Annotated in this window: 98 protein-coding genes and 1 pseudogene (2 of these 99 running past the window's edge); 41 read left to right on the top strand and 58 right to left on the bottom strand. The window is 69.1% G+C overall.

Going from position 1 to position 112,351, the window contains the following annotated elements:
- Together ACQ4L4_RS17020 and ACQ4L4_RS17015 are read left to right on the top strand one after the other, a co-directional pair.
- Positions 1-261, top strand: partial view of a CerR family C-terminal domain-containing protein gene (locus ACQ4L4_RS17020; protein WP_431100116.1) — the end only. 471 nt of this gene lie to the left of the window's left edge; 261 of the gene's 732 nt are visible here — the last part of the coding sequence; its start codon lies off the left edge, out of view; its stop codon occupies positions 259-261.
- Between the two features lie 177 nt (positions 262-438).
- Positions 439-852: a VOC family protein gene (locus ACQ4L4_RS17015; RefSeq protein WP_431100115.1), complete on the top strand. Its 414-nt coding sequence runs from the start codon at positions 439-441 to the stop codon at positions 850-852.
- Positions 853-884: 32 nt separating this feature from the next.
- Here the strand turns inward: ACQ4L4_RS17015 and ACQ4L4_RS17010 are convergent, their stop codons facing one another.
- Complete coding sequence (locus tag ACQ4L4_RS17010; RefSeq protein ID WP_431100114.1) at positions 885-1,187, bottom strand: putative quinol monooxygenase; 303 nt, start codon at positions 1,185-1,187, stop codon at positions 885-887.
- Positions 1,184-1,864, bottom strand: coding sequence for a type 1 glutamine amidotransferase domain-containing protein (locus tag ACQ4L4_RS17005; RefSeq protein WP_431100112.1), 681 nt, complete (start codon positions 1,862-1,864; stop codon positions 1,184-1,186). Before ACQ4L4_RS17005 ends, ACQ4L4_RS17010 begins: the two co-directional genes overlap by 4 nt.
- Positions 1,865-2,015: 151 nt before the next feature.
- Here ACQ4L4_RS17005 and ACQ4L4_RS17000 point away from each other — a divergent pair, with 151 nt between their 5' ends.
- Entirely contained in the window at positions 2,016-3,398 is a 1,383-nt protein-coding gene (locus tag ACQ4L4_RS17000) for a C13 family peptidase (protein ID WP_431100111.1), read from the top strand.
- 54 nt (positions 3,399-3,452) lie between these two features.
- Here ACQ4L4_RS17000 and ACQ4L4_RS16995 read toward each other — a convergent pair whose 3' ends face one another.
- Complete coding sequence (locus ACQ4L4_RS16995; protein ID WP_377160337.1) at positions 3,453-3,716, bottom strand: hypothetical protein; 264 nt, start codon at positions 3,714-3,716, stop codon at positions 3,453-3,455.
- A gap of 597 nt (positions 3,717-4,313) precedes the next feature.
- On the opposite strand from ACQ4L4_RS16995, the gene fusA reads away from it, so the two are divergent.
- Positions 4,314-6,365 carry an elongation factor G gene (fusA, locus tag ACQ4L4_RS16990; protein WP_431100109.1) on the top strand — a complete coding sequence of 684 codons (2,052 nt, stop codon included), beginning with the start codon at positions 4,314-4,316 and terminating at the stop codon, positions 6,363-6,365.
- 138 nt (positions 6,366-6,503) lie between these two features.
- Here fusA and ACQ4L4_RS16985 read toward each other — a convergent pair whose 3' ends face one another.
- The 3 genes from ACQ4L4_RS16985 to ACQ4L4_RS16975 all read right to left on the bottom strand — a co-directional run bounded on the left by ACQ4L4_RS16985 (position 6,504) and on the right by ACQ4L4_RS16975 (position 10,914).
- Positions 6,504-7,079, bottom strand: a complete 576-nt coding sequence (locus ACQ4L4_RS16985) for a cohesin domain-containing protein (RefSeq protein ID WP_431100108.1) — start codon at positions 7,077-7,079, stop codon at positions 6,504-6,506.
- Between the two features lie 8 nt (positions 7,080-7,087).
- Positions 7,088-9,709: a phosphocholine-specific phospholipase C gene (locus ACQ4L4_RS16980; protein ID WP_431100107.1), complete on the bottom strand. Its 2,622-nt coding sequence runs from the start codon at positions 9,707-9,709 to the stop codon at positions 7,088-7,090.
- Between the two features lie 104 nt (positions 9,710-9,813).
- Positions 9,814-10,914 carry a porin gene (locus tag ACQ4L4_RS16975; protein ID WP_431100106.1) on the bottom strand — a complete coding sequence of 367 codons (1,101 nt, stop codon included), beginning with the start codon at positions 10,912-10,914 and terminating at the stop codon, positions 9,814-9,816.
- A gap of 785 nt (positions 10,915-11,699) precedes the next feature.
- On the opposite strand from ACQ4L4_RS16975, the gene ACQ4L4_RS16970 reads away from it, so the two are divergent.
- A complete protein-coding gene (locus ACQ4L4_RS16970; protein ID WP_431100105.1) occupies positions 11,700-12,521 on the top strand; it encodes a phosphodiesterase in 822 nt (273 codons plus the stop codon).
- 147 nt (positions 12,522-12,668) lie between these two features.
- Here the strand turns inward: ACQ4L4_RS16970 and ACQ4L4_RS16965 are convergent, their stop codons facing one another.
- The 10 genes from ACQ4L4_RS16965 to ACQ4L4_RS16920 form a co-directional block, all read right to left on the bottom strand.
- On the bottom strand, positions 12,669-13,358 hold the full coding sequence (locus ACQ4L4_RS16965) for a DUF2007 domain-containing protein (protein WP_431100104.1): 690 nt from the start codon (positions 13,356-13,358) through the stop codon (positions 12,669-12,671).
- A gap of 66 nt (positions 13,359-13,424) precedes the next feature.
- Entirely contained in the window at positions 13,425-14,960 is a 1,536-nt protein-coding gene (locus tag ACQ4L4_RS16960) for a tryptophan halogenase family protein (RefSeq protein WP_431100103.1), read from the bottom strand.
- A gap of 28 nt (positions 14,961-14,988) precedes the next feature.
- Positions 14,989-16,017, bottom strand: coding sequence for a cupin-like domain-containing protein (locus tag ACQ4L4_RS16955; RefSeq protein ID WP_431100102.1), 1,029 nt, complete (start codon positions 16,015-16,017; stop codon positions 14,989-14,991).
- Positions 16,018-16,039: 22 nt separating this feature from the next.
- Complete coding sequence (locus tag ACQ4L4_RS16950; protein WP_431100101.1) at positions 16,040-19,063, bottom strand: TonB-dependent receptor; 3,024 nt, start codon at positions 19,061-19,063, stop codon at positions 16,040-16,042.
- 271 nt (positions 19,064-19,334) lie between these two features.
- A complete protein-coding gene (locus tag ACQ4L4_RS16945) occupies positions 19,335-20,423 on the bottom strand; it encodes an ABC transporter ATP-binding protein (RefSeq protein ID WP_431100100.1) in 1,089 nt (362 codons plus the stop codon).
- Positions 20,424-20,436: 13 nt separating this feature from the next.
- Positions 20,437-21,858, bottom strand: a complete 1,422-nt coding sequence (locus tag ACQ4L4_RS16940) for a GH1 family beta-glucosidase (RefSeq protein WP_431100099.1) — start codon at positions 21,856-21,858, stop codon at positions 20,437-20,439.
- 48 nt (positions 21,859-21,906) lie between these two features.
- On the bottom strand, positions 21,907-22,779 hold the full coding sequence (locus ACQ4L4_RS16935) for a carbohydrate ABC transporter permease (RefSeq protein WP_431100098.1): 873 nt from the start codon (positions 22,777-22,779) through the stop codon (positions 21,907-21,909).
- A 21-nt stretch (positions 22,780-22,800) separates the two neighbouring features.
- Entirely contained in the window at positions 22,801-23,736 is a 936-nt protein-coding gene (locus tag ACQ4L4_RS16930) for a carbohydrate ABC transporter permease (protein WP_377160372.1), read from the bottom strand.
- 15 nt (positions 23,737-23,751) lie between these two features.
- On the bottom strand, positions 23,752-25,044 hold the full coding sequence (locus tag ACQ4L4_RS16925) for an extracellular solute-binding protein (protein ID WP_431100097.1): 1,293 nt from the start codon (positions 25,042-25,044) through the stop codon (positions 23,752-23,754).
- A gap of 274 nt (positions 25,045-25,318) precedes the next feature.
- Positions 25,319-26,341: a LacI family DNA-binding transcriptional regulator gene (locus ACQ4L4_RS16920; protein ID WP_431100096.1), complete on the bottom strand. Its 1,023-nt coding sequence runs from the start codon at positions 26,339-26,341 to the stop codon at positions 25,319-25,321.
- Positions 26,342-26,654: 313 nt separating this feature from the next.
- Here ACQ4L4_RS16920 and ACQ4L4_RS16915 point away from each other — a divergent pair, with 313 nt between their 5' ends.
- Positions 26,655-28,526 (top strand): methyl-accepting chemotaxis protein, encoded by a 1,872-nt coding sequence (locus ACQ4L4_RS16915; RefSeq protein ID WP_431100095.1) that lies wholly within the window; start codon positions 26,655-26,657, stop codon positions 28,524-28,526.
- Here ACQ4L4_RS16915 and ACQ4L4_RS16910 read toward each other — a convergent pair.
- Both ACQ4L4_RS16910 and ACQ4L4_RS16905 read right to left on the bottom strand, forming a co-directional pair.
- The gene (locus tag ACQ4L4_RS16910; protein ID WP_431100094.1) at positions 28,471-28,767 is read right to left on the bottom strand and encodes a hypothetical protein; all 297 of its coding nucleotides are present in this window, start codon (positions 28,765-28,767) and stop codon (positions 28,471-28,473) included. The genes ACQ4L4_RS16915 and ACQ4L4_RS16910 overlap by 56 nt on opposite strands.
- A complete protein-coding gene (locus ACQ4L4_RS16905) occupies positions 28,764-29,510 on the bottom strand; it encodes a sulfite exporter TauE/SafE family protein (RefSeq protein WP_431100093.1) in 747 nt (248 codons plus the stop codon). Before ACQ4L4_RS16905 ends, ACQ4L4_RS16910 begins: the two co-directional genes overlap by 4 nt.
- A 96-nt stretch (positions 29,511-29,606) precedes the next feature.
- Here ACQ4L4_RS16905 and ACQ4L4_RS16900 point away from each other — a divergent pair, with 96 nt between their 5' ends.
- The 4 genes from ACQ4L4_RS16900 (at position 29,607) to ACQ4L4_RS16885 (ending at position 33,776) form a co-directional block, all read left to right on the top strand.
- On the top strand, positions 29,607-30,542 hold the full coding sequence (locus tag ACQ4L4_RS16900; protein WP_431100091.1) for a LysR substrate-binding domain-containing protein: 936 nt from the start codon (positions 29,607-29,609) through the stop codon (positions 30,540-30,542).
- A gap of 220 nt (positions 30,543-30,762) precedes the next feature.
- Positions 30,763-31,776, top strand: coding sequence for an aldo/keto reductase (locus tag ACQ4L4_RS16895; protein ID WP_431100090.1), 1,014 nt, complete (start codon positions 30,763-30,765; stop codon positions 31,774-31,776).
- 165 nt (positions 31,777-31,941) lie between these two features.
- Complete coding sequence (locus tag ACQ4L4_RS16890) at positions 31,942-32,988, top strand: diacylglycerol/lipid kinase family protein (protein ID WP_431100089.1); 1,047 nt, start codon at positions 31,942-31,944, stop codon at positions 32,986-32,988.
- A complete protein-coding gene (locus ACQ4L4_RS16885; RefSeq protein WP_431100088.1) occupies positions 32,985-33,776 on the top strand; it encodes a metallophosphoesterase family protein in 792 nt (263 codons plus the stop codon). The genes ACQ4L4_RS16890 and ACQ4L4_RS16885 overlap by 4 nt, the downstream gene beginning before the upstream one ends.
- Here the strand turns inward: ACQ4L4_RS16885 and ACQ4L4_RS16880 are convergent.
- From ACQ4L4_RS16880 to ACQ4L4_RS16865, 4 genes and pseudogenes are all read right to left on the bottom strand, one after another.
- On the bottom strand, positions 33,746-34,591 hold the full coding sequence (locus ACQ4L4_RS16880) for a phosphatase PAP2 family protein (RefSeq protein WP_431100087.1): 846 nt from the start codon (positions 34,589-34,591) through the stop codon (positions 33,746-33,748). The genes ACQ4L4_RS16885 and ACQ4L4_RS16880 overlap by 31 nt on opposite strands.
- A 10-nt stretch (positions 34,592-34,601) precedes the next feature.
- Positions 34,602-34,775 carry a hypothetical protein gene (locus ACQ4L4_RS16875; protein WP_431050341.1) on the bottom strand — a complete coding sequence of 58 codons (174 nt, stop codon included), beginning with the start codon at positions 34,773-34,775 and terminating at the stop codon, positions 34,602-34,604.
- A gap of 6 nt (positions 34,776-34,781) precedes the next feature.
- A pseudogene (locus ACQ4L4_RS16870) lies at positions 34,782-34,931 on the bottom strand (Fic family protein); the annotation flags it as partial.
- Between the two features lie 350 nt (positions 34,932-35,281).
- Positions 35,282-35,536, bottom strand: coding sequence for a hypothetical protein (locus ACQ4L4_RS16865; RefSeq protein ID WP_431100086.1), 255 nt, complete (start codon positions 35,534-35,536; stop codon positions 35,282-35,284).
- Between the two features lie 159 nt (positions 35,537-35,695).
- Here ACQ4L4_RS16865 and ACQ4L4_RS16860 point away from each other — a divergent pair, with 159 nt between their 5' ends.
- From ACQ4L4_RS16860 to corA, 7 genes are all read left to right on the top strand, one after another.
- Entirely contained in the window at positions 35,696-36,694 is a 999-nt protein-coding gene (locus ACQ4L4_RS16860) for a LysR family transcriptional regulator (RefSeq protein ID WP_431100085.1), read from the top strand.
- Between the two features lie 296 nt (positions 36,695-36,990).
- Positions 36,991-38,004 (top strand): extracellular solute-binding protein, encoded by a 1,014-nt coding sequence (locus ACQ4L4_RS16855; protein ID WP_431104957.1) that lies wholly within the window; start codon positions 36,991-36,993, stop codon positions 38,002-38,004.
- A gap of 4 nt (positions 38,005-38,008) precedes the next feature.
- Entirely contained in the window at positions 38,009-39,730 is a 1,722-nt protein-coding gene (locus ACQ4L4_RS16850) for an ABC transporter permease (protein WP_431100083.1), read from the top strand.
- A gap of 52 nt (positions 39,731-39,782) precedes the next feature.
- Positions 39,783-40,463, top strand: a complete 681-nt coding sequence (locus tag ACQ4L4_RS16845) for an ABC transporter ATP-binding protein (protein ID WP_431100082.1) — start codon at positions 39,783-39,785, stop codon at positions 40,461-40,463.
- A 68-nt stretch (positions 40,464-40,531) separates the two neighbouring features.
- Positions 40,532-41,689 carry a Fic family protein gene (locus ACQ4L4_RS16840; protein ID WP_431100081.1) on the top strand — a complete coding sequence of 386 codons (1,158 nt, stop codon included), beginning with the start codon at positions 40,532-40,534 and terminating at the stop codon, positions 41,687-41,689.
- Positions 41,686-42,138, top strand: coding sequence for a GNAT family N-acetyltransferase (locus tag ACQ4L4_RS16835; protein WP_431100080.1), 453 nt, complete (start codon positions 41,686-41,688; stop codon positions 42,136-42,138). The genes ACQ4L4_RS16840 and ACQ4L4_RS16835 overlap by 4 nt, the downstream gene beginning before the upstream one ends.
- 87 nt (positions 42,139-42,225) lie before the next feature.
- Positions 42,226-43,194 (top strand): magnesium/cobalt transporter CorA, encoded by a 969-nt coding sequence (gene corA, locus ACQ4L4_RS16830; RefSeq protein WP_431100079.1) that lies wholly within the window; start codon positions 42,226-42,228, stop codon positions 43,192-43,194.
- Positions 43,195-43,287: 93 nt separating this feature from the next.
- Here corA and ACQ4L4_RS16825 read toward each other — a convergent pair whose 3' ends face one another.
- The 5 genes from ACQ4L4_RS16825 to ACQ4L4_RS16805 form a co-directional block, all read right to left on the bottom strand.
- A complete protein-coding gene (locus ACQ4L4_RS16825; RefSeq protein ID WP_431100078.1) occupies positions 43,288-44,352 on the bottom strand; it encodes a tartrate dehydrogenase in 1,065 nt (354 codons plus the stop codon).
- Between the two features lie 123 nt (positions 44,353-44,475).
- On the bottom strand, positions 44,476-45,276 hold the full coding sequence (hpaI, locus tag ACQ4L4_RS16820) for a 4-hydroxy-2-oxoheptanedioate aldolase (RefSeq protein ID WP_431100077.1): 801 nt from the start codon (positions 45,274-45,276) through the stop codon (positions 44,476-44,478).
- Between the two features lie 127 nt (positions 45,277-45,403).
- Positions 45,404-46,855, bottom strand: coding sequence for an NAD-dependent succinate-semialdehyde dehydrogenase (locus tag ACQ4L4_RS16815; RefSeq protein WP_431100076.1), 1,452 nt, complete (start codon positions 46,853-46,855; stop codon positions 45,404-45,406).
- A gap of 134 nt (positions 46,856-46,989) precedes the next feature.
- Positions 46,990-48,516, bottom strand: coding sequence for a UxaA family hydrolase (locus ACQ4L4_RS16810; RefSeq protein ID WP_431104956.1), 1,527 nt, complete (start codon positions 48,514-48,516; stop codon positions 46,990-46,992).
- A gap of 158 nt (positions 48,517-48,674) precedes the next feature.
- The gene (locus ACQ4L4_RS16805) at positions 48,675-49,673 is read right to left on the bottom strand and encodes a tripartite tricarboxylate transporter substrate binding protein (protein ID WP_431100075.1); all 999 of its coding nucleotides are present in this window, start codon (positions 49,671-49,673) and stop codon (positions 48,675-48,677) included.
- Between the two features lie 198 nt (positions 49,674-49,871).
- Here ACQ4L4_RS16805 and ACQ4L4_RS16800 point away from each other — a divergent pair, with 198 nt between their 5' ends.
- Positions 49,872-50,879: a LysR substrate-binding domain-containing protein gene (locus ACQ4L4_RS16800; RefSeq protein ID WP_431100074.1), complete on the top strand. Its 1,008-nt coding sequence runs from the start codon at positions 49,872-49,874 to the stop codon at positions 50,877-50,879.
- On the opposite strand, the gene ACQ4L4_RS16795 is transcribed toward ACQ4L4_RS16800, so the two are convergent.
- Positions 50,828-51,856 (bottom strand): hypothetical protein, encoded by a 1,029-nt coding sequence (locus ACQ4L4_RS16795; protein WP_431100072.1) that lies wholly within the window; start codon positions 51,854-51,856, stop codon positions 50,828-50,830. The genes ACQ4L4_RS16800 and ACQ4L4_RS16795 overlap by 52 nt on opposite strands.
- 292 nt (positions 51,857-52,148) lie before the next feature.
- Between ACQ4L4_RS16795 and ACQ4L4_RS16790 the strand changes: the two genes are divergently transcribed.
- Positions 52,149-54,806 (top strand): hypothetical protein, encoded by a 2,658-nt coding sequence (locus tag ACQ4L4_RS16790; protein ID WP_431100071.1) that lies wholly within the window; start codon positions 52,149-52,151, stop codon positions 54,804-54,806.
- Between the two features lie 87 nt (positions 54,807-54,893).
- Here the strand turns inward: ACQ4L4_RS16790 and ACQ4L4_RS16785 are convergent, their stop codons facing one another.
- Positions 54,894-55,991: a PepSY-associated TM helix domain-containing protein gene (locus tag ACQ4L4_RS16785; RefSeq protein ID WP_431100069.1), complete on the bottom strand. Its 1,098-nt coding sequence runs from the start codon at positions 55,989-55,991 to the stop codon at positions 54,894-54,896.
- A gap of 34 nt (positions 55,992-56,025) precedes the next feature.
- Complete coding sequence (locus ACQ4L4_RS16780) at positions 56,026-58,224, bottom strand: TonB-dependent siderophore receptor (protein WP_431100068.1); 2,199 nt, start codon at positions 58,222-58,224, stop codon at positions 56,026-56,028.
- A gap of 108 nt (positions 58,225-58,332) precedes the next feature.
- Between ACQ4L4_RS16780 and ACQ4L4_RS16775 the strand changes: the two genes are divergently transcribed.
- Together ACQ4L4_RS16775 and ACQ4L4_RS16770 are read left to right on the top strand one after the other, a co-directional pair.
- Positions 58,333-59,373: an isocitrate lyase/PEP mutase family protein gene (locus tag ACQ4L4_RS16775; RefSeq protein ID WP_431100067.1), complete on the top strand. Its 1,041-nt coding sequence runs from the start codon at positions 58,333-58,335 to the stop codon at positions 59,371-59,373.
- A gap of 86 nt (positions 59,374-59,459) precedes the next feature.
- The gene (locus ACQ4L4_RS16770; RefSeq protein WP_431100066.1) at positions 59,460-60,503 is read left to right on the top strand and encodes an alpha/beta fold hydrolase; all 1,044 of its coding nucleotides are present in this window, start codon (positions 59,460-59,462) and stop codon (positions 60,501-60,503) included.
- Positions 60,504-60,543: 40 nt separating this feature from the next.
- On the opposite strand, the gene ACQ4L4_RS16765 is transcribed toward ACQ4L4_RS16770, so the two are convergent.
- The gene (locus tag ACQ4L4_RS16765; RefSeq protein ID WP_431100065.1) at positions 60,544-61,242 is read right to left on the bottom strand and encodes an NUDIX hydrolase; all 699 of its coding nucleotides are present in this window, start codon (positions 61,240-61,242) and stop codon (positions 60,544-60,546) included.
- Between the two features lie 214 nt (positions 61,243-61,456).
- Here ACQ4L4_RS16765 and ACQ4L4_RS16760 point away from each other — a divergent pair, with 214 nt between their 5' ends.
- The 4 genes from ACQ4L4_RS16760 (at position 61,457) to ACQ4L4_RS16745 (ending at position 66,553) form a co-directional block, all read left to right on the top strand.
- Entirely contained in the window at positions 61,457-62,338 is an 882-nt protein-coding gene (locus ACQ4L4_RS16760) for a cysteine hydrolase (RefSeq protein WP_431100064.1), read from the top strand.
- Between the two features lie 13 nt (positions 62,339-62,351).
- Positions 62,352-63,587, top strand: a complete 1,236-nt coding sequence (gene pncB, locus ACQ4L4_RS16755; RefSeq protein WP_431100063.1) for a nicotinate phosphoribosyltransferase — start codon at positions 62,352-62,354, stop codon at positions 63,585-63,587.
- A 216-nt stretch (positions 63,588-63,803) separates the two neighbouring features.
- The gene (locus ACQ4L4_RS16750; RefSeq protein ID WP_431100062.1) at positions 63,804-65,510 is read left to right on the top strand and encodes an NAD+ synthase; all 1,707 of its coding nucleotides are present in this window, start codon (positions 63,804-63,806) and stop codon (positions 65,508-65,510) included.
- 17 nt (positions 65,511-65,527) lie between these two features.
- Entirely contained in the window at positions 65,528-66,553 is a 1,026-nt protein-coding gene (locus ACQ4L4_RS16745; RefSeq protein WP_431100061.1) for an NUDIX domain-containing protein, read from the top strand.
- Positions 66,554-66,661: 108 nt separating this feature from the next.
- Here ACQ4L4_RS16745 and pobA read toward each other — a convergent pair whose 3' ends face one another.
- A complete protein-coding gene (pobA, locus tag ACQ4L4_RS16740; RefSeq protein WP_431100060.1) occupies positions 66,662-67,843 on the bottom strand; it encodes a 4-hydroxybenzoate 3-monooxygenase in 1,182 nt (393 codons plus the stop codon).
- A 141-nt stretch (positions 67,844-67,984) separates the two neighbouring features.
- On the opposite strand from pobA, the gene ACQ4L4_RS16735 reads away from it, so the two are divergent.
- Entirely contained in the window at positions 67,985-68,902 is a 918-nt protein-coding gene (locus ACQ4L4_RS16735) for a helix-turn-helix domain-containing protein (RefSeq protein ID WP_431100059.1), read from the top strand.
- 6 nt (positions 68,903-68,908) lie between these two features.
- Here ACQ4L4_RS16735 and ACQ4L4_RS16730 read toward each other — a convergent pair whose 3' ends face one another.
- Complete coding sequence (locus tag ACQ4L4_RS16730) at positions 68,909-69,376, bottom strand: DUF1348 family protein (RefSeq protein ID WP_377160502.1); 468 nt, start codon at positions 69,374-69,376, stop codon at positions 68,909-68,911.
- A 110-nt stretch (positions 69,377-69,486) separates the two neighbouring features.
- Here ACQ4L4_RS16730 and ACQ4L4_RS16725 point away from each other — a divergent pair, with 110 nt between their 5' ends.
- Both ACQ4L4_RS16725 and ACQ4L4_RS16720 read left to right on the top strand, forming a co-directional pair.
- Positions 69,487-70,080, top strand: a complete 594-nt coding sequence (locus tag ACQ4L4_RS16725) for a TetR/AcrR family transcriptional regulator (protein ID WP_431100058.1) — start codon at positions 69,487-69,489, stop codon at positions 70,078-70,080.
- A 223-nt stretch (positions 70,081-70,303) separates the two neighbouring features.
- A complete protein-coding gene (locus ACQ4L4_RS16720; RefSeq protein ID WP_377160506.1) occupies positions 70,304-71,101 on the top strand; it encodes a fumarylacetoacetate hydrolase family protein in 798 nt (265 codons plus the stop codon).
- A gap of 661 nt (positions 71,102-71,762) precedes the next feature.
- Here the strand turns inward: ACQ4L4_RS16720 and ACQ4L4_RS16715 are convergent.
- On the bottom strand, positions 71,763-73,148 hold the full coding sequence (locus ACQ4L4_RS16715) for an ATP-binding protein (protein WP_431100057.1): 1,386 nt from the start codon (positions 73,146-73,148) through the stop codon (positions 71,763-71,765).
- Positions 73,145-73,753 carry a 2-hydroxychromene-2-carboxylate isomerase gene (locus ACQ4L4_RS16710; RefSeq protein WP_431100056.1) on the bottom strand — a complete coding sequence of 203 codons (609 nt, stop codon included), beginning with the start codon at positions 73,751-73,753 and terminating at the stop codon, positions 73,145-73,147. The genes ACQ4L4_RS16715 and ACQ4L4_RS16710 overlap by 4 nt, the downstream gene beginning before the upstream one ends.
- Before the next feature lie 313 nt (positions 73,754-74,066).
- On the opposite strand from ACQ4L4_RS16710, the gene ACQ4L4_RS16705 reads away from it, so the two are divergent.
- Entirely contained in the window at positions 74,067-74,813 is a 747-nt protein-coding gene (locus ACQ4L4_RS16705) for a response regulator (protein ID WP_377160512.1), read from the top strand.
- A 106-nt stretch (positions 74,814-74,919) separates the two neighbouring features.
- Here ACQ4L4_RS16705 and ACQ4L4_RS16700 read toward each other — a convergent pair whose 3' ends face one another.
- Both ACQ4L4_RS16700 and ACQ4L4_RS16695 read right to left on the bottom strand, forming a co-directional pair.
- Positions 74,920-75,498 carry a thioredoxin family protein gene (locus ACQ4L4_RS16700; protein ID WP_431100055.1) on the bottom strand — a complete coding sequence of 193 codons (579 nt, stop codon included), beginning with the start codon at positions 75,496-75,498 and terminating at the stop codon, positions 74,920-74,922.
- Positions 75,499-75,624: 126 nt separating this feature from the next.
- On the bottom strand, positions 75,625-76,275 hold the full coding sequence (locus ACQ4L4_RS16695; protein WP_431100053.1) for a TetR/AcrR family transcriptional regulator: 651 nt from the start codon (positions 76,273-76,275) through the stop codon (positions 75,625-75,627).
- A gap of 90 nt (positions 76,276-76,365) precedes the next feature.
- Here ACQ4L4_RS16695 and ACQ4L4_RS16690 point away from each other — a divergent pair, with 90 nt between their 5' ends.
- Positions 76,366-76,728, top strand: a complete 363-nt coding sequence (locus tag ACQ4L4_RS16690) for a DUF3331 domain-containing protein (RefSeq protein ID WP_431100052.1) — start codon at positions 76,366-76,368, stop codon at positions 76,726-76,728.
- 162 nt (positions 76,729-76,890) lie between these two features.
- Here ACQ4L4_RS16690 and ACQ4L4_RS16685 read toward each other — a convergent pair whose 3' ends face one another.
- From ACQ4L4_RS16685 to ACQ4L4_RS16645, 9 genes are all read right to left on the bottom strand, one after another.
- On the bottom strand, positions 76,891-78,261 hold the full coding sequence (locus ACQ4L4_RS16685) for an SLC13 family permease (protein WP_431100051.1): 1,371 nt from the start codon (positions 78,259-78,261) through the stop codon (positions 76,891-76,893).
- A 158-nt stretch (positions 78,262-78,419) separates the two neighbouring features.
- Positions 78,420-79,361, bottom strand: a complete 942-nt coding sequence (locus ACQ4L4_RS16680; RefSeq protein WP_431100050.1) for an ACP S-malonyltransferase — start codon at positions 79,359-79,361, stop codon at positions 78,420-78,422.
- The gene (gene mdcB / locus ACQ4L4_RS16675; RefSeq protein ID WP_431100049.1) at positions 79,358-80,380 is read right to left on the bottom strand and encodes a triphosphoribosyl-dephospho-CoA synthase MdcB; all 1,023 of its coding nucleotides are present in this window, start codon (positions 80,378-80,380) and stop codon (positions 79,358-79,360) included. Before mdcB ends, ACQ4L4_RS16680 begins: the two co-directional genes overlap by 4 nt.
- Before the next feature lie 51 nt (positions 80,381-80,431).
- A complete protein-coding gene (gene mdcG, locus ACQ4L4_RS16670) occupies positions 80,432-81,112 on the bottom strand; it encodes a malonate decarboxylase holo-[acyl-carrier-protein] synthase (RefSeq protein ID WP_431100048.1) in 681 nt (226 codons plus the stop codon).
- A gap of 88 nt (positions 81,113-81,200) precedes the next feature.
- Positions 81,201-81,902 (bottom strand): biotin-independent malonate decarboxylase subunit gamma, encoded by a 702-nt coding sequence (locus tag ACQ4L4_RS16665; protein WP_431100047.1) that lies wholly within the window; start codon positions 81,900-81,902, stop codon positions 81,201-81,203.
- 148 nt (positions 81,903-82,050) lie between these two features.
- Positions 82,051-83,064: a biotin-independent malonate decarboxylase subunit beta gene (locus ACQ4L4_RS16660; protein ID WP_431100046.1), complete on the bottom strand. Its 1,014-nt coding sequence runs from the start codon at positions 83,062-83,064 to the stop codon at positions 82,051-82,053.
- A complete protein-coding gene (mdcC, locus tag ACQ4L4_RS16655; protein WP_431100045.1) occupies positions 83,061-83,384 on the bottom strand; it encodes a malonate decarboxylase acyl carrier protein in 324 nt (107 codons plus the stop codon). The genes ACQ4L4_RS16660 and mdcC overlap by 4 nt, the downstream gene beginning before the upstream one ends.
- Before the next feature lie 22 nt (positions 83,385-83,406).
- Positions 83,407-85,086 carry a malonate decarboxylase subunit alpha gene (mdcA, locus tag ACQ4L4_RS16650; protein ID WP_431100044.1) on the bottom strand — a complete coding sequence of 560 codons (1,680 nt, stop codon included), beginning with the start codon at positions 85,084-85,086 and terminating at the stop codon, positions 83,407-83,409.
- A gap of 188 nt (positions 85,087-85,274) precedes the next feature.
- Positions 85,275-86,189: a LysR substrate-binding domain-containing protein gene (locus tag ACQ4L4_RS16645; protein ID WP_431100043.1), complete on the bottom strand. Its 915-nt coding sequence runs from the start codon at positions 86,187-86,189 to the stop codon at positions 85,275-85,277.
- A 528-nt stretch (positions 86,190-86,717) separates the two neighbouring features.
- Between ACQ4L4_RS16645 and ACQ4L4_RS16640 the strand changes: the two genes are divergently transcribed.
- Positions 86,718-87,329: a hypothetical protein gene (locus ACQ4L4_RS16640; RefSeq protein WP_431100042.1), complete on the top strand. Its 612-nt coding sequence runs from the start codon at positions 86,718-86,720 to the stop codon at positions 87,327-87,329.
- 1 nt (position 87,330) lies between these two features.
- Positions 87,331-87,897 (top strand): DUF4411 family protein, encoded by a 567-nt coding sequence (locus ACQ4L4_RS16635; RefSeq protein WP_431100041.1) that lies wholly within the window; start codon positions 87,331-87,333, stop codon positions 87,895-87,897.
- Between the two features lie 58 nt (positions 87,898-87,955).
- On the opposite strand, the gene ACQ4L4_RS16630 is transcribed toward ACQ4L4_RS16635, so the two are convergent.
- The 7 genes from ACQ4L4_RS16630 to ACQ4L4_RS16600 form a co-directional block, all read right to left on the bottom strand.
- The gene (locus ACQ4L4_RS16630; RefSeq protein WP_431100040.1) at positions 87,956-91,507 is read right to left on the bottom strand and encodes a hypothetical protein; all 3,552 of its coding nucleotides are present in this window, start codon (positions 91,505-91,507) and stop codon (positions 87,956-87,958) included.
- Between the two features lie 62 nt (positions 91,508-91,569).
- Positions 91,570-92,865 carry a hypothetical protein gene (locus ACQ4L4_RS16625; RefSeq protein WP_431100039.1) on the bottom strand — a complete coding sequence of 432 codons (1,296 nt, stop codon included), beginning with the start codon at positions 92,863-92,865 and terminating at the stop codon, positions 91,570-91,572.
- Positions 92,866-92,882: 17 nt separating this feature from the next.
- On the bottom strand, positions 92,883-93,125 hold the full coding sequence (locus ACQ4L4_RS16620) for a hypothetical protein (RefSeq protein ID WP_431100038.1): 243 nt from the start codon (positions 93,123-93,125) through the stop codon (positions 92,883-92,885).
- Positions 93,126-93,261: 136 nt separating this feature from the next.
- Complete coding sequence (locus tag ACQ4L4_RS16615; protein WP_431100037.1) at positions 93,262-94,128, bottom strand: HEAT repeat domain-containing protein; 867 nt, start codon at positions 94,126-94,128, stop codon at positions 93,262-93,264.
- 107 nt (positions 94,129-94,235) lie between these two features.
- Positions 94,236-95,561, bottom strand: a complete 1,326-nt coding sequence (locus tag ACQ4L4_RS16610) for a nitrate/sulfonate/bicarbonate ABC transporter ATP-binding protein (protein ID WP_431100036.1) — start codon at positions 95,559-95,561, stop codon at positions 94,236-94,238.
- Positions 95,562-95,585: 24 nt separating this feature from the next.
- Complete coding sequence (locus tag ACQ4L4_RS16605) at positions 95,586-97,313, bottom strand: ABC transporter permease (RefSeq protein ID WP_377160544.1); 1,728 nt, start codon at positions 97,311-97,313, stop codon at positions 95,586-95,588.
- Positions 97,314-97,543: 230 nt separating this feature from the next.
- Positions 97,544-98,443, bottom strand: coding sequence for a LysR substrate-binding domain-containing protein (locus ACQ4L4_RS16600; protein ID WP_431100035.1), 900 nt, complete (start codon positions 98,441-98,443; stop codon positions 97,544-97,546).
- A gap of 126 nt (positions 98,444-98,569) precedes the next feature.
- Between ACQ4L4_RS16600 and ACQ4L4_RS16595 the strand changes: the two genes are divergently transcribed.
- The 8 genes from ACQ4L4_RS16595 to ACQ4L4_RS16560 all read left to right on the top strand — a co-directional run bounded on the left by ACQ4L4_RS16595 (position 98,570) and on the right by ACQ4L4_RS16560 (position 106,306).
- Positions 98,570-99,802, top strand: a complete 1,233-nt coding sequence (locus ACQ4L4_RS16595) for an alkaline phosphatase family protein (RefSeq protein ID WP_431100034.1) — start codon at positions 98,570-98,572, stop codon at positions 99,800-99,802.
- Between the two features lie 205 nt (positions 99,803-100,007).
- Entirely contained in the window at positions 100,008-100,910 is a 903-nt protein-coding gene (gene phnD / locus ACQ4L4_RS16590; RefSeq protein ID WP_431100033.1) for a phosphonate ABC transporter substrate-binding protein, read from the top strand.
- Positions 100,907-101,716, top strand: coding sequence for a phosphonate ABC transporter ATP-binding protein (gene phnC / locus ACQ4L4_RS16585; protein WP_431100031.1), 810 nt, complete (start codon positions 100,907-100,909; stop codon positions 101,714-101,716). The genes phnD and phnC overlap by 4 nt, the downstream gene beginning before the upstream one ends.
- A gap of 5 nt (positions 101,717-101,721) precedes the next feature.
- Positions 101,722-102,558, top strand: coding sequence for a phosphonate ABC transporter, permease protein PhnE (gene phnE / locus ACQ4L4_RS16580; protein ID WP_431104954.1), 837 nt, complete (start codon positions 101,722-101,724; stop codon positions 102,556-102,558).
- A gap of 81 nt (positions 102,559-102,639) precedes the next feature.
- Positions 102,640-103,737, top strand: a complete 1,098-nt coding sequence (psrA, locus tag ACQ4L4_RS16575) for an iron-containing alcohol dehydrogenase PsrA (protein WP_431100030.1) — start codon at positions 102,640-102,642, stop codon at positions 103,735-103,737.
- Positions 103,734-104,552, top strand: coding sequence for a phosphonoacetaldehyde hydrolase (gene phnX / locus ACQ4L4_RS16570; protein ID WP_431100029.1), 819 nt, complete (start codon positions 103,734-103,736; stop codon positions 104,550-104,552). Before psrA ends, phnX begins: the two co-directional genes overlap by 4 nt.
- Positions 104,553-104,597: 45 nt before the next feature.
- Positions 104,598-105,236, top strand: a complete 639-nt coding sequence (locus ACQ4L4_RS16565; protein ID WP_431100028.1) for a glutathione S-transferase family protein — start codon at positions 104,598-104,600, stop codon at positions 105,234-105,236.
- A 158-nt stretch (positions 105,237-105,394) separates the two neighbouring features.
- Complete coding sequence (locus ACQ4L4_RS16560) at positions 105,395-106,306, top strand: NAD(P)-dependent oxidoreductase (protein WP_431104953.1); 912 nt, start codon at positions 105,395-105,397, stop codon at positions 106,304-106,306.
- 185 nt (positions 106,307-106,491) lie between these two features.
- Here the strand turns inward: ACQ4L4_RS16560 and ACQ4L4_RS16555 are convergent, their stop codons facing one another.
- The gene (locus ACQ4L4_RS16555; RefSeq protein ID WP_431100027.1) at positions 106,492-107,394 is read right to left on the bottom strand and encodes an aldo/keto reductase family oxidoreductase; all 903 of its coding nucleotides are present in this window, start codon (positions 107,392-107,394) and stop codon (positions 106,492-106,494) included.
- Positions 107,395-107,548: 154 nt separating this feature from the next.
- On the opposite strand from ACQ4L4_RS16555, the gene ACQ4L4_RS16550 reads away from it, so the two are divergent.
- Positions 107,549-108,484, top strand: a complete 936-nt coding sequence (locus tag ACQ4L4_RS16550; RefSeq protein WP_431100026.1) for a LysR family transcriptional regulator — start codon at positions 107,549-107,551, stop codon at positions 108,482-108,484.
- A gap of 382 nt (positions 108,485-108,866) precedes the next feature.
- On the opposite strand, the gene fur is transcribed toward ACQ4L4_RS16550, so the two are convergent.
- From fur to ACQ4L4_RS16530, 4 genes are all read right to left on the bottom strand, one after another.
- Positions 108,867-109,328, bottom strand: coding sequence for a ferric iron uptake transcriptional regulator (gene fur / locus ACQ4L4_RS16545; RefSeq protein ID WP_377160562.1), 462 nt, complete (start codon positions 109,326-109,328; stop codon positions 108,867-108,869).
- 31 nt (positions 109,329-109,359) lie between these two features.
- Positions 109,360-110,553 carry a PepSY-associated TM helix domain-containing protein gene (locus ACQ4L4_RS16540; protein WP_431104952.1) on the bottom strand — a complete coding sequence of 398 codons (1,194 nt, stop codon included), beginning with the start codon at positions 110,551-110,553 and terminating at the stop codon, positions 109,360-109,362.
- Between the two features lie 13 nt (positions 110,554-110,566).
- A complete protein-coding gene (locus ACQ4L4_RS16535) occupies positions 110,567-110,758 on the bottom strand; it encodes a hypothetical protein (RefSeq protein ID WP_431100025.1) in 192 nt (63 codons plus the stop codon).
- 101 nt (positions 110,759-110,859) lie between these two features.
- Positions 110,860-112,351, bottom strand: the 3' portion of a protein-coding gene (locus ACQ4L4_RS16530; protein ID WP_431100024.1) for an FAD-dependent oxidoreductase. It continues 233 nt past the right edge of the window; 1,492 of the gene's 1,725 nt are visible here — the last part of the coding sequence; the start codon falls outside the window, past its right edge; its stop codon occupies positions 110,860-110,862.

The following is a 112,351-nucleotide window of genomic DNA, read 5'->3' as shown; positions in this document are numbered from 1 at the left end:
ATGGGTGAGCTGTCGGCACGCGTGGTCGCGCGCTACTGCGGCATGCCGGAGAAGGACCCGCTGCTGGCGATGCGCGTGATGATGCTGTGCGGGCAGGTGATGGTGTTCTCGCTGGGACGACGGACCATGCTGACCAAGCTCGGCTGGGAACGCTTCGGGCCCGAGGAGGTCGCGACGATCAAGCGCTCCTCGCGCGAGCACAGCCGCGTGCTCATGGACAGCTGGCGCGAGGAGTCGCGCAAGAGCGCTGCCGGCCGCTGACGAAGGACAGTGTCCGCGCCTACGCCTATCGCGGCTCGCTACCGGGATCTGTCAGCAGACCCTGCTGCCACTCGCCTGCCATGGGCCTTCCTACATTGAACGGACCGGTCGCGACGTGCGTCGCCATGCAACGCGGCGCAGCGCGATCGGGCTTGTTCAACGATCCCAGGAACGACCATGGCACTGACCGTCACCACGCACCTCAACTTCCGCGCCCAGGCCCGTGAGGCACTCAACTTCTATCACGGCATCTTCGGCGGTGACTTGATGGCCCTGACCTACGGCGAGGCGCATGCCGCGCGATCCGAAGCCGATGCCGCGCTGCTGCTGTTCGGGCAAGTCCTGGCACCGAACGGTTTCCGCATCATGGCCTACGACGTGCCCACCGAGCTGAGCTGGGACCGCGGCGACCGCTCGTTCTTCGTCTCCATCCAGAGCGGCGAAGCCGAGGAGATCTCGGGCTTCTGGCGGCAGTTGGCCGAGGGCGCCTCGATCCTGCAGGATCTCGCGCCCTCGGCCTGGTCGCCGCTTTACGGCATGCTCACCGACAAGTTCGGCGTGACCTGGGTACTCAACGTCGCCACGTCCTGATCGAAGCGGCGCTCGGCGACCCGAGGCGGGCTTCAGGCCTCCTGCCGCAGCAGCTCCACCTGCCGGCCAGTCAGCAGCGGCAGGATGCGCTGCACCACCAGCTCCTTGTAGTGGGTCGAAGCGCGATGCGCCTCGATCGCGGCGTGGTCGGCGTAGCGCTCCAGCAGCAGCAGTTCGCCCGGGACGCCGACGCTCTGGAACGCTTCGTAGCCCTGGCAGCCGGGCTCGGCCAGCGATTGCTCGCGCAGGCCGGCCACCAGCGCGAGGACCTCCGGTACCGTCTCCGGCGCCATGCGCCAGCGGGCGACGACCACGATCGGACCGCCGGCGCTCATGCCACGTCCTTGTTGAGCGCTGCCACGATCTCCTTGGCCAGCGGGGCGCCGGACGCGGGGTTCTGACCCGTCATCAGGCGGCCGTCGACGACGACCTTGGGCTGCCACACGTCGGCCTTCTCGTAGGTCGCGCCTTGCTCGACCAGCGCGCTCTCCAGCAGGAAGGGCACGTCGGCGATGGCATACCCTTCCTCTTCGGCGTTCGAGAACGCGGTGACGCGTCGACCCTTCAGGAAAGGCGTGCCGTCATCCAGCGTCGCGCCGGCGAAGGCGACCGGGCCGTGGCACACGGCGGAGACGATCTTGCCGCCGTTCCAGGCGCGGATCACCGCCTGCTTCACGTCGGGATCGGTCGCGATGTCGGCCATCGGGCCGAGGCCGCCGGGGAAGAAGATCGCGTCGTAGTCGAGCACGTCGACCTCCGACAGCTTGCGGCTGCGCGACATGCGGCGGAACGCCGCGCTCTCGCGGAAGGCGCGCTGCGCCGGGTCGCTCTCGTCATACGCGTCCGAGGGCGGCGTGCCGCCGAGCGGCGACACGAAATCGACCGCCACGCTGGCGTGGTCGAATACTTCGAACGGATGCGCCACCTCGGCGAAGAAGTAGCCGGTCGGGCGATGGTTCGGGCCGATCTGAGCGGTGTTGGTCAGAACGAAGAGGACATTCTTGACAGTCATGATGAGCTCCTTGGCGGTGCCCGCGTGGCGGGCGATTTGAAGGTCGTCGCTCCCCTGGGGGAGATGGATTTCGACGTCGCCAGGGAATGATGGGCGTTCGACTTCAATTCATGAAATTTATTCGATGGATATCAGTCATTCACAGCGGAGCATGACTCCGGGATTCGTCTGGCTCAGCGAAGCCGCGCGCGTGTTGACCTTCCGCGCGCCGCGCTGGGAGCGGCTCGACGGCGGGCCGTGGACGCTGGTCGTGCTGGTGCTGCTGTCGCTGGCGGTCGGGCTCGGCCTGCAGCGCGAGGCGATCGACGGCGCCGCCACCTTCGAGTGGCGCAGCATCTTCAAGAGCTGGGGTGCGACGGTCGTGTCGGTGTGGATCTGCTGGCTGCTGATCGCGTCGCCCAAGCGCCGCGAGCCGGGGCCCGCCAACGTCGGCACGCTGGTGTCGCTGCTCGTCGCCGTCACGGTGCTGCTGAACATCGCCGACGGTCTTGCCGCCAAGCTCGCGCCCGCGGTGTTCGGCCCGGCCGACGCCTGGCCCGATTGGGGCCGGTGGGTCGCGTGGTTGTTCCCGATGGTCTGGGAGGGCCTCGCGGGCCTGCGACTGTGGTGGCGGCTCACGGCCTCCGGCGCGGTGCGCCTGATCGCGCTGCTGCTCACGCCGCTGCCCATCGCGATCAGCGGCTGGCTCGATCCGATGTACTTCTGGTGGCCGGCCCGTTCCGCCGAAGCGCGCGAGGAGTACTCGGGCCTTTCGCTGAGCGAGGACGTCCTCGACACGCAGTCGCAGCTCATCGCCAACGCCCTGCGCGCGTTGCCGCCGTCTCAACCCGGCGTGGTGAACGTCTACGCCGCGACCTACGCGCCGTATGCGTCCGAAGACGTGTTCATGCATGAGAGCGCCGTCGTCGCGAAGACGATGAGCGAGCGCTTCGGCACGTCGGGACGCACCGTCCAGCTGGTGACGAACGCGAAGTCGCAGAACACGATCCCGTGGGCGACGCGGCCAAACCTCCACAAGACCATCGCGCGCATCGGCGCCGTCATGGACCGCGAGAAGGACGTGCTGTTCCTGCATCTCACTTCGCACGGCGGACGCGACGGGCTGCTCGCCACCGACTCGTATCCGCTGGAGAGCGAGCCGATGACGCCCGCGCTGCTCAAGCAATGGCTCGACGAGGCGGGCATCCGCTGGCGGGTGATCTCGATCTCGGCATGCTTCTCCGGCAGCTGGGTCGAGCCGCTGGCCGACGACGGCACGCTGGTGATGACGGCCGCCGACGCGACGCACACGTCCTATGGCTGCGGCTCGCGGTCGCCGCTGACCTTCTTCGGACAGGCGATGTACGTCGACGCGCTGAAGGAGACCTGGTCCTTCCAGCAGGCGCATGCGCAGGCGCGCCAGCTGATCGAGGTCCGCGAGAAGGAAGCGGGGAAGACCGATGGCTATTCGAATCCGCAGATCCGCGAAGGCGCGGCGATCGGCGAGCTGCTGAAGCGGCTGGAGGCGCAGCAGAGCGCGCAGACGCGTCGTTGACGGCACCATGAAGAAGACCGCCCAAGGGCGGTCTTCCTTCTTCGCGTCGTCATGTCAGCGCAGGTAGTTGAACACCGTGATCATCACGGCCAGCATCCCGCTGCTACCGAAGACCGACGCCACGACGAAGCGCTGCAGGTCGGAAATCCGTTGGATCAGGTCGCCCCGCAAGTCGGCCAGATCGGTCTTGGTGGCCATGTCCTTTGTCGCGTCGCGAACTTCACTTCGCACGCCCTGTTGAATCGCCTCTGCCGCGGATCGCGCGTCGGCTTCAGACACACCGGCGCCCTTCAGCGCCTGGAAGATCGCTATTTCCATTCATCACCTCACTTTCAGCGAGTCATTGCGGAGAGAGAAATCTACGCCCGCAGGCCAGACTTGGCACTGACTGGTTCTGAGGTTTCTCGTCGCGATCCGACGCGAATGAGTAGTGGTCCTTCGCAGCAATGAGTGACTGCGGCTCGCGCTGTCGAGCGACCGCAACACCTGACCCTGGATCGGGTGCGGTCATCGCGGCGGCCCATTGCACGGCCGCATCGATTCGCTCAGAATCACGTCCATCATGAAGACCTCCCAAGTGATCAAGGCGACTTTCGCCACCTGACGCGCCCTCCGATCGCATTCGGAAGGCGTGCGCGCCTTCCGGTCTTCCACAGAACCCCGGCAGGCCCAGCGCCCTCCGGGGTTTTCTGTTTTCCGAGTCCACCCATGCGCACCCGCACCTACGACAAGCTGATCGCGACGATTCCCGCCCGCCGGAGTCGCGTCCGCACGCGCCTGCGCCCAAGCCCACGCTCGCGCCCGCGCACCGCGCTGCACTCCGGCAGTCAGCCGCTTCTCTCTCGACGCTAGCCCCATCAGGTGAATCCGCCTGAGGGCAGCGTCTTGCCCTCAGATTCGAAAGAAGGATTCACCATGAACCCGGTCCATACGGTCCGCCAGCCTCTGCGCAATCTCGGCGTCATCGCCCACGTCGACGCCGGCAAGACCACCACCACCGAACGCATCCTGTTCTACACGGGCGAGAGCCATCGCATCGGCGACGTCAACGACGGCACGACCCGCATGGACTTCGATCCGCAGGAGCGTCGCCGCGGCATCACGATCAACAGCGCCGCCGTGTCCGTCCAGTGGAAGGGCACGCAGCTCAACCTGATCGACACGCCCGGGCACATCGACTTCAACATCGAGGTCAACCGCTCGCTGCGCGTGCTCGACGGCGCGGTCGTGGTGTTCGACGGCGTCGCCGGCGTGGAGCCGCAGACCGAGACCAACTGGCGTCTCGCGGACAAGTACCGCGTGCCGCGCATCGCCTTCATCAACAAGCTGGATCGCGTCGGCGCGGACTTCCTGCGCGTCGTGGCCATGATGGAGGACCGTCTCGGTGCGACCGTGCTGCCGCTGCAGTTGCCGATCGGCGCGGAGGGCGACTTCCGCGGCGTCGTCGACCTGATCGCGATGAAGGCGCTGGTCTGGGAACGCGACGACGCGACCGCGCCGTTCGTCGAATCGGACGTGCCCGCCGCGATGCTCGACCAGGCGCGCGCCCATCGCGCCCGCCTGATCGAGACCGTTGTGGAGCAGGACGATGCCGCGCTCGTCGCCTATCTGGACGGTCAGCCGATCGATGACGCCACGCTGCGCCGCTGCGTGCGACGCGGCGTGCTGTCGGGCGCGTTCGTGCCGGCGCTGGCGGGATCGGCCTTCCGCAATCGCGGCGTGGAGCCCTTGCTGGACGCGGTCGTCGACTACCTGCCGGCGCCGGAGGACATCCGCCGCGGCGACATCGACGACGCGGCGGGGTCGCCTTCCGATCCGGACGGACCCTTCGCCGCGCTGGCCTTCAAGGTGGCGGCGGACGGTCACGGGACGATGGTCTTCGTGCGTGTCTATCGGGGACGTCTGCGCCGCGGCGACGCGGTGCTCGACGTCAACACCGGCCGCATGGAACGCGTCGGGCGGCTCTACGAGATCCACGCGGACGACCGCGTCGAGCGCGACGAGCTGCGCGCCGGCGACATCGCGGCGGTGATCGGCCTGAAGGAGACGCTGACCGGTCACACGCTGTGCGACCCGGCGAGCCCGCTGCATCTCGAGGAGATCAGCGTGCCCGAACCGGTGATCGACGTGGCGATCGAGCCGAAGACGCGCGACGACGTGGCCCAGCTGTCGAAGGCGCTGCAATCGATGCTGCGCGAGGACCCGAGCCTGCGGATGCGGTTTGACGCCGAGACCGGGCAGACCATCCTCTCCGGCATGGGCGAGCTGCAGCTGGAGGTCTCGATCGAGAAGCTGCGCGCGCGTCACGGCGTCGAGGTGCAGGTCGGCCGACCGCAGGTGGCGTATCGCGAGACGCTCGGTCGGGCGGTGGACGTGCATCACGTCCACAAGAAGCAGAGCGGCGGCCCCGGGCAGTTCGCCGAGGTCGTGCTGCGCTTCGAGCCGCTGCCGCGCGGCGAGGGCGTGCGCTTCGAGAGCCGCATCGTCGGCGGCGCGATTCCCCGCGAGTTCATTCCCGCGGTGGAGGCGGGCATCCGGCGCGCGGCGTTCAGCGGCGTGATCGCGGGCTTCCCGTGTGTGGACTTCCAGGCCACGCTGCTCGACGGCGGCTTCCACGAGCGCGACTCGTCGGCGATGGCCTTCGAGCTCGCGGCGGCGAACGCGGCGCGGGAGGCCTTTTCGAAGGCCGATGCGCAGCTGCTGGAACCGGTGATGGCGGTGGAAGTCGTCACGCCGGCCGAGTCGCTCGGCGACTGTATCGGCGACTTGAATCGCCGGCGCGGTCTGGTGCGCGGCCAGGCGCTGCGCGGCACCGCGATCGTCGTCGACGCCCAGGTGCCGCTCAGCGAGATGTTCGGCTACATCGGCAACTTGCGCGCGCTCTCGTCGGGACGCGCGTCGTTCTCGATGCAGTTCGAGCGTCACGAACTGGCGCCGCGGAAGGTCCGCGACGCCGTGGTCCAGTGATCGATTGATCGACCGATCGACCGATCGATCGACTGATGGTCGTCTGGCCGTCGTCCGATCGTTGTCTGATTGCCGCCTGAAGAGGCGGCCCCAAGGGAGCCTGCTGATGCAGGCTCCCTTTTTTTCATCCGCGTGGCGTCAGTGCGACCGCTTGCGACGACGCGTCGTGACCCCGAGTGCCCCCAGGCCCAACGCTGCCAGCAGCGCGGAGGTCGGCTCCGGCACCGCAGACACCGCGAGATTGAGCGACGCGTTGAGTGGCTGCACGTCGCTCCACAAGTAGCTGAGCCCGTGGTTCAGGTTGCCGGCGTCGGTGACCAGGCTGATCTGCGCTAGACCACCCTGCAGCGCGTCGAAGTGCAGCGTGCCGAGCAGCAGCGAACCCTGACCGCCGTTGGCGACGCCGGGGAAGCTCGATCCACCGAAGGTGCCCGCGCCCAGCCACGGGCTGTCGTCGTCCCAGCCGGCGGCGGCGGTGAAGCTGCCGAAGGAGAGCTTCGTCGTGTCGTAGCTCAGGCGGAAGCCGAAGGACAGCAGTTCTTCATCCGAGGGCAGGCCGCCGAACGGATCCACGAGGCTGATGAGCAGGTCCACGCCTTCACCGACCTTGGCCGGACCGGCGGCGGTCAGCGAGACCGTGGCCGCATGAGCGGTCGTGGTGGCCAGCGAGGCGAACGCCAGCGCAGCGGCGGCGAGCAGGGGCTTGAAGTTCATGAGGGTTCTCACAGGGTGCTGAAGAGCTGGTACCAGACGCGGTAGTCCGCTTGCGTGATGCACTTGTCGCCGTCCATGTCGGCCAGCGGCTCGAAGCGCGCGTCGCCGGCGCAGCTGCCGATGGCGTTGCGCAGCGTGTCGCGGTCGGCGGCGGTGACGGCGCCGTCGGCGTTCACGTCGCCGTTCTTGCGGATGCGGACCGACAGGCGCGGCGCGGCTTCGCCGTAGCCGTCGTTGAGGAACAGGCCGAAGAAGTAGTCCCCTTCCGGCTGACCGGCCAGCGAGAACACCTGCGATCCCGACGGGCTCGCCACGTAGTTCCACTTCAGCGAGCCGGGACCGCCCGGCGTCATGCCGACCCGGTAGAGGCCGATCCAGTTCGTCGTGCTCGACGGCAGCCCGGTCCAGCTCAACGACACGCCGCCGCCGATGCGCACGCGATCGACGTCGGCCTTGAACGTGGCCGTCGGCGTGCTCGGCGGCAGCACCGGCGGCGCGTTCCACGTGACCTGCGCAAGGCCGTTCAGCACCGGGTCGGTGAAGTCGAGGCCCGCGCCCTCGACGTGGCCGGCCAGGCGGCGCAGGAAGGCGTTGTCGCCGTCGACCGTGACGACCAGGTCGTACCAGCCGTAGCTGGCCGTGACCGCGCGGACATGGTCGCGGCTCGAGCCCGCCGGAACGTCGATCGTCACGACGGTCTTGTCGCCGTAGGCGTTGTCGACGATGCGGAAGCGCATCGCCTGCGTGCTCGCATTGCGCAGCGTCAGCGTGACGCTCGCGGTCGCGGGCTGTTCCTTCAGGCTGGTGGCGGCCAGACGGCCGATGCCGTCGAAGCTCATGCGGAACTCGCGCAGGAAGCCGTTGTCGCCGTGCACGGCGAGCTGCATCGGCGCGCTGCTCCAGTTCCAGACTTCCTGGTCGATGCGCTTGCCCGGCTCCACGGTGTAGTGCCACGGGCCGTCGGTGCGCAGCGTCGAATAGACGATGAACGCCGCCGTGACGCTGCCCTCGTTGGCGAAGCTCAGCGCGAACTGGCGCGCGTTGGTCGCGGCGATGCCGTCGACGGTCGAGCGGTACGGCAGCGGCGCCGCGCGGCGCGGGATGCCGCTGGCGGCCTTCTCCTGGCGCGGCAGGCTCTGGTTGGCCGGCGGCAGCGCGTCCTTCGTGCCCCAGCCCTTGAAGTAGACGGCGTTGGCCGGCACGCTGGACGGGAACTCGGCGCCGCCGGACTTGAAGTCGAAGGCGCTGGTCATGTCGCCGCACACCGCGCGGCGCCACGGCGAGATGCCGTTGCACTGCACGCTGTTGCGCGGGTGGCCGAGGGCCACGAGCCATTCCTCGGTGAAGCGGATCAGCGAGGTGTGGTCGAACAGCTGCGAGCAGACGCGGCCGCCTTTGCTCCACGGCGAGATCACCATCGTCGGCACGCGCGGGCCGAGGCCGATCGGCTGGCTGTTGGCGATCTCGCCCTGCGTGGCGTTGGTCATCGTCGTGCGGCCGCGGTCGGTGTTCAGCGGCGCCATCACCGACGGCATGTGGTCGAAGAAGCCGTCGTTTTCGTCGTAGGTCAGGATCAGCGCGGTCCTGGACCAGACCTCGGGCGACTGCACCAGCGCCTGCAGCAGGCGCGCGGTGAAGTTCTCACCGGCGTTGGGCGTGTCGTCGGGGTGCTCGCAGTACTCGGTCGGCGCGCAGATGTAGGACACGCGCGGCAGGTTGCCGCTGCGGACGTCGGCGGCGAACTGGTCGATCAGCCACTGACCCGTCGTGCCCGGCGCGTTGGCCTGCGTCGATCCGGCGGCCAGCGCGCGGCCCTTGCGATACAGCGGCGACGCGCTGTTCAGCTTCTGCCCGTTGGCATCGGTGCGGAAGTTCTTGAAGTACTGGAGGTAGTTGTCGCCGTAGTTGTCCCACTCCTGGTAGACCTTCCAGCTCACGCCGGCGGACTCCAGGGTCTCGGCGTAGGTCAGCCACTCATTGCCCTTGGCGGCGGGGTTGTCGTTGGCGATGTCGCCGTTGTAGATGCCGTTGGTGACGTTGTAGAGCTTGGAGTCCGAGATGCCGGTCACCACCGCGTTGCTGTGGCCGGTGAGCGCGTAGAAGCGGTTGGGATCGGTCGGGCCGAAGATGGAGCAGTGGTACGCGTCGCAGACGGTGAACGCGTCGGCGAGGGCGTAATAGAAGGGCAGGTCGCTGCGGTCGAAGTAGCCCATCGTGCGCGGCGACTTCTTCGGCACCCAGACGTTCCAGTCCTTCCAGGTGGCCTCGGTGCCCTTCCAGCTGTGGTCCAGGCCGACGCGCAGCGCGTTGGTGTTGCGGATGTCGAAGTGGTAGGGCAGGACCTGCGAGCCGAGGGCGGTGCCGGGCTGCATCCACACGGGCTGGCCGGAGGGCAGCGCGATGGGGCGCGGATCGCTGTAGCCGCGCACGCCGGCCAGCGTGCCGAAGTAGTGGTCGAAGGAGCGGTTCTCCTGCATCAGGATGACCACGTGCGCCACGTCGGCGAGGCTGCCGGTGGCGTTGTTGGCCGGCGTGGCGAGCGCCTTGCGAATGGTCTGCGCGAACGAATGGCTGCTGGCCATGCCGGCGACCGCGGCGGTCAGGAAGGACCGGCGGGATGTCGTGCTCATGAAGCTTCACCTGGGAGGTCGTGAAGCGCGTGATTTTTTTCGCGGAGGAAGTCAGCAGCGTGAAGGGACGAAGTAGCGCGTGCGATGAGGGGCGCACGCTGACGTCAGAAACTGTGCCGCAGGCCGGCCTCGCAGCCCTTGGAGTCGCCGCCCGCGGGCAGACCCGGAGGGCCGCCGGGAACCACCGCGGCCGCCCGGCCCTTGTTGGTGATCCAGGACGCGGTGGTGTAGAGGGCCGTGCGCTTGGAGAGGCTGTGCACATAGCCCATGGCGAGCTGGGTCGACGCGTTGCCGTCGATGCTCGTCGCGCCGACACGCCCGTCGAACTTCGCCCGGTTGATCGAGAACTTGAGCTCGCCGGCCACGCCCAGCGGGACGACGGCGCTCAGCAGCATGAGCAACTGCTTGGCATCGGCGTACTTGAACACGCGCAGTGCGCCGGAGAACTTCGCCCCGGCGAGGCTGACGGTGCCGCCAATGCCTGAGTCCTTCAGCTTTCCCGCCGTCGTCAGGTCGTTCTCGATCTGCGCATGCACCACGGAGATCTCGAAGGTCGGTGCCGTGTAGCCCAGGCGGGCGCTGGTCAGCTTGTGCTGAGCATTGGCCGAGAGACCGCCTTCGCCCGCCGCCACCATGACGACTCCCTCCACGCCGCCGAGGCCGCCAGGCAACACGTATTGCACCGCGTTGCTGGATCGAACGGTGGGGGCGAGACCGGTGCCGAACGCCGAACGCACGGGCCCCACCGCGGTGGTGTTGATCAAGTTGCCGGCGCTGGCGGCGCCCGTGTATCCGAACGGGTCGAACCGCGCCCAGTTGGTGAAGTTGGGTGTGTAGTCGCGGCCGAGGCGAACTTCACCGAGCTGCTTGTCGGCGATGGCGACAATCGAGCGGCGGTCCCAGAACTGCGACGCGGACGCCTGCGTCCCCGAATCGACGAGCACGCCGTGCTCCAGGTTGAAGGAGGCCGTCAGGCCCCCGCCCAGATCTTCGACACCACGAACGCCCAGGCGGCTGGTCATGCCGCTGCCGCTCACGAGCGACTTGATCGAGCCGACGGCGTCGTTGTGGACGTAGCGCATGGCGGAGTCGAGGATCCCGTAGAGCGTGACGGTGCCCTGCGCGTGCGCCGGTGTCGCGATCAGGGGCAGCGTGGCGGCGACGGCACCCAGGAAGGGGACCAGGGAGGACGGTAGCTTCTGCATGATGCTCTTTCTCCAATGCGCCGTGGCGCTCGCGATCGTTGACGGGTTGAGGACTCGGACAACTGGGACCGGGCATGGCTCCGCCCATGGCGGAGGCATCCGCCATACGCTGGGTCGGTCAAGGGAGGGCTGGCGGAGCGCTCGTCGGGCACGAGGCCCGCGGCCTCGATGACCTGGCCCAGGTCATCGATCCGGCGGTGTGGAACCGTGCCAGCCCTTCAGGCGTGGAGGTCGAGGGGCTCAGCGCCGGTGGCGTCGAAGCGATCCGGGGCAGCGACGCTTCCGCGGTCGGGCCGGAGCGGGCACGTCAGGCGCGCCGACGCTGATCGTGATCGCCGTGGACAAGGCGCTGCCGGCCCAGCGTTCGATCTGAAGCTGCTGCATGTCTGTCTCCAACGTTTTCTTATCGTGAGGTGTACTCTAGGCACCGAGTGGCTACTTGGGAATTCGAAAGATAAGATCGATTCATCCGGAATGCTGATCAATCTCGCCCCCGAGACAACGACCCCTCACGCCGTTGACGCCATGTCCGCAGTCTCCGACCTGCTCGCCGCCTACGACGCGCAACTCCGCTCGGAGGCCGAGACGCCGAGCGCCATCGCCGTGGCGCAGCGCGCGACGACGGCATGTCCTTGTGGATCGCCGAAGCCGACGGCGAGCTCATCACCGCCGGGCGCCTGGAGCCCGTCGCGGGCACGGCCTTCGCCATCCGGCTTATTTCATCGAGGTGACGGTCCGTTCACCATGCGCTCCACGGCACGGCCTCGGGGTGCATGTGCCGTGCCTTGGCCTCACCCCTGGCGGAATCTTCCATGCTCATCGGGCATTTGTCGGATCCTCACATCCGCCCGCGCGGCCAGCTCTACCAGGGCGTCGTCGATTCGAATCAGGCGTTGCGTGAGGCGATCGACCATCTGCTGCGCATGGACCGACAGCCGGATTTGATCCTGGTCACCGGTGATCTGGTCGACGAGGGACGGCCCGACGAATACGAGGTCGCTCGCGAGCTGCTCGACACGCTCGGCCTGCCGTATCTGGTGATCCCCGGGAATCACGATCATCGCGAGCAGTTCCGTGCCGCGTTCGCCGATCTCGGCTATCTGCCCGGCGAAGGGCCGTTGCACTACTGCATGGACGACTATCCCGTCCGCATCATCGGTCTCGACTCCTGCGTCCCTGGCGCGCATCACGGCCATATCGACGAGGCAGGACTGCGGTGGTTGTCGGAGACCCTCGCGAGCGATCGATCCAAGCCCACCCTCGTCATGCTGCACCACCCGCCTTTCGCCTGCGGGATTCCCTACATGGACGAGTACCGCTACCTCGACCCGGGTCCGTTGGCGTCGGTGCTGGATCGATGCGCGAATGTCGAGCTCGTCCTCTGCGGTCACGTTCATCGCCCGATGCTGCGGCGCTGGGCCGGCACCGTGGTGTGCGCCTGCCCCAGCACCGTGACCGAGATCGACCTGCAACTGCATCCTGCGGCCGCGCCCAGCAGTCATGCGGGCCCTCGCGGCGTGATGCTTCACCTGTGGGAACCGGGACTCGGCATGGTCAGCCACTTGTCGCAGATCGGCGCATTCGCCGGGCCCTATCCCTTCGCGTGACGACCGGCCGCGCCCCGATCAGACCCCCGGAATGCCCCGCCGTCGCAGGATGACGTGCGACATCGCGAGGGCGACGCCGGTGGAGGCGAGGCGGGGGCGGTCATGCGCGTTCAGTCCTGGTCGTGGAACGGGGTCGGGGCGACATGCTCACCGCAGCGTCTGCAGCACCGCCCCCAAGGCCAACGCCGCGATCGCCGCGGCCACCGCCGGGACCAGGAGCCGCTTCTTCGGATAGTGGCTGCCATACGTCTTGATCAAGGCACGGCTCTGCTTCTGCCCCGCGATGACGTACCAGATGACGTTGACGGCACAGAGCAGGAGGCTGGCCTCGAAGACCACGAACGGTCCGCCGGCGTTCTCATGCAGCGCATAGATCCCGACGAGCGACAGGGCACTCAGCAGGATGAAGCTGAGCCATGCGTCGGCGCTGAGCCGTCCATCCCGGATGGCCCGGGCATTCGCGAGCTGGATCCCCGCGCCGAATGCCGGCGTCAGCAGGAAACCGAGCAGCACGGCGCGGTCCGGACTGAACAGCGGGACCGACAACGGGATCGTCGCGGGCGCGGCGCTCTCTTCGCCTTCGAGCTGGAACGCGCCGGCGTCGAACTCGGCAATCGCTTCCCGCGCCGCGGGGACCTGCGATCCAGGGACCAGCACCCGGACGCCACCGACCGCGTGCGCGATCAACGAGTAGCTCTGGACCATCTGGTCGTCCGCCACATGCGGCGTGAGGCCGGCGGCCTCGAGCACGCCCCTCAGCAGATGGGCTTCGGTCGGCGTGGTCCGCGTCGCGACGCAGACGAAGTCATCGGATGTCGGCTCGTTGTGTTCTGGCATGGATCCCCCCAGCCGCGAAGCTTAAATCGCTTTGCGAGCGGGGAGACCCGTCCCGATGCATGGCGATCACACGGGCACCGCCGCCCTTGGTGCCATCGCCGCGGGCGCATACCGCGTCACATACTGCTGATGCCCCGGCATCTGCGCCACGGTCTTGTCGATGCGCGCGGTGATCCCGCCGAGGAAGCCGGCGAGCTCGCGATCCCCCATCAGGTCCGCCGACGGATGATGCTGCTCCGGCACCAGCCCCTGGCCGAGCATCACCTGCACCCACGAGTTCTCGGTGAACAGCTCGTTGGGCACGCGGAACACGCGCCCCGTCTCGCGGAACAGGTCCAGCCGGTGCTGCAGCGAGGCCGGCACCGGCATCTCGCGCATGGCCTGCCACATCGGTGAATCCGTCCGCTGCTGCACGTGGTAATGCAGCACGATGAAGTCGCGGATGTGCTCCAGCTCGTAGCGCATCTGCGCGTTGTACTCGTCGATGTCGGACTGGCGGATCCCGTCCTTCGGGAACATTTGCAGCAGTCGGATCGCCGTGCGCTGGATCAGGTGGATGCTGGTCGATTCCAGAGGCTCCAGGAAACCGCTCGACAAGCCTGCGCCGACGCAGTTGCGCTTCCACACCACCTCGCGCTGGCCCGGCTTGAAGCGGATCACGCGATGCGGCGTCAGCACCTCGCCGGCGATGTTGCCGAGCAGCGCGCCGCGCGCCGTCTCGTCGTCGGTGTAGCGGCTGCTGAAGACCACGCCGTTGCCGACGCGATGCTGCAGCGGGATCTGCCACTGCCAGCCCCACGGATGCGCAATGGCGCGCGTGTACGGCACGGCGTCGCGCACCGACGCCGTCTGCAGCGCGATCGCGCTGTCGCAGGGCAGCCAGTGCGACCAGTCCTCGTAGCCGACCCCCAGCGCCTGGCCCAGCAGCACCGAGCGCATCCCCGTGCAGTCGACGAAGAGGTCGCCCTCGATCTCCGTCCCGTCCTGCAGCTTCAGCGCGCGGATGTCGCCGTCGGGCTGCATCAGCACCTCGGCGATCTTGCCCTCGAGGCGCTTCACGCCGTAGCCCTCGCTGAACCGGCGCAGGAACTGGCCGTACAACGTCGCGTCCAGGTGGTACGCGTAATTGATGCCGTCGTCGGGCAGGTGCGCGAACTTGTTCTCCTTCGCCGCGCGCAGCTCCAGGCAGTAGTCGCCGTAGTCCGACGCGAGGCCGCGCTCGCGGCCCTTCAGCCAGAAGTGCTGGAAGCCCGCCGTCCAATGGTCGACGCCGGTGTTGCCGAACGCGTGGATGTAGCTGGCGCCCTGGTCGCGCCAACCTTCGAACTGGATGCCCAGCTTGATCGTCGCCTGCGTCGCGGCCATGAACTCGCGCTCGTCGAGCCCGAGCAGCTGGTGGAAGGTCAGCATCGTCGGGATCGTCGCCTCGCCGACGCCCACGGTGCCGATCTCGTCGGACTCGACCAGCCGGATGTCCAGCTGCTTGCCCAGGTGCTTGGAAATGCAGGCCGCCATCATCCAGCCTGCGGTGCCGCCGCCGGCGATGACGACGCGCTTCACCGGACGGCGCGGGGTGGGGGGCTCTGGCGAGGTGAAGGTCATGGCGTCTCCTCCATGGGGGTGGGGGTGTTCAGCGTTGCTTGAGCCGCTGAATCAGATGTCCGCGCAGGTGGCCGGCGCCTTCCGCCGTCAGCGGGGCGAGCGCATGCCGCGCGTGCTCGGGGATGTGGGCCGCCGTGTCGGCGTCCGCGTTGAACACGTAGTGATCGAAGATCCCGCGCCACGCCGCGCGCTGCGGCGCGGGCAGGTCGCGCATCGACAGCAGCGCCTGCATCAGCGCGAACAGCGGCGGATCCATGTGCGCCGGCGACTGCCGCCACCAGTAATTGATCAGGACGTTGAACGCATCGAGCGCCTCGACCTGATGCCACCACATGCTCGGGATGTAGAGCGCGTCGCCGGGGCCGAGCTCGGCGACCTGCGCCTGCTCGAGCGCCTGCGCGAAGCGCGGGAATCGCTCGAAGTCCGGGTGCTTCAGATCGACCAGGCTCACCGGCTGACCGGCGGGCGTGAAGTCGATCGGCCCGACGTAGAGATTGGCCAGCTGCTCCGGCGGGAACAGCGTGAAGCGCCGATGCCCGGCCGCGACGCAGGCGATGTTGTCCGGCAGGTCGTAGTGCGGCGCGATGCGGCTGCGATTGCCCAGCCACACGCTGGCCAGCGCGTCCTGCGCCGTGCCTTCGCCGGTCGCCAGTGGCGTCAGGTCCAGGTCGTTGGCGGCGCGGAAGCCCGGCAGGCAGGTGTCCACCGTCGTCGAACCGACGTAGAAGCAGGGCGGCCGTTCGACGTCGGCCAGCCTGAGCAGCTCCTCCATCAGCGCCGGCAGCGGCGCGTCGGCACGACCGAAGTTCATGCCGGTGAGGTCGTCGTTGTAGAAGATGCGGCCGTCGATCTCCGGCGGCCCCGTCATGATGGCCACCGGGGCGCCGCGCCAGCAGCCGTGCAGGTAGTCGACCGCCGCGCGGTCGGAGCGCCGCGCCTCCCGCACCATCGGCCAATGCGACACGAGGCCGCGCAGCACCACCGGCTGCGCGGCCTCGAGCAGGTTCGACGGAAGCCGACCCGGGACCAGGTCCTTGATTTCCAGGATCGGCTTCATGCGGGCAGGGGCCCTCGCGGGCTCAGAACTTGTAGCGGAGTCCCAGCATATAGCGGCGACCCGTCTGCGTGACCGAGTAGACCTCCTCCGTCGTCCGACCGTGCTGGCGCAGGATCGAATCGCCGACGTTGATCACCTCGGCCTGCAGGCTCAGCTTCTCGCTGAAGTTGTAGCCCAGGCTGATGTCCACCTGCGAGTACGGCTCCGTGAAGATCGGCGCCGAGCGGCCCAGCTGGTTGCCGTCGTTGACCGCGGCCAGGAACTTGTCGCGCCAGTTGTAGGCCACGCGCACGCTGAACCTCGCGTCCTCGTAGAAGCCCACCAGGTTGGCGGAGTCGCTCAGACCCACCAGCGCGTACTGCTGCGCGAAGCTCGCGTTGTCGTACTTCAGTCCCGACTTGACCTTGGTGTAGTTGGCCGCGACGCCGAAGCCCGAGTTCCCGAACGCGTGCTGCACGTTCAGCTCGAAGCCCTTCAGGCTGTTGGACTGCGTGTTGGCCGGCACCGTGATCTGGAAGTTGGCCACCGGATCGCCCGGCTGTCCCACGATCGTTCCCAGCGCATGCCCGTTGCTGTCGCCGGTCTTGGTCACGCCCGGCTGGCCGTTGTAGCGGTTGAGGATGTAGTCGCGGATGCAGGTGATGTCGCTGCCGCAACCGCCAGTGGTCGACGCCTCGTTGTAGTACGCGCCGCCGATCGGCGTGTGCAGGTTGAACGGGGTCGCGTTCTCCAGCGTCGAGCCGATGTAGTTGCTGATGTTCTTGCGGAACACGCCCGCCGCCACGTAGCTCGACCGGGCGTAGTAGTACTCCAGCGAGAAGTCGATGTTTTTCGACTTCAGCGGCTTCAGTCCCGGATTGCCCTGCGAGCCGGTGCCGCCGCTCAGGCGCGCCAGATCGTTCAGCGTCTGTCCGCCCTGGATCGCGTCCCAGCCCGGACGGCCGATGGTCGTGCCGTAGCTGGCGCGCAGCTTCAGCTTGTCGGTCAGGTCGGCCTGGTAGTCGATGTTGGGCAGCCAGTAGCTGTACTTGCCGTCCAGCGTCGTGAAGCCCGGATCGCCCTTCAGCACCGTCAGCTCGTTGTTGGAACCCCAGGTGATCCCCGTGGCGATCGGCACCAGCGCGCTGGAGGTGACCTTGGTCTTCTCGTAGCGCATGCCGACCGTGGCGCTCATCGGCACGCCCAGTTCCCACTCGCGGGTGTACTCGGCGTAGGCGCTGGTGGACTTCTCCGTCGTGCGGCGGTCGGTCGAGAAGACGTTGGACGCGAGGTACTTGGAAGGATCGCTCCAGGACTTCGCCGCCAGGTCGCGGATGGTGCCGAAGTCGAAGGTGTAGAACTGCGTGAACAGGCGCGGGTCGCCGACGCCGCCGATCTTGCCGAAGAAGTCGCGCAGGTCCTGCGGGATCCAGACGTTGTCCGGATAGTTGGCCGGACCGTTGGCCACGCCGCCCCAGTTGTCCAGCTGGACGTTGGAGTAGGCCGAGCGGTTCTTCGCCTTCGTCAGGCCGACGCCGAAGTCCAGCTTCGACTCGTCGCTGATGTCCCAGCTGCCGCGGATCTGCTGCTGGTCCACCTCGGCCTTCATGTAGCTGTTGCGGAAGGACGAGCCCGTCACCTGCTGCAGCGCCGCGTTGCGCGTCGTCGTCGGCATGATCAGGATCGGCAGGTCCTGGCTGAAGTCGACGCCGGTCTGGCCGCGGTTGAAGCTGGCCGTGCCGATCACGTTGTTGCTGCCCCAGGGGCTGTCGGCGCCGGACTTGGCGGTGGACTTGTGCGCGTCGAATTCGAAGCGCAGCTTGTCGGTCGCCTTCCAGTCGAGGTTGAAGCCCAGCGACTTGTTGTCGTTCTTGGTGGCGAAGTCCGCGCCGCCCATGGACAGGTCGGCGTCGCCGTTGGCGATCAGCTCGGTGTAGTTCAGCGGCGCGGAGATCGGGCCGCCGGTCCACGAGCTCGACGACGGGCCGAAGCTGAACCACGCCGACAGGTCGTTGCGGCGCGTGTGCACCTTGTTCTGCGAGGCCGTGTAGTCCAGCGTTGTCGTCAGCGACTTGGTCGGCGCGAACTGGAAGGTCACCTGCCCGTTCGTGCGCTCACGGCGGATGCCGTTCATGTTGTAGTTGACGTTCTGCGGCAGCGAGTAGACGTCATTGGGACCGGGACGGTTGGTGATGCGTTCCGACCCCGGCGCGCCCGGCAGCGGGATCGCGCCGTTGCCCGTCTCGTCGCCCTTGAACGGCAGCCAGCCGTTGGGCACGCCGGCGCTGTTGTAGCCGGCGTCGCGCTTCTGGTAGCTGCCGGAGACGGACACGCCGAACATGCCCTCGCCGAAGGTCGTGCTGTAGATGCCCGACACCTCGGGCGTCACGCTGTCGCCCTTGATGTTGTCCGGCAGGCGCGAGTTGCCGCCGTCATGCACGGCCTTGACGCCGATGCTGGCGATGGTCTTCTTCGTGTCCAGCGGGCGGGCGGTCTTGATGTTGATCGTCGCGCCGATGCCGCCGGTCGGGGCGCTGGCGCGGCTGGTCTTGTAGACCTCCAGCGCGGCGATGGATTCCGTGGCCAGGTTGGCGAAGTCGAAGGCGCGCGAGTTCGACGGACCCGTGTCCGCCAGCGTCGACGCCGGCATCTGGCGGCCGTTGAGCAGCACCAGGTTGAAGTCGGGGCCGACGCCGCGCACGGTGACCTTGGAGCCTTCGCCCATCGAGCGGTCGATCGACACGCCCGAGATGCGCTGCATCGATTCGGCCAGGTTGGTGTCGGGGAACTTGCCGATGTCCTCCGCGACGATGCCGTCGACCACGCCGCGTTGCTGGCGCTTGAGGTTCAGCGAGGTGTCCAGCGACTGGCGGATGCCGGTGACGACGACGGTGTCGATCGTCGCGTCGGCCTTGCGCTGCGCCTCGGAGGCGGCCGCCTCGGGCGCCGCCGGTGCCTGCTGCGCATGCGCGGCGGCGGCGAAGAACAACAGGGCGCAGGCGGCCGCCACGGGCTGGCGCTGCGGTCCGCGGACCTGCCGCAGTCGGGTGGGGTGGACGTGCTTCATCTTGTCTCCTTGTTATCTCTCAGTCTTGACCATGACCCCCATGCGATGGCGGGCCCGATTGTCTGCAGGGCAAGCTGGATCCGTGTATTCGGCGGTAACTTTGAAAGCGCTTTCAGAATTTATCTGCTTCAGCCACGGGACCTCTACTGACTTTCCCTAGCGAGGGGTTCGCGCCACACGGGCGCGGGGGTACTGCGGGGATCGGGGCCGGCCTGCGCGCGGCGCGGCGGGCCGGGGCAGTCCCGCTGCGGGACTGCCGGGAGCTGGCGGCTCAGGCCGCGGCAGGCACCGGAACGCGCGGCTCGAGGGCGCGCGCTTCGGCATCGAAAGCCAGTGCGTGGTCGGCGGTGGCGATCAGGCGGACGGTGTCGCCGTCATGCAGCGACGCCGCGCCCGCGGGGAGCTTGGCGGTGAGCAGGTCGGCGATGCCGTCGACGCGCAGGTGCAGGATCGAGGTGTCGCCCAGATGCTCGGCGAGCACCACGGTCGCGGGCACGGCGCCCTCGTCCTGGCCCGTCCCCAGAAGCAGGTGCTCGGGCCGCAGGCCCAGACGCTGCGCCGCGGGCCGCGACGCGCCGCCGAGCGAATCCCACAGGCGTCGTGCCGCGCCGGGCGCGTTGGCCGTCGGGCGTTCGATGAAGTTGATCTTCGGCGCGCCGAGGAAGCCGGCGACGAACTCGTTGGCCGGCCGGCGGTAAAGGTCCATCGGCGCGCCGAGCTGCTCGATGCGGCCCTTGTTGAACACGGCGATGCGGTCGCCCATCGTCATCGCCTCGACCTGGTCGTGGGTGACGTAGATCATGGTCGTGCCGAGCTGCTGGTGCAGTCGCGTCAGCTCGATGCGCATGTCCACGCGCAGCGCGGCGTCGAGGTTGGACAAGGGCTCGTCGAACAGGAAGACCTTGGGCTTGCGCACGATCGCGCGGCCGATGGCCACGCGCTGGCGCTGGCCGCCGGACAGCTGCTTGGGCGTGCGCTGCAGCAGGTCGGTGATGCGCAGGATCTCGGCGGTGCGGCGCACCTGCTCGTCGCGCTCGGACCGGCCGATGCCGGCCATCTTCAGCGCGAAGCCCATGTTCTCCGCGACCGTCATGTGCGGGTAGAGCGCATAGCTCTGGAACACCATCGCCGCGCCGCGGTCGGCGGGGCGCAGGTCATTGGCGCGGTTCCCGTCGATCAGCAGGTCGCCGGCGCTGATCTCCTCCAGGCCCGCGATCATGCGCAGCGTCGTGCTCTTGCCGCAGCCCGACGGGCCGACGAAGACCATGAACTCGCCGTCCCGGACGTCGAGGTCGATGCCCTGGATCACCTCGTGATCGCCGTAGCGCTTGCGGATGCCGCGCAGCGTGACTTGTCCCATGACGGTCTCCCGATCAGCCCCGGCGCGCGGCGCGCCGTTGCAAAACAAAATCGCGGTAGGCGAGGGCGCTGTCCTTCGGGGTGCGCTGCTGCGTCGCGTAGTCGACGTGCACGATGCCGAATCGTTTCGCGTAGCCGGACGCCCATTCGAAGTTGTCCAGCAGGCTCCACACCATGTAGCCGCCCATCGGCACGCCCTGCGCGATCGCGTCGCCGACGGCGGCGATGTGCGTGTCGAGGTAGCGGGTGCGGTCAGCGTCATGCACCTGGCCGTCGACGCCGACCGGATCGGGGAAGGCGCCGCCGTTCTCGGTCACGTACAGGCGCCGGGCGCCGGGGTAGTCGCGCTTGATCGACACCAGCAGGTCGGTCAGCCCCTGCGGATAGACCTCCCAGCCCATGTCGGTCAGCTCCAGGCCGCTGGTCTTGCTGTCGACCGGACCGGCCGCGCTGATCAGACCGCGCGAGTAGTAGTTGATGCCCACGAAGTCGATGGGCACCTGGATCTTCGCCATGTCGCCGGCCTCGATGTAAGGCGCGTCGTGGCCGAGGTGGTCCAGCACGTCCTGCGGATACCGGCCCTCGAAGAGCGGGTCCATGTACCAGCGGCGCAGCTTGCCGTCTTCCAGGCGGGCCGCGGTGCGGTCCGCGTCCGACTCGGTGGCCGGGTACATCGGCGCCATGTTCAGCACGATGCCGAGCGCGGCCTTCACGTTGAGGGCTCGCATCGCGGTGACCGCGAGGCCGTGGCTGAGCAGCAGGTGATGCGAGACCTGCGCGGCGATCTTGCGGTCCTTCAGGCCGGGCGCGAAGACGCCGGACTCATGGCCGAGTTGCGCGACGACCCAGGGCTCGTTGTGCGTGGCGATGGAGACGACCTTGTCGCCGAGCCGCTTCGCGATGCCGACGGCGTATTCGACGAAACGCTCGACGGTGACGCGGTTCCCCCAGCCGCCGATGTCCTGCAGCGCCTGCGGCAGGTCCCAGTGGTTGAGCGTCAGGTAGGGCTTCATGCCGCGGGCGAGCAGGCCGTCGACGAGCTTCTCGTAGAACGCGAGTCCGGCCTCGTTCCAGTCGCCTTGCCCGGTGGGCATCACGCGCGGCCAGGACACCGAGAAGCGGTAGGCATCGACGCCCAGGCGATGGATCAGGTCCAGATCCTCTTCCCAGCGCGTGTAGTGCTCGCAGGCGACGTCGCCGTTGCTGCCGTCGGCGATCACGCCGGGCTGGCGGCAGAAGGTGTCCCAGATCGACGGCCCCTTGCCGTCGGCGTCGTGCGCGCCCTCGATCTGGAAGGCGCTCGTGGCGACGCCCCAGACGAAGTCGGCGGGGAAGTCCTTGGCGGCGGCCGTCGGCAGCGCGGACGAGGCGGCGGTCGGCACTGCAGTCGACCCTGAGGTCGATGCGGCGGACGAGACGGGAGTGGCAGATGACATCGATGCAGGCTTTGTTATGCGTTGGAGGAGAGGCGCAGGCGTCGGGCGTCACTTCACCGCGCCGACGGTCAGGCCCGAGATGAGCTGCCGCGAGCACAGGACGAAGAGCACGATCAACGGCAGCGTCGCGATGGCGGATCCGGCCATCAGCGCGCCCCATTCGGTGTCCACCGGGCTCTGCAGCGATCGCAGCGCCAGCGGCAGCGTGTACATGTCGGGCGAGCGCATGACGACCAGCGGCCCGATGAAGTTGTTCCACGAGGAGATGAAGGTGATCAGCCCCAGCGTGCCCAATGCCGGCTTGAGCAGCGGCAGCACGATGCGGGCGTAGATGCCCAGCTCCCCGCAGCCGTCCATGCGCGCGGCCTCGACCAGCTCGCGCGGCACGGCGGAGCCGATGAACTGGCGCATCAGGAAGATGCCGAAGGCGCTGGCCGCGCCGGGGATGTAGAGCGCGCGCGGCTGATCGATCCAGCCGAGCAGGTCCATGATCATGAAGCTGGGGATCATGTTCATGAAGCTGGGCAGCAGCATCGTGCCCATGACCAGCCCGAACAGCGCCTTCTTGAAGCGGAACTCGTACATCGCGAAGGCGTAGCCGCCCATCGAGCAGAACAGCAGCGTCAGGCCGGTGTTGCAGATGCCGACGTACAGGCTCAGGCCCAGGTTGCGCCAGAAGGGCAGGCGCTTGGTCAGGATGTCGACGTTGGCGAGGAAGTCGTCGCCGAACCACATCGGCGGCGGCAGGCTGAAGATCTCGGTGCGCGAGTGCGTCGCGAAGACGAACATGAAATAGAACGGCGCCAGCATGATCAGCGCGCCGGCGCCCACCAGCAGGTAGGCGGCCCAGGCGGTCATGCGCGGCGGCTGCGCGGCGTGGGGCGCGGCGGCGTCGAGGGGGGCGTGCATCGTGGTGCTCATGGCGTTTGCTCCGGTCGGCCCTCAGTCGTCCTTGCGCCGGAACGCACGGTTGGTGAGCCACGTCAGCGCCGCCACGACGAGGAACAGCAGCCACGACATCGCGCTGGCGGCGCCGAAGTCGTTGAAGTCGAACGCGTTGCGGTAGAGGTAGACGGCGGCGCTCATGCCGGCCTGGTCGGAACCGCCCTTGCCGCCGGTGAGGATGAAGGGCTCCTCGAACAGCTGCAGCCCGCCGATGACGCTCAGCGTCACGCCGAAGAAGATCATCGGCCGCAGGCTGGGCAGCGTGATGTGGAAGAACTGCTGCAGGCGGCTGGCACCGTCCATGGTCGCGGCCTCGTAGAGATCGGGCGGGATGGTCTGCAGCGCGGCGAGGTAGAGCACGACGTTGAAGCCGACGTAGCGCCAGAACACGATCATCGAGATCGCGGGCTTGAGCGCGTCGGGGTCGTTGAGCCAGTCGACGGCGGCCTGCGGCACCAGGTGGCCGAGCAGCGGGACCTCGCGCAGCGTCGCGATGGCGAGGTTGATCAGGCCGTAGTCGGTCGAGAACAGCGAGCTGAACAGGATTGCGATCGCGACCGACGAGGTGATGTAGGGCAGGAAGTAGGCGCCGACCATCGGGTTGCGCCAGCGCTTGAAGGCCAGGTGCAGGAAGGTGGCGAGCGGGATCGCGACCAGATGCTGCGGCACGCCCGAGGCGATCGCGAGCCAGCCGGTGTTGCGCAGCGACTTCCAGAACCATTCGTCCTGCAGCGCGAAGGCGAAGTTGTCGAGACCGACCCAGTGCATCGCGCCCAGGCCGCTGGTCGGTTCCCAGCTGTGGAACGCGAGGTACAGCGAGAACAGCAGCGGGAACAGGCCGAAGACCACGAACAGCAGCAGGAACGGCGCCAGCAGCGCATAGGGCGCGTAGCGGGGCGAGAGGCGCAGGGCTTGTGGAAGGCGGAAGCTCATCGTCGTCGTTCCGGGTCAGCGGTGCGCGCGCAGTCGCAGCAGGCGCTGCGCGTCGGCCAGGGCGGTCGGGATGTCCTTGCCGCGGTCGAGCACCTTGTCGAGTTCGGTGTCGATCACTTCCCTGGCGAAGTTGTCCTGCTTGTGCACGGGGAAGGCGCGGATGTGGTCGGCGGCCTCGCGCCAGTCGCGGCGGGCCCGCTGGCCGCCGAGGAAGGGCAGCGGCAGGTCGTAGAAGGGATCGGTCTGCGCGTCGATCAGCGCGGGGAAGGCGTCCTGCGCCTTGAAGGCCGCGAGCTGCTGCGTGCGGTTCATCGTCATGAATCGGATGAACTCGTAGGCCATCGGTTTGCGGGACGCTTCGCCGTGGCGCGCGATGGCGAAGAAGGTGCCGCCGTAGGCCGCGAAGGCGCCCTCGGGCAGTTGCGCCGAGCGCCACTTGCCGCGGGTGCTGGGCGCGAGCCACGTGTTCAGGTGGCCGGCCAGCCAGGCGCCCGACATCTGCGTGGCGATGCCGCCGCGCTTGAAGCCTTCGGACCAGTCGGAGGACCAGGCGATGACCTTGGCGTCGAGCTGCTGGCGGCGCACGGCGCGGGCGAGCTCGAAGGCGCGGACGAAGCGCGGCGTGTTCACCAGCGGGCGCGAATCCTTGTCGAAGAACAGGCCCTCGCCGGGCTCCAGGCCGGTGCGGATCAGGATGTCCTTCATGTCGCGGGCATGGGCCATCAGGTAGGCGCCGGTCGCGGCCTTGATCTTCACGCCGGCGGCGACGTAGCCTTCCCAGCTCGTGGTCAGGTCGGACTCCTTGAGCCCGGCCTTGGCCAGCAGGTCGGTGCGGTAGAGCAGGGCGCCCGGGCCGATGTCCGTGGGGACCGCGAGCACCGCGCCCTTGGGCGTCGTCGCCTGGTCGAAGGCATAGGCGACGAAGCGCGCCTTGTCGCGGTTCAGGTCGTAGGGCGGGCCGGAGAGATCCTCGAGCCCGGTGCCCTGCGCGAAGCGGCCGAGGTAGCCGATCTCCAGCGCCATCACGTCCGGCAGACCCTTGGCGGTCGACAGCGCCGTCGTCATCGCGGTGTGGTGGTCGTTGAGCTCGCGGCTCACGATCTTCACCTCGACGTCGGGATGCAGTTCCTTCCAGGCGGGAAGCGCGCTGCGGACGATCTCGTCGATGGCGGGGAAGGCGGCGACCGTCAGCGTGGTCGTGGCCGTCGTGGGGGCGGTCGTGGTGGTCGTCGTCGCGGGCGCGGCGGGCGAGGACGTCTGCGCGGCAACGCCTGACCCCGCCTGGGCCACGCCCAAGGTCAAAGCCAATGCCGATAGCCACCGGGCCCACTGCCGCATGCTGTCCGTCTCCGAGTTCGTTCTGTTTATGAAAGCGCTTTCATGATATCCAACGAGACAGCGTGACCGTACCAGGGTTATCGCTAGGGAGGAGCCTTGACTGCCTGGGACAGCGCGTTGGCCGCCATTGCATGGGGCCGCAGCCGGCAAGCGGCTGAACCCCAAGCAATGCCGTCCCCCATCACTGCCGTCCTTCGACGGCTTTGCGACCGAGGACTGCGGGGAGGCAGGGGAGACTCTGGCGTCAGAGAGAGCGGGTGGACGAACGGATGATCAGCCGCGGTTCAGGCAACTGAGCGGTGGGGTTCTTGTTGCCGAGCAGATCGAGCAGCGCCTGGGCGGCGCAGCGGCCCAGCTCGAGGCCGGCCTGGTGGATCGTCGTGAGCGGCGGGATGCAATGCGCGGCGCCGGCCAGATCGTCGAAGCCGACGATGGAGACGTCCTCGGGCACGCGCAGGCCGCGGCGGTAGAGCGCCAGCGACGCGCCGAACGCCATCTGGTCGTTGGCCGCGAAGATCGCGGTGAAGGGCTCGCGGCTGTCGATCAGGCGTTCGACCGCCATCACGCCGCTGTCTTCGTGGAAGAGACCCGGCAGGACCAGCGCGGGCTTGTACTTCACGCCGGCCGCTTCGAGTGCGGCGCGGTAGCCCTTCAGGCGCTCCTGCGCGTCGGGGTGGACCGGGTCGCCGGTGATGAACGCGATCTTGCGGTGACCCAGCGTCAGCAGGTGATGCGTGGCGAGACGCGCGCCCTCGAAGTCGTTGAAGTTCAGGGAGTACAGGCTGGTTGCCTTCAGCGTCCGGCCGGTGACGACGACCGGAAGCTCCTTCGCGAGCTTGCGCAGCGACTCGTCGCTGAGCCGGCCGGTGAGCACGATGATCCCGTCGACGCGGCGCGCGCGCAGCGTGTCGATGCAGCGCTGCTCTTCCTTGGCGTTCCAGTGGCCGCTGGCGAAGAGGGGCACGTAGCCGGCGGCGTCGAGGACTTCCTCGATGCCCCGCAGCGCGACGCCGTAGTACGGGCTGTCGATGGCCTGCGTCACCACGCCCACGCTCAGCGAGCGACCGCCGGCCAGCACGCGGGCGATCGGGTTCGGGACGAAGCCGAGGTCGGCGATCGCGCGGTCGACGGCGTCCTTCTTTTCCTGGCTGACGACGGCGGTGCCGTTGAGGATGCGCGAGACGGTGCTCGGCGAGACCCCGCTGACTTCGGCAACCATGCCCAGCGTCACCTTGGCGGGCGTGCGGGCGGACTTGGTGCTCTTCATGAGGGGGATCGCGTTGTCGGTGGGCGCGGGCGAGTGTAAGGGACGGTTGCAGGACGTTGGCAAGCGGGAGGGTGACCGGGTGATGTCAGGGGCGAAGGCCGGTGTCTTGGTGGTGCCGATCCGGTTCGAGGGGCTCGTCTCCTTTGCGCTCGCCTCATCGGGCGCCTTGCGCCCGGACCGGTGGATCGAGCGTTAAAAACACCCGATTCCCCGGCTCCTGCAGAGTTGGCCTCCGGGTTGTCCCGTAGCTGTAACGAAGCATTGCAAGACTCGCGGCGCCTCCCCAAGCACCGGCCTCCCCAGGTCCCGCCGCATGTCTCTCAAACACCGCCTCGCCGTCGTCGCACTCCTGTGCGGCGCCGTCTGCCTGCTGCCGACCGCGCAGCTGGGCTTCAACCTCCTCGACGCCCTGCGCACCGTGAAGGCGCAGCGCGCCGCGCTGCCCGCCAACCAGGCGTGGCAGCGCGTGATCGCGGATCTCTCCGAACACCGGCTGGCCTCGGCCACCGCGTCCAGTCATCCCGAGCAGGCCGCCGCGCGCGACGCCGCCGCCACGAAGATCGAGAAGGACTTCGAGGTCGTGCTCGCCGAGCTCGACGACGTGCGGCACGGCGACGCGCTGTCCGATGAGGCGACGAAGATCCGTGAGCAGTTCAAGGCGCTCCACGCCAAGGGCGTGAGCCAGATGCTCCAGGTCCAGGCGCCGCAGTACCGGGCGCTGTTCGATGCGATCTTCGATGCCGTCGCGCAACTGAACGCGCGGTCCGGGCTGCTGATGCAGCAGGACGGCGCGACCTACTTCAACGTCGTGGCCGGGCTGCAGGTCGCGCCGCAGCTGACGGACACGCTGGCCGAGCTCGGCGCGATCGGCGCCGCGGCCGCGGTCGACGATGTCGCCGCCGTGGGCAATGCCGCGGGGCGCTACAGAGCCGACCTGCGCCAGCTCAACGCGGCGCTGCGCCAGGCGGCCGTCGCGGATGCGCCGCACGCGGCCGACTACGCCGAGACGCTGCAGCGCGTCGCCCAGCAGCGCCAGGTGGTGCTGGACGCGCTCGATGCGTCGGCGAAGGACGTGAACTACCCGCTCGATCAACTGGTCGCCACGCTGAAGAAGGGCGCGGTGCTGCAGTCCGAGCTCTCCGCCCGCGTGATGGACACGCTGGCGCAGCGGCTCGACGACAGCGAGTCCGCCGTCGCGCGGCGTTTCCTGTTGACGACGATCGTCGTGATCGGCGGGCTCATCGCGATGGGCCTGGTGCTGTGGCGCACGCTGCTCGGCGTCTGGCGTCCGATCCATGAGGCGGAGACGCTCACCGAGCGCATCGCGCAAGGCGATCTGACCGCCGAGTCCTCATGGCACACGAACGACGACCTGGGCCGGATGCTCGATGCGATCCGCTCGATGCGCGACCGGCTGCGCGGTCTGGTGACGCAGATGCAGGTCGCGTCGGGCGAGATCCACGGCGCCGCCGACGAGATCGCCTCCGGCAACCAGGACCTCAGCGTGCGCAGCGAACACGCGGCGGCACGCGTGCAGGAGGCGTCGAGCAACGTGCAGCGGCTGTCGGAGACGCTGGACGGCACGGCGCAGGCCTCGGTCCGCACGCGCGGGCTCGCCGATGAAGCCAGCGCGAGCGCCGCCGCCGGCGGCCGGATGGTGCAGGGCTTCGTGGAGACGATGAACTCGATCGGCGCGAGCTCCAGGCGCATGTCGGAGATCGTCTCGGTGATCGACATGATCGCGTTCCAGACCAACATCCTGGCGCTGAATGCGGCCGTGGAGGCGGCGCGGGCGGGCGAGCAGGGGCGCGGCTTCGCGGTCGTCGCCGCCGAGGTGCGCCACCTGGCCAAGCGCAGCGCCGGCGCGGCCGGCGAGGTCAAGGTGCTGATCGGCGAATCGGTCGCGCGGGTCGAGCGCGGCCAGTCGGAGGTGCAGGCAGCCGGTGCCGCCATTGCCGGCATCGAACGCGGCATCGGCGCGGTCAGCGCCGAGATCGAGCGGATCGCCCACGAGGTGGCCGAGGAAGCCGTCAGCCTCCAGCAGCTGCGCGGGACCTTCACCGATGTCGAGCGCATGGTTCAGCAGAACGCGGCGCTGGTCGAGGAAGCCGCCGCGTCGGCCGCCTCGCTCAACGATCAGGCGGAGCGGATGAACGAGCTGGCGTCGGCATTCCGGCTGGGCTGATCGTCGGACCGATCGAGTGTCCCGCGCCGGCGACCAGCCGCGCGCGGGCTTCGTCGAGCACGTCCACGAGTTCGGACGATGCGACGTGAACCGCGAAGCTCGCTGGCGAGGTACCCTGATCGTCCGGCGCGTCGCTGCGATCGACGCGTTCCGCGTCGTGCAGCCACAGGGCGAGCCGGTAGGCGCGCTCCAGCAGCGCGGCCAGTTCGCAGCGCTCGTCGCGGGGCGGATCGATGCTCATAGCCCCCGCCACAGGTTCGCGATGCCGAGCACGATGAAGACGACGAACAGCGCGCGCTGGAACGTCGTCGCGCTGATCCTCGCCCGCACGGCGGCGCCGACGCCCAGGCCGGCGAAGGCCGCGGCGAGCGCCAACAGCGAGGACACGGTCAACACCGATCCGCTCTCGAAGGAATGCAGCCGCGCGGCCAGCGACAGCGTCGCGACGGTGAAGGACAGGCCGAGCGCCTGGATCATCGTGTCCTTGTCCAGCCGCAGGGCCTGGAGGTAGGGGACGAGCGGCAGCGCGAAGACGGCGGTCGAGGCGGTGACGAAGCCGGTCGCCAGTCCGGCGGCGAGGCCGATCCACCAAGCGTGCGGCGACACCTGCGGAACGACGGGTTTCCACAGTCCCCACAGGCCGTAGACGACGAGGATCACGCCCAGGGCGAGCCGCGCGTCGATGGGCGCAATCATGCTGAGGTCCGGTCCCCAGACGGTGGAGACGGCCATGCCCAGCCACACCGGCCACAACATCGTGGCGATGCGGCGCCAGGCGGGGCCCTGGCACTGCGCGATGTTGGTGACGAGCGACGGCATCACCAGCAGCGCCGCCGCCTGTGCGGGGGCCATCCACAGGCCGAGCAGGCTCATGGCGACCGTCGGCAGTCCCATGCCGGTGACGCCCTTGACGCCGCCGGCCAGGATGAAGACCAGCCCGATGCCGAGCCAGGGCGCGAGCGCCGCGAAGGAAGTGGAATCCATGCCGCGCATCTTCGAGGCGTGCCCGACGACTGTCGATCTCGATGTGCGGCGGATATCCTTCGCGTCCGCAAGAGGATTCGCGAGAGGATGGCCTCGATGACCGCAATGCGTTCCACCGCCCGCCCGATCGACTACCGCGTCGATCCCTTCGACCTGCAGCTGTTCGAGGCGGTCGTCGCGCATGGCTCGATCACGGCCGGCGCGGCGGCGATGAGCCTGTCGCTCGCGGCCGCGAGCGCGCGCTTGAAAGGACTCGAGCACCGGGTCGGTGTGCGGCTGCTGGATCGTTCCAAGGCCGGCGTCGTCGCGACCGATGCGGGCAGGGCGCTCTCGCGTCAAGCCCGCCGGGTGCTGTCGGAGCTGGATTCGCTGCATGTCGAGATGTCGGCCTTCGGCCGCGGGCTGCGCGGAACGGTGCGCCTGCTCGGCAACACGGCCGCGGTGGTCGAGGCGCTGCCGCCCCGGCTCGGCCGCTTCCTCGCGGACCATCCGGACATCGACGTCGAGCTGCAGGAAATGCCCAGCGACGCCGCGCTGCAGGCCCTGCGCGAAGGCGTCGCCGACGTCGCGATCGTCACCAATCATGTCGACACGACAGGCCTCACCTCACAGCCCTGGGTGGAGGACGAACTGGTTGCGCTGCTGCCCGCGGTCAAGCGAGGCCGGATGCCGAAGAGCGTGCGTTTCATCGAGCTGCTGGACCGGCCCTTCGTCGGTCTCGGCGCCGACAGCGGCCTGAGTCGCTACCTGCTGGCGCAGGCCGCGCGCAGCGGCCGCGTGCCGCATCACCGCGTGCGCGTATCGAGCTTCGAGGCGGTTGCCCGGCTGGTCGAGGCCGGCGCGGGCGTGGCCGTGATGTCGCGCAGCGCGGCGGAACGCGGGAAGACGGACGGCGTCAGGATCGCCCGCCTCGACGAGCCGTGGGCGCGCCGCACGCTGATGCTCTGCCATTCGGGGCAGGCGCTGGAGCAGCCGGGGGTGATCGCGTTGGTGACGGCGTTGATGACTGCGCCTGACGCTTCGCGGGCCTAGGTGAACGGTGGCCAAATGGCCACATCGCCTGCGGCGTGCTTGGGCGCCGTCTGGTGATCGGGCTGGAGGATGTGGCCCTGCGGGGCGGCCGCTAGCCCTTCCGTGCAATTGACGGATGGGTATGCGCTCCGGAAATATCCGCAGTTCACCGATTCAATTTCATGAATCGCCGTTCAGCCTCTAGATTGGGAACAAGCCACTCTTCCCGAAAGGACTTCCCATGGCTCTGAAAGACCTGCTTCCCGGCAAGCTGGGATTCGGCACCGCCCCGCTGGGCAACATGTTCCGCGACATCCCCGAGGCCGAAGCCCGCGCCACCGTCGACGCCGCCTGGAACGACGGCATCCGCTACTTCGACAACGCACCGTTCTACGGCGCCGGCCTCGCCGAGATCCGCATGGGCGACGCGCTGGCCGGGCGCCCGCGCGACGAGTACGTCATCAGCACCAAGGTCGGCCGCCTGATCCTCGACGAGGTCGAGGACGTCAGCGCCCGCGACAACGGCGAGAAGGGCGACGTCTTCAAGTACGGCCGCCCCAACAGGATCGTCAACGACTACTCCGAGGACGCGACGCTGCGCTCGATCGAGGACAGCCTCAAGCGCCTGAAGACCGACCGCATCGAGATCGTCTGGGTGCACGACGTCGCGCAGGACTTCTACGGCGACGAGTGGCTGGGCGTGTTCGAAGGCGCGCGCAAGGGCGCCTTCAAGGCGCTCGACCGGCTGCGCGACGAGGGCGTGATCAAGGCCTGGGGGCTGGGCGTCAATCGTGTCGAGCCGATCGAACTGGTCATGGCGCTCGACAGCGCGCGCCCCGACGGCTTCCTGCTCGCCGGCCGCTACACGCTCCTCGATCACGATCGCGCATTGCAGCGCGTGATGCCGGAAGTCACCGCCCAGGGGCTGGGCATCGTCGTCGGCGGGCCGTACAGCTCGGGCGCGCTGGTCGGCGGTCCCAACTTCGAGTACGCGCCCGCGACGCCGGCCATCCTCGACAAGGTCGCCCGCATCAAGGCGATCGCCGACCGTCACGGCATCAGCATGAAGGCGGCGGGGTTGCAGTTCTCGCTCGCGAATCCGGCCGTCGCCGCCGTCATCCCGGGGGCGAGCCAGCCGAGCCGCCTCGCCGAGGATCGCGCCGCGCTGAATGAGAAGGTGCCGGCCGACTTCTGGCGCGAGCTGCGTCAGGCCAGGCTGGTGCATCCGGAAGCACCGCTGCCCGGCGGCGCATAAGGAACGCGGGGTAGAGAACCGTCACGGAGCGGCCACCGGGCACCGGGCTGCAAAGAGCAAGGAGCACGGATCAAAGAGCAGGCGGGCGGGCAGGCAGGCGTCCGGCTTGCCGGGGCGTTATCGTTCCAGCCGTCCGTCACGCCGCGCGTCTCCTCGCTCATGCCCATGTCCTTGCCGACCGATTCCCGTCTCCCGCCGCTCTTCGTCGTGTTCAACCGCGCCTCGGGCCGTGGCAACCGGGATGAAGTCGGCCCCGCCGTGGAGGCCGCCTGCCGCGCTGTCGGGCGCGAGGCGCACCTGCTGCCCATCGAGGCGCCCGGCAAGCTGGCCGAGACGGCCCGCGAAGCCGTGCGCCGTGCCCGCGAAGTCGACGGCGTCGTCGTCGCCGCCGGCGGCGACGGCACGATCAACGGCGTCGTCCAGGAGGTGCTCGGCAGCGGTTGCACCTTCGGCGTGCTGCCGCGCGGCACCTTCAACTACTTCGCCCGCACGCACGGGATCCCTGCCGACCTCGACGGCGCGCTGCGCGTGCTGCTTGAAGAGCAGGCCGCACCGGTGCAGGTGGGGCTGCTCAATGAGCGGGTCTTCAACGTCAACGCGAGCCTCGGGCTCTACTCGCAGTCGCTGGAGGACCGCGAGGTCTGGAAGCAGCAGTTCGGCCGCAGCCGCCTGATCGCGGCCGGCGCGGTGCTGGCGACGATCCTGCGCGGCCATCGCAGCCTCGGCCTGACCATCGAGCTGCACGGGCAGCCCAGGCACGTGCGCACGCCGACGGTCTTTGTCGGCAACAACGCGCTCCAGATGGAGCAGGTCGGCCTGCCTGAGGCGCAGGCCATCGATCGCGGCGAACTGGCCGGCGTGATGCTCAAGCCCGTCGGACGCTGGGGCCTGCTGAAGCTGCTCGTGCGCGGCGCGATGGGAAAGCTCGCCGAGGCGGACCAGATCGTCAACTTCCCCTTCAATCGCCTCACCGTCCGCAGCCGGCGCTTCGGCGCGCGCCGCGTGAAGGTCGCCACCGACGGCGAGGTGCTGTGGATGCGCCTGCCGGTGCGCTTCGAGGTGTCCCCGCATCCGCTGATGCTGATCCGCCCGGAGGGGCTGTCGGAAGAGCGGCGGCAAGCGCAGGCGGCCTTTGCTTCCGATTCCGGCCCCGCTCCCGCCCCGACGTCGGCGCCCACGTCAACGCCGGTCTCCACGGCGCCAAGGACATGACCGTCGTGCTGCAGATGTCAGATCCGCACTTCGGCACCGAGCGGCCGATGGCGGTGGGCGCGCTGGAGCGTCTCTGCGGCGAGCTGAAGCCCGACCTGCTGCTGATCACCGGCGACATCACGCAGCGCGCGCGTCCGATCGAGTTCTCGCGCGCGAAGGCCTTCGTCGAGAAACTGGGCGTGCCGGCGCGGCTGGTGATCCCGGGGAATCACGACATCCCGCTCTATGCGGTGACCACGCGGTTGCTGCATCCCTATCGGCGCTATGAGCGCGCGTTCGGGCCTGCCGAGGACGGCGAGTTCGAGAGCGAGGACCTGCTCGTCATCGCGCTCAACACGACGCGCCGCTACCGGCACAAGAACGGCGAGGTGTCCGATCCGCAGATCGAGCGCACGGCGCAGCGGCTGGCCCGCGCGAAGCCGGGACAGGTGCGGCTCGTGGCCGTGCATCAGCCGGTCGCGGTGACCAAGACGGCCGACCTTCCCAACCTGCTGCGCGGCCACGCGAAGGCGGTGCGGCGCTGGTCGGAGGCAGGGGTGGACGCGGTGCTCGGCGGTCACATCCACTTGCCCTATGTGCTACCGCTGCATGAGCGTCGGACCGACCTGCCGCACCCGGTATGGGCGGTGCAGGCGGGTACGGCGCTGAGCATCCGCGTGCGCGGCGGGATTCCGAATTCCGTGAACGTGATCCGGACCGGGCCGGGGCGCGCGGCCGTCGTCGAACGGTGGGACGTCGACGAGACCGCCGGCCTCTTTCAGCGTGTGAGCTCGACGGCGCTGGCCTGACGCCCAACGCGTCTGCGGCGCGCCCAGCGCGCGAGTTCGATGCTGACGATGGAGACGGTCAGCCAGGCGGCGCCGGAAGCGAAGCCGGCCAGCACGTCGCTCGGGAAGTGCACGCGCAGGAAGATGCGGCTGGCGCCGACCGAGAACGCCAGCCCCGCCGCCGCGATCCAGGCCGCCACATGCCAGCGCCGCGGCAGCAGGCGCACGGCGAGGTAGGCGAGCATCCCCATCGCGATCACCGTGCCGGAGCTGTGGCCGCTGGGGAAGCTGAATCCCTCCTCGGTCAGCCAGCGGGTCGGATGCACGGGACGGGCGCGTTCGAAGATGTGCTTCAGCGTCGGATTGAGCGCGGCGTTGCCCAGCATCGCCAGCGCCCAGCCGAGCGCCAGCCCGCGGCGTCGCAGGAGCAGCAGCACCACGAGCATCGCTATACCGAGCGTGATCAGCGTCTCCCGGTTGCCGACGAACGTGATCAGGTAGAACGCCCACAGCGCGAGATCGGGCACGTGATCGATCATCGCGACGATGAAGGCCTCGTCGAGCCGGCCGAGCGTCTGCTCGGCATGGAGCGCCTCCGCGATCTCGGCGAACAGCATCGCGCCGCCGACGATGAAGGCGAAGCCGGCCGCGAAGCGCAGCAGCAGCGCGGCCGGGGAGAGCGGCTCGGGCGCGGCCGCCTGCCCGCCGCGGTCCGGCAGCAAGGCGCGCGCGGCGAGCCAGGTCGTGCCGGTGACCAGCACCAGCAGCGCGCCGTAGATCGCCAGCGCATGGGCGCCGGCGAAGCCGGCGGCGTCGAGGAGAGAGACGTGGGACATGCGTCGATTGTTAGCTCAACATCCACGGATATTTCTGCATCGACCTTCGATACAGCCATTCGAAAAGATCGACGGCCACGGACACGTCGTTGCGCTCGTACACGCCGAGCATCGCCACCACGTAGTCGCTGGCCTCGACGCCGCCGAAACTGAGCGGTGCGCAGTGGCCGGCCAGCAGGGGCATGTTGGCCGACAGTCGACCGGTGCGCTTGTTGCCGTCGGCGAAGGCCTGCAGGTAGGCGACGTGGATCCAGAGGAAGAACGCGGCTTCGACCGGATTGAGGATCGCTGCTGCCTTGATGGCGATCTGTTGAAGCAGTTCTTCGAGGAGCGCGGGGATCCGTCCCGGCTGGCCGCGGGGCGAAACAGGTCGAATCCGGTTCCGCTACCGCAGGGGACGGCAGTTCAAGCAGCTCAGGCATGTATCGCATCACTCACCTTGTTCTCTCAACAACAAGGCATCGATGCTGCTCGGCGACGGGCTTGACTCCGGTCAAAACGCTGCGGGCGGGCTCAGCGGCGTGGCGGGATTTGACGGATCACGACTCGCGCACTCCCTCAAATCTGCAGGTCCGGCTGTCGTGTGGCACCCGATGTGCGGCTTCCACGCGACAAAGAAAAAAGCCGGACCTCGCGGCCCGGCTCTTCCTTGCAGGAGGGACGCTGGTCAGGCGTCCTGAAGAACTCGGCTCAGTACATCATCCAGCCGTTGCGGGCGACGCGGCGCAGCGAGAAGGCCAGGTCCGGGCGCTCGGCCGACTGCTCGGCGGCGGCTTGCAGGACGGCTTCGCGGGGGCGCAGCTCGACGGCGGCGTGGACGAATTCGACGACGGCGTGGCCGGCGCGCAGAGCCAGGCTCACCAGACGCTCGCCGGCCACGTTGGCGGTGCGAGCCCGGGCTGCGTCGGCAGCCATCACTTGGACATTCAGCGTGGCGGTGGTCATGGCGGTTCCTTCTGAGGTGATGTTGGGTGGCGCTTGCTTGGCGGGTGGCCGTGCGCCATGGACGAGATATTGCGGTTTTCACGTACGGCACGCCAATTGCGCTTGGGAATCGCGTCATCACCGCCAGAAATGACCCGTGACGGAATTAGCATCCGACGCATGAGCACCCCCCGCCCCGTCAACTTCCGGACGCTGGACCTGAACCTGCTGCGCGTCTTCGACGTGGTGATGGAAGAACGCCACGTCACCCGCGCCGCGCACCGGCTGTCCATCACCCAGCCGGCCGTCAGCAACGCGCTGCGGCGCCTGCGCGAGGCCACGCACGAGGAACTCTTCATCCCCAGCTCCACCGGCGTCGAGCCGACGCCCCATGCCCAGTCGCTCTGGCCGGTGGTCCGCCGCGCGCTGTCCGCGCTGCAGCAGGCGCTGGAGCCGCAGGTCTTCGACCCGCGCGCCGCCGGCAACACGGTCAGCTTCACGCTGGCGATGGCGGACGCGACCGCGGCGCTGGTCGTGCCGCAACTGAGCCGGCGCTTCCTGGAGGAGGGCATCCACGTCGGCCTGCGCGTCGTGCCGCTGACCACCCGCGACCCGCGCGAGCTGCTGGAGCAGGGCTGGGCCGATCTGGCGATCGGCTTCTTCCCCGACCTGACCGAGCAGTTGATGATCGAGGACGACAGCACCGCCTTCCGGCGCGAGGCGCTCTACGCGAGCCGCTACGTCTGCGTCATGCGCGCCGACCATCCGCTGGCCGAGCACGGCGCGTTGACGCTGGATGCCTACTGCGCCGCGCAGCACCTGCGCGTGAGCTTCGCGGGCCGCGCGCACGGCTTCGTCGACGACGCGCTGGCGACCATCGGCCGCAAGCGGCGGGTGGCGATGACGGTCAACAGCTTCTTCACCGGCACGATGGCCGTGCAGCAGTCCGACCTGATCACGGTGCTGCCGGACAGCTTCGTCCCGGCCACCGGCTTCGCCGGCCAGCTCGCCTGCCGGAACCTGCCCTTCGCGCTGCGCGGCATCGACATCAGCCAGGTCTGGCACATCCGCGCCGAGCCCGATCCGGCGCAGCGCTGGCTGCGGCAGGTGATCGGGGAGATATCGGACGTCATCGCCGCCGGGGCGCGGGCGTTGCCGCAAGCCACGGCGGCGGCCTGAAGACCGCCCGAAGCCGCGGTCCGGCGTCACCGCGGTCCGGCGTCACCGCCGTCCGGGTCTCGGTTCTTCCTGTCGACCCTTGCAGCTTTTGTCTCCTTCCGCCCGGGGGACGGCGCGCCTACATTGCGCGTCTCTCCAGATGAGAGTCGTTCTCATCGACGGAGCCCGAAGCTTCCGGTCCGCCCCCGTCCCCGGGGGCCCTCGTCCGTTCTGACGCCTGAGAAAGAGACAACACGATGCGCCGATCTGCCAAGTTCTTGCGTTCCAAACTCCGCCCGATCGTCGCCACGGCGGCCATGGCGGTGTCTGCCATCGCGCTGGTGCCAGGTGTTGCGCAGGCCAACGTACCCGCCGGCGGCGAGCTGACGCTCTACACGACGCGCGAGGTCGCGCTCGTCCAGCCGCTGCTGTCCGCATTCACCGCGAAGACGGGGACCCGGGTCAATACGGTGTTCGTGAAGGACGGGCTGCTGGAGCGCGTCAAGGCCGAGGGCGCCCGCTCGCCGGCCGACCTGCTGATGACGGTCGACGTCGGCAACCTGATCGACCTCGTCGAAGGCGGCGTGACGCAGCCGCTGAAGTCGGCCGAGATCGAGTCGGCCGTGCCGGCCAACCTCCGCGCGGCCGACGGCCAGTGGACCGCGCTGTCGCTGCGGGCCCGCGTGCTCTACGCGGATCCGTCCCTGAAGACCGGCGCAATCCGCTACGAGGACCTGGCCGATCCGAAGTGGAAGGGCAAGGTCTGCACGCGCTCGGGCCAGCACCCGTACAACACGGCCCTGGTCGCCGCGATGATCGCCCACGACGGCGAGGCCAAGACCGAGCAGTGGCTGCGCAGCCTGAAGGCCAACCTCGGCCGCAAGCCCACCGGCGGCGATCGCGACGTCGCGCGGGACATCCTGGGCGGCCTCTGCGACGTGGGGCTGGCCAACTCGTACTACGTCGGCCAGATGAAGTCGGCCAAGCCCGGCAGCGACGCGCGCAAGTGGGGCGACGGCATCCAGGTGCTGAAGCCCGTCTTCGCGAAGGGCGCGGGCACGCACGTCAACATCAGCGGCGCCGCGGTGGCGAAACACGCGCCGAACAAGGCGGCCGCGCAGGCGCTGATGGAGTTCCTCGTGTCGGAGCCGGCGCAGCAGCTCTACGCGCAGACCAACTACGAGTACCCGGTGCGTGCCGGCGTCACGCTGGATCCGCTGATCCAGTCGGCGATCGGCCCGGTGAAGGCCGATGCGCTGCCGCTGACGGAGATCGCGCGCCACCGCAAGCAGGCCAGCCTGCTGATCGACAAGGTCGCCTTCGACCAGTGACGGCGTGAGGCGTTTCTTCGGCCGGCCGCGCGCGGTCGGCCCGTTGTGGCACGCGACGGCTTCGGTCATCGCGCTCGTCGTGCTGGCGCCGCTGGGCGCGCTGGCGTGGACGGCGCTGGGTGCCGGGGCCGCGCATTGGGCCCACCTGTTCGAGCATGTGCTGCCGCGCGCCGCCGCGCAGACGGTGACGCTGCTGATCGGCGTCGGCCTGCTGACGGCGATCGTCGGCACCGGCTGCGCGTGGCTGGTGACGCGTGTCGACTTCCCCGGCCGCGCGGTGCTGCGCTGGGCGCTGCTGCTGCCGCTGACGGTGCCGACCTACATCGCGGCCTACAGCTACGTCGACCTGCTGCATCCGATCGGGCCGTTCCAGGGCGCCGTGCGCGCGCTGCTCGGGTTCGAGTCGCCGCGCCAGTTCCGGCTGCCCGATGCCCGCTCGATGGGCGGCGCGGTGCTGGTGCTGTCCGCCGTGCTCTATCCCTACGTCTACCTGAGCATGCGCGCGATGTTCTCGACGCAGCCCGCGCGCTTGATGGAGGCGGCGCGGCTGCTCGGCGAAGGGCCGTGGGGCGCGTTCCTGCGCGTCGCGCTGCCGATGGCGCGCCCGGCGCTCGCGGTGGGCGTCGGCCTGGTGCTGCTGGAAGTGCTGAACGACGTCGGCGCGTCCGAGTTCCTCGGCGTGACCACGCTGACCACGACGATCTACACGACCTGGGTGACGCGCTCCGACCTGGGCGCGGCCGCGCAGATCGCCTGCGCGATGCTGGCAATGGTGGCGTTGCTGGTCTGGCTGGAGCGGCAGGGACGCCGCCGTCAGCGCGCAGGCAGCGTGCGCGCGATGCGACCCGCCGCGCGGCGTCGGCTGCGCGGCGCCATGGCGTGGCTCGCGACCGCCGCCGCGGCCTTGCCCGTGCTGATCGGCTTCGTGCTGCCGGCGGGGCATCTGGCGGTGCTGGCCTGGAAGCGGGCGGTGGAGGGGCACGGACTGTCCCCGGAGGTCCTGTCCGGCGCGATGCATTCGGCGGGGTTGGCGTTGAGCGTGACGGTGATCGCCGTGGCGGCGGGTCTGATCGTCGCCTGGGCGTCCCGATCGACGGGCGGCGCCGGACGTCCGCGCGCGTGGTGGCTGGGCAGTGCCGCGCTCGGTTATGCGGTGCCCGGCACGGTGCTGGCGATCGGCCTGCTGCCGCCGGCATTGGTCGTCGACGGCTGGATCGCCGATCTGCTGGGCCTGCCCGGCCTGCCGTTGATGAGCGTCGGCGCGGTGCTCGTCGTGGCCGGCGCGATCCGCTTCCTGGCCTTGCCGATCGGCGGTGTCGAGGCGGGGCTCGCGCGTCTGCCGGCGCCGCTGGAGCAGGCCGCCCGCAGCCTCGGCGAAACGCCGCTCGGCACGCTGCGCCGCGTCCATCTGCCGCTGCTGCGTCCGGCGCTCATGGCGAGTGCGCTGCTGGTCTTCATCGACGTGATGAAGGAACTTCCCGCCTCGCTGCTGCTGCGGCCCGCCAACGTCGAGACACTGCCGACACTGCTCTACGCCGAGGCCGCGCGCGGCAGCTACGAGCACGGCGCGCTCGCCGCGCTGCTGATCGTCGCTGTCGGCCTGCCGGCGGTGCTGCTGCTGAGCCGGGAACCCGCGGAGCGGACGCCTCCTGCGCCGCCCGTGCCGGACGCCAGGTCCGAGGCGGAGACACCCGCCGCGTTCGTGGCGATGAAGGGCACGACATGAAGGGCACGACATGAAGCGCACGACATGAAGGCATCGACGTGAAGGCATCGACATGAGCACGCTCACCCTTGAGAACCTCCACCTGCGCTACCCGGGCGCCGAATCCGCCGTCCTGAACGGGCTGTCGCTGACGCTGCCGCTGGGCGGCATCGCCTGCCTGCTCGGGCCGTCGGGTTGCGGCAAGAGCACGGCGCTGCGCGCGATCGCCGGGTTCGAGCCGCTGAGCGCGGGGCGCGTGCTGCTCGACGGACGGGAGCTGTCCGGCCCCGGTGTCCACGTCGAGCCGGAACACCGCGGCGTCGGCCTGCTGTTCCAGGAGATCGCCCTGTTCCCGCACCTGAATGCGGCGGCCAACGTCGGCTTCGGCCTGCGTCGCCGGGCTGCCGCCGAGCGCGACCGCCGCGTGCGCGAGCTGCTGTCGCTGGTGGGGCTCGACGACCTGGGCTCGCGCATGCCGCACGAGCTTTCCGGAGGCCAGCAGCAGCGGGTCGCGCTCGCACGGGCGCTGGCGCCTTCACCGCGACTGCTGCTGCTCGACGAGCCCTTCTCCAATCTCGACGCCGCGACGCGCGACCGCCTCGTCGTCGAAGTGCGCGACATCCTGCGCTCGGCGGGCCAGACCGCGTTGATGGTCACGCACGATGCCGATGAAGCCGAGGCGATGGCGGACTGGATCGGGGTGATGGCGGACGGGCGACTCGTCGAATGGCGACCGACACGGGTAGCCGCCTAGCGCATTGCAGTCATTGAAAGTTCCGCAGGGAGGCGGAGCATGGCGGTCTTCTTCAAGACGGAGCCTGTATGCGACGCGGAATTGCTGGTTGCCACGAATATTCCATTGCCGGCGGCGAGGTGTGCCAGGCCTTCGTGCCGACACCGCTGCCGCCGCGCCCCTCCCTGATCCTGGACACCGACCTGGAGATGCGTCTGGACCGCGCGAACCAGTCGTTGGGGCGGCTGGATGGCCTGTCGCTGCTCATGCCGGATCCTTCCATCCTGCTGTACAGCTACATCCGCAAGGAAGCCGTCCTGTCATCGCGGATCGAGGGCACGCAATCCTCGCTGGCGGATCTGCTGTTGTACGAGGCGGATGGCGCGCCCGGCGTGCCCGTGGACGATGTGCAGGAGGTGTCCTGCTACGTGTCGGCCCTGGAGCATGGGGTCGACCAGCTGCGCCGCGGGCTGCCGATCTGCACGCGGCTGATGAACGAGATGCATCGGCGCCTGATGACACAGGGCCGGGGCATGGGGAAGGCGCCGGGGGAGATCCGTCGCACGCAGAACTGGATCGGCGGGCCATCGGTGACGGACGCCAGCTTTGTGCCGCCCCCGCCGCATCGACTCGCCCAGTGCCTGGCCGATCTGGAGCGCTTCATCAATGACCAGCCGGAGCGCCATCCGGCGCTCAAGAAGGCGGCCTTGACCCACCTCCAGTTCGAGACCATCCACCCCTATCTGGACGGCAACGGCCGGCTCGGCCGATTGCTGATTCCACTGATGCTCATTGCCGACGGGGTCCTGCGCGAGCCCGTGCTGTTCCTGTCGCTCTACTTCAAGGCGCATCGGAGCGACTACTACGAGCTGCTGCAGCAGGTGCGCGAGCACGGCGATTGGGAAGAGTGGCTGTGGTTCTTCGCCGGCGGCGTGCAGGTCGCGTCGGCGCAGGCGGTGGATCTGGCCCTGGCGATCACGCGGCTGTACACGACGGACGGCGTGCGCATCCGGCGTGAGGCCAGCCGCAACGAGGACGCCCTGCGCGTGCATCACGCGCTCTTCTGCCGGCCGGTGGCGCGCCGCGCCGACATCACCGCATTCAACGGCCTGGACGCGGCGTCCATCGACCGCGGTGTGGCGGTGCTGGTGGATCTCGGCCTGATCCACCGGGTATGCGGAACGGCCGGGGAGCCGATCTTCGTGTACACCGCTTATCTCGACCTGCTGAACCACGAAGAGACATGAGCATCCTCCTCCGCCCCGCCGTTCCGACCGACATCGCCGCCTGCATCGACCTGCGCGGCCGCACGCGCGAGAACGCCGTGCCGGCCGCGCGCCTGGCCGAGCTCGGCATCACGGAAGCGTCCTGGTCCGGCCAGGTCCGCGATGGCGCGCTGCCGGGCTTCGTCGCGGAGACGGGCGGCGTGATGGCCGGCTACTGCTTCGGCGATGCCGCCAGCGGTGAGATCGTCGTCCTCGCGCTGCTGCCCGAGCATGAGGGTCACGGCCTCGGCAAGGCGCTGCTGGACCTCACCGTCGCCCATTTGCGCGGGCTGGGGCATCAGCGCCTGTTCCTCGGCTGCTCGGCCAACCCGGCGCATCGCTCGCACGGCTTCTATCGCCGGCAGGGCTGGCGGCCGACCGGCGAGCGCGATGGCTACGGCGATGAAGTGCTCGAGCTCCTGCCCCCGTGAACAGGGCGGATTCCCCGTGGTTTCTTTGATGCCGTCTTGATCCCGCTCGGGCTACCCTAGAGCCAAGCAAGAACATCGAGACAAGCCATGCTCATCAACTGTGTCGCCTACCGCGACGGCCGCCGGCTGGCCGATATCCAGCCTGAAGCGATCAGCGATTACCTCAAGCTGCCCGACTGTTTCGTCTGGGTCGCCCTGCGCGATGCGTCGACCGAAGAGGTCCTCGCGATGAAGGAGGAGTTCGACCTGCACGAGCTCGCGGTCGAGGATGCGTTGCACGGCCAGCAGCGGCCGAAGGTGGAGGAGTACGGCGACACGCTGTTCGCCGTGATGCAGACCGTGCAGTTCACGCCGACGGACGAGCTCTGCACGGGCGAGGTGTCGATCTTCGTCGGCAACAACTTCGTGCTGTCGATCCGCAACCGTGTCGCGCAGAGCCTGCTGGGCGTGCGCGCCCGCGCGGAGAAGGAGCCGCACATGCTCAAGCGCGGCCCCGGCTTCGTGATGTACGCGATCATGGACGCGGTCGTGGACCGCTACTTCCCGGTCATCGAGGCGCTGGAGACGGAGCTCGAAGCGATCGAGTCGCAGATCTTCGAGCCCGGCGTCACACGCGAGAACATCCGCCGGGTGTATGAGCTCAAGCAGCGCGTCACGGTGGTGAAGCATGCGGTCTCGCCGTTGCTCGACGCCGTCGGCAAGCTGGTGCGCGGCCGCGTGCCGCCGGTCTGCGAGGACACCCGCGAGTACTTCCGCGATGTCTACGACCACCTGGAGCGCATGCAGTCGGCGCTCGACTCGCTGCGCGACACCGCGACGACCGTCATCCAGGTCCACCTGTCGATGGCCGCCATCGAGGACTCGGAGACCACCAAGCGCCTGGCGGCCTGGGCCGGTATCTTCGCGGCGGCCACGGCGTTCGCCGGGATCTGGGGGATGAACTTTGAAGTGATGCCGGAACTGAAGTGGCGATTCGGATATCCGGTCGCGCTCGGCGTCATCACTGCGACCTGCGGTGTCCTGTTCTGGCGATTCAGGAAGGCCGGCTGGCTCTGACGCCTCGGTCTCTCTTGCTCCCTCTCCCGCAAGCGGGAGAGGGAGTAACTCCGGGCTCTGTGGATCGCCGGGGGAGTTCGGGATTGGCTGAGCTCAGATCAACTCGGCGATGGCCTTGCCCATCTCCGTCGTGTTGGCCGTGCCGCCGAGGTCGCCCGTGCGCGGGCCCGACGCGAGCGTCTGCTCGATCGCCTTCAGGATCGCGTCATGCGCTTCCTGCTCGCCGAGGAACTGCAGCATCAGCGCGCCCGACCAGATCATCGCGACCGGGTTGGCGATGTTCTTGCCGTAGATGTCCGGCGCCGAGCCATGCACCGGCTCGAACAGCGACGGGAAGTTGCGCTCCGGATTCAGGTTGGCCGATGGCGCCAGGCCGATCGTGCCGGTCGTCGCGGGACCCAGGTCCGACAGGATGTCGCCGAACAGGTTGGACGCGACCACCACGTCGAAGCGGCCCGGCTGCAGCACGAAGCGCGCGCTCAGGATGTCGATGTGCTGCTTGTCCACGGTGACCGACGGATACCCGGCGCCGACCGCGTCCGCGCGGCCGTCCCACCACGGCATCGAGATCGCGATCCCGTTGCTCTTGGTCGCCACCGTCAGGTGCTTGCGCTCGCGGCTCTGCGCCAGGTCGAAGGCGTACTTCAGCACCCGGTCCGCGCCGAAGCGTGAGTAGACCGATTCCTGGATCACGATCTCGCGGTCGGTGCCCGCGTACATGATGCCGCCAAGGTTGGTGTATTCGCCCTCGGTGTTCTCGCGCACGACGAAATAGTCGATCTCGCCGGGCTTGCGGTTGGCCAGCGGGCAGGGCACGCCTTCGAACAGACGCACCGGGCGCAGGTTGATGTACTGGTCGAATTCGCGCCGGAACTTCAGCAGCGAGCCCCACAGCGACACGTGGTCCGGCACCGTCGCCGGCCAGCCCACCGCGCCGAAGAAGATCGCGTCCTGGCCTTCCAGCTGCGCCTTCCAGTCGTCCGGCATCATCTGGCCGGTCTCGCCGTAGTAGTCGCAGCTGGCCCACTCGATGTGAGTGAACTCGAACTGGATGCCGAAGCGCTTCGCGGCGGCTTCCAGCACGCGCAGCCCTTCGGGCATCACTTCCTTGCCGATGCCGTCGCCGGGGATGACGGCGATCTTGTACGTCTTGCTCATGGTCGTGCTTTCAACGGAGATCAGAAGGCGCGTGTGGATGGTCGTTCGCCGATCCGGTGGATCCGGTCGACTCGGCCGGTTCAACGGGTTCAGCGGGTTCAGCGCTCCACGCGCGGGTGGCGTTCAATAGGGCGAGCCGGTCGGGGCCGGCAGCGGCGGGGCCAGGTCGAAGTCTGCCGCAAGGCGCCGCGTGGCCTGTGCGAGCAGCGTGACGTCGATGCCGACGGCGACGAAGCTCGCGCCGAGCGACAGGTAGTGGCGGGCGAGCGTCGCGTCGCCTGTCAGCGTGCCGGCGGCCTTGCCGCTGGCGACGATGGTGCGGATCGCGCCGTCGATCGCCGCCTGCACCTCCGGGTGCGTCGGCTGGCCGCGATGGCCCATCGAGGCCGCGAGGTCCGCCGGCCCGATGAACACGCCGTCGACGCCGTCCACGGCGCAGATCGCCTCGAGGTTCCTCAGCGCCGTGGCGGTCTCCGCCTGGACGAGCACGCAGGCCTCGCCATCGGCTTCGTCCAGGTACTGGCGCCGCAGGCCCCAGCGCGACGCGCGCGCCACGGCGGCGCCGACGCCGCGCACGCCCAGCGGCGGATAACGCGTGGCCGCGACCACCGCCGCGGCCTGCTCCGCCGTGTCGATCATCGGCACCAGCAGCGTCTGCACGCCGATGTCGAGCAGCTTCTTGATGCCGTCCTTGTCCGCGTTGACGGCGCGCACGACCGGGTGCGCCGGGTAGGGCGCCACCGCCTGCAGCTGCTGCAGCGTGCTGGTCAGCTCGTTGGGCGCATGCTCGCCGTCGATCAGCAGCCATTGGAAACCGGCGGTCGCGCAGACCTCGGCGCTGTAGGCCTGCGCCATCGACAGCCACAGGCCGACCTGAGGCCGGCGCTCTGCCAGGCCCTGCTTGAAGGTGTTGGAGAAGTTCATGGAAGCCTTCATGGATGGCGTCGCGGATGACGTCGTGGATGCATGCCTGGACGCATGCCCGGGTGCATGACCGGATGCTGCGTCGATGGGCTCGTCGAGGTTCTCGTCGATGTCTTCGTCGAGGCGCTCACGACAGCCCGCCCTGGCAAACGTACTTGATGTGGAGGTAGTCGTCGAGCCCGTGCGTGGAACCCTCGCGGCCGTAGCCGGATTCCTTGACGCCGCCGAAGGGCGCGGACTCGGCCGCGATCGCGCCTTCGTTGAGGCCGACGATGCCGCTCTCCAGCGCATCCGCGACGCGCCAGGCGCGGGCGATGTCGCGGGTGTAGAAGTAGGCCGCCAGGCCGAAGGGCGTGTCGTTCGCGGCGGCGACGACCTCGTCCTCGGTCTCGAAGCGGAACACCGGCACGACGGGCCCGAAGGTCTCCTCGTGCCAAAGCAGCATCTCCGTCGTCGCGTTGATCAACACGGTCGGGGCGAAGTAGTTGGGGCCGGCAGCGACCGCGTTGCACACGCGCTCGCCGCCGGTGATGACCAGGGCGCCGTGCGCGACGGCGTCGTCGACGTGGCGCTCGATCTTCTCCAGCGCGCGGGCGTTGATCATCGGACCGATCTGCGAGTCGGCGCGGCTGGCCGGCCCGACCTTCAACGCGGCGACACGCGCCGCGAGCTTCTCGACGAACAGGTCATGGATGCCCGCCTGCGCGAACACGCGGTTCGGGCACACGCAGGTCTGGCCGCCATTGCGGAACTTGGCCGCCATCAGCCCCTCGACGGCCGCGTCGACATCGGCATCGTCGAAGACGATGAAGGGCGCGTTGCCGCCGAGCTCCAGCGACAGCTTCTTCAGCGTCGACGCCGATTCGCGCGCCAGGTGCTTGCCGACCGGCGTCGAGCCGGTGAAGGTGATCTTGCGGACGCGCGCATCGGCCAGCCAGACGTCGACGACCTCCGGCGTGCGCTCGCGCGACGCGCACACGATGTTGAGCACGCCCGGCGGCAGGCCGGCTTCGACGGCCAGCGCCACCAGCGCCAGCGAGGTCAGCGGCGTGTCCTCGGCCGGCTTGGCGATGACGGTGCAGCCGGCGGCCAGCGCCGGCGCGATCTTGCGCGCGATCATCGCGGCCGGGAAGTTCCACGGCGTGATCGCGGCGACCACGCCGACCGGCTCTCGCAGCGCGAGCATGCGGCGACCCTGGACGGGCGCGGGGATGACCTCGCCGTTGGCGCGCGTCGCTTCCTCGGCGAACCACTCGACGTAGCTCGCCGCGTAGGCGACCTCGGCGCGGCCTTCCGCCAACGGCTTGCCCTGCTCCTGCGAGATCAGCGCGCCGAGCCGGTCCTGGTCGCGCAGGATCAGGTCGTTCCAGCGCTTGAGGATCGCCGCGCGCTGCTTCGCCGGCACGGCGCGCCAGCCCTCGAAGGCCGCGTGCGCGGCGTCGACCGCGGCGAGTGCATCTTCGGCACGGCTGTCGGGAACGTCGGCGATGCGGCCGTCGTCGGCGGGATCGACCACCGGGAAGCGGTCGCCGGCGGCGGCGTCGCACCAGCGGCCGGCGATGTGGTTCTTGGTCTGCATGAGGAGGCTCGCAAGCAGGAGTGAAGGGAGGGCCTGGACCAGCGGGCGGCGTGCGGCGAACGACTCGTCGTCAGGTGACGTGGAGCGCTGCCGGACGCCGCCGGGCGCCGACGCGGGCGGCCGCCAAGGGCCGCTCAGCTGACGATGCCCAGGTGCCAGGGCACGAACTCGTGGTCGCCGAGGCCGAGCAGCTCGCTCTTGGTCGGCTCGCCCGAAGCCGAGCGCAGGATGTGTTCGAAGATCCGCTGCCCCATCTGCTCGATGGTCAGCGCGCCGTCGATGACGAGGCCGCAGTTGATGTCCATGTCCTCTTCGAGGCGCGTGTACATCGGCGTGTTGCTGGCCAGCTTGATCGTCGGCGCCGGCTTGGAGCCGAACATCGAGCCGCGCCCGGTGGTGAAGCAGATCAGGTTGGCGCCGCTGGCGATCTGGCCGGTGACGGCGACCGGGTCGTAGCCCGGCGAGTCCATGAACACGAAGCCCGACTGCTCGATGGGCTCGGCGTATTCGTAGACCTGCTGCAGCGGCGTCGTGCCGCCCTTCATCGCGGAGCCCAGCGACTTCTCGAAGATGTTGGCCAGCCCGCCGGCCTGGTTGCCGGGGCCGACCACGCCGTTGAACTGGCCGTTCTGGCCGCGGGTGTATTCCTCCCACCAGGCCAGCCGGTCCAGCAGCTTCTGGCCGACCTCGGGGCTGACCGCGCGGCGGGTGAGCATGTACTCGACGCCGTGGATCTCCGGCGTCTCCGACAGGATGGCGGTGCCGCCGTGGCGCACGAGGATGTCCATCGCCGCGCCCAGCGCCGGATTCGCGCCGATGCCGGAGAAACCGTCCGAGCCGCCGCATTCCAGGCCGATCTTCAGGTGGGCGGCGCTGACCGGCTGCCGCGTCACGCGGTTGGCGATCGGCAGCATCGCCTCGACGGCGCGGATGCCGGCCTCGATCGTGGCGCGCGTGCCGCCGGTGTCCTGCATCACCAGGGTCTTCAGCGTCTCGCCGGGTACCAGGTGTTGCGACTCCATCAGGCCGGCGACCTGGTTGCGCTCGCAACCGAGGCCGACGATCAGCGCGCCGCCCAGGTTGGGATGCCTGGCGTAGCCGGCGATCGTGCGGCGCAGCAGGTCGAAATGGGGACTGGGCGAGGACATGCCGCAGCCGGTGGTCTGGGCGAAGGCGACCACGCCGTCGACGTTCGGATAGTCCTTCAGCCGCTCCGGCGTGAAGTGCTCGGCGATGCGGTTGATGGCGGTCGACGAGCAGTTCACCGAGGCCAGGATGCCGATGAAGTTGCGCGTCGCCACGCGGCCGTCGGCGCGCACGATGCCCATGAAGCTCGCGCGCTCGGATTCGGGCAGGTAGTCGACGGGTTTCACGTCGGCGCCGAAGGCCGGATCGCGGTCGAACTCGACCAGCGCGATGTTGTGCGCATGGACGTAGTCGCCGGCTTCGATGTCGCGCGCGGCGACGCCGATGACGGCGTTGTACTTGCGGATCGGCTCGCCCGCGGCGATGCGGCGCGCCGCGATCTTGTGACCGGCGGGGACCTGCGCCTTCAGGCGAAGTCCGAATTCCGGCAGGTCCTGCCCCAGCGTCAGCACCTGGCGCGCGATCAGGACGTTGTCGTCGCGATGCAGGCGCAGCAGCGGCGAGGACGTCGCCATCGCGGCCGACGCGGCGGCCACCGCGTCGGAGGTGGTGGCGCCGGCCGAGCTCACGGCGCCCGGGGCCGTCCCCGTCGCGATTGCCGTTGCGCTTCCCGTCGCGGTTTCCGTCGCAGTGCCCGTCGCAGTGCCCGTGGCGGTGCCGATGGCGCTCATGGTCAGCCCTTCGCCAGCAGCTCGCGCAGCTTCAGGCGCTCGATCAGCTGCGTGTCCTTGCGGTAGGTGGCCTGGATGTACTTCTCGTACTCGGGCTGGTCGAGGTACATCACCGGCGAGTCGATGCGATCGCAGGTGGCGATGAAGTCCGCGTCCGCCGTGGCCTTGCGGAAGGCGTCGCGCAGCTTGGCGACGATCGCCGGGTCCATGCCCTTGGGCGCGCCGATGCCGTTGGGCGCGTCGACGACCAGGTCGTAGCCGGCTTCCTTGAGCGTCGGCACGTCGGCGAAGTCCTTGGTGCGCGTCGCGCCCCAGGTGACCAGCAGCCGCAGCTTGCCGGACTTGACGTGCGGCGCCCACGAGGTGGAGTCCGCCACCGCGTCCACCTGACCGCCGAGCAGATCCTGCAGCGCCGGCGCGCCGCCCTTGTACGGGATGTGATTCAGCTGGATGCCGGCGAGCAGGTTGAATTCCTCCATGCCGACGTGCGTCGCCCCGCCGATGCCGGCGCTGCCGTAGGTGATCAGGCCGGGCTTGGCCTTCGCGGCGGCGACGAATTCCGCCAGCGTCTTCCACGGCGAATCCGCGCGCACGACCAGGCCGAAGGTCTGGCCGTTGACGCGGGCGAGGTAGGTGAAGTCCTTGAGCGGATCGAGCTGCACGGTGCGCAGCTGCGCGAATCGGGTCACCGAGATCGGCACCTGGCCGATCGTGTAGCCATCGGGCTTGGACGTCGACAGCACCTTGGTGCCCAGCATGCCGGAGGCGCCGGCGCGGTTCTCGATGATGATGGTCTGGCCCAGGACCTTGCCCGCGGCCAGGCACAGCGAGCGCATCGTCACGTCGGCGGTGCCGCCGGCGGGCCAGGGGCAGATGAAGGTGATGGCGCGCTCGGACGGATAGGCGGCGGCCTGAGCGAGGCGCGGCAGCCCGAGGGCGCCAGCGCCGAGGCCGGCGGCGCCGGCGAGCAGGACGCGGCGGCGGTCCATGCGGATGGTCATGTCTTGTCTCCTGGCTCGGGGTCGATGCGGGCATCGATCGATGTCGTGGGCGGGGGCCTCGTCGGGCCATTGGGCAATGGTCGCGAGGTCTCTGTGCGATGCATTGTGGGCACCCGCTCCATGCAACTCAATTGAGGAACTGGACTGCCTTCATGTCATGAACGGCATGAAGGCCTGTCAAGCTCCTAAGATCCGCCCATGAGCCAGATCGACCGCGTCCTCCGTTCCAACCTGAAGCTGCGCCACCTGCAGATGCTGGTGGCGCTCGACCAGTTCCGCCATCTCGGCCGCGCGTCGGAGTTCCTGTCGCAGACGCAGCCGGCGGTGTCCAAGTCGCTGGCCGAGGTCGAACGCATGTTCGGACTGGACCTGTTCACACGCTCCACGCGCGGCACCGAACCCACGCCCTTCGGCGAGGCGGTGGTGCGTTTCGCGCGCTCGGTGCTGTCGGACTTCTCGCGCACCCGCGACGAGATCGCCGCCGTGGCCAGCGGCGCGGCGGGCCGCGTCAGCGTCGGCGCGATGGTGGTGGCGACGCCCGGGCTGGTGGCCGGCGCGGTCGAGCGGCTCAAGCGCCATTCGTCGCTGACGACGGTGCACATCGAGGAGGGCGACCTGACGCGCCTGCTGCCGCGGCTGCGCGTGGGCGAGCTCGACGTCATCGTCGCGCGGCTGGAGCCGGGCTATGCGTCGCCGGACCTGGCGACCGAGCCGCTGGTCGAGGAGGCGATGCGCATCGTCGTGCGCCCCGACCACCCGCTGGCGACGGCGCGCAAGCCCAGGCAGCCGCCGTGGGCCGAGCTCGCCCGCATGCCGTGGGTGATGCCGCCGCCGTGGGCCTCGTCGCGGATCAAGCTGAACCAGATGTTCTATTCACAGCAGCTGGACCCGCCGAGCGACATCGTCGAGAGCGCGTCCTTCCTGGTCACGCTGACCTTCCTGCGCCAACGCGGCGCGGCGGCCTTCGTGGCGGACAACGTCGCGCGCTACCTGGCCCGGGAAGGGCTGGCCAAGGCCTTGCCGATCGACGTGCCGATCGAACTGCCGCCGGTCGGCCTGCTGACGATGCGCGCCCGCCGGCAGTCGCCGGCCGCGGAGCAGTTCATGGCCTGCTGCCGCGAGGTGGCCGCCGCTCACCGGCCTCAGCGCCAACCTCAGCGCCAACCCAAGGCGGCGTCGCGGAAGCTGTCCAGGGCGAGCTCGTAGTTCATCTCCCCGAGCAGGCCGACCAGCCGGTCGCGGTCCGCGTTCCACGCATCGACGACATGGCGCCAGGCGGGCGCGAGGGAGCGGGGCTCGGCTTCGTCCGGCGGGATCTCCGCGTCGATCGAGGCCGGCGGCAGGTCCGACGGCAGCATCAGGCGCGACGGCATGGCGGGCCGGTCCGCATCCTCGTCGTACTGCGTGTCCGCGTCGCTGGCGTCCGTGCCGGGATCGATGCGCCATCGGCCGTCGTCCTGCACGGTGATGCGCGGTCGCAGCCACGGCTCATGGGCGCGCGGGTTCAGCAGGTGGCAGGTGCGATGGCGCGCATCGACGACCAGCAGGCTCAGCACCGAGCCCCGGCCGTTGGCCAGCTCCTCGACGTAGTCGGGGTGCTCCATCGGGCCGTCGACGTCGACGACGAAGTAGCGGTCGTCGATCCATTCGCCCGATCCGTTGACCGAGCAGCCGAAGGTCAGCTCCTGCGGATAGGGCAGCAGCCGGCCGTCGAGCCAGAGCGCGGCGCCGTAGGGCATCTCGAAGACGCGTCCGGCGTCGGGGTACTCGGGCAGGCGCCCGTCCTCCCACCAGACGACGGCCCGGTGCAGGCGGCCCGGTGCGTCGGCGATGCGGAAGCCGGCGGTCCGCCATTCGGGCCACGAACTCCACACGCGCGCCTCGACGCGCTCGTCGAGTCCCATCGCGCGCAGGTCGCGGGTGCTGGCGTGCTGCAACAGATGCTGTGCGAAGTGCCGCCACATGGCGGGGCCCAGCGCGCGGGCGATGGGCTCGGCGTCGCGCAGCCAGTCCAGCAGCAGCGGCACGATGGGCGCCTGCCGGGACCACAGCGCATGCGCGGCGATGGACCGCGCCCAGCGGCGCTCGAGCGCCCGCTCGCCCGGCACCTCGGGTGTCGGGGGCGGCGTGGCGGGGTCGGGGATCTCGTCGGACAGGGACCGTCCGGCGGGCGTGGCGGGCATCCCGACCGAGGAGGGCGGGATGGGCGAAGGCGGAAGGTGGTACAGCGGCATCAGATGGGGGTGCACCGGGGTGAGGGAGGCGGTGGCGCTCGACCGGGGGCAGATGGGAGTCCCGGGGGAGGGGGCACCCGTCACCGTCGTCGGGGACGTTCGAGGAAAGCGGTGTGGGGCCGGGTCTTGCTCGGCGGCGCGCGGCATCGGAAAAAGCTGCCGGGGGGGGCGCCTGTCCCCTCCACGGGGGATGACAGTGCCGGCACCGCGCACCATCCTGGCGGCTTGGGAGGCAGACGCGATGACCGATCCAGGGCCGAACCCGCAGGACGTACGCCAGGAGACCGAGGCGCACGAGACGCACGAGGCGCACGATGGTCGCGGGGCGGCTGACGCGACGGCGGAGCGGGGCGCGCGCGTGGCGGTCGTCGCGGTGCACGGGGTCGCCGACCAGGCGCCCGGTGCCACGGTGCATCAGCTGGCGGCGCTCCTGACGGCGCGGCCTCCCCAGGACGTGCTCTACCGCGACGGGACCTGCGACTGCCTGCTGCTGCAGGTGCCGGTCCTCGAGGGCTGCGTGCCGGCGGCTCACGACCCCGACGCCCGGCCGACCGCGATGAAAGCCTTGCGGCAGTCGCTGAGATCGGACTTTCAACGGACCGGATGGATGGATGCCTCGGCCCGCGGCGTCGCGGAGGACCGGGTGAAGGCGCGGGACTACCAGTCGACCGTCCGTTCCGCGCACACGGCCAAGGGAACGACGTCCCAGGCGCCGGGGGATCCGCTGAAGGGCGAGCCGGACCAGGGCATCGCCTTCACCGACTACCTGCTCTTCAAGGCGCAGCGCGGCAAGGCGGAAACCGAGTACGTCGAAGGACATCGGATCCGCCTTACCCGCGAGGATGCGCGGGCGCGGACCACGCAGCAGGTGGACCTCCATGAGATGTACTGGGCCGACCTGTCGCGTTTGTCGAGCGCGTTGCCGACCATCCTGACCGAGCTGTTCACCATCCTGTTCCGCCTGTCCAAGCTCGCGCGCGACACGATCGACCAGGCGCGCCACGCGGCCGATGCCGCCGGAGCGCCCGCGGGCATCCGGCAGCGCTGGGCCCGGCTGTCCTGGCTGCAGACGGCGCTGGACTGGTCCTTCGCCCACCTGCTGTCCAACCTGTTCCTGCAGACGCTGCTGCTGGGGACCTTCATCGTGGTGATGTCGGCGCTGAACGGCGACCCCCGGGGCGGGACCGCGGAGAGCGTCCGGACGATGCTCGCCGTGGGGTTGCCGGCGCTGACGTACTGGTGGCTGGTCTATCGCCATGTTCGCTCGGCGGTCGGGCGCGCGGTGCTGCTCCTGCTGGCGGTGGCCGCCGGGGTCGCGTTGAAGCTCTTCGCCGCGCCCTGGGTGCTGGGCATCGTGGTGCTGGCCGCGCTTGCGCTGCTGTGCGACGCCGGCCTGAAGCTCGCGGACCGGCGCTTCGTCTCGACGCGTCAGATCGGCCTGGTCTTCCTGGCGCTGAGCCTGGGCACCATCGCGGTGGTGATGCTCTGGTTCTCGCCGAGGCAGGACCTGTGGACCTGGTGGACCGCCGCGGCGCTGCGCGCCTTCGAGCTGATGCTGATGGGCACCTACCTCTGGTGGATCATCGCCGCCGCGCTGCTGGTGCCGTGGACGTGGTACGGCGTCCGGCAGGCCGGGCTCGGCGACGCGGCGCGGGCGAGCGTGGCGACGGCGCGGCTGGGGCTGTTCGTGTCCGTGACCTCGTTCACCGCGGTGGGCATGGTGATCTGGGCCGCCGGCCACCAGGTCCTGGAGCGTGCGGGCGGCAAGTGGGGCTACCGGCCCTGGCTGTTCGATCTGCAGTTCGAGGTGAGCGCCGACGCCTGGGGCTTCCAGCACCGGGCCGCGGAGATGTACCGCGCGCTGCCGGCGGAAAGCTTCCTGACGCTGCGCTACGTCTACAGCACGGCGACCTTCTTCCTCGTGGCCATGCTGCTGCTGGCGCTGGTGGCCTACGTGCTGGTGTCGCTGCTGCCCAGCGTGCTGGCCGAGCTGCAGCGCGGCGTGGGGACGGCGGGCCACCTGGGTCGCTGGCTGACCGGCGGGTATGAGCGGCTGGAGGACTTCGTCGCGCTGCTCGCGATCGCGAGCGCGCTGGTCGCCACCTACATCGGCGGCGTCTACCTGCTGGACCTGCTCCGCCTGGTGTCCCCCTTCACCGCGGCGGACCTGAAGCAGGCCATCGCCGGCACCGGCTTCGGCTCCCAGCTGCTGCTGGCGCCTTTCGTGATCGGCTCGGTGTCGGCGATCGGCGCGTTGACGCTGTTCGGACGCACCTTGTCCAAGTACGCACCGTGGCTGCGGGCGCCGCTGGACGCGATGCTGGATGTCGACAACTATCTGCGCGAGTTCCCGCGCAAGGCCATTCCGCGCGCCCGCATCTTCGCGCGCTACGTGGCGCTGCTGGAGCACCTGAAGCGGGACGGCGCCACGCGCGTCGTGATCGTGTCGCACAGCCAGGGCACGGTCATCACCGCGGACCTGCTGCGATACCTCACCTACCGCGCCATGCGCGATCCCGGCAGCCGGGCGGGTCAGCTGGGGCAGTGGCTGCAGGACATCGAGGTCCACCTGTTCACCGCCGGCAGCCCGCTGCGCCAGCTGTACGCGGCGCGTTTCCCCGACCTCTACCACTGGGTCCGCACCGGGCCCTTGCTGGACCAGCTGGGCGTGGACAAGTGGACCAACGCCTTCGCCGCCGGGGATTACGTCGGGCGCTGGATCTGGGCGCCGTCGTCACCCGAGGCGCCGCATCAATCCGCGTTCTATGCGCCGGGCGCGGCGGCGCTGGATGTGCCGCCGCGCAAGGACCTCTGCGTCGGCGCCGGCGCGCACACGCACTACTTCGATGCCGACAGCGCGCTGGTCGCGCAATGCGTGGATGAGTTGATCCGGTCCTGAGCCTGCATCAGTGGGTGGCTCAGGTGTCTCTGGCGGCTGAACCGGCTGAACCGGTAGAACTGAGCTGGCAGAGCCGGCAGAGTTGGCTCAACGCCGCCGGCGCCACCACAGCCACGTGCCGGTGACGCCCATGCCGAACAGCACCAGTCCGAGCGCGCCGGTGATCACGCGGTTGGCGAGGCCGAAGAGCTCACCCGCATGCAGCGGGTAGATCCACGCGGTGGAGCGCACGGCGAGGTCGAGGTCCTCCAGGCGCTGCTGGCTGAGCACGCGACCATCCACCGGATGCGCCCAGATCGAAGACAGCCCGTTCGGATGCGGATCGCCCGCCTGCTTGAAGCGCAGGCGCACCGGCCGAGTGTCCGCGGCACCCAGCTGGATGAAACCGAGCTGTGCGTCAGGCCAGCGCTTCCGCGCCTCGGCGACGATGAGGTCCAACGGAACGCGCTCTCCGTGCGCCTTGTCGATCTTGGGCGGCTTGGGCGCGGTCTCGCCGACCAGCGTGTTGAGCCAGCCGCCGATGGGCCGGTAGGCCATCCACGCGCCGCTCGCCACCGCCACGGCGATCAGGAGTCCCAAGACGGCGCCGGCGAAGCGGTGCAGGTCGAACAGGCTGCGCGTCGTGCCCTTGTCCAGCTTCAGCTTGAACGCGTGCTTCCACTGCGCCGCGTTCATCGGCCACCACAGGATCAGCCCGGTGATCAGCAACAGCAGATACGCCAGCGCCGTGAAGGCCAGCACCGCCTTGCCGGTGTCGCCGAGCAGCAGCTCGCTGTGCAGCTCGAAGACGAAGTTGGCGACGCCCTCCGTCTCGCCGCGCCGGCCCAGCTCGATGACGGTGGCCGGGTCCAGGTAAACCGTGCCCGCCCAGCCCGGCGAGCGGACCGCGACGCGCAGCGACTCGCCTTCCTCGCGGGGCGGACGGATCGTCATCGTCGCCTTCGGGCCGAATTCATCGGCCACGCGGCGTCGCAGCGTCTCGAACGGCGTGCTTGATGCGACGACGGCCGTCGCCGCGTCGTGAGCGGGCGCGCGGAAGAGCTCCGGATGCATGGCCTCGTCCAGCGGGCGCAGCACCGTCATCAGCGAACCGAGCAGCGCCGCCGCGGCGAGCAGCATTCCCAGCGTCAGCCCCATCCAGCGGTGCAGCCACATCCAGACGCGGCGCGCGGTCATCAGAGCCATGGTGCGTTGCTCCCGCGGTTCTGCGATCGGGCGATCAGAAGTCGACCTTGGCGGTCAGGCGCACCGTGCGCGGAGCGCCGACGCCCAGCAGGTTGTTGCCGGCCGTGCTCCAGTAGTCCTTGTCGGTCAGGTTGTCGACGTTGGCCTGCAGGTTCACCGCCTTGTCCATGACGCGGAACTGGTAGCGCGCGCCGATCGACAGCGTCTCGTACGCACCGACCCAGCCCTGGTTGAGGTTGTTCACCGCGCGCTTGCCGAAGTGGTACACGCCGGCGTTCAGCGACAGGCCCGGCACCATCGGCACGCGGTATTCGCCGAACAGGCTCAGCGTGTTCTTCGGCGTGTTCTCCGGCGACTGGCCGAGCTCGCCCGCGTTGCTGGTGCCGACGCGGGTGATCTCCGCATCGAGCAGCAGCGCGGAGGCCACGATCGCGAAGTCGCGCCCGATCTCGCCGCTGGCGGAGAACTCCAGGCCGCGATAACGCGCCTCGCCGCCGACCTGGAAGACGCGGTTGATCGTCGTCGTCAGCGCGCGGTCCGTCTGGAACACCGCCGTCTGCAGCAGCACCTCGCCCACGCGCGCCTTCACGCCCAGCTCGCGCTGCTTGCTCACGGCCGGCGCCAGCACCTGGCCGGCGTTGTCGGCGGTCAGCGGCGCGGTGCCGGTCTCTTCCAGGCCGCGCAGCAGGCTGCCGTAGACGCTCAGGTTCTTCATCGGCTTCCACATCACCGAGAAGTTGGGCGTGACCTTGTCCGCGCGATAGACGCTGACCGGCGCGGTGGGGCTGGTCGCCTCGCTGCGGTAGATCGTCTTGCGCAGGCCGGCCAGGAACTGCCACTGCTCGCCGATGGAGATGCGGTCGAAGGCGTACAGCCCGCGGTCGTTGATCTCGGACGGGAAGCCGGCCTGGCGCAGCGTGGGGGTCAGCTGCGCGATGTCGACCGGCGCGTACAGGTTCTGCGGCGCGGTCGCCGTGCCGCTCATCCAGCCGGCGGACTCGCGCCGGTTGTAGGTCGCGCCGAAGGTCAGCTCGTGGCCGATGCCGACCGTGTCGAAGCGGCCGATGGCCTCGACGCGGTGGTTCGTGTTGGTGTACTTCTGGCCCTTCAGCACGTTGACGCTGGCCGTGCCGGCGCCGGTCTGCGGGTTGTAGTTGATGAAGGTCGTGTTGTTGCGGTCGCGTTCGGTCTGGGCGCGGCCGGTCTCGACGCTCAGCACCCAGTCGTCGCTCAGCGCGAAGTCGCCGCGCAGCAGCACGTTGTCGGCCTGCGCGTCGTAGCGGGCCCATTCGGGCGCGAGGTTGGTCTTGTTGTCCGGCACGCGCGGCAACGTGATCACGCCGTTCACCGCGGCGGGCAGCTGGATGGCGGCCTGCTCGCTGGTGTTCTTGCGGTAGTGCTCGACGTCGAGCTTGAAGTTGGCCCAGGACGTCGCGCGCCAGTCGGCGGCCAGGGTCAGCACGTCGCGGTCGCCTTTGTAGCGGTCGATGCCGGTCTCTTCCTTGCTGGTCGCGGCGTTGACGCGGATGCCCACGCTGTCGTCCTCGCCGAAGCGCCGGCCGATGTCCATGTGGACCTTCGCGCCGCCGTGGTCGTTGACGGTGGTCGTGATCGACGTCACCGGCGTCGGGCCGGCGCGCTTGGTCACGAAGTTGACGATGCCCGACGGCGGCACCATGCCGTAGTACATCGACGAGGCGCCCTTCAGCACCTCGACCTGCTCCTTGTTCTCGAGCGGGATGTCGATCAGGTTGACGACGGGCAGGTTGCCGTTGAGGCGGTAGTTGCTGCGGTTCTCGACAATGATTCCGCGGATGGAGAGGTTGTCGTAGGTGGAGCCGCTGACCTGCGAGCGGGTCACGCCGGCGGTGTTCTTCAGCGCGTCGAACAGGCCCTGCGCGGCCTGCGCGTCCAGCAGGTCGCGCGACATGACGTTGTTGGTCAGCGGCACGTCCAGCGGATCCTGGTCCCGGAAGGCGCCGACGCGCACGGTGGTCGGCGCGAAGGTCTTCTTGCGCACGCCGGTGACGACCACCTCGTCCAGCAGCTTCTTCTGCGTGCCGTCGCCCGTTGCGGCCGCTTGAGGGGTCGCGGTCGAGGACTTCGCATCGGCGGCCGGCGCCTCGGCAGGCACGGTCTGCGCGCGGGCCGCGAGCGGCGCCAGCAGCGCCAGGACGGACAGGGAGATCAGGGACAGGCGTGGCGCGGAGGCGCGGAAGGCGTGGTAGGACATGGGGTGGGGACCGGGGGACGAGGAACGGGGACCGGGGACCGGGAGAGGGGGGGGAGGGGCAGGGGGAGATCGGGCATTCAGCGTAACGCGACACGTTATCAAATGCGAATGGTTCGCAACATTGTGGTTGGGGCTGAGGGTGCGCAGGCCGCGCGATCTGCCCCCGTTCGGAGCGGAATGCCGGAAAACCGTGGCGTCGTCGCCACCCTTTTGGAGGTAAAGGGGGAGATGGGGCGCCACGGGCGCGACGGAGGAACAGGTCCGATTGCTGCCAGACGGCGGCAGCAGCGCGGCCTAGCATCCGTCGTCTGTCCCACCGAGGAAGCCGCCATGAGCACCGTGTCGACCCCCGACGAACCCACCTCCGAGACCCAGGCCGCGAAGGCCGCCGCGCTGCGTGCCTTGCACGAAAGGCCTGACCCCTTCGTGATCGCGAACGCGTGGGACATCGCCTCGGCGCGCATGTTGGAAGCGGCGGGCTTCGCGGCGCTGGCGACGTCGAGCGCCGCGGCAGCCGAGGCCGTCGGACGCCGCGACGGCCAACTCACGCGGGAGGAGACGCTCGCGCACATCCGGCTGCTCGCGGGCGCCACGCCCTTGCCGCTGAGCGCCGACCTGGGCAACGGCTTCGGCCATCGACCCGAGGACTGCGCGCTGACGATCCGCCTCGCCGCGGAGGCGGGCGCGGTCGGCGGTTCCATCGAGGATTCGTCCAGCGAGGGCGGGGCGCCTATCCTCGACTTCGATCTCGCCGTCGAGCGGGTGGCCGCCGCGGTCGAGGCGGCGCGCGCGTTGCCGTTCCCCTTCCTGGTCACGGCGCGCTCGGAGAACTTCCTCCACGGCATCAACGACCTCGACGACACGATCCGCCGCCTGCAGGCTTTCGAACGCGCGGGCGCCGACGTGCTGTTCGCGCCGCTGCTGCCGGACCTCGATGCGGTGCGCCGGGTCTGCGCGTCGGTGACCAAGCCGGTCAATTTCATGGCCGGCATCCCGGCGCGATCGTTCACGGTGCGCGAACTCGGCGAGGCCGGCGTGAAGCGCGTGAGCCTGGCGATGTCGCTCTTCCGGCATGCGATGAAGGCGGCACGACTGGCCGCGGAGGAGATCCGCGATCACGGCAGCTTCGGCTATCTCGATCAGCGTTGAAGCCCCTGAGAGCTGCACGCGGGGAGAGAGGGAACGACACTTGCCCGCCTCGGCGCGCCGTTCCGTCGCCACTGGAGTTCCCCGTGATGAAGACCTTGTCCGCCGCCGCGCTCGCGGCATTCGCCCTCTGCACATTCAGCGCGAATGCGCAGAGCGCCCCGCCCACGAAGAGCGCGCTGTCGGCGCAGGACGCGCCCGCCTACGGCGCGCGCCTGGAGGGCTTCGACTACCCGCATCCGCAGCAGCGCTTCAAGCTGACCTCGCAGCGGCAGGCGCTGGAGATGGTCTACATGGACGTCGCCCCGACCGGTCAGCCCAACGGCCGGACCGCGGTGCTGCTGCACGGCAAGAACTTCTGCGGCGCGACCTGGGAGCAGACGATCACCGTGCTCACCGGCGCGGGCTATCGCGTCATCGTGCCGGACCAGATCGGTTTCTGCGCATCGAGCAAGCCCGCCGGCTACCAGTTCAGCTTCAACCAATTGGCGGCCAACACGCAGGCGCTGCTGCAATCGCTGGGCATCGCGAAGGCGACGGTGATCGGGCACTCGATGGGCGGGATGCTCGCGATGCGCTTCGCGCTCGCGTATCCGACGCAGGTCGAGCAACTGGTTGTCGTGAACCCGCTGGGTCTCGAGGACTGGCAAGCCGCCGGCGTGCCGTACGCGACCATCGATCAGCTCTACGCGCAGGAGTTGAAGACGACCGCCGAGACCATCAAGGTCTACCAGCTGCGCTTCTATTACAACGGCCAGTGGAAGCCGGAGTACGACCGCTGGGTGCGCATGTCCGCCGGCCAGTACGCGGGGCCGGGGCGCGAGCAGGTCGCGTGGAACCAGGCGCAGACGTCGGAGATGATCTTCACGCAGCCGGTGGTGCAGGAGCTGCCGCGGCTGCAGGTGCGCACGCTGCTGATGATCGGCGGCAAGGACCGCACCGCGCCCGGCGCGGTCCGCGCGCCCAAGGAGATCGCGGAGAAGCTCGGCGACTACGCGACGCTCGGCCGCTCGACGGCGAAGATGATTCCGGGCGCGTCGCTGATCGAGTTCCCGGCGCTCGGGCATTCGCCGCAGGTCGAGTCGCCGAAGGAGTTCCATGAGGCGCTGCTGAAGGGGTTGAGCGCGCGGTGAGCGTGTTGATCAAGGTCAACACACTGGGCGGCTCTTGCTTTCAGCCGACCGCCAGATTGCTCGGCACCGTCTTCAACGCCGGCGCGTGCGCCTTCTTCCGGAACAGCTGCGCGGGCCGGTGGCTCCCGCCGCTGGTGAACGCGCCGGGGATCTCCTCGATCACGTCGAGCTCCTCGATGCGGCGGCGGAAGCCGCGCTTGTCGAGCTCGGCACCCAGCACCTGCTCGTAGGTGCGCTGCAGCTCGCCGAGCGTGAACTCGGCCGGCATCAGGTGCACCGGCAGCGATGAGTACAGCGTCTTCGAGCGCACGCGCTCGACCGCCGTGCGCAGGATCTGCGCGTGGTCGAAGGGCAGGGAACGCAGGCTGTCGACGGCGGCCCAGCGGAAGCGTTCGTCGGCGCTGGGATCGGCGTCAACCGTTGCCCGTGTGTCGACATCCACCGGCACGACCGCGTAGTAGCTCACCGACAGCGACCACCCGCGCGAGTCGCGATGCATGCCCGAGAAGGTCCGGAGCTGCTCCAGATACGGAGACACGAGACCGGCCTTCTCGCGAAGGATCCGGGCGGCCGCATCGTCGGCGTCCTGGTCCGTGTCCGTGTGCACCCAGCCGCCAGGCAGCGTCCACGCGCCGAGCGCCGGCGCCTTGTCGCGCTGCGCGAGACCCGCATGCAGCGCACCGTCGCGCAGCGTCAGCAGCACGATGTCGACGGTGACGATGGGGCGTTCGAAGTCCACGGCGTTCTTCTTCTTAGTGCGGAAAAGCACGAATTATGGGCGGCAACGATTCAAGACGTCAAACCGCCGCCTTGCACGCATCCTGGAATCAATCGCACACCGCGCTACACCTCGTTGCACCGTGGGACGTGTCACGCCCATTCACTTAGTGCAAACAAGCACGAAGTGGGATATGCTGGCGCCACGACATGACAAAGACGGAATCGGAACTCTCATGACCCAGCGCCTCCAGCAACCCCTGCAACTGCTGATCGTCGATCCGCAGAACGACTTCTGCGACATCCCCGGCGCGACGCTGCCGGTGACCGGCGCCGACGCGGACATGAAGCGCCTGGCCGCGCTGGTGGACCAGGCCGGCGGCGCGATCGCGGACATCGTCGTGACGCTGGACTCGCACCCGGTCTATGCGATCGAGCGGCCGGCGTTCTGGCAGCAGCCCGGCGCTGACGGCGCTGACGGCACTGATGGCGCTGACGGCGCGGCCGGTGCGCCGCAGCCGGTCGCACCGTTCACGCAGATCAAGGCCGAGGACGTCCGCGCCGGCTGCTTCGCTCCGCGCGATCCCGCGTTGCGCGATCAGGTGCTGGCCTACCTCGACGCCCTTGAGGCCAGCCCGAAGAAGTACATCCTGATGGTCTGGCCGACGCACTGCGTCGTCGGCACCTGGGGCCACAACGTGCATGGCGAGCTCGCCGCCGCGCTGGGCCGCTGGGAGGCCGCGCGGCTACGCACGGTGGAGAAGGTCCTCAAGGGCCAGAACCCGCTGACTGAGCAGTACAGCGCCGTGCGCGCCGAAGTGCCGATCGCCTCGGACCCACGCACGCAGACGAACCGCGCGCTGGTCGACCGCATCGTCGACTTCCCTGGCCTGACCTTCATCGCCGGCGAGGCCAGCAGCCACTGCGTCGCGGCGACGGCGGAAGACCTCTTCGCCGAGATGAGCGCCGAACGGCTCGCCCGCATCGTGCTGATCGAGGACGCGATGAGCCCCGTCGGCGGTTTCGAGGCCGGCGGGACGGCCTTCGTCGACCGCGCCCGCGCGCTGGGCGTGCGGACGATGACCGCGGCACAGGCGCTCGGCCTGCTGTCGGCCTGATCGGAGCGATGTCATGAACGACGCCCCTGTCATCCGCTCGCTGCTGGAGACCGATCTCTACAAGTTCACGATGTGGCAGACGCTGCTGCACGCGTTCCCCGCCAACGACGCCGAGTACCGCTTCGTCTGCCGCAACACGCCGGTCTTCCCGCTGAGCGAGCTCAGCGACGCGGTGAACCGCGAGCTGGACCACCTCTGCACGCTAAGCTTCAGCGATGAGGAACTCGCATACCTCGGCGGCCTGCGCTTCATGAAGTCGGACTTCATCGACTTCCTGCGGATCTTCCGCTTCCAGCGTCGCTTCATCGACGCGCGGCCGGGCGAGGGCGCCGAGGCGGGCCAGTTGGTGATCGTCGCCAAGGGCCCGCAGGTCCACGTGATGGCGTTCGAGATCTTCGTGCTGGCCATCGTGAATGAGCTGTACTTCCGCCGCCTCTGCGCGGGCCGCGAGGAAGAGGTGCTGGCCGAAGGCCGCGCCCGGCTCGCGGCAAAGACGGTCCGTCTGCGCGACTACGCGGCGGCCGTGCCGGGCACGCTGGGCGACGACGCCTATCCCTTCGAGTTCTTCGATTTCGGCCTGCGCCGCCGCTTCTCCGGCGACTGGCACGACGAGGTGGTTTCGACGCTGAAGCGCGAGATCCCGTCGGTCTTCAAGGGCACGTCCAATGTCGAACTGGCGCGTCGCCACGGTCTGATTCCCATCGGCACGATGGCGCATGAATACCTGCAGACCTACCAGGCGGTGGGCGTGCAGTTGAGGCTTTCGCAGAAGGCGGCGTTGGAAGGCTGGGTGCAGGAGTTCCGCGGCGACCTCGGCATCGCGTTGACCGACGTGATCGGCATGGACGCGTTCCTCGCCGACTTCGACCTGTACTTCGCGAAGCTCTTCGACGGCCTGCGGCATGACAGCGGCGATCCGGTCCTGTGGGGCGAGAAGGCGCTGGCGCATTACGCGAAGCTGCGCATCGACGCGCGCACCAAGCGGCTGGTCTTCAGCGACGGCCTGAACTGCGACGAGGCCTTCCGCCTGCACACGCACTTCGCGCGGCGCGTGCCGGTGGGCTTCGGTATCGGTACGCACCTCAGCAACGACCTCGGTCCGAAGCCGCTGAACATCGTCATGAAGCTGGTCCGCTGCAACGGCCAGTCGGTCGCCAAGCTCTCGGACGCGCCCGGCAAGACGCTGTGCGACGACCAGACCTTCCTCGATTACCTGCGGCAGGTGTTCAAGGTGAAGCAGGTCGGATGACCGCAGCCCTCACCCCCACCCTCTCCCGCAAGCGGGAGAGGGAGCAAGAGGAAGCTGCCGCACTGCCACCGCCGCTGGCCCTCACCCCCACCCTCTCCCGCAAACGGGAGAGGGAGTCCGACCGGCGCCCTGCTTACCCCCTCTCCCGCTTGCGGGAGAGGGCAGGGGTGAGGGCCAGCGGCGGATGAAGTACTGAAACCCTCAAGGAGCGAAGTCATGCTCAAGATCACCCTGGCCCAGATCAACCCGACGATCGGCGACCTCGACGGCAACCTCGCGCTGCACCTGGATGCGGCCCGGCAGGCGCGCCACGACGGCGCGGACCTGGTCGTCTTTCCCGAACTCTCGCTGACCGGCTACTACCCCGCCGACCTGCTCGACGACGAGGACTTCCGCCAGCGCCTCGACCGCGCGATGACGGCCTTGCTGGCCGCGACGCGCGAGGTCGGATCGCTGCACTGGGTCGTCGGCGCGCCGACGCGCAATCCCGGCGCGGGCAAGGCCTTCCGCAACTCGCTGCTGGTGATCCGCGACGGCGAGGTGCTGCTCGAGTGTCACAAGCAGCTGCTGCCGACCTACAACGTCTTCGACGAACGCCGCCACTTCGAGCCCGGCCCGGACGTCGCGCGCGTGCTGCGGATCGGCAGCACGCAGGTCGGCTTCATGATCTGCGAGGACGGTTGGAACGACGACGGCAAGGACTATGCGGTCAACCCTTTCCAGCGTCTGGCCGATGCGGCGCCGGACCTGATCGTCTCGATCAACGCGAGCCCGAGCAACGTCGGCAAACGCGAGCAGCGCCACGCGGTGTTCCGCGCCGCCTGCTGGCGGCATCGGCTGCCGCTGGTGTTCGTGAACCAGGTGGGCGGCCATGATCAGCTGGTCTACGACGGCGCGTCCTTTGCGATCGAACCGGAACCGGGCGTGGTCTTCGAGGCCGAGCGCTTCGAGTCGCACATCGTCACGCTGCGCTTCGAGACGGATCGCGGCCTCTTCTCCTCGCGCGATGGCGGTGCGCTGCCACCAGCCAGCGCCGGGCTCGACACGATGGCGTTCTACCGCAGGCAGATCGTGCTCGGCCTGCGTGACTACGCGCGGCGCTGCGGCTTCGATCGCGTCGTCGTCGGTTCATCCGGCGGCATCGACTCGGCGCTGACGCTGGCGCTCGCGGTGGAGGCGCTCGGCGCGGACAAGGTCGCGGCGATCACGATGCCGTCGAGGTTCTCGTCGTCGGGCAGTGTCGACGACTCGAAGGCCTTGTGCGACGCGCTCGGCATCCCGCTGGACGTCTGCCCGATCGAGGACATCGTCCGGCAGGTCGGCGACACCATGGCGGGCAGCACGTTGGGACTTCGGCCCTCTGGACTCGCGCTGGAGAACCTGCAGGCGCGCGTGCGCGGCACGCTGCTGATGACCGTGTCCAACGCGCAAGGCCATCTGCTGCTGACGACCGGCAACAAGAGCGAGATCGCGGTCGGCTACTGCACGCTCTACGGCGACACCAACGGCGGGCTGGGGCTGATCGGCGACCTCTACAAGACGGAGGTCTTCGCGCTCAGCCGGCACCTCAACGAGACGGCCGGCCGGGAGATCATCCCGGCGGCGATCCTCGACAAGCCGCCCAGCGCCGAGCTGGCGCCGGACCAGCGCGACACCGACAGCCTGCCGCCCTACGAGGTGCTGGACGAGGTGCTGAAGGTGTTGATCGAAGGCGAACGGCTGGCCGACGACGAACGCACCGCCGCGGAGGCCGCGGTCGCAGCGCTGCGCGGCAGCGACGAAGGTCAGGCGCTGATCGCCCGGATCAAGGGCATGATCGCCCGCAACGAATACAAGCGCCGTCAGGCGCCGCCGATCGTGCGGCTGCGCGCGCGGGCCTTCGGCAGCGGCCGGCAGTTGCCGATCGCGGCGAAGCACTATTGAGAACAGGAAGGACCTTCATGACTCGCAAGACCGTCGCCGTTGTCGTCGGCCGCTGGCAGCTGGTGCACCTCGGGCAGGAGGCGCTGTTCCAGGCGGCCTTCGGCCTCGCCGACGAGGTGATCGCGGTGCTGGGTTCCTCCTACAAGGCGCGCGATCCGCGCAACCCTTTCGTCCATGAGGAGCGCCGGCAGATGCTGCTGGCCAACCTGACGCCGGAACAGCAGCAGCGGCTGCACGTGCTGCCGGTGCGCGACTACTTCGACGACAAGCGCTGGAATGCCGCCGTGATGATGGGCGTGCGCGCCATCGCCGGCGAGGACGCGGACATCGTGCTGGTCGGCCATCAGAAGGACCACACGAGCTACTACCTCAACAATTTCCCGCGCTGGCGGCAGCAGCTGGTGGAGCGGCTCGCCGACGTCGACGCGACGGCGATGCGCCAGGTCTTCTTCGAGGCCGACGATCCCGACGCCGCGCTGACGGTGATGACGCCTTACGTCAGCGCGCCGGTGCGGGCGTGGCTGCAGGCCTGGAGCCGCCTGCCGGAGTACCGCAGGCGCAAGGCCGAGCATGCGGCCATCGCCAGCTATCGGAAGAAGTACACGGCGGTCGCCTACATGACCGGCGACGCGGTGGTGACGGTCGGCGACCACGTGCTGCTGGTGCGGCGCAAGGGGCCGTTCGGCGAGGACCTCTGGGCGGTGCCCGGCGGCCACCTCGACCGCGGCGAGAAGCTGGTCGCCTGCGCGATCCGCGAGCTGATCGAGGAGACGCGCTTCCCGCTGCTGCCGGCGTCGATCCTGGCGGCGCTGCACGGCGTCGAGACCTTCGAGGATCCGCTGCGCAGCGCGCGGGGCCGCCTGATCACGATGGCGCACCACTTCAAGTTCGGCGAGATGGGCACGCTGCCCGAAGTCCTCGGCAGCGACGACGTCAAGGAAGCGCGCTGGTTCCACCGCGACGAGCTGGCCGCGATGGAGTCGCAGCTCTTCGAAGACCACTTCGTGATTCTCGACCACTTCCTCAACATCATCGAAGACTGACCGACGCGGCCCCGCTCGGGGCGCCTCGCGTCGTTGCAAATCCTCGCCATAGCGCTGCTATGGCTCCGGTTTGCGCCTAGCGATGCACCCCGATCGGGGCCGCGTCGGCTACAGCGGCAGGCCGACGTAGTTCTCGGCGAGCGCTCGCTGCGCGGCTTCGGATCCGAGTACGTAGTCCAACTCTGCGGCCTGCAATTTCGCCTGGAAGGCGGGCTCCTGGTCGAAGTTGTGCATCAGGCTGGTCAACCACCAGGAGAAGCGCTCGGCCTTCCACACGCGGGCGAGGCAGCGCGCGGAGTAGTGATCCAGGCCGGCATCGCTGCGCTCCCGGTAGTGCTCGATCAGCGCCTGCGACAGGTAGCGCACGTCGGACGCCGCGAGGTTGAGCCCCTTCGCGCCGGTCGGCGGCACGATGTGCGCCGCGTCGCCCGCGAGGAACAGCCGGCCGAAGCGCATCGGCTCCGCCACGAAGCTGCGCAGCGGCGCGATGCTCTTCTCCAGCGATGGACCGGTGACCAGCGACTCCGCCGCTTCAGGATCGAGCCGCCCGCGCAGTTCGTCCCAGAAGCGGGCGTCGCTCCAATCCTCGACGCGCTCGGTGAGCGGCACCTGCAGGTAGTAGCGGCTGCGCGTCGCCGAGCGCATGCTGCACAGGCTGAAGCCGCGCGCGTGGCGGCTGTAGATCAGTTCCTCAGACACCGGCGGCGTGTCGCTCAGCAGGCCGAGCCAGCCGAACGGGTAGACCTTTTCGTAGAGCTGGATCGCGCCCGTCGGAACGCTTGCGCGGCAGACGCCATGGAAGCCGTCGCAGCCGGCGATGAAGTCGGCGGTGATCTCGACCGGCTCGCCGTGGATCGAGCAGCACGCGCGCGGTGTCGATGAGTCGAAACCTTCGATGCGGACCTCAGCGGCCTCGTACAGCGTGGTCAGACCCGCTTCGGCACGCGCTTCCATGAGATCGCGGGTGACCTCGGTCTGCCCGTAGACCAGCACGGTCCGTCCGCCGGTGAGCGCGCGCAGGTCGATGCGATGGCGCACGCCGTCGACGGCCAGCTCGAAACCGTCATGCACCAGCCCCTGCGCATGCATCCGCGCGCCGACGCCGGCCTCGTCCATCAGGTCGGCCGTGCCTTGTTCGAGCACCCCGGCGCGGATCCGCGACAGCACGTGGTCGCCGCGCTGTCGTTCGACGATGACGGTGTCGATGCCGGCCCGGTGCAGCAACTGGCCGAGCAGCAGCCCCGACGGTCCGGCGCCGACGATGAGCACCTGCGTGCGTAAGGTCTTCATGGGATCGAGGCGCTGCGCCGAAGGCCTTCTTGCGAGGCATTGCGGCGAGGCCGTGGTGTTGTCTCCGATGAGTCGGAGCCTACGGGCCGACCGCAGGACGGTGAATGGACGAGTCCGACCTCGGCTTGCACAATCCGAACCATGATCATCGATAGCAAGCCGCGCCGGTCTCCCCGTCGACAGGGGGCGACGCCCGTGTATTCGCTCTACGGCGAGGATGGACGATCGTCGGCGCTGGACGGGTTGCATTTGGAGTCGATCGCCGATCGCAGCCGCTTGCACAATTGGGAAATCCAGCCGCATCGCCATGGCGCGCTGGTGCAGCTGCTGCTGATCGAACGCGGCCGCGTGACCGTGCGCATGGACGAGGAGGAACGGGTGCTGCGCGCACCGGCGCTGGTGTGGGTGCCGGCGCTGGCTGTGCACGGCTTCCGCTTCGCGCCGGAGACGGAAGGGCTGGTGGTCACGCTGGACCAGAGCCGCCTGCGGGACCTGCTCGACCACCTGCCCGAACTGCTGGACAGCCTGTCGGAGCCGCGACTGGTCGCGCTCGATCGCGGCGCGACCGTGACGCGCGCGCTGTTCGCGGTCGGCCACGGCCTGCGCGAGGACTACGCCGGCGCCGGCGCCTGGCGCGGTCCGTCGCTGGACCATGCGGTCGCGCTGCTGGCAACCCAGGCGGCGCGCTTCGACGCCGCGGAAGGGATGCACCACGCGGCCGGTGAAGGACGCGCGTTGCAGCACCTGACCCGCTACCGCGACCAGGTCGAGCGCCACTACCGCCGTCAGCCCGCGGTGGCGGAACTGGCCGAACCGCTGGGCATCACGCCCACGCAGCTGAACCGGCTGTGCCGCCGGCACCTGCAGTGCTCGGCGCTCGCGGTGCTGCACCAGCGCGTGCTGCTCGAAGCCAAGCGCGAGCTCGGCTACACGAACCTGATGGTCCGGCAGATCGCCGATGGGCTCGGCTTCGCCGACGCGGCCTACTTCACGCGCTTCTTCCTTCGCCACACGGGGCGCTCGCCCAGTGCGTGGCGGGAGGAAGTCGGCGGACGCTGACCGATTTCAAAGACCCAGTTCAGTCAGCCCGGGATGGTCGTCCGGACGCCGTCCCTGGGGCCAGAAGAACTTCCGGTCCTCGGCCTTGATCGGCTGGTCGTTGATGCTCGCGTGGCGATGCGTCATCAGGCCTTGCGCGTCGAACTCCCAGTTCTCATTGCCATGGCTGCGGAACCAGTTGCCGGCGTCGTCATGCCATTCGTAGACGAAGCGCACGGCGATGCGGTTGCCGTCGAAGGCCCACAGCTCCTTGATCAGGCGGTAGTCCAGCTCACGCGCCCACTTGCGTTCCAGCAAGGCCTGCGCCTCGGCGCGGCCGCGCGGGAACTCCGCCCGGTTGCGCCATTGCGTGTCCGGGCTGTAAGCCAGCACGATGCGCGCCGGGTCGCGGCTGTTCCAGCCGTCTTCGGCCAGGCGGATCTTCTGGATCGCGGTCTCGCGGGTGAACGGGGGCAGGGGCGGGCGGGTGTCCATGGTCTAGGTCCTCTCGTCGATGGGTGGAAAGTCGGGGCGACTCATGTAGACAGGTCTGTCTACTCGTTCCGATTCTGGCGGATGTAGACAGGTCTGTCTACAATGATCGGATGAACGACACCGACCGCAGCGTGGATATCGGCGAGCTGCCCGCCCGCGAGCGCATCCTGCGCACCGCGCACGACCTGTTCTATGCCGAGGGCATCCGCGCGACCGGCATCGACCGCGTGATCGCGGCGTCGGGCGTCACGAAGGTCACCTTCTACCGGCACTTCCCAAGCAAGAACGACCTGATCCTGGCCTACCTCGAGCTGCGACACGGGCGATGGATGGACTGGTTCACCGGCGCGCTGGAACGCCACGGCGGCGCGATGAAGGGCGCGGCGGCGCTGGTGCCGACGATGTCGGAGTGGTTCGGCGGACAGGCGCTCGGCGACTTCCGCGGCTGCGCCTTCCTGAACGGCGTCGGCGAGATGGGACCGAGCCTGCCCGAGGTTGTCGACGTGACCCGCCGCCACAAGCAGGACATGACCGATGCGATCACGGCGCTGCTGCCCGCGTCGCGGCAGCGGAAGAAGATCGCCGCGGCCCTGTCCATGGCGGTCGATGGCGCGATCGTGCAGGCGCAGTACGCGGAGGATCCCGCGCCGGTGCTGAAGAGCCTGCAGTTGATCGTGGACCTCGCCACCGGCAGCGCCGTCTGAGCTGGCGAGCGGCGTCGCTCTGACGCCCGACCGGCGCCCGGGCGACAGCCGACGGCAGGCGTCGCGGCAGCGGGTGACGTCGGCGTGCGGGTCTCGCCCCCGGCGTCCGACTTCGAGGGGAAACGCGGAAGCGTCGACGGGGACCGGCGCCTACGCTCCATCGGCCGCGGCTGTCCGCCAGGGGCGGGCCGCGTCGGAGCACTCAACCTAGAAGGAGACCGCGATGGACCGACGTTCCCTGCTCAACACCTCGGCGGCGATGGCTGCCGGCGCCGTCGCTGGCTGCGCGCTGCCCGGCCAGGCCGATCCGGCGTCCGCGACGGCGAAGACGCCGTTCGACGTGCCGCAGACGACGATCCCCATCGTCGGCAGCGACCAACGCTTCCCGGTGCGCCGCATCTACTGCATCGGCCGCAACTACGCGGCGCACGCGCGTGAGATGGGCAGCGACCCGACCCGCGAGCCGCCGTTCTTCTTCCAGAAGCCCACCGATGCGATCCAGAACGTCGCACCCGGCACCGTCGCCGATCACCCGTATCCGACGCTGACGAAGAACTATCACTATGAGTGCGAACTGGTCGCCGCGCTGAACAAGGGTGGCCGCGACATCACGACGGAGCAGGCGCTCGACTGCGTCTTCGGCTACGCCATCGGGCTCGACATGACGCGCCGCGACCTGCAGCGCGGCATGGGCGACCAGAAGAAGCCGTGGGAGATCGGCAAGAGCTTTGACCGCTCGGCGCCGATCGGTCCCATCCATCCGGTGGCCCGGCTCGGCGGTCACCCGTCCAAGGGGGCGATCTGGCTCAAGGTCAACGGCCAGACCAAGCAGGATGCGGATCTGAGCCAGATGATCTGGAGCGTCGCGGAACAGATCTCGCAGCTGTCGCGTGCCTTCGAACTCAAGCCCGGCGACATCATCTACAGCGGCACCCCCGAGAACGTCGGCCCGGTCGTGAAGGGTGACGTCATCGACTGCCACATCGACGGCCTGCCGAACCTGGGCATCCGAATCGTCTAGCCACCATCCAGCCCAAGTCCCCCACGCCTCCCACGCACCTCCAGCGCATCCCAAGGCCCGCGACCAGTGAGCCTCGCTGGGGCCGGAATGAGGCTGGGGGTTCCCGGAGGGATGCCCCCTGCCTCGTGGAGTGCCCGCGCTTGGCCCCGCGCATGAACGGGACGGGTGGCGAGCGAGGGGAGCTGCCTCATTCCGCAGCATTGCAAGCATTTCCCTGCCACGACAAGCACTTGCAGCATCCTTGCCCGGGCAGCCAACAGACTTGTCCACAGAGGCCGTGGACAGTCTGACGGCCCGGTGCACAACCGGTGGGCACTGTGAGCAACTGCGGCGAGGGAACGAAGTTTGCCCACCCCGCCGGCCGGTCGAGTCAAGCGCTGATGGTCACCAACCGCCCGCGCCTCGACGGTGCCTCGTTTTGGAGCACGGAAAGTTTTTCCCTTTTACAACAACGGCTTACGTCGCCCCTGCAGAGGCAGCCAACAGACTTGTCCACAGTTCGCAGGGACAGTCTGGCGGCGGGCAAAGCGCGCTTCGGATGGCCCGTCCGGATCATTGCCTCATTTCGCGGCACTGCAATGAATTCCGTGACGAATCAACGGCTTGCAGCATCCCTGCCCGTTGAGCCAACAGAGTTGTCCACAGAAGCCGTGGACAGTGTTCAAGGCAGCGAGGCCGGGAGGGTGAGGCGGGCTTCGAGCCCCCCGCCGGTCCGGTTGTGGAGGGACAAGCTCCCTCCCATGGCGGTGGCGAGCTGCAGCGCGATCGCGAGGCCGAGGCCGGTGCCGCCTGTGTCGCGATTGCGTGAAGTCTCCAGCCGGTGGAAGGGTTTGAACACCGCCTGCAGCTGGTCTTCGGGAATCCCGGGACCCCGGTCCAGCACCGCGATCGTCAGGCGAGGGGTCGGGTCTTGCGCGGCGCTGCGCGTGACCTGGATCTCGGCCTGTCCGCCGAACGCCAGGGCGTTGTCCAGCAGGTTGACCAGGATGCGCTTGAGCGCCTGCGGCTGCGCCATGATCGGCGCCCCGGCCTCGCCGCTGAGCGTCACCGCTTCGCCGGCGTCCTCGTAGTCGCCGACGATGCTCGCAAGCAGCGCGTCCGCGTCCAGGCGGGCGGGCACTTCGGAGGTGCCATGCAGCGTGCGCGCATAGGTCACGCCTTCGCGGACCAGCAGGTGCATCGCGTTCAGGTCATGGCGGAACTTGTCGCGCAGTTCCTCGTCGTTCATCAGGTCCGCGCGCAGCCGCATCCGCGTGATCGGCGTCTGCAGGTCATGCGAGATCGCGGCCAGGATCTCCACCCGTTCCGCCGTGTAGCCGGCGATGCGCTGCTGCATCGCGTTGAAGGCACGCGCGGCGTGCGCGACTTCGGCGGGGCCTTCCTCCGGGATCAGCCGCGGCGACAGGTCCGGACCGAGGTCGTCCGCCGCCGAAGCGAGTGTCTTGAGCGGACGCGTCACCAGCCGCACCACCATCCAGCTGCACACCGCCAGCACGATGAGCTGCGCGCCCAGCACCCACATCACCCACTCGGGAACGGGCATGTCGACGCGGCGCGCGTGCACGGTCACCGCCGATCCATCGCTGAGGCGCACCAGCAGTTGATAGCGTCTGGCGCCGAGCTGCACGACGCGCTCGATGCGGAAGGGTTGCATCGCCTGCGTCAGCGCGTCGACGAAGGGCCCGTTGAAGTCGGTCCGCTCCACGGGGCCGGCTTGCGGGTCGATCTCGTCGGCGAGGGCGAAGCGGTAGTTCGGGCGCTCGAGCCGGTCCAGCCAGGCGCCGCGTTCGGCCGCGGGCAGGCGGTCCAGCACGGCGACGCCGGTCGCGATGTCGCGTTCGACGCCGGACATCATCAGCGCCCGCAACGCCATCGAACGCTCCTGGCGGATCGCGACGTAGGCCATCGCCTGCGCGATCGCGATGCCGAGCACCATCAGCCAGAACACGCGCGCGAAGAGCGTGCGGGGGCCGAAGCGGCGCTTCGGCGTCGGCGTGGAGGCCGGTCCGGGCGCGGGCGCGCGTGTCGAGGCGGGCACGGTGCTCATGCGCGGTCGGCCGCCAGCGCGCGCTCGACGAAGTCCAGGCGGTCCTGACCCCAGAACAGCTCGCCGTCGATGACGTAGCTCGGCGCGCCGAACAGGCTGGCGTCGATGGCGCGCTGCGTGTTGGCGTCGTACTGCGCGCCGATGTCGTCCTCGGCGGAGCGCGCCAGGCGCTCGGCCGGCAGACCCTGCTCCGCGAGGATGGCCGTCAGCGTCGCGTCGTCGGCGATGTCGCGCTGTTGCTCCCAGACCGCGCGCAGCAGCGCGCCGGTCACGCGCATCGCGGCGTCCGCGCCGTCGGCCTGGTCGACCGCGATGATCAGCCGCGCGGCCTTGTGCGGCGCGACCGGGAAGCAGGCCGGCTCGACGTTCATCGGCATGCCCAGGTGCTGCGAGAAGCGTCGCAGCTCCAGCAGGCGATAGGCCTGGCGCTGCGCGGGGCGCTGCGGCAGCGGCAGTCCGCCGGAGACGGCGAACAGCTTGAGCAGGTCGACCGGGATCAGCCGCACGGTGGCCCCCGCGTCGCGCGCGATGGCGGCGAAGCGCTCATGACCGAGGTAGGTCCAGGGACTGTGCGGGGCGAAGAAGTAGTCGATGACGCGGCTCACGAGGATCTCCAGAACATTGGGCGGACGACGTTCACCAGGATCTCCGAAGCGTTGGAGAAACGGCGAAGGCAAGAGGCCCTTCCTGCTCCCTCTCCCGCTTGCGGGAGAGGGCGGGGGTGAGGGCCAGCGGCGGTGGAAATGCTGAATCCCGCAGGCAGGGTTATAGGCGCGGGCGGCGCGCTTGTGGGCGCCTTTGTATTGGCGTGTATCCGTGTCCCGCACCGGAGACACAACATTGCCTGGCCGTACCACCGGCGGCCCCGGGCCCGGTACATTGCGGCTCATCCCGTTCGATGCGTTCCACCGAATCCCCATGCAGACGTCCGCCCCCACCCAGGATCATGTGTTGATCGTCGACGACGACCGCGAGATCCGCGAGTTGCTCACCACCTACCTGACCCGCAACGGCCTGAAGGTGACGGCCGTGCCGACGGGCCGGCACATGCGCATTGCGATGGAGACCGGCACGCCGGTGGACCTGGTGATCCTGGACCTGATGCTGCCGGGCGAGGACGGCCTGTCGCTGTGCCGCGACCTGCGCGCGGGCAAGCACAAGGCGACGCCGGTCATCATGCTGACCGCGCGCGGCGACGAGGCGGACCGGATCCTCGGGCTGGAGATGGGGGCCGACGACTATCTCGCCAAGCCCTTCGCGGCGCGCGAGCTGCTGGCCCGGATCAAGTCGGTGCTGCGGCGCGCGCGGATGCTGCCGCCCAACATGCGCTCGACGGACGAGTCGCCGCGGCTGGCCTTCGGCGAGTGGGTGCTCGACACGATCGAGCGTCACCTGATCGACCAGCAGGGCACGGTGGTGCCGCTCAGCGGCGCGGAGTACCGGCTGCTGCGCGTCTTCCTCGACCATCCGCAGCGGGTGCTGAGCCGCGATCAGCTGCTGAGCCTCACGCAGGGGCGCGAGGCGGAGCTCTTCGAACGCTCCATCGATCTGCTCGTGAGCCGCATCCGGCAGCGGCTGCGCGACGATGCGCGCGAGCCGAAGTACCTCAAGACCGTCCGCAGCGAGGGCTACGTCTTGTCGATGGCCGTCGAAGGCCGCGACTGAGCGCGGCGCCGGAAGGCGGCGACTCGTCCTTGCACATGCTCGCCGTAGCGCTGCTACGGCTGTGCCTTGCGCCTGGATTCGCCACCTTCCGGCACCGCGCGCCCGATCACGAAGCTTGCTTGAGCAGCGCCTGGATCTGCGCTTCGGTCTGCTGGTACTGGCCCTCGCCGAAGTGCGAGTAGACGATCTTCCCCTGCTTGTCGATGAGGTAGATCGCCGGCCAGTAGCGGTTGTTGTAGCTCTTCCACGTCTTGAAGTCGTTGTCCTGCGCGACGGCGTGGCGGATGCCCAGGCGCGCGATCGCGTCCTTGAGGCCGGCGGTGGAGCGCTCCTCCTCGTACTCCGGCGAATGCACGCCGACGACCACCAGGCCCTGGTCCTTGTACTTCTCGTGCCACGCTTTCACGTAGGGCAGCTGGTTCAGGCAGTTGATGCAGGTGTAGGTCCAGAAGTCCACCAGCACGACCTTGCCGCGCAGTTCGTCGATCTTCAGCGGCGGGCTGTTGATCCAGTTGTCGATGCCGGTGAAGGCGGGCGCGGGTTTGCCGGCCATGCCGGTGCTGCCGAAGAGCGACGCCGCCGCCGCGTCGGAGGTCATCGGCGGCAGCGAGAACGCCACCGCCGCCACGGCGGAAGCGCCGGCGAGCAGCAACGGGAAGAGGGAACGTCGGGTGGTCGGTCGCATGGGGAATCCTTTCCAGGCTGGCAGCGGAATGCTGCGATGGAGCGGATTCTTCGGGGACCCGTCGATCCGCGATACGGCTTTCGTATGCCTGTGTATCCCGCCCGGGAAGGAAAGACGATCCGATGCTCAGCGCAACAAATGCAGCGTGATGCCCGTGAGCTCGCGCTTGAAACGCGCCGGGTCATCGGGCAGCGTCGACACGGCGCGCATCACATGCGCGTAGGCCACCGTCTTGCTGATGCCGTTCATCAGCACCGAGAACAGCAGCGCCGGCTCGCAGCGGTGCAGCTCGCCGGCGTCCATCGCGTCGCTGAACAGCGGCAGGCAGACATCGTGGAAGGGCCGCACGATCGTGTCGACCAGCACGTTGAGGCGCTCGCCTTCCTCGGTCGCGGCGGTGGAGAAGAAGATGCCGATGTCGGGATGTTCGAACACGCGGTCGATGAACGACAGCATGCAGTGCTCGACGCGTTGCCGCGGCCCCAGCGCGACATCGCTGCGCAGGTCCGCGGCCGTCCGCAGCATCGGGTCCATCAGCACCCTGATCTGCTCGACGACCGCCAGCCACAGCGCCTCCTTCGACCCGAAGTGATGCGCGATCAGCGCCGGGTCCACATCGGCCTGGCGCGCGATCTCGCGCACGCTGGCGGCTTCGTACCCCCGCAGCGCGAAAATCCGCCGCGCCGTGCGCAGCAGGTTGTCCGCGCCTTGCGCACAGTCCGCGCTCGGCCGCCCGCGGCGCCGTGGCGCCCTGGCCGCCTTCGGGGTCTTGTTCATCGGGAGGGCCGCCTTTGTTATATTCATCACGCGTTGAATTATTTCAGGCTTTCACGCCGGATTGTCGGCGGATGAGAAAGGCGGTGTCGCATGTATAGGGATCTCGCGAGCGATCCGTCCCGGGACGGTTGGCTGCGCACAGTGGCGTGGCTCGGCAACGGCGGCGTGCCCCATGCGCCGCAACCCGCAGTCGCTCGACACGTGAAGGCAGCCCCCACCATCCACGTGCTCGATCGGCCGACACCACGCACCGCCGCCATCTCCTGGTCCGATCCAGGCGCCTGCCATTACGGCTATCAGATCTGGGACATGGTGCCGTCCAAGCGCGACGGCATCTGCGTGCTCACCGGCTCCACCATCCGCATCGGCGAAATGATCTACACGCCGCGCGTTGATGAGCCTTCACCCATCAACGCGGGCGAGATGATCGCGGCAGCGTACGTGGACGCTTGAGACCGCAGCGGACGAGCTTGGCCGGAGCCGGCGGCTCACGCCTCGCTTGGCGCGCCAACTCGCTCCGCTCGCCTTCGGCTCTCTTCGCTCAGGCAGACGGCGCTCAAGTCAGTTCTGGAACGCTCGGCTTCGCCGCCGGCTCCGGCCAAGCTCTTCGAAACATCACAGCACCACGAAGAGGAACCAGACCACCACCGGGGCGATGACCGTCACCGCGGCACCGTAGAGCAGCAGCAGGCGGAAGAAGCGGTCGCGGTCCATGCCCTTGGCATTGGCCAGCACCAGGGCACCGTTCGTGGAGAACGGACTCACGTCCACGATCGTCGAGGACACCGCCATCGCAGCGATGAAGCCGATCGCCATCGTCGAGTTGTCGCCCGTCAGGAAGGGCACACCCAATGGAATCAGCGAGCCCAGCACCGCCGTCGACGATGCGAAAGCCGAGACCACCGCGCCGACGAAACACAGCAGCAGTGCCGCCATCATCGGCGACGTCAGATTCGCGACGCTGTGGCCCACGTACTCGATCGTGCCCATCTTCTCCATCACGCCCACATACGTGCTCACGCCGACGATCAGCATGATCTCCGGCCACGACACCTGGCCCAGCGCACTCTTCTGCAGCCGCGGCTGCATCAGGCTCAGGACCAGACCGATCGTGATCGACACGAAACCGATGTCCAGCTTGTAGCCCAGCGTCAGCACCGCCAGCAGCAGCAGGCCCAGCGCCGTGATCACCTGGTGCGGACCGGTCGTCTTGAAGGTCTGCGTCTGAACCTGGCCCAGCATCGAGGACTTGCTCGACGCGACGCGGCGACCCTCGCCGTAGGAAGCCGCCTCCGCATCGCCGAAGACCTGCGGGCCGCCCTGGGCGCGCGCGACCGGCGGGATAGGCGCGAGCTCCCCGTCATCCGCGACCCGGCCGCGCCGGATCAGCTGCAGCCCGCCGAGCGCGATGAAGAGCCCCAGCGACACCGCGAAGTTGACGCCGAAGCTCGCCAGCATCGTCGTGATCTCGCTCAGGGGCAGACCGGCCTTGGCGACGATCTTGTTGGTGATGCCGCCGTAGATGCTCATCGGCGAGAAGCCGCCCGCCTGCGCGCCGTGGATCACCATCAGGCCCATCATCAGCGGGTTGATGCCGTGGCGCGCGGCGAAGCCCAGGGCGATGGGCGCGATGATCGCGACCGCCGCCGGGCTGACCGCGCCGACCGAGGTCAGCAGCGCCGCGACCAGGAACATGATCCACGGGATCGCCGCGATGCGGCCCCGCACGGCCCGCACGGCGAGCCGCACCAGCCAGTCGATGGTGCCGTTGTTCTGCGCCAGCGCGAAGAGGTAGGTGATGCCCGCCAGCGTCAGGAACAGCTCCGCGGGGAAGCCGGCCATGATGGCCTTGGCGCTCATGCCGGCCACCAGCGTGCCGACGAGGAACGCGCCGACGAAGGCCAGCACCCCCATGTTGATGGGCAGGGCCGTGGCCACGATGAACATGGCCACGAGTGGAAGGATCGACATCCAGTGAATGCTCATCGCTGTCTCCTGTTGTGACGGTCCGGCATGTCGGGCGCCGGCCGCATCGTTTCTCGATGGAACGCACGGTATCGACCGCGCGACGGCGCTTCAATCAAGCTCGCGCGCGGACCGTTACGCGCGCCGCAACGATCGAGGGAGAACCCGCGCCGCGCGCCTCACGGCGCGGAACGCTCGATCCAGGCGAGCACGCCGTCGAGCGTGCGGAACTCGTCGGCCGAGCGCGCGGGAATCGAAGGATGCCGCTGCTGCCAGAGCCGCGCCAGCGCTTGGCCGCCGCCGATCTCCAGTACGCAGGACGGCCCGCGCGCGGCGAGCTGATCCATGACCTCGTCCCACTGCACCGTGTGGGCGATCTGGCGGGCGAGGCCGGCGCGCGCCTGGTCGGCGGTCCAGACGCGGTTGGCGTCGCTGTCGAAGAGCGCGAGCGTCGGATCGCGCACATCGGTCTTCGATAGCGCCGTGCCGAACGCTCTCGCCGCGGATCGCATCAGCGACGTGTGCGACGCGACTGAGACGGCGAGTCGCGTGCAACGCGCACCACGTGCGGCCAGCGCCGCTTCGGCGGCATCCAGCGACTCGTCGCCCAGCGGCCCACCGATCACCACGGAGTCGTCGCCGTTGCGGATCGCGATGCTCACGGACGTTTCGACCAGAAGGGCATCGACTTCGGTCGCCGCGAGGCCGGTCACGCCGCAAAGGCCACCTGGGCGCGCCCGGCTCGCGTCGTCCATGAACGCCGCGCGTTGAACGGCGAGCCGGATCGCATCGTCAGCGTCGAGCACGCCGACCGCCGCGCAGGCGGCGAGCTCGCCGACGCTGTAGCCGGCGACGCCATCGATCTCGATCGAAGCGGACACCAGCCGCGGCGCGATCTGTGACCACGCGGCCAACGCGGTCGTGGTGATCAGCACCTGCGCATTCGCGTTCTTGCGCGCCCATGCGGAATCGGCGAGCGCCGCTCGCCAATCCGCGACGTCCAAGGTCTCGCGCATGACGGATAGCAGCGCCATGGTGGACGGCGATGCATCGTCACCCAGCCACGGCAGCATCGCGGGATGCTGGTTCCCCTGACCGCTGAAGACGATGGCGACGCTCACGGCGAGGGCACGAGTACGGGCGAGTCGAGTGCGCCGAGTTCGCCGAGTGCGCCGAGTGTGTCGACTGCGTGGAGCGCGTCGATCGGGGCGAGTGCCACGGCGGCGTCGATCGCACCGAGGCGCCGCATCCAGCATACGGCGGCCAGCATGTCGGCGGCACCGCCGGGGGAGAGCCGGCGGGCCTCGAAGTCGGTGGCGATCGCATCGGCGCGGGCGAGCGCGTCCGGTGCCGAGGCGCCGCCCTGGTCGAGGAACCCGCGCGCGGCGCGCTGCGCGAAGCGCAGGCCGTCCAGCCCGCCGCGATGCGCGAGGTTGCTGTCGTCCAGCGTCGCCATCAGGTGGAAGAGCGTGTCGAGCTGTGCGCGCTCGCGCGGGAGTCCGCGCGCGACGGCGGACCGCATCGCGGGCACGGCGGTCTCGAAGACCGCGGGGAAGCCGAGCGCGGCCTCCTCGGAGGCGCTGCGCAGCCCGAGCTGCCGTGCCGCGGTGCCGCCCGGCAAGGTCGAAGGCCGCAGCGCGCGCTGTGCCAGCGCTGCGCCCCATCGCTCGATCAGCGTCGTGCGAATCGTCTCGGGCGTCAGTCGCCGATGACCGGCGACGACGGCGCCGGCGGACGCGCACAGCAGCCCCAGCAGGAAGATCGCGCCGCGGTGCGTGTTGATGCCGCCCGTCGCCTCGAGCATCCGGGCCTCGGCCTCGATGCCGGCGCGCTCGAGCGCCGGGAAGTCCGCGTCCATTGCCCCCAGGTGGGCGATGCGGACGAAGTACCGTCGCAGCGACGAGATGCTGCGCATGAAGGTCCGCGCATCCATGTCGCGATGGCTGCCGCTGCTCGTCAGCGTGACGAGGCCGGGCTTGGGCGATAGCGCCAGTTCGTCATGCAGCGCGACCGCGGCGGCGCGCCCGATGTCGCTGGCGGTCAGCCCTCGCCCGGCAGACGCGGGGCGACGGTCCGAACGCCACACGCTGTGCCACGCGCTGTGCCACGCGGAGCCGTGGGCCAGGACCTGCCTGTTCATCGTGTCCTCCTGGACCGGGCGGCCTTCATGTCGCGCTTCCATGTCCCGACCTCACGCGGCTGCCTTGACGTCGCGGACGATCTCGCCGAGCGCCGTCGCGAGCCGGCTGCCGCCGATGGACTTCACCAGGATCGAGCGCACGCCGCCGGCGCGCCACGTGAGCCATTCGCGCCAGGACACGGCGTTGTCGCCGTCGAAGACCAGCTCGCCGTCGAGCCGCAGGCCGGGAACCGCCGCGTCCGCCAGCAGCGCGGCGACCTGGTCGGCCTGTTCGGCGTCGGTGACGGCGACCCACAGGTCCGCGTCGGAGTCGACCCGCACGTGGCCCATCGCCGACAGCGCCTGCCAGCCGAAGCTGCCGTAGACGCGCGGCTGCACACCGCAGGCGTGCGTCGCACGGCACAGCCCGTCCCACGCGGCGCGGGCCGGCGCGGGCAGCAGCTTGGCGACGGCGCGCGCGGTGGGGAACTCGTCGAAGAACATCACCTCGCCGCGTGCGACGCTCACGCCGATGCGGCGCGACTCCCAGCGCAGCGGCGCCGACAGCCCCATGGCGATCCACGCCGGATCGGTGCCCGCGTCGCAGCGCTGCTGCGTCACCACCAGCGGCAGGCCGCGCGCGGCCCACAGCGTCAGGCATTCCCGCTCGGTGGCGTCGTGCGCGATCGCGCGCAGCCGCTCCCACGCGGCGGGCGTCAGATGCACGAGTTGATGGCGGTGCAGGCGGGTCATGGCGGTGTTCTGTTCAGAAGCGATCCAGCTTCGAGGGGGTGTTGCGCGACTTCGAGGTCCAAACGGATTCAAGCGGCGTCAGGCAACATCAGGCGGCGTCGAGCACGCGTTGCATCACGCTGGCGGCGAGCCGTCGACCGCCGCGCTCGGCGCCGTCGACCGCGCGCCGGTCCTCGGTCGGCGCATCGGTCAGCGCTTGTCGCAGCGCGGCCCGCAGGTCGCCGGTCCACAAGCGGCGCACGCCGCCCATCGCCACGTAGTTGTCGACGCCCGGCGCGAAGACCGGGTTCGTCTCGGACAGCGCGGTGAGCATCTCTTCCGGCAGCTTCGTCACGCGCGACATCGCGGGGATGCGCATCACGCGGATCTCGGCCTCCGGCAGCGCGTCGCAGGCGTCGGCGATCAGGCCCGAGGTGATGAAGCCGCCCGACAGTGCCTGGTCGTAGACCAGCCCCAGCACGCGATGCCCGCGGCGGCGCGCCAGGTCGATCGTCATGCCCAGGTGCGCCATCGCGCGGTTGATGCCGAGCAGCTCGTCCCGCCGCCGCAGCTGCTGGCCCTGCGTGTCGATCAGCAGCAGGATCGGCCGGCCGGGATGCCGGGTCAGCGTGTCCAGCACGACGCGCGTCTGCGCCAGCGCGAGCTTCACGCCGATCGCCGCATGGCCCGTCGTGCCCACGATGGTCAGCGGCTCGCCGTCGAACTCCACGGTGCCGTGCAGGAAATCGCCGTCCAGGGTCAGGCCGCGGTCCGATCCGAACAGCGTCGTCGCCAAGGTGTTCCAGTCCATCTTCGAGTCTCCTACCGGGTTCAGTCGTTCGGCCGATCAGCCTCTTCGCCTTTCGGTCTTTCGGCCTTTAGGCTTTTCAGCCGTTCAGCCGTTCAGCCGTTCAGCCGTTCAGGTGTCCGGGCGCTCGCGACGCGGCCTCACGACCGTTTCAACGGTTCAACGGCCCCGAGGCCGAGGGACGCAGCGGAATGACCTCGGCCACGTCCAGGTCCGGCACGCGCGCTGCCCCCTCGACACCCAGCCGTGTCCACAGCACCTGCGCGTCGTCGCCGTCGACGGCATCGTCGAGCAGCGCCAGGCGGCGCGCCAGCAGGGCGCGCTCCGCTTCCAACGCGTCGAGCGTGACCGGCCGCGATGTCGGCAGCCCGTCCATCGCCGCGATCGCCGCCCGGCGGAAGGCGGCGACGTCGTCCTCGACCAGGGCGTCGCAGTCGCCGCTCAGCCAGCGGTGCTTGCCGCCGGTGGTGCGCCAGACCAGTGCGCGGTCGCGGGCGTCGAACTCCTCCACGCCGTTGGACGCCTCGATGACCTCCGGGCCGGACATCGCGAGCCGGCCCAGGTCGCTCATGACGACGAAGTCCGTGCACCGCGCGACGATGCCCATGCCGCCGAAGCAGCCGTTGGCCGCGCCGATCAGCGCGATCACCGGGATGCCGGCGTCGCGCACGTCCAGCACCGCGCGCATGACCTCGGACACGGCGATCAGGCCGGCGTTGGCCTCGTGCAGCCGCACGCCGCCGGAATCGAGCAGCAGCAGCACGGCGGCGGGGCGGTCGCGCTGGGCGCGGCGCAGCAGGCCGACGAGCTTGGCGCCGTGGACCTCGCCGACGCCGCCGCCCATGAAGGCGCCTTCCTGCGCCGCCACGAAGATCGGCCTGCCGTCGAGCGCGGCCCGTCCGATCGCGACACCGTCGTCGAAGGCCGAGGGCACGCCGAGCTGCGCGAGGTGCGGGCTCATCACGCGCTCCTGCGGCGGCAGCCATTCATGGAAGCTGCCCGGATCGAGCAGCAGCGCCAGCCGCTCGCGCGCCGAGCACTCGGCGTAGGAGAGCGCGTGCGGGTCGGCGTTCACGGCCGTCGCAGCCGGAGCAGCAGTGGGGGTCGCAACCGCTGCCGCGGTTGTGGTGCCGGCGGGGGAAGCGGAATCCGAGGTGATCGTCATGGCTGCAACTCCTGGACCGCCTGATCGAGCCGCAGGCTGACGACTGCCGGGGTGGCACCCATGTCGTTGATGGACACGCGCACGCCGGCCAGATCGTGGCGGCGGTGGAAGTCGTCCAGCACGGCCTGCCAGATCGGCGCGAAGCCACGCGCGGAGGTCTGGACGCGGACCGCGCAGTCGCCGCCGGCTTCCGGCTCGAGCATCACCTCGAGGTTGCCGGAGCCGACCACGCCGACCAGCACCGGCGCGAAGGCGCTCCGGGCCTGCGAGCCGGCGAAGCGGAAGTCCAGGGTCTCGAGACCAGGGGGAACGGGCGTCATGGCATTGCTCTCGTGTTGTCTCTCACCAGTTGCGGAAGCGCTTCGGCGGTCGGTACAGGCCGCCGGAGGCGCGCACCAGGTCGCGCATGCCGCGCGCGGCGAGCAGGTTGCGGGTGGCGTCGCGCGGATCGATGCCGAGGTCCTCGGGGCGCTTGATCACGCCGCGGTCGCGCAGGTTCTCCACGGCGCGGCGATCGCGCCCCAGGCCGACGGCCGTGTAGCCGGCGACGCCGCGGATCGCCTGCTCGCGCTCCTCATCGCAGCGGCACAGCAGCAGGTTGGCGATGCCCTCTTCGGTGAGGACGTGCGTCACATCGTCGCCGTAGATCATGATCGGCGGCAGGTCCATGGCGGCCTGGCGCTGCAGCTCCCACGCGTCGAGGTGTTCGACGAAGGCGGGTTGCATGTGCTCGCGGAAGGTCTCGACCATCTGCACGACCAGCTTGCGTCCGCGCGGCGTCGCGGCGGCGCCGGTCAGATGACCGCGCGCCTCTTCGCCCGCCTTCAGCCAGGCGGGGCTGGCGTGACGGCGGCCGCGCGCGTCGGCGCCCATGTTGGGCGCGCCGCCGAAGCCGGCGATGCGGCCGAGCGTCGCCGTCGAGCTGTTGCCCATCAGGTCCATCTGCAGCGTCGAGCCGATGAACAGGTCGCAGGCGTAGTGGCCCGCCGCCTGGCTGAACGCGCGGTTGCTGCGCAGGCTGCCGTCGGGGCCGGTGAAGAAGATGTCGGAGCGGGCGCGGATGTAGTCCTCCATGCCGAGCTCGGAGCCGAACGAGTGGATGGACTCGACCCACCCCGCCTCGATCGCCGGGATCAGCGCCGGATGCGGGTTCAGCGCCCAGTGGCGGCAGATCTTTCCCTTCAGCCCCAGCGACTCGCCGTAGGTCGGCAGCAGCAGCTCGATCGCCGCCGTGTCGAAGCCGATGCCGTGGTTGAGGCGCTGCACGCCGTATTCCGCGTAGATGCCCTTGATGGCCATCATGGCCATCAGCACCTGGATCTCGCTGATCTGCGCCGGGTCGCGGGTGAACAGCGGCTCGATGAAGTTGGGTGTCGGCGCGCGCACGACGAAGTCGACCCAGTCCGCGGGCACGTCGACGCGGGGCAGGGCGGTGCCCTCGGGCAGCAGCTCGTTGACCTGCGCGATGACGATGCCGCCGGAGAACGCGGTCGCCTCGACGATCGCGGGCGTGTCCTCGGTGTTGGGGCCGGTGTAGAGGTTGCCCTGCGCGTCCGCGGCGTGTGCGGCGATCAGCGAGACCTTGGGCGTCAGGTCGACGAAGTAGCGCGCGAACAGCTCAAGGTAGGTGTGGATCGCGCCGATCTTCAGGCGTCCTGCGGACAGCAGCTTCGCGAGCCGCGCGCCTTGCGGCCCGGAGAAGCTGAAGTCGAGCAGGCTGGCGATGCCGCGTTCGAAGACGTCCAGGTGCTCCGGCAGCGCGAGCACGGACTGGACCATGTGCAGGTCGTGGATGCGCGCCGGATCGAGCCGCACCAGCGCCTTCGCCAGGAAGTCGGCCTGCTTCTGGTTGTTGCCCTCGAGGCAGACGCGGTCGCCGGGCTTGAGCACGGCGTGGAGCAGCTCGACGATGGCGTCGGTGTCGGCGTGCTTGCCGGCCAGGCGCGAGCCGAGTGCTTCGCGGGCCGCGGCGAGCCGGGCGGCGCGGTCGCGGGCCTTGGTGTCCATGGGAGTGCGGTCCATGGAGACGGAAGTTACGGGCGTGGCGACGCCCGATCAATCAACCGGCGTGCGGGACGATTACGGGGAGCGGAACGGTTGCCGGCCGGGCGCCACGCTGCTGGCGAGCCGGCGGCGAGGGGATACCCGGAGATGTCCGGAGACCTCCGGAGATCTCTGGACATCGCCGGGCGAGGCGGGGGGCGTCCGGCTCAGTGCCCGCCGAGCTTCAGCGTCCGGCTGGCGGCCAGCAGGGCGAGCAGGTTGGGATCGCGCTCGCGGGTGCGCAGGAAGCACAGCGCGATGGTCTGGCGGACGGCGTAGCGCTCCTGGAGCGGGATGAGCCGCACGCTGGGCGGCAGCACGCCGCGCACGCGCCCGGGCAGCAGCGTGCAGCCGATGCCGCCGCCGACCAGGTTCATCAGCGAGAAGATGTCGTTGGTCTTCATGACGATCTGCGGCTCGAACCCGGCGATGCGGAAGGCGTCGACGAAGCGGCTGTAGGTGACGAAGCCTTCCTGCAGGCTGACGAAACGTTCCTCGGCGCAGTCGCGCAGGTCGATGCTCTCGAGGTCGGCGTAGGGGGACTGGGCGGGGGCGGCGAAGAAGACGTCGTCCTCGAAGAGGGCGTGGGTCTCGAACTCCGGCGCGGCCTCGGGCAGGCCCATGACGGCGGCGTCGATGGTGCCGTCGCGCAGGCGCTGGGTGAGGTCGGAGTTGGACCCGAGGATGAGTTCGGCCTGCACGTCGGGCTTGCGCGCCTTGAGCGCCATGATCATCGACGGCACGGTGCCGCTGGTCAGCGAGTACAGCGAGCCGATGCGGATGCGCTCGGCGCCGTAGCCGGCGATGGCGCGGGTGGCGTTGATGCCTTCGTCCATGCGCTGGAGGATCTCGCGGGCGACGTCGGCGAGCACGTGGGCGGCGTCGGTGGGCTGCAGGTTGCGGCCCTCGAGCCGGAACAGCGCGCACCGCGTGCCGGCCTCCAGCGAATGCAGCGCGCGGTGCACGCTGACGGCGCTCGTGCCCAGCCGCTCCGCGGCGCGCGCGAGGCTGCCGCTCTCCAGGAACGTGATCAGGATCTCGAGCTTGCGGAAGGTGATCTCTTCGCTGATGCGGGGGAGCATGGGCGCGACGTTGGGAGTCGGAGGAAGCGTCCATTGTGCGGGCAGCGAATGCAGGGTGCAGATTCGCGTGAGAGCGAAGAGCCCGCGATCGCCTGACGGCGATCAACAGTCTCTGCGGCGAACGCCGCGAGCGCCGTGGTGGCTGACGGATTCCAGGGATCTGGCATCACTCAAATCGCGCATCGATGCAGGCGTACCGACCTTCATCTGCCGTGGGTGTTGCACGCGCATCTACCAACGAATTGAGGATCGCGTTGCGTGGCGTTGCGCAGTGCAATGAGCCCATGCAAAACATTCAAGAGACGGGCCCACTGCTGCGGACGGCCCAGGCATCCATCGGCGCTCCGCGGCCCATGATGTTCGAACCGGCGCGCGAATTTCCGCGGTCGCTACGGACGCAATCTCGCGGCCACGCTGCGCCGTTGCGAACGCCGACAGGAGTGGTACCGGGACTATCTCCTGGAGGACGGCGCGGATCCCATTGCCTTCGTGGGTGGTGGGACGGTTGGCGGCAAGGTGGATCGAATCGTGTGGATCTTTCGATCCGTCCTGGGGCGCTCTGGGCGGTCCCTCCGCGGCCCGGTCGCACGAGGCGATCTGTTCGACGCGATGGTCGATATGGCGGAAGCTGCTGGGATCCTCGTGATGGTGGACGAGTCCATCTCTCGCGATCTGCCCGCGCACCTGGCCGTCGAGCTGGACATCGACTTCCGCGGCATCACGCTGGCCGACGACCTGGCGCCTGTCATCTTCATCAACAGCACGCTCGGTGAGCAGGACCGTCTCCGGTGCCTGGTGCAACACCTTGCCCTGTTGTGGCTCGGGATCTCGGGCGTCAGCGGCGAGCACGCCGGGACCGCGACGTCTTGTCCCGTAGCGCGCTGGTGCGATGCAATGGCCAGCGAGGCGATCGGACCGTTGACCCGTCTCGCGCACGAACGCGCACTGGTGCTAGACAAACCGCCTGCAGCGGACGCTTGCATGCAAGCCATGGCGCGGGCTAGTCGCCGGTTCTCCCGGGCGGTGGTGGACCACACGATGAGCAGCAAGACCCGATTCACTGACGCCTTCCGGCTGCTGGACATTCCCAACAGCGACATGTTCATGGCCATCGGCCGCTCTCTGGAAAACAGGATCTGACATGGCCTACCTGCTCGATGCCAATGCGCTACTTGAGGCGAAGAACGTCCATTACGGGATGGATTTCTGCCCTGCCTTCTGGCGATGGCTGACGGTCAGCCATGCGGATGGTCAGGTCTTCAGCATCACCCAAGTGCGGGATGAACTTCTCGAAGACGTCATCCGTCCGTGGGTGAACGCGCAATCGTCCGGCTTCTTTCTCTCGGAAGACCTGCTCGTCGAGGAGAAGGCGGACCGGATCGTGGAATGGCTCGACAGGCAGTCCTTACTCGACGCCGTGATCCTCGAGTTCGTGGATTCCGCGGACATGTACCTGGTCGCCCATGCCCTCGCGCATGGGCACACGGTCGTGACCCGGGAGAAGCCTGCTGCCGAATCGAAGAAGAAGCTCAAGATCAAGATCCCGGATGTGTGCACGGTCTTCGGCGTGCGCTGCATCGAGCCGCACGTGATGCTGCGCGAGCTCCAAGCCCGCTTCGTGCTCGGCCCGATCCACGAGCCGTACGAAGGCGCGAATCTCGCCAAGGTCGATACGACGCAGCCATCGACGGCGGCGCTTGGCGGATGACGTGGCCTGGCGATGTCGTGCGTCGCGCTTCTGTCGTCGGCCGGATTCCCCGCGGCGCTTAGGTCCGGTTCTTGACCGCGAAATGCGTGACCACGTCGCACTTCATGACCTGGCCGGAGTCCGTCTTGGGCATGCGCGCCAGTTCCTGCAATCTTGCCTGCTTCGCATCCTCCGACTCCTCCTCTCCCGGCTTGCAAGCTTTTTCAGGAGGCCAACGCATCACTTCGTAGGAGGAGATCATGCTGGAGATCTGCGTCCAGATTTCCTTGGGGATCGAGGTCAGGCCGCGGAAGCAGTTGCCGAGGATGTCGGGCTTTCCGTCGGCATCATTCGCTTTCCAGATCACTGTGTAGTCGAGTCGACCTGTTCGGGAATAGATGCGTTCGACGCATTGGCTCTCGACCGCCCAATCGAAGAGCCTTTCCTCCCAATCGGCCTTGCGGGGAGCCTGGTCGGGAATGCTTCCGGCATCACAACGGTCCAGGGGAGGAATGAACATCGACTGGATGTCCATGCCCGTGGATTCGCCGGGCTTGATGCCGAAGATCTCCCGCACTTTTCCCCATGCTTCCTCCTGCGTATGGAACCAAGTGAAGAGGATGAGATCCTCCCATGCGCTCGACGTCAGCAGTGCAAAGCCGACCATTTCCTTGCGATTGCACTTCAGGCGATGGGCCACTTCGACCCACTGCCACCGGTGCTTGAGCCGGATCAGGGACAGCCGCCCCCAATGTGCCTTGCCGTATTCCTCGATCGCGCCGGCCAGTTCCCGACCCGCGAGCTGCAGGACCATGCGAGGCTTGACAAGTCGACGGATGAAACGCGAGGAGGACGCATCGGAGCCCCGGTCCCGGTCCTGTCCTGCGTGGCCGGCATGGAAGTCCCGTTCGATGGGTGTCACCCCTTTCGCGTAGGTCAGATATTGGTAGTCGCCCAACAGATGCGCGAAGGCGTGGCGGATATCGGGCGGCGTCTTCAGATAGTGCGGCGGCTCGACGGACTGCGCCTCATTGCGGTGCCCCTGGCAGGCGCTTTCCCATTGGGCCCTGACTGCGGCGAGCCCCGCCATGTAGGGCGACGCCGGACCGTCGGCCGCGCGCGGCGTCCGGGCGATTTCGTCCGGTCGGATCACGCCGAGCGACAGGGTGCCGACGAGCGCCTCGCCAAGCGCCGCCTCATGACGGGACGTTGCGGCGACGGAGGATCGATCGCTTGATGGCCGGCCCCAACACGTCGGGTTCCGGCTTGCCGCCTCCGCCTGGAGCCGGTCGGCGTCCTTCCTGGCCCGCCGCCCCTGACGACGGAAGTAGGCATGCAGACGTCGCATGGCGGCATCGACCAGGCGATCAACTTCGTCGCGACAGGCGATCAGCAGCGAATCTTCCGGCGTCGGCAGATTGGTCGCCTCACGCCGACGCACACGCTCCGCAGATTTGGGATCCTGCCAGAGCGACATGCGTTCATCGCGCGATAGGCGGATCTGTTGGAAGGGCGCCCGGAAGGGGTCTAGCGCGGCGTTGCGCCTGCTTGCGGCCGTTGCCGCTTCGCGGATGTCGTCGATGCCCTGCGCATCAGGGTCGACCGCGATTGCATCGGCGAGCGCCTGGGACGTTTTCCTCTGCGCCTCGGCAGCCGTCAGCTTCTCGGTCAGCCGCTCGGCGAGCAGGTCGTACAGGGACATGCGAAGTCGGCTGGCCTCCAGCGCCACCCGGAACGCGGCGCTGCCGTCATGGCGCATCCAGTTGGCATATCGCGTGCTCCAGTTTTCGATCCGCATCAGGAACGACGGCGCCATGTCGTGACGGCGCCGCGTCTGCATGCCGGAAGCATCGTGTTCAGGCTTGGTCAGCTCTACGGCGATGTCTGCGGCGACCTGCCATCGGATGTCCGCCGGAAGTGTTTCGAGCCGAGCATTCGTCGCCAGCGAGAACTCCCCGGCGCAGCCTCGCATGTACTTCTCCCTGTAGGCGTTCACCAAGGCCACCAGGCCCCGGCGCTCACCCTGCAGATGACTGCCGGAGGCGAGGCTGTAGGTCGAGCAGATCGGCGTGCGCTCCAGCAGGCGGCGGAAGGCGGGAGCGAGGCATCGCATGGTCGTTTCCCGCACCCATTGGTTGAGCTCCCAGCGATAGTCCCAGAGCGCTTCATGTCTGGCCGAGGTGCCGTCGCGATGGTGAGCCTGGTGACCGCTGCCGTGATAGGCCGAAAGCAAGCGCCTGATCGCGAAGATCCACGCCGCATCTGGATCGGCGGGGCTTCCCGGATTCCGCGTCCCGGATCCGGCGGGCTTCGGTCCCACGCCGGTCTCTTTTGACGCAGCCGAATCCGCCAGCGCCAGCAGATCACTGGCGATCAGCAGCCGGGCTTCCCAGAAGAAGGCGACGTCTTCGCGAGGATGGGGTTCCGGATACTTGCGCCGCACGAAAGTGCCGAGGCTGTCCAGCTCGTGAAGGGCGTCGCGGTCCAGGTTGTAGTGATCGAAATTGTCTTCCCCGGAAAGGCCGACCAGTTGCAGCGTGAGCGCGGTGAGATAGGCCCGACCCCCCAGAGCGATCGCGACGGCATCCGCCCAGATCTCCTCGGTGAAATGATCCCAGAAATTCTCGTAGCTGACGGGCGCGCCGACGTCCGGGAAACTCGCCAGTCGCAGCGACAGCACCGCACGTTCGCGTGCGTCGAGGAAACCATGCCTGTCGGCGTCCGGCGTCGGACGATCGAAGGCGCTGTTGGAGACGGCGATGTGCGCGCACTCGTGATACAGCAACGGCAGCAGTATGGGGAGTTCGAGATAGAAGTAGGCGCTGCGCACCGTCGCGAAACGGTGTTCGGCGAACTGCGCCTCCCCGGCGGTCCCGGCCGCCGCCGTCTTCAGCCCGACCTTGAACAGTTGCGCCATGCTGGTGGGCTGATGCGTCCAGGTGTGCGTCAGGGAGAGGTCTTGCGTCAGCGTCCTGCTTTCAAGACCGACACCGCCCCCCAGGGTCGCGGCGAGAAGTCGATGCGACTCCCAGTTCACGTGCCGGCTGTACTCCGAAAGGAAAGCGCCGTAGAGAGCGGAGTTCCACCTTCGCAGCAGAATGGGCGTGGGGAGTTTTCCAGGCTGGTTCTCCAGCATCTGGATGAGCTTCTCGTGTGCGTGTTCCAGCTGGGTCGTGTAGTGCTTGCAGACTTCCGTGAGGAAATAACCCCGTGTCTGCACGTACCAGAACAGGTGGTCGGAGACAGCGCGAATCGGCACCTTCGAGGTCTGGCTCTCCGCAGTCGGCCCATCGTGTGGGAATTCGCCACGCAATGTGGCCTCGACGGTTCGACGATAGGCGTGCTCATGCGTGCGTTGATTGGCGTCGAGCGCAATGATCAGGCCGCCCAGGAGCGTCCAGAGGCTGAGGAAGGCACGATCGCGCACCGTGGCCTCGTAGTAGCGAGGGCTGCGTTTGGCTTCGCAGCAGATCGTGCGGGAGAAGCCGCGGACCTCGTTGCGCGCCGGCGCATACGCGATGATCGAGTCCAGCAGGTCGGGGTCCGCCGTCAGACCGATCACCGTGTCCTGCAGATGCGCGCACTCTTCGATCAGCGTGTTGAAGCGTGAGTTGGCATCCGAGTACAGCATCCAGAGGATCTGGAGCAGAGGGATGTCGTCCGGATCCCGATTCGACTGATGAGGGGCTGCCGTCATTTGATCAAGGTCAGGACCGTCAGGTAGATGATCAGCATGAAGCTGAGCGTGATCTCGAGGATCTTTTCCCCCGGGAGGCCGAGCTGGCGGATCGGGGCCTGCATGTCGCGCAGGTCGACGGGCTCCCAGCGCCCGGACACCAGATCGCGTTCGGAGTAGCGCAGTACCGGACATCCCTGGAACGGCACCTTGGCCGTGAGCCGTTCCCACTCGGCCAGATGTGCGGTGAGACCCCGATGGAGCAGCAGGAAAGCGCCGGTCCAGAGCACGCCGAGCCCGGCCATCAGCAATGGAAACTGGGTACGCGCTTCAGCGGGCACGGCGCCCAGCGCGGGGAGCCAGGTGGCGAGCGAGAGCAGGATGAAATACAGGCCGAGCATCCATTCATGCTGCTTGTAGGTGAAGCCGAGGGCGCGCGCGTTGGAAGCCCCGTGTTCCTGCACCATCAGGCCCAGGCCAAGGCGCGCGATGCACCAGTAACCGGCCATCGCTGCTGTCGGGCCGGAGGCGCCGAAGACCGTGCCTGCATGCGTGACATGGATCGAGGTCATCGGCAGCGGTGCCGAGCGCCGGGCTTTCATGCAGTCACGCCAGCGCAACGGCGGGTCGGTCCGACTCAGGACGAAACGGCCATAGAAGCGGTCATAGGTCTGCTCGCTCAGGAAGCGGATGGCGTACACCTGCTTGTCGCGGGAACGCGCAAGAAACGGTTCGATGGACGGCATCGGCTCATGCGGGCGTAATGCGACGACGAAGACTTCGAGCAGGTGGGGCCGCAGCATCTTGCCCGCGATCACCGCCAGGACCAGGAGGACCGGCGTGCCGAGCAGCAGCAGTCGTGTGATTCGGATGCTTGCGGTGGACAGGGGCTCCGGCGTCGGGGTGCAGGCGACGCATGAGGCGACCGGCGCGGCGCTCGCGGGCGCGACTGCGCGAACCGGCGAGCTTGCCTGTACGGGCGTCGCCGGCGCACGAGATGCGGGCAGCAGGGAGATGAGTGCCGTTCCTGCGACCTCGGCCGGTGGTCGCTGGCGGTCGCTCGTCTCCCACATCCATGCGACGGCGACCAGGGCCAGCAGCAGGACGCCGGTGATGCCCAATGTCAGGCGATGGGTATTCCGGTTGATTCGATATCGGCTGGTGTGGATACGGCACCAGGTGGCGATCAGCGTCGGCAGGCCGGGGCATCGCAACTGCATGACCAGGACATTCTTCGGGCCGCAGGGCATCACCTGCCCGGCGAGCGTGTACTCCTTCATGCGCTGCCGGACGGACAGGGAGAGCCGGAACATGGCGGTCCCCGTGGTCGTCAACCCAGATGGCCGAGTCGCTTGCGCTTGGCCATGCTCACCGACTGGGTCTCGGTGGCGTAATGGCGGGCGGGCTGTTCGAGCGGGAATGGCGGATGCGCTTCGATGGCTTCGATGCGTTGTTGCTGGCGATCCAGCTTGGACGCCAGTTCCTTGAGGTGGCTCTCGAGATGGCGGACCGTCTCGGCCAGCCGATCGAGGTGGCGGGAGAGGGCGGCGGCGTCGGTGTGATCGACCATCATGGACCTGTGGATGCGGTGGAGTCGTCCATGCTTGCTGTGAGGACCTCCGGCCGTCATCATCAGAATTGATCAGAACCCCTCGCTTGAACGGCGCGGCCAACCCGGATCCGTTCGGGCTGGCGGAGTACCGTCGGGCTCAGTGACCGGGGCTGGATGGCGGGGAGGCCGCCGGAGCCGGGCCGGTGCACGCCGCGATCGCATCCTCACACCGCGTCCGCCAGGTCGCCGGGACCGGGTCGTCCTTCACCTGCGCCTTGAGCGCCTGGAGCGGCCCCTCCAGCCGTGGATCCGCCAGTTCTTCCGCCGCATCCAGTTCATAGAGGTGGCACTCGGGCGTCAGCAGACCGATCAGCCGTTCGACGATCCCCTCGTCCCGCCGCCGTGCCAGCCCGACCAGCGCTTCGCCGCGCACATCGATGTCCGGATCGTCCAGGTTCCTGCGCAGCGCCGCGCGGATCGCGGGCGTGTCGTCCATGCGCAGCGAGCCCAGCCCGAAAGTCGCCCAGTCCCGCACCTCGGCGGACGGATCCGTCGCGAGGCGGATCAGGCCCTCGATCGCCTCCGGCTCCTCATAGGAACCGAGCGCCACCGCGACCTGCCATCGCATCTTGCTGTCCGGGTGGGTCGACAACCGGAGCAGGCCCTGAACGCTCGCGCCATGCGGCCGTTGCCCGAGGCCGGCGACAGCGGCACGGACCACGTCGTGATGCGGATCGGCCAAGCCTCGCAGCAGGAGCTGCTGCGTCTCCTGCTCGGCGAAGAGGACGTCGCGGCCGTGCTCCCGCCGCATCAGCTGCGCGGCGATCGAAAGCCCGACCGCGCGCCGGCGAACGCGCGGGCTCTCGCACAGCGCCTCGATGCGGGTCAGCAGCGTTGGAGATCCTCTCCGCTGCAGGACCTCGACCGCACGCCATCCGTCCTGCGCATGCCAATGCCGCAGCGCGTGACGCAGCAGACGTTCGACGCTGAAGGACTTCAACCGGTGGCGGGCGAGGCGTTTCATCGCAGCGTGACTCGAAGACGCGATGCCCGACTCTACCTACAACGGTCGGTCGACCTTCGGACTGATCTGTCATCGGTCCAGCGGAGGTGGCAATGCTGAAGCCTCGTTCAGCGCGTCGCTGTTTCCTCATCCCCCGTCGGCAACCGCAGCGCCCCGGTGTTGTAGTCGTACTCGAACACCTCGCCGTGCCGCGCCCAGGTCACCGCCGTCTGCAGCACCGCGTCCGCCTCGGTGTCGTCGAGGTGCTCGCTCAGCAGTCTCAGCACCGGCTTGTCCGGCATCACGCCGCTGGGCTCCTGCTCCAGGCTGTGCCGGATGTGCGCGATCAGCGGCACATGGACGAGCAGCTGCTGACCGAAGAGGTCCCGACGCAGCCCATGCGCGCCTTCCACGTAGCGCCGCCCCAGCGGCGTCAGCTGCAGGTCGCCGCTGTCGAGCTGCGCCAGCCCCAGCAGCGCCAGCGCGTGCGCGACCGGCAGCAGCTCGGAGTCCGGCAGCCCCGCTTCCTCGCACAGCTGCGGCAGGTCCGCGCGGCCGTCGAAGGGCGGCTCGGCCAGCAGCTCCAGCAGGCCGTCCATCCGCGCCACGTCCGCCGCCGGCAGGCGCTCGGCCAGCGGCGCCGGCGCCGTGGCGGCGTCCACCGTGCCCGCCGCGCGCGACGGCCTCGCCGCGCCCGCGGTCATCAGCGCATAGACCTCGTCGATCAGCGCGCGCACGTCGGCGCTCTCGGGATCGCGCGGCCGCGGCAGCTGCACCGACAGCTGGCAACGGATCCGCCCCGGATCGCTCGCGAAGATCAGCACGCGGTCGGCCATCATCACGGCCTCCTCGATGTTGTGCGACACCACCAGCATCGCCCGCGTCGGCATGTGACCGCCGTCCCAGAGCTCGAGGATGTCCTCGCGCAGCCGCTCGCCGGTCAGCACGTCCAGTGCCGAGAACGCCTCGTCCATCAGCAGCACGTCCGGCTCGGTCACCAGCGCCCGCGCGATGCCGACCCGCTGCCGCATCCCGCCCGACAGCTCGCGCGGCAACGCGCCCTCGAAGCCGCTCAGGCCGATCAGCGCGATCGCCGCCTCGGCCTTGGCCTCGCGCGCGGCCTTGGCCACGCCGCGGGCCTCCAGCCCGATCTCGACGTTCTGCTGCACCGTCAGCCACGGGAACAGCGCGAAGGACTGGAACACCATGCTGATGCCGCGCGCCGGTCCCGACAGCGGCTGCCCGCGATATCGCACCTGGCCCGCGTCGGCCGGCACCAGCCCGGCCATGATCCGCAGCAGCGTGCTCTTGCCCGAGCCCGACTGCCCGAGCAGCGCGACGATCTCGCCCTCGCGCAGGTTGAAATCGACGTCCGCCAGCACGGGACGCGGATGGCCGTCGGCCGAGCGGAAGCGCTTGCCCACGCCGTGGAGTTCGATGATGGATGCGGTCATGCCGGTCTCCTCACAGATCGCAGTTCACAGATGCATGCGGTCTTCGGCCAGCCGGTACAGGCGCCGCCAGACGAAATGGTTCAGGCCCATCACGAAGATGCACATCACGCCGATGCCCAGCGCGATCCGCGGGAAGTCGCCCTTGGCGGTCATCTCCGCGATGTAGCTGCCCAGGCCGTGCGCCTTGAGCGTGGTGTCGCCCCAGGAGACGTACTCGGCCACGATGCTCGCGTTCCACGAGCCGCCGCTGGCGGTGATCGCGCCGGTGACGAAGCTCGGGAACACCGCCGGCAGCAGGTAGCGACGCCATTTCAACCAGCCGCTCAGGCCCAGGTTGCGCGCCGCGTGGCGCAGCTCGGCGGGGATGTTGGACGCGCCCGCGATCACGTTGAACAGCAGGTACCACTGCGTGCCGAAGATCATCAGCGGCGACAGCCAGACATCCGGGTTGAGCTTCCAGCGCACGATCAGCACGACGGCCACCGGGAACAGCAGGTTGGCCGGGAACGCCGCCAGGAATTGCGCCACCGCCTGCAGCCGCCCCGACCAGCGCGGATTCATGCCGATCCAGATGCCCACCGGCACCCAGACCAGCGCCGCCAGCGCGATCAGCACCAGCACGCGCACCAGCGTCAGCATGCCGAGTCCGAAGACGTGGCCGGCCTCGGACCAGCCGACCTCGGTGTGGACGAAGCGGACCAGGTGGTACAGCGCCACCATCACCGCCGCGGCCACGACCGCGTCCCAGGCGCGTGTCCAGGTGGCGCTGGCGATGCGCGGCCGGGCGCGGATCGAGGTGCCGTCGTGATGACGGCGGAACCAGATCATGCTGCCTTCGAGCCGGTCCACCAGCCAGGCCGCCGAACGGCGCGTGAACGAGGTGCGGCGCAGCCAGTTCAGCATCCATGAGTTCGGCGCGGCGTCGGTGCCGCTGTCCTCGAAGCGGAACTTGTCCGCCCACGCAACCAGCGGCCGGAACACGAGCTGGTCGTAGAGCACGATGCCCACGAGCATCGCGACGATCGCCCAGCCGATCGCGCCGAGGTCGCGGGCCTCGATCGCCATCGCGATGTAGGACCCGACGCCGGGCAGCTTGATGCTCTGGTCGGAGACCGAGATCGCCTCCGACGCGACGACGAAGAACCAGCCGCCGGACATCGACATCATCATGTTCCACAGCAGGCCCGGCATCGCGTAGGGCAGCTCCAGCCGCCAGAAGCGCTGCCAGCCCGACAGCTGGAACACGCGCGCCGCCTCGTCGAGTTCCGACGGCACCGTGCGCAGCGACTGGTACAGGCTGAAGGCCATGTTCCAGGCCTGCGAGGTGAAGATCGCGAAGATCGCCGCGCACTCGACGCCCAGCAGGTTGCCGGGGAAGAGGGCGATGAAGCCGGTCACCGTGATCGACAGGAAGCCCAGGATCGGGATCGACTGGAGGATGTCGAGCATCGGCACCAGCACCTTCTCGGCGGCGCGGACCTTGGCCGCGAGCACCGCGAAGACCGCGCTGAACAGCAGCGCCAGCACCATCGCCGCAAGCATCCGCAGGTTGGTGCGCAGCAGGTAGTAGGGCAGGTGGGACGGGTCCAGCGACAGCGGCAGCGGATCGCCCAGCGCGAACGGGCGCGCCATCTGCGCGGCCCCGTAGGCCAGCAGCACGAGCAGCGCCAGCACCAGCGGCAGCAGCGCCCAGTCCCAGCGGTTGGTACCCGCCTCGACGACAGGGCGGGGGAAGAATTGGCGGCGGTCCATGAGCTTGCCTTTTTGTTCTGCATGGATTCCAGGGAACAGACGGCCTCCTGGGCCCCCCGCACGAAGGTGCGCAGGATGCCTGGGGTGGCCTTCAGAAACCTGTCCCGTTTCTGAGGGGAGTCTGTCTGGGGGAGATCGCCCACCTGACTCGGGTGAGCGTTGGCCGCGAGGTCATGGGGCCCCCGCGGCAAGCGCGGGAACCCCACGACCTCCCGTCCCCCATCGTCGTCTCACTGCCGCGGATCTGCTACCGGGGACTCCGGGAGGTTCTTCAGGGCGCCGGCGGTGTCGAAGAATGAGTTCAGCAGGAGGCTGTCCCGGCGTTCCTTGAGGCAGTAGATGTGCGTCTCGGTGAAGGCCGGATCGCCGTCGATGCGCACGGGACGGAAACGGGCGTCGGGGATGAACTCGGCCTCGGAGACGACGCCGATGCCGATGCCGCGCGCGGCCGCTTCCCGCAGCGCCTCGCGGCTGCCGATCTCCATCGCGACGCGTGGCGCGATGCCGGCCTGGCGCAAGGCCGATTCGAGCGCGCGGCGCGTGCTCGATCCATCCTCGCGCTGCAGCAGCGGCTGGTTCTCCAAGGCCTGCAACGGAACGCTCTCGTGCTTCGCGAAGGGGTGATCGAGATGCACGAACAGGATGATCGCGTGCCGCGCGTACGCCATCGTCTCGAAGCCCGGCGCGTCATGGAAACGCGCCAGCACGCCGACGTCGATCACGTAGTTCTCCAGGTCCCCGAAGACCTGCGCCGAGTTGCCCAGCCGGATCGACACGTCGACCTTCGGATAGCGCTGGCGGTAGGCGTCCACCATCTCGATCACGTGGAACGGGCCCACCGCGCCGAGCTTGAGCTGGCCGCGCGTGAGCTCGCCGCAGTCGTGCAGCAGGTTGTAGGCCTCGACCTCCAGGGCCGCCAGCTGTCGCGCGATCGGCAGCAGCTGATGGCCGACGCTGGTCAGCTCGATCCGGTGGCCGCGCCGGTGGAAGAGCTCCACCTTGTGCTGCTGCTCCAGCCCCTGCACCTGCGTCGTCAGGGTGGGCTGCGACAGGCCCAGCGCCCGCGCCGCGGCGCTGAAGCTGCCGTGACGGGCGACGGCGAGGAAGGCGCGGAGCTTGGCGGCCGACATGGGTATAGAGACTCTCGATGATTTCGTGCGGTTCTCGATATTGATTCGATCGAGTGACGGTCACGTGACGTTCCTACGCTGCGGGGGCTTTATTCCTCAACCCGCTCGTTCGAGCCTGGAGCCTTCATGACACTGATCCTTTCCCTCAAACGCCAGGCGGCCGCGCTGCGCGCGCTGGGCGCCGCCCTGGCCCTGGCGGCGCTCGCGCCGGTCGCCGGCGCCCAGACCGCGCCGTCGCCGCTGACGTCGTTCACGCGCACGATCAACGCCGCGATCTCGGGCTACAACCGGGAGCACCTGACCGCCGTCACCCCGGAAGCCTGCGCCGCCGCGTGCCTGAACGACTCGCGCAAGTCCTGGTGCGTCAGCTTCGACTTCTACAAGAACGCCCAGCAGTGCGACCTCAGCGACAAGCGCGCCGCCGATGTCGGCGGCCTGAAGACCGACTACGCCGGCAATCCGTATGACCATTACTCGCTGATTCCCGGCCCGGGCGTGCCCAATCCCATCGTGGGCCCGAACGGTCGCAAGCATGTGCTCGTGGTCGGCATCGACGGGTTGCGCGGCGACGCGCTGTTCTGCGCCAGCTGCGTCGCGACGCCGGCGCTCAGCGCGCTCGCCGGTAGCGGCGCGTTCCACGGCAACGTGCTCGCGGGCGGCTCGCAGGCCACGCTCAGCGGCCCCGGCTGGGGCACGCTGTTCACCGGCTTCTGGGCCGACCAGCACGGCGTCACCAGCAACGACATCGCGTTGCCGCTGAAGAAGCCGCACCTGTTCGACCGCATCAAGACGGCCTATCCGACGGCCACCGTGGCGGTCGTCGGCGACTGGGCCAACATCACCGGCAACCTGAAGCCGGCGGGCGCCGACTTCGTGGTGGCGAATGCGGCCAAGAACTCGCAGCAGGCCACCAACGCCGTCAAGGGCTGGCTGTCCTGGACGAATCCGCCGACGGCGATCTTCTACTACCTGCACAACGTGGACATCCACGCCGCCAGCTACGACCCGTTCAACGCGTACTACCAGTCCAAGATCGCGGGTGAGGACGCGCAGATCCAGCAGGTGCTGGATGCGCTCGCGGCGCGGCCGACCTATGCCGCGGAGGAGTGGCTGATCGTCGTCGTCTCCGACCACGGCGGCACGGGCAGCGGCCACGGCGGACAGAGCGCCGGCGAACGCGATGCGACGCTGATCCTCACCAACAGCTACCGCAATCCGACGAAGCCGGCCTACTGCCAGGGCGACCTGACCGGCACGACGCTGCCGCAGACCGGCGCGCTGACGCCGCACGTGCTCGACTTCCTGGGCCTGCCCAACGACACGGCGGGAACGAAGCATCCGGCCTGCGGCCAGCACTGATCCGTCGTTGAGTCGCCACGCGCCATCGAGCCATCGAGCGTGGCGGCGGCTCGCGGCAGGAGGCCTGCGGACGGCGTCAGGCCTACGTGGCATCCATAGATCAACTCAATGGTTTGGTCTGGAATTCAACATGGCATCGATGGATGTCCTGTCATGTTGGATTCATAGAGTGGCGGCATCCGCTCACCACTCCCTGGATGCCGCCATGCGCCACGCCCCCCACGCCCCCCAAGCCCGCTCGTCCGTTCTCCGGCGCGCCGTCCTGGCCGCTGCCGTCGCCGTCGCGGCGGGGCTGCCGGCCGTGTCTTCCGCCCAGCAGCAGACGCTGACGATCGGCCTGATCCCGGCCGAGGACTCGCAGGCGATGATCGAGTCCAGCCGCCAGGTGCTGGACGCGCTGCAGCAGCAGCTCGGCATGACGGTGAAGCCCTTCGTCGCCACCGACTACAACGGCGTCATCGAGGCGCTGCGCTCGAAGAAGCTGGACGTGGCCTACCTCGGTCCGTTCTCGTACGTGCTGGCCAGCTCGGTCGCGAACGTCGAGGCCTTCTCCGTCGCGGTCACCAAGAAGACCGGCCAGAGCGCCTACAAGAGCGTGATCCTCGCCCGCAAGGACAGCGGCGTGCACACGGTCGCCGAGTTGAAGGGGAAGAACTTCGCCTTCGTCGACCCGAGCTCCGCCTCCGGCCATCTGTTCCCGAAGGCCGGCCTGCAGCAGGCGGGCTACGACCCGGACGCGCTGTTCGGCCGCGTGCTGTTCTCCGGCTCGCATGACGCCAGCATCCTGGCGGTCGCCAACAAGAAGGTCGACGCGGCCGCCGTCGCCGACCGCATCTTCGCCAGCGCCGTCGCCAAGGGCACGGTGAAGCAGGACGACTTCGTCGTACTGTGGTCGTCCAAGCCCATCCCCGAATCGCCGATGGTCTGGCGCAAGGACCTCGATCCCGCGCTGAAGGACAAGCTCGCCAAGGCGCTGGCCAACCTGAAGGACGTGAAGTGGGGCGACCAGGGCGTGCTCAACGGCTTCCAGCCGACCAACGATGCCGCCTACGACGTCGTCCGCGACACGGCCAAGGTGCTCAAGCTCGACCTGCGGAGCATGAAGTGATCACGCTGCGCGGCGTCACCAAGCGCTTCGGCGACAACGCCGTGCTGCGCGGCGTGGACCTGGACGCGAAGGCCGGCGAGTTCCTCGTCGTGCTCGGCCCGTCGGGCGCGGGCAAGTCCACGCTGCTGCGCTGCATGAACCGGCTGGCGCAGCCGGACGCCGGCGCGATGACGATCGCGGGCCTGGACGCGATGTCCGGCTCGCGCGCCGCCGATCTGCGCGAACTGCGACGCCGCGTCGCGATGGTGTTCCAGCATCACCACGTGGTGCCGCGCCTGAGCGTGGTGAAGAACGTGCTGACGGGGCGGCTCGGCGCGGTGTCGACATGGAGCTCGGTGCTGCAGCTGTTCCGCGCCGCGGACGTGACGCTGGCGCTGGAGTGCCTGGATCGCGTCGGCCTTGCGCACAAGGCGCGGGAACGCACCGACTCGCTGTCCGGCGGCCAGATGCAGCGCGTGGGCATCGCCCGCGCGCTGGCGCAGCGCCCGCAGGTGATCCTTGCCGACGAGCCGGTGGCCAGCCTGGACCCGCACACCGCGCGCCAGGCGCTCGGCTATCTGAAGCAGGCGTGCCGCGAACTCGGCATCACCGTCGTCTGCAACCTTCACCAGGTCGATTACGCGAAGGAATTCGGCGACCGCATCGTCGGGCTGTCGCAGGGGCGGGTGCTGTTCGACCGGCTGCCGGGCGAGCTGTCCGATGCGGAGCTTCATGAGCTTTACGCCGGTCGCGCCGGCCGCGCCGTTCACACCGGCCTGCAGCTCATCGAGCCCGTGGCGATCGAAGAGGAAAGGAAAACCGCATGACGACGATGAATGCCGTCGAGCGTGCCGCCGTCGACCGCTATCGCTGGCTGGTCGGCCTGCCCACGACGCCGGGCGGCTGGACGAAGCTGCTCACCGCGATGGTGCTGGGCCTGTGGGCGCTGCAGTGGAGCGCCAGCGGCGCGCAGCTGAGCCCGTCGGAGCTCGCGAACGGCCTGCCGCAGATCGCCGACTTCCTGAGCCGCACGTGGCCGCCGGATTGGCGCATCCTCGACCGGCTCTGGGCGCCGGCGCTGGAGACGATCCAGATCGCGGTGTGGGGCACGCTGCTGGGCGCGGTCGCCGCGGTGCCGGTGTCCTTCCTCGCGGCGCGCAACCTGCAGGGGCCGCGCTGGCTGTACCAGCTCACGCGGCAGGGCCTGAACGTGACGCGCAGCATCAACGAACTGATCCTGGCGCTGGTGTTCGTGTCGGCGGTGGGACTGGGGCCCTTCCCCGGCGTGCTGGCGCTCGCGGTGCACGGCGCGGGGATGCTCGGCAAGTTCTTCGCCGAGGCGATCGAGGAGATCGACCAGGGCCCGCTCGAGGCGCTGCGCGCCACCGGCGCCCGGCCGCTGCAGGTGATCGTCTTCGGCGTGCTGCCGCAGGTGGTGACCGCGTGGATCGCCGTCGTGCTGTACCGCTTCGAGGTCAACCTGCGCTCGGCGACGGTGCTCGGCATGGTCGGCGCGGGCGGGCTGGGTTTCGAGCTCGTGGGCAGCCTCAAGCTGTTCAAGTACCCCGAGACCGCGACCTGCATCATCGTGATCACCGTGATGGTGGTCGCTGCGGACTTCGTGTCGAGCCAGTTGCGCCGCGCGATCCAGGACAGCGGTCGGCATTGAGCCCGACGGCGCTCCCGACAACGAGAGGCCGACGAGAACCCGCGAGAACCAACAAGAGACGACGAGGACAACGACGTGAACGTGTGGAAGTTTCACAACCCGGTCGACGTGCGGGCCGGCATCGGCGCGCTGGAACTGTTGCCTGACCTGGTCGGCGAGCGCGATGCGCTGCTGATCGCCTTTCCGGAGGCGGAGCCGCTGGGGCTGGTCGGTCGGGTGAGGGCGATGCTCGGCGACCGCCTGGTGGCGGTAGAGACCGACATCTCCCCGAACCCCGATGTCCGCTGGCTCGCGCCGCTGTACGAGCGCCTGTGGCGCGACCACGGCGGCGCGCGCTGCGTGATCGCGCTGGGCGGCGGCAGCAGCATCGACGCGGCGAAGGCGATGCTCACCGCCACGCCGTCGGGCCGCTTCGACGAACTGCTCGACCATCTGGTCGATCCGAAGGCGGCACCGCTGCCGGTGGACGGTCCGCATCGCGCGCTGATCGCGATCCCGACGACCGCGGGCACCGGCAGCGAGGTCACGCCCTGGGCCACGCTGTGGGACGCGGGGCGCTCGCGCAAGCATTCGCTGCACCTGCCGTGGACTTGGCCGGAAGCCGCCCTCGTCGACCCGTCGCTGATGGTCAGCCTGCCCGCGGGCGCCACGCTGGCCAGCGGCCTGGACGCGCTGTCCCACGCGCTGGAGTCGCTGTGGAACGTGCATCGCAACCCGGTGTCGTCCAGCCTCGCGGCGAGCGCCGCGCGCGCCATCGTCGCCACGCTGCCCGCGCTGCTGCGCGAGCCGCGCCGGCTCGACCTGCGCGAAGCGCTCGCGATCGCCGCGCTGCAGGCGGGCATGGCCTTCTCCAACACGAAGACGGCGCTGGCGCACTCCTTGTCCTACGACATCACGTTGACGCGCGGCACCGTGCACGGCATCGCGTGCTCGTTCAGCCTGCCGCGCGTGATGCGGCTGGCCTTCGGGCGCGATGCGGCGGTGGATGCGCAACTGCTGGCGATCTTCGACGCGGCCGATGCCGACGGCGCGGTCGCCGCGCTGGAGCATTTCCTCGACGCGCTCGGCGTCTCCACCGATCCCGCCGACTACGGCATCGCGCCCGCCGACTGGGACGCGCGCGTCGAACAGGCGCTGCGCGGTCCGCGCGGTCGCAACTTCATCAAGGCCTACGCATGAACACGCTCTATCCCCATCTCCAGGCGGTCATCTTCGACTGGGCCGGCACGCTGGTCGACCATGGCTCGCTGGCGCCGACGCAGATCTTCGTCGACGCGTTCTCGACCTTCGGCATCACGCTGACGCTCGACGAGGCCCGCGGCCCGATGGGCCTGTCCAAGCGCGATCACATCCGCACGCTGCTCGAGGACGCATCGCTGCAGGCGCAATGGCAGGCGCGCTTCGGCCGCCCGTCGACCGCCGCCGACATCGACGCGATCTACGAGCGCTTCATGCCGATGCAGATCGAGAAGGTCGGGCGCTACTCGCAGCCGATTCCCGGCGCGGTCGAGATGCTGGCCGCGCTCCGTCGTGCGGGGCTGAAGATCGGCTCGTGCTCGGGCTATCCGCGCCAGGTGCTGGACGTGCTGCTGCCGCAGGCGAAGGCCGATGGCATCGTGGCGGACCACGTCGTCGCCGGCGACGAGCTGGCCGCCGGTGGTCGGCCAGGCCCCTTCATGGCGCTCGCGAACGTGCTGGCGCTGGGCATCGGCGATGTGCGCGCCTGCGTGAAGGTCGACGACACGACGCCCGGCATCGAGGAAGGTCGCCGAGCTGGCATGTGGACCGTCGGCCTCAGCCTGTCGGGCAATGAGACGGGCCTGACCTTGGCGCAACTGCAGGCGTTGCCGGATGCCGAAGTCGTGGCGAAGCGCGCCGCCGCCACACAGCGCCTCACGGCGGCGGGCGCGCATCTGGTGATCGACTCGGTTGCCGACTTGCCGAAGGCGCTGGCTGAGATCGATGCGAGGATGGCGCGCGGATTGACGCCCTGAGGCGCTTCCCCTCCAATGCCTGCTTCCTTCTTCGGGACGCAAGACATGGCTTGGACTCTCTTCGGATCGGCCGCCTCCGGATCGACCGCGGTGGAAGCGGCGCTGACGCTGCTCGGCATTGATTTCGACCTGATCGAGGGCGCGACCTGGGAGGCCGAGGCCGCCCGGGTGCGCGTGGGCGCGGCCAATCCGATGCGGCAGATCCCGACGCTGGTCGATGCCGACGGCCGCGTGATGACCGAGAGCGCCGCGATCCTGATCCACCTCGCCGACACGCATCCGCAGGCGCGGCTTGCGCCGGCGATCGACGATCCGCGGCGCGCGGAGTTCCTGCGCTGGATGGTGTTCGTGTCGTCGGCGATCTATTCGCTGCACTGGATCAAGCCGGACGTCACCCGCATCGGCGCGCGGCCCGATCAGCGCGACCAGGTGGTCGACGCGGTCCATGACCGCATCGCGTTCTGCTGGGGCGTCATGGACGCGCAGATGACGCCGGGACGCTACCTGCTCGGCGACGAGCTGTCGGTGCTGGACTTGTACGTGACGGTGGTGTCGCGCTTCGGGCCGTGGCGGGAGCGCTTCTACGAAGTCGCGCCGACGATGTCCCCGATCGTCCGCCGCGTCGACGCCGACCCGCGCCTGCAGGACTTCTGGGCGGCGCGTTTTCCGCTCGACGAGGATTGACCTTCACGGCGTGCGAAGCGCGTGCGCGCCCTGGCAGGCACGCGCGATGGCGCTCCTATCATCGACGGCGAACTCCCTGACTCCATGAGGTCGCCGTGTCCGCCAACCCTTCGTCCGCCAGTCCCTCGTCCGGCTCGCCCCGCAAACTGCTCGTCCTGATGCCGACGGCGGAAGAGCATCTGGCGCAGTTCCGCGCGCGCTACGACGTGATCTACGCGCCGACGGCCGAAGCGCGAGCGAAGGCGGTCGCCGAGCACGGTGCTGACATCGAGATCGTCCTGACCATCGGCGCTGTCGGCCTGCGGGCCGACGAGATCGCGGCGATGCCCAAGCTCCGCGTCGCCGCGGCGCAGGGGGCCGGTTACGAGGCGATCGACCTTGCCGCCGCCAAGGCGCGTGGCCTCACGTTGTGGAACGGTGCGGGCACCAACGATTCATGCGTCGCCGATCACGCGATGGCGCTGCTGCTGGCTTCCGTGCGCGCGCTGCCGCAGCAGGAGCAGGCCCTGCGCGCCGGACTATGGCGCGACGCGCTGCCGCTGCGTCCGAGCGTCAACGGGCGCAAGCTCGGCATCCTCGGCATGGGCACGATCGGGCTGCGCATCGCCAGGCGCGCGCTGGCCTTCGACATGGAGGTGGGCTATCACAACCGTCGCGAGCGCAACGACTCGCTGGGCTGCCAGTACTTCGGCTCGGCGCTCGATCTGGCGCAGTGGGCGGACTTCCTGATCGTCGCGGCGCCGGGCGGCCCGACCACGAAGCACATCGTCAACGCCGAGGTGCTGAAGGCGCTCGGCTCGCAGGGTCACGTCGTCAACATCGCCCGCGGCAGCCTGGTCGACACGGCCGCGTTGGCCGCGGCCTTGGCGGCCGGTGAGCTCGGCGGCGCGGCGCTCGACGTCTACGAGTCGGAGCCGAAGCCGCCGGAGGCGCTGCTTGGTTTCCCGAACGTGATCCTCACGCCGCACATCGCGGGCTGGTCGCCGGAGTCGGTGCAAGCCACGGTCGACCTGTTCCTCGAGAACGCCCGTCGCTGGGAAGCCGGCGAGCCCGTGCTGACCCCGCTGTAATCCGACATCGCATGAAGTGGGAGCGCCCCGGGTGCCTGTGGGGCCGGAATGGGGCTTGGGGGTCCAGGAGGGATCCCCCATGCCCCGTGGAGAGCCCGCGCTTGGCGACGGCAGTCTCGCTGACCACCGCCGAGTCGACGGCAGTCTCGCCAAACCCCCCGATCACCACCGCGGCGACGGCAGTCTCAATGGCTGCTGACGGGCGTCATGGCATCGAGCCGGCGGACGGCCTCGGCGGGAAGCGTCAGCGAGGCCGCCTGCAGGTTCTGCCGCAGGTGATCGACCGACGAGGTGCCCGGGATGAGCACGAGGTTGGGCGAGCGCTGCAGCAGCCAGGCCAGCGCCACCTGCATCGGCGTCGCGCCGAGTTCGGCGGCGACGGCCGACAGCGTCTCCGACTGCAGCGGCGAGAAGCCCCCGAGCGGGAAGAACGGCACGAAGGCGATGCCTTGCCCCGCCAGTTGATCGAGCAGCGCGTCGTCGTTGCGGTGCGCCAGGTTGTACTGGTTCTGGACGCAGACGATCTCGACGATCTTGCGGGCATCGGCGACCTGACGTGCCGTCGCGTTGCTCAGGCCGATGTGGCGGATCAGGCCTTGCCGCTGAAGCGCGGCCAGCGCGGTCAGCTGCGGCTCCAGCGAGCCTTCCGCCGGGCCGTGCACGTCGATCATGCTGCGCAGGTTGACGACGTCGAGCACGTCCAGGCCCAGGTTCCGGAGGTTGTCGTGGACCTGCTGCGTCAGCGCCTCGGCCGACTGCGCGGGTTGCCAGGAAGCGTCCTCGCCGCGCCGGGCGCCGACCTTGGTGACGATCGTCAGGCTGTCGCGATAGGGGTGGAGCGCCTCGCGAATGATCTGGTTGGTGACGTGCGGCCCGTAGAAGTCGCTGGTGTCGATGTGGTCGACGCCGAGCGCGATGGCCTCGCGCAACACGGCGACAGCGGCGGCGCGATCCTTCGGCGGACCGAAGACGCCGGGCCCGGCCAGTTGCATCGCGCCGTAGCCGATGCGCGTCACCGTGCGGGTGCCCAGCTTGAACGTGCCGGCGTGGTCGAGGAGGCGGGAAAGGCGGGAAGGGGTGCTGCTCATGGGGGAATCCTTCAATGCTTCGGAGGGAGTTCGGGAGAACGTCGAAGGAACTTCGGGGGAGATCGGCGACGTCGTGGAAGGACTGTAGGCAGCGCACGGTCGTACGATAAGGGGATCGAATCCGCACGGGCTGTGCGAAATCAAGGACAGTGAGATGGAACTGGGCGATCTGTCGGCGTTCCTTGCCGTGGCGCGATCCGGCGGCTTCCGGGAGGCTTCTCGGCAGTCGGGCATGAGCCCGTCAGGACTGAGCGAGGCGGTGCGGCGGCTGGAGACGAAGCTCGGCGTCCGGCTGCTGCATCGGAGCACCCGCAGCGTCGCGCCGACCGAGGCCGGTGCACGCCTGCTGGACCGACTCGGACCGGCACTGGGCGAGGTCGAGGCGGCGCTGGACGTCGTCAACGGTTTCCGCGAGCGGCCGGCCGGCACGCTGCGGCTCAATGTGCCGGCGAGTGCCGCGCGGCTCGTGCTGCCCAAGATCGTCCCGGCATTCCTGAAGGCGTATCCGGACATCAAGCTCGACATCACTGTCGAGGAAAGCTTCGTCGACGTGCTCGCCGCCGGCTGCGATGCCGGCATCCGCTATGAGGAGCGGCTGGAGCAGGACATGATCGCGGTGCCGATCGGCCCGCGGACGCAGCGCGTGGCTACGGCGGCGTCGCCGGCCTATCTCGCCGAACACGGCCAGCCGTCACATCCGCGCGACCTGCTCGCCCACCGCTGCCTGCGAGGCCGCTTCCCGAGCGGAACGATGCCCGCCTACGAATTTCAGCGCGAAGGCGAAGTCGTCACCGTCGATCCCGACGGTCCGATGATCGTCCGCCTGGGCGGCGGCCTGGACCTGGCGATCGACGTGGCGGTCGCGGGTGGCGGCGTCATCCAGACCTTCGAGGATTGGGTGCGGCCGCACCTGGAGAGCGGCGCGCTCGTGCCGGTCCTCGAGGACTGGTGGGTGTCCTTCAGCGGTCCGTTCCTCTACTACCCGGGCCGGCGCTACCTGCCCGCGCCGTTGCGCGCCTTCGTCGACTTCGTGAAGGACGGACAGGCGGCACAGGATGGACGGAGCGGACAAAAAAAGTCCGCCGCTTGAGCAACGTCCAGGACCGGGGTCAGGCGTTGCTCAAGTCGAGCGGACGAAAGGTGTGAGAACTGAAAATGGCCCCTCGAAGCAGGGACCGTGGCTCCGCGAACGGAACGCTGGAGGCGAAGGGCTCGCCAGGCTGAGCTAGGATCTCAACCCAGCAAGCCCGTCGCCAGTCCGAGGCAGGACATGACGCCGATGCAGACCACCCAGGCATCCGCGTTGTTCAACGAAGACCAGACCGTTTGCTTGAGCATCTGCATGACCATCTCCTGCTGCAGCCGGGTTGGCTGCGATGGATGGAAATGTACTGTATGCCCATACAGTATTCAACAGGGAAGCGCCGGATTGTGCGCGCCTTGCGACAGACGCCTCGGATTCAGCCTGCCCTTCAACGGTGGCGCTTCGCCCGGCATTCCGGGTTCGAGCACAGCCCGTACAGCGCGAGCGCGTGCTCGACCAGCTCGTAGCCCCGCTCCTCGGCGATCTCGCGCTGGCGCTGCTCGATGCCGGCGTCGTAGAACTCCTCCACCCGGCCGCAGGCCAGGCACACCATGTGATCATGGTGCTGGGCGGAGTTGAGCTCGAACACCGCCTTGCCCGATTCGAAGTGCTGCCGCGCCAGCAGCCCCGCCTCGACGAACTGCATCAGCACCCGGTACACGGTTGCCAGGCCGATGTCCGCGCCGTCCAGCAGCAGCGCGCGGTAGACGTCCTCGGCGCTGAGGTGGCGCTGGTCCGATTGCTCGAAGATCTGCAGCACCTTGATGCGCGGCAGGGTGGCCTTCAGGCCGCTGGATTGCAGGCTCTCGATCTGGTGCTTGGGAGAATCGGGCTTGTGCGAGTCAGGCATGTGCGGTGAGTGTGATCGTGCGGACTGGCGATCAGGCGGCCGCGGTTTCGGGATTCTTGGCGTCGTCCAGGTCGTCGGCGGCCGAGGCCGACGCGCCCGACGCGCCCTTCTTGTCTTTCCTGGCGCCCTGCGGCTTGCGCACCCACAGGTAGAGGCCGCTGCCGAGCACGACGATGGTCGCCACGTCCAGCAGCGCCCACAGGATCTTCATCGGCATGCCGCCGTAGTCGCCGAAGTGCAGCGGCTGCGACACCAGCAGCGCCGTCAGGTACCACGGCAGTTCCGGCGCCGCCGTGAGCTGCGAGGTCTTCGCGTCGATCAGCAGCGGCTGCAGCAGCTTCGACGTCAGCGGCGTCGTGCCCTTCAGGAAGAAGGTGTTGTGGTGCGGGCTCGAGAAGGCGGTGCCCGGGAACGCGATGAACGAGACCTTGCGCTGGGCGCCGACCTGCATCGCCGTGTCCATCGACCCCTGCAGCGGCGCGCGCTCGGCGGCGCTGAGCAGCGGCTGGTCCTTGTACGGCGCCAGCAGCGCGGTGACCTTGTCGTACTGCCAGTACTGCACCAGCAGCTCCGCCCAGGTGTTGATCATCCCGGTCGCGCCGACGACGAAGCACCACACCAGCGTCACGATGCCGACCAGGTTGTGCAGGTCCAGCCACTTCACGCGCGTCGAACGGTCCTTGCGCACGGCGCCGAAGTCGAGCTTGCGCATGAACGGCGCATAGAGCACCACGCCGCTGACCAGCGCGATCAGCAGCAGCAGGCCCATCAGGCCGAGGAAGAGCTTGCCCGGCAGGCCCGCGAACAGGTCGACGTGCAGCCGGAACATCAGGTCCATGAAGCCTTCGCCGATGCGGTACTCGCGCACCGCCAGGCCCGTGCGGGCATCGACGGCGACCGACTTGAACTGATCGGTCGGCGCCGGCGTGGGGGCCAGCGTGAACCACCACAGGCGCGGGTCGTCCTCGTTCTCGCCGGCGTACTGGATCACCATCGTCGGATGGACCGCGTTGGCCGCCTTGGCCATCACGTCCAGCGACACGCGCTGCTTGTCCATCGCGGCGGGCAGTTCGGGCGCCTCGATCTCGTCGCCGAGCAGGTGACCGATCTCGTGATGGAAGATCAGCGGCAGGCCGGTCAGGCACAGCAGCAGCATGAACAGCGTGCAGACCAGGCTCGTCCACTTGTGAAGCCAGGTCCAGACGCGAATGGCGCGCGAGCTCAGCATCGTCGTGTCCTCAGGCTTTGCGTTGGGAGTGCTGCGGCCGCCACGCGTACCAGGCGATGACCGCCACCGGCACGCCCAGACCGACCCAGGACCAGGCGTCGCCCCAGTCGTCGGACACCAGTGCGGTGAGCAGGCCGGAGGTGCTCAGCAGGCCCAGCGCGATCGGCCAGGCCCAGAGACGGCGGGATTCGGGAGACAGCATCGGACGGCGCCCAGTTTGCAAATAACAATTATTCGCATTCTATGGCGAAGCGCCGCTCCGGAAAGGGGGCGCCAGCGGGAATCGGCGGGGGCCCGCCTGCCTCAGGCCGTCACGCGGGCCACGGCGGCAGGGCTGAGGCGCTCGGCGCGCGCCGCGTCCTGGCGGGCCAGGTACTGGTGGATGCTGGCGACGACCTGTGCGCCTTCGCCGATCGCGCCGCCGACGCGCTTCACCGAACCCGAACGCACGTCGCCGACCGCGAACACGCCGGGGATGCTGGATTCCAGCGGCTCCGGCTTGTACTCGGACAGCGGGCAGGCGCAGGCGCGGCCGGTGATGATGAAACCGGCCTGGTCGAGCTCCAGGCCGCATTCGGCGATCAGGCCGGTTTCCGGCTCGGCGCCGATGAACATGAAGAGGTGCTGCAGCGCCAGTCTGCGTTCCTGGCCGTTGCGGCGGTCGCGCCAGCTCACGGCTTCCAGCGCGTCCCCGCCTTCGAGCTGGCAGAGCTCCTGGTGCGGCAGCAGTTCGATGTTGGCCGTACCCTGGATGCGGTCGATCAGGTAGCGCGACATCGTCGCCGCCAGCCCAGGGCCGCGGATCAGCATGATGACCTTCGCCGCGTGGTTGGCGAGGAACACCGCCGCCTGTCCCGCCGAGTTCCCGCCGCCGACGATGACCACCGTCTGCCGGCTGCAGATGCGGGCCTCGATCGGCGAGGCCCAGTACCAGACGCCGCGGCCCTCGAAGCGGGTCAACTCCTCGATCTCGGGCCGGCGGTAGCGCGCGCCGGTGGCGATCACCGCGGTGCGGGCGCGGACCTTGCGGCCGTCCTCGAGCGACAGGTGGAGTTCGTCCTCCATGCCTTGCCGCTCGCAGCTCATCTGGGTGACCTTGGCGGGGATCAGCATGTCCGCGCCGAACTTCTGGGCCTGGACGAAGGCCCGGCCGGCCAGCGCCTGGCCGGAGATGCCGGTCGGGAAGCCGAGGTAGTTCTCGATCCGCGAGCTCGCGCCCGCCTGGCCGCCGAACGAGCGGCAGTCCAGCACCAGCACCGACAGCCCCTCGGACGCCGCGTACACGGCCGACGAGAGGCCCGCCGGGCCGGCGCCGATGATGGCGACGTCGTACAGCTCGGGCCGCTCGCGCATGTCGACGATGCCCATGCAGCGCGCGACTTCATCGTCCGTCGGATCGACCAGCACCTCGCCGCCGGGGCAGATGACCAGCATCTGCACGCCCTCGGTCATGTACTGGTCGGCGAGGGCCTTGGCGTCCTCGTTCTGGTCGGGCTCCAGCTGCTGGTGCGGGTAGCCGTTGCGGCCCAGGAAGCTGCGCAGCCGCATCACCGGCGCGGACTTGCCCCGGCCGATCAGCGTCGCTCCGCTGGCGCCGGCCTCGATCAGGCCGACGCGGCGCAGGATGAAGGCGCGGGTCAGGCGTTCGCCCAGGTCGGCCTCGCCGATCAGTAGCGCACGCAGTTGCGGCGGGCTGACGTCGACGGCCTCGACCTCGGTTTCGGCGATCGCGTCGATGAAGGAGGGCCGGCCGCTGAGCTGGCCGACCTCGCCGAGGAAACCGCCGGGCCCGTGC

It is taken from the genome of Roseateles noduli, from assembly GCF_050626985.1.
GTDB classification, from domain to species: Bacteria; Pseudomonadota; Gammaproteobacteria; order Burkholderiales; family Burkholderiaceae_C; genus Roseateles; species Roseateles noduli_A.
The sequence above is the reverse complement of the archived record's forward strand: the minus strand, read 5'-3'. Positions and strand labels throughout refer to the sequence as shown.

What these genes read in the sequence shown, in the direction of transcription:
- ACQ4L4_RS16860 (WP_431100085.1), top strand. Translation starts at nt 35,696, where the DNA reads ATGAGCACCCCCCGCCCCGTCAACTTCCGGACGCTGGACCTGAACCTG.
- ACQ4L4_RS16890 (WP_431100089.1), top strand. Translation starts at nt 31,942, where the DNA reads ATGTCCTTGCCGACCGATTCCCGTCTCCCGCCGCTCTTCGTCGTGTTC.
- hpaI (WP_431100077.1), bottom strand. Translation starts at nt 45,276, where the DNA reads ATGAACTTCTCCAACACCTTCAAGCAGGGCCTGGCAGAGCGCCGGCCT.
- phnX (WP_431100029.1), top strand. Translation starts at nt 103,734, where the DNA reads ATGAACACGCTCTATCCCCATCTCCAGGCGGTCATCTTCGACTGGGCC.
- ACQ4L4_RS16620 (WP_431100038.1), bottom strand. Translation starts at nt 93,125, where the DNA reads ATGATGGTCGATCACACCGACGCCGCCGCCCTCTCCCGCCACCTCGAT.
- ACQ4L4_RS16920 (WP_431100096.1), bottom strand. Translation starts at nt 26,341, where the DNA reads ATGAAGAGCACCAAGTCCGCCCGCACGCCCGCCAAGGTGACGCTGGGC.
- pobA (WP_431100060.1), bottom strand. Translation starts at nt 67,843, where the DNA reads ATGAAGACCTTACGCACGCAGGTGCTCATCGTCGGCGCCGGACCGTCG.
- ACQ4L4_RS16960 (WP_431100103.1), bottom strand. Translation starts at nt 14,960, where the DNA reads ATGACCTTCACCTCGCCAGAGCCCCCCACCCCGCGCCGTCCGGTGAAG.
- ACQ4L4_RS16730 (WP_377160502.1), bottom strand. Translation starts at nt 69,376, where the DNA reads ATGGACACCCGCCCGCCCCTGCCCCCGTTCACCCGCGAGACCGCGATC.
- ACQ4L4_RS16595 (WP_431100034.1), top strand. Translation starts at nt 98,570, where the DNA reads ATGACACTGATCCTTTCCCTCAAACGCCAGGCGGCCGCGCTGCGCGCG.
- ACQ4L4_RS16980 (WP_431100107.1), bottom strand. Translation starts at nt 9,709, where the DNA reads ATGAGCACGACATCCCGCCGGTCCTTCCTGACCGCCGCGGTCGCCGGC.
- ACQ4L4_RS16780 (WP_431100068.1), bottom strand. Translation starts at nt 58,224, where the DNA reads ATGTCCTACCACGCCTTCCGCGCCTCCGCGCCACGCCTGTCCCTGATC.
- ACQ4L4_RS16565 (WP_431100028.1), top strand. Translation starts at nt 104,598, where the DNA reads ATGGCTTGGACTCTCTTCGGATCGGCCGCCTCCGGATCGACCGCGGTG.
- ACQ4L4_RS16865 (WP_431100086.1), bottom strand. Translation starts at nt 35,536, where the DNA reads ATGACCACCGCCACGCTGAATGTCCAAGTGATGGCTGCCGACGCAGCC.
- ACQ4L4_RS16845 (WP_431100082.1), top strand. Translation starts at nt 39,783, where the DNA reads ATGAGCACGCTCACCCTTGAGAACCTCCACCTGCGCTACCCGGGCGCC.
- fusA (WP_431100109.1), top strand. Translation starts at nt 4,314, where the DNA reads ATGAACCCGGTCCATACGGTCCGCCAGCCTCTGCGCAATCTCGGCGTC.
- ACQ4L4_RS16660 (WP_431100046.1), bottom strand. Translation starts at nt 83,064, where the DNA reads ATGACGATCACCTCGGATTCCGCTTCCCCCGCCGGCACCACAACCGCG.
- ACQ4L4_RS16875 (WP_431050341.1), bottom strand. Translation starts at nt 34,775, where the DNA reads ATGCCCCTGCTGGCCGGCCACTGCGCACCGCTCAGTTTCGGCGGCGTC.
- ACQ4L4_RS16715 (WP_431100057.1), bottom strand. Translation starts at nt 73,148, where the DNA reads ATGAGCACCGTGCCCGCCTCGACACGCGCGCCCGCGCCCGGACCGGCC.
- ACQ4L4_RS16645 (WP_431100043.1), bottom strand. Translation starts at nt 86,189, where the DNA reads ATGCTCCCCCGCATCAGCGAAGAGATCACCTTCCGCAAGCTCGAGATC.
- ACQ4L4_RS16665 (WP_431100047.1), bottom strand. Translation starts at nt 81,902, where the DNA reads ATGGACTGGAACACCTTGGCGACGACGCTGTTCGGATCGGACCGCGGC.
- ACQ4L4_RS16635 (WP_431100041.1), top strand. Translation starts at nt 87,331, where the DNA reads ATGGCCTACCTGCTCGATGCCAATGCGCTACTTGAGGCGAAGAACGTC.
- ACQ4L4_RS16985 (WP_431100108.1), bottom strand. Translation starts at nt 7,079, where the DNA reads ATGAACTTCAAGCCCCTGCTCGCCGCCGCTGCGCTGGCGTTCGCCTCG.
- ACQ4L4_RS16770 (WP_431100066.1), top strand. Translation starts at nt 59,460, where the DNA reads ATGAAGACCTTGTCCGCCGCCGCGCTCGCGGCATTCGCCCTCTGCACA.
- ACQ4L4_RS16615 (WP_431100037.1), bottom strand. Translation starts at nt 94,128, where the DNA reads ATGAAACGCCTCGCCCGCCACCGGTTGAAGTCCTTCAGCGTCGAACGT.
- ACQ4L4_RS16760 (WP_431100064.1), top strand. Translation starts at nt 61,457, where the DNA reads ATGACCCAGCGCCTCCAGCAACCCCTGCAACTGCTGATCGTCGATCCG.
- ACQ4L4_RS16605 (WP_377160544.1), bottom strand. Translation starts at nt 97,313, where the DNA reads ATGGACCGCCGCCAATTCTTCCCCCGCCCTGTCGTCGAGGCGGGTACC.
- phnD (WP_431100033.1), top strand. Translation starts at nt 100,008, where the DNA reads ATGCGCCACGCCCCCCACGCCCCCCAAGCCCGCTCGTCCGTTCTCCGG.
- ACQ4L4_RS16700 (WP_431100055.1), bottom strand. Translation starts at nt 75,498, where the DNA reads ATGCGACCGACCACCCGACGTTCCCTCTTCCCGTTGCTGCTCGCCGGC.
- ACQ4L4_RS16745 (WP_431100061.1), top strand. Translation starts at nt 65,528, where the DNA reads ATGACTCGCAAGACCGTCGCCGTTGTCGTCGGCCGCTGGCAGCTGGTG.
- ACQ4L4_RS17015 (WP_431100115.1), top strand. Translation starts at nt 439, where the DNA reads ATGGCACTGACCGTCACCACGCACCTCAACTTCCGCGCCCAGGCCCGT.
- ACQ4L4_RS16880 (WP_431100087.1), bottom strand. Translation starts at nt 34,591, where the DNA reads ATGTCCCACGTCTCTCTCCTCGACGCCGCCGGCTTCGCCGGCGCCCAT.
- mdcC (WP_431100045.1), bottom strand. Translation starts at nt 83,384, where the DNA reads ATGACGCCCGTTCCCCCTGGTCTCGAGACCCTGGACTTCCGCTTCGCC.
- ACQ4L4_RS16630 (WP_431100040.1), bottom strand. Translation starts at nt 91,507, where the DNA reads ATGCTGTACTCGGATGCCAACTCACGCTTCAACACGCTGATCGAAGAG.
- phnE (WP_431104954.1), top strand. Translation starts at nt 101,722, where the DNA reads ATGAATGCCGTCGAGCGTGCCGCCGTCGACCGCTATCGCTGGCTGGTC.
- ACQ4L4_RS16835 (WP_431100080.1), top strand. Translation starts at nt 41,686, where the DNA reads ATGAGCATCCTCCTCCGCCCCGCCGTTCCGACCGACATCGCCGCCTGC.
- ACQ4L4_RS16610 (WP_431100036.1), bottom strand. Translation starts at nt 95,561, where the DNA reads ATGACCGCATCCATCATCGAACTCCACGGCGTGGGCAAGCGCTTCCGC.
- ACQ4L4_RS16955 (WP_431100102.1), bottom strand. Translation starts at nt 16,017, where the DNA reads ATGAAGCCGATCCTGGAAATCAAGGACCTGGTCCCGGGTCGGCTTCCG.
- ACQ4L4_RS16910 (WP_431100094.1), bottom strand. Translation starts at nt 28,767, where the DNA reads ATGAGCATCGATCCGCCCCGCGACGAGCGCTGCGAACTGGCCGCGCTG.
- ACQ4L4_RS16915 (WP_431100095.1), top strand. Translation starts at nt 26,655, where the DNA reads ATGTCTCTCAAACACCGCCTCGCCGTCGTCGCACTCCTGTGCGGCGCC.
- ACQ4L4_RS16950 (WP_431100101.1), bottom strand. Translation starts at nt 19,063, where the DNA reads ATGAAGCACGTCCACCCCACCCGACTGCGGCAGGTCCGCGGACCGCAG.
- ACQ4L4_RS17005 (WP_431100112.1), bottom strand. Translation starts at nt 1,864, where the DNA reads ATGACTGTCAAGAATGTCCTCTTCGTTCTGACCAACACCGCTCAGATC.
- ACQ4L4_RS16750 (WP_431100062.1), top strand. Translation starts at nt 63,804, where the DNA reads ATGCTCAAGATCACCCTGGCCCAGATCAACCCGACGATCGGCGACCTC.
- ACQ4L4_RS16855 (WP_431104957.1), top strand. Translation starts at nt 36,991, where the DNA reads ATGGCGGTGTCTGCCATCGCGCTGGTGCCAGGTGTTGCGCAGGCCAAC.
- ACQ4L4_RS16895 (WP_431100090.1), top strand. Translation starts at nt 30,763, where the DNA reads ATGGCTCTGAAAGACCTGCTTCCCGGCAAGCTGGGATTCGGCACCGCC.
- ACQ4L4_RS16535 (WP_431100025.1), bottom strand. Translation starts at nt 110,758, where the DNA reads ATGCTGTCTCCCGAATCCCGCCGTCTCTGGGCCTGGCCGATCGCGCTG.
- ACQ4L4_RS16555 (WP_431100027.1), bottom strand. Translation starts at nt 107,394, where the DNA reads ATGAGCAGCACCCCTTCCCGCCTTTCCCGCCTCCTCGACCACGCCGGC.
- ACQ4L4_RS17010 (WP_431100114.1), bottom strand. Translation starts at nt 1,187, where the DNA reads ATGAGCGCCGGCGGTCCGATCGTGGTCGTCGCCCGCTGGCGCATGGCG.
- ACQ4L4_RS16695 (WP_431100053.1), bottom strand. Translation starts at nt 76,275, where the DNA reads ATGAACAAGACCCCGAAGGCGGCCAGGGCGCCACGGCGCCGCGGGCGG.
- ACQ4L4_RS16705 (WP_377160512.1), top strand. Translation starts at nt 74,067, where the DNA reads ATGCAGACGTCCGCCCCCACCCAGGATCATGTGTTGATCGTCGACGAC.
- ACQ4L4_RS16785 (WP_431100069.1), bottom strand. Translation starts at nt 55,991, where the DNA reads ATGGCTCTGATGACCGCGCGCCGCGTCTGGATGTGGCTGCACCGCTGG.
- ACQ4L4_RS16810 (WP_431104956.1), bottom strand. Translation starts at nt 48,516, where the DNA reads ATGGCGACGTCCTCGCCGCTGCTGCGCCTGCATCGCGACGACAACGTC.
- ACQ4L4_RS16690 (WP_431100052.1), top strand. Translation starts at nt 76,366, where the DNA reads ATGTATAGGGATCTCGCGAGCGATCCGTCCCGGGACGGTTGGCTGCGC.
- mdcB (WP_431100049.1), bottom strand. Translation starts at nt 80,380, where the DNA reads ATGAACAGGCAGGTCCTGGCCCACGGCTCCGCGTGGCACAGCGCGTGG.
- ACQ4L4_RS16995 (WP_377160337.1), bottom strand. Translation starts at nt 3,716, where the DNA reads ATGGAAATAGCGATCTTCCAGGCGCTGAAGGGCGCCGGTGTGTCTGAA.
- ACQ4L4_RS16795 (WP_431100072.1), bottom strand. Translation starts at nt 51,856, where the DNA reads ATGCCCGCCACGCCCGCCGGACGGTCCCTGTCCGACGAGATCCCCGAC.
- ACQ4L4_RS16600 (WP_431100035.1), bottom strand. Translation starts at nt 98,443, where the DNA reads ATGTCGGCCGCCAAGCTCCGCGCCTTCCTCGCCGTCGCCCGTCACGGC.
- ACQ4L4_RS16900 (WP_431100091.1), top strand. Translation starts at nt 29,607, where the DNA reads ATGACCGCAATGCGTTCCACCGCCCGCCCGATCGACTACCGCGTCGAT.
- ACQ4L4_RS16625 (WP_431100039.1), bottom strand. Translation starts at nt 92,865, where the DNA reads ATGTTCCGGCTCTCCCTGTCCGTCCGGCAGCGCATGAAGGAGTACACG.
- ACQ4L4_RS16805 (WP_431100075.1), bottom strand. Translation starts at nt 49,673, where the DNA reads ATGACCATCCGCATGGACCGCCGCCGCGTCCTGCTCGCCGGCGCCGCC.
- ACQ4L4_RS16815 (WP_431100076.1), bottom strand. Translation starts at nt 46,855, where the DNA reads ATGCAGACCAAGAACCACATCGCCGGCCGCTGGTGCGACGCCGCCGCC.
- ACQ4L4_RS16905 (WP_431100093.1), bottom strand. Translation starts at nt 29,510, where the DNA reads ATGGATTCCACTTCCTTCGCGGCGCTCGCGCCCTGGCTCGGCATCGGG.
- ACQ4L4_RS16940 (WP_431100099.1), bottom strand. Translation starts at nt 21,858, where the DNA reads ATGTCATCTGCCACTCCCGTCTCGTCCGCCGCATCGACCTCAGGGTCG.
- ACQ4L4_RS16725 (WP_431100058.1), top strand. Translation starts at nt 69,487, where the DNA reads ATGAACGACACCGACCGCAGCGTGGATATCGGCGAGCTGCCCGCCCGC.
- ACQ4L4_RS16935 (WP_431100098.1), bottom strand. Translation starts at nt 22,779, where the DNA reads ATGAGCACCACGATGCACGCCCCCCTCGACGCCGCCGCGCCCCACGCC.
- ACQ4L4_RS16930 (WP_377160372.1), bottom strand. Translation starts at nt 23,736, where the DNA reads ATGAGCTTCCGCCTTCCACAAGCCCTGCGCCTCTCGCCCCGCTACGCG.
- ACQ4L4_RS16945 (WP_431100100.1), bottom strand. Translation starts at nt 20,423, where the DNA reads ATGGGACAAGTCACGCTGCGCGGCATCCGCAAGCGCTACGGCGATCAC.
- pncB (WP_431100063.1), top strand. Translation starts at nt 62,352, where the DNA reads ATGAACGACGCCCCTGTCATCCGCTCGCTGCTGGAGACCGATCTCTAC.
- ACQ4L4_RS16720 (WP_377160506.1), top strand. Translation starts at nt 70,304, where the DNA reads ATGGACCGACGTTCCCTGCTCAACACCTCGGCGGCGATGGCTGCCGGC.
- ACQ4L4_RS16975 (WP_431100106.1), bottom strand. Translation starts at nt 10,914, where the DNA reads ATGCAGAAGCTACCGTCCTCCCTGGTCCCCTTCCTGGGTGCCGTCGCC.
- ACQ4L4_RS16825 (WP_431100078.1), bottom strand. Translation starts at nt 44,352, where the DNA reads ATGAGCAAGACGTACAAGATCGCCGTCATCCCCGGCGACGGCATCGGC.
- mdcG (WP_431100048.1), bottom strand. Translation starts at nt 81,112, where the DNA reads ATGACCCGCCTGCACCGCCATCAACTCGTGCATCTGACGCCCGCCGCG.
- ACQ4L4_RS16550 (WP_431100026.1), top strand. Translation starts at nt 107,549, where the DNA reads ATGGAACTGGGCGATCTGTCGGCGTTCCTTGCCGTGGCGCGATCCGGC.
- ACQ4L4_RS16560 (WP_431104953.1), top strand. Translation starts at nt 105,395, where the DNA reads ATGCCGACGGCGGAAGAGCATCTGGCGCAGTTCCGCGCGCGCTACGAC.
- mdcA (WP_431100044.1), bottom strand. Translation starts at nt 85,086, where the DNA reads ATGGACCGCACTCCCATGGACACCAAGGCCCGCGACCGCGCCGCCCGG.
- ACQ4L4_RS16840 (WP_431100081.1), top strand. Translation starts at nt 40,532, where the DNA reads ATGCGACGCGGAATTGCTGGTTGCCACGAATATTCCATTGCCGGCGGC.
- ACQ4L4_RS16735 (WP_431100059.1), top strand. Translation starts at nt 67,985, where the DNA reads ATGATCATCGATAGCAAGCCGCGCCGGTCTCCCCGTCGACAGGGGGCG.
- corA (WP_431100079.1), top strand. Translation starts at nt 42,226, where the DNA reads ATGCTCATCAACTGTGTCGCCTACCGCGACGGCCGCCGGCTGGCCGAT.
- ACQ4L4_RS16885 (WP_431100088.1), top strand. Translation starts at nt 32,985, where the DNA reads ATGACCGTCGTGCTGCAGATGTCAGATCCGCACTTCGGCACCGAGCGG.
- ACQ4L4_RS17000 (WP_431100111.1), top strand. Translation starts at nt 2,016, where the DNA reads ATGACTCCGGGATTCGTCTGGCTCAGCGAAGCCGCGCGCGTGTTGACC.
- ACQ4L4_RS16965 (WP_431100104.1), bottom strand. Translation starts at nt 13,358, where the DNA reads ATGCCAGAACACAACGAGCCGACATCCGATGACTTCGTCTGCGTCGCG.
- ACQ4L4_RS16685 (WP_431100051.1), bottom strand. Translation starts at nt 78,261, where the DNA reads ATGAGCATTCACTGGATGTCGATCCTTCCACTCGTGGCCATGTTCATC.
- fur (WP_377160562.1), bottom strand. Translation starts at nt 109,328, where the DNA reads ATGCCTGACTCGCACAAGCCCGATTCTCCCAAGCACCAGATCGAGAGC.
- ACQ4L4_RS16790 (WP_431100071.1), top strand. Translation starts at nt 52,149, where the DNA reads ATGACCGATCCAGGGCCGAACCCGCAGGACGTACGCCAGGAGACCGAG.
- ACQ4L4_RS16800 (WP_431100074.1), top strand. Translation starts at nt 49,872, where the DNA reads ATGAGCCAGATCGACCGCGTCCTCCGTTCCAACCTGAAGCTGCGCCAC.
- ACQ4L4_RS16775 (WP_431100067.1), top strand. Translation starts at nt 58,333, where the DNA reads ATGGTTCGCAACATTGTGGTTGGGGCTGAGGGTGCGCAGGCCGCGCGA.